At 64.5% G+C, this 113,180-nt stretch carries 110 protein-coding genes (2 of these 110 only partly in view); 48 read left to right on the plus strand and 62 right to left on the minus strand.

Annotation, left to right across the window (positions count from 1 at the left end):
* Window positions 1-234, minus strand: the beginning of a protein-coding gene (locus tag M2331_RS11575) for an undecaprenyl-phosphate glucose phosphotransferase (RefSeq protein WP_181560414.1). The gene continues 1,215 nt to the left of window position 1, outside the view; 234 of the gene's 1,449 nt are visible here — the first part of the coding sequence; it begins with the start codon at window positions 232-234; the stop codon falls past the left edge of the window.
* A gap of 24 nt (window positions 235-258) precedes the next feature.
* On the minus strand, window positions 259-2,091 hold the full coding sequence (locus M2331_RS11580; protein ID WP_181560415.1) for a tetratricopeptide repeat protein: 1,833 nt from the start codon (window positions 2,089-2,091) through the stop codon (window positions 259-261).
* Between M2331_RS11580 and M2331_RS11585 the strand changes: the two genes are divergently transcribed.
* From M2331_RS11585 to M2331_RS11600, 4 genes are read left to right on the plus strand one after another with little or no spacing between them, the layout of a single operon-like run.
* Window positions 2,090-2,680: a polysaccharide biosynthesis/export family protein gene (locus tag M2331_RS11585; RefSeq protein ID WP_181561495.1), complete on the plus strand. Its 591-nt coding sequence runs from the start codon at window positions 2,090-2,092 to the stop codon at window positions 2,678-2,680. The two genes, M2331_RS11580 and M2331_RS11585, sit on opposite strands and share 2 nt — an antisense overlap.
* Window positions 2,677-3,870, plus strand: a complete 1,194-nt coding sequence (locus M2331_RS11590; protein WP_181560416.1) for a hypothetical protein — start codon at window positions 2,677-2,679, stop codon at window positions 3,868-3,870. Before M2331_RS11585 ends, M2331_RS11590 begins: the two co-directional genes overlap by 4 nt.
* Window positions 3,870-5,372: a GumC family protein gene (locus tag M2331_RS11595; protein WP_181560417.1), complete on the plus strand. Its 1,503-nt coding sequence runs from the start codon at window positions 3,870-3,872 to the stop codon at window positions 5,370-5,372. The genes M2331_RS11590 and M2331_RS11595 overlap by 1 nt, the downstream gene beginning before the upstream one ends.
* Before the next feature lie 32 nt (window positions 5,373-5,404).
* On the plus strand, window positions 5,405-6,208 hold the full coding sequence (locus tag M2331_RS11600; RefSeq protein ID WP_181560418.1) for a CpsD/CapB family tyrosine-protein kinase: 804 nt from the start codon (window positions 5,405-5,407) through the stop codon (window positions 6,206-6,208).
* A gap of 424 nt (window positions 6,209-6,632) precedes the next feature.
* On the opposite strand, the gene rfbB is transcribed toward M2331_RS11600, so the two are convergent.
* Genes rfbB through rfbA form a run of 4 tightly spaced genes read right to left on the minus strand, consistent with a single transcriptional unit; the run spans window position 6,633 to window position 9,979 of the window.
* Window positions 6,633-7,703, minus strand: a complete 1,071-nt coding sequence (gene rfbB, locus M2331_RS11605) for a dTDP-glucose 4,6-dehydratase (protein ID WP_181560419.1) — start codon at window positions 7,701-7,703, stop codon at window positions 6,633-6,635.
* Window positions 7,696-8,562, minus strand: coding sequence for a dTDP-4-dehydrorhamnose reductase (gene rfbD, locus M2331_RS11610; RefSeq protein ID WP_181560420.1), 867 nt, complete (start codon window positions 8,560-8,562; stop codon window positions 7,696-7,698). The genes rfbB and rfbD overlap by 8 nt, the downstream gene beginning before the upstream one ends.
* Window positions 8,559-9,104: a dTDP-4-dehydrorhamnose 3,5-epimerase gene (rfbC, locus tag M2331_RS11615; RefSeq protein WP_181560421.1), complete on the minus strand. Its 546-nt coding sequence runs from the start codon at window positions 9,102-9,104 to the stop codon at window positions 8,559-8,561. The genes rfbD and rfbC overlap by 4 nt, the downstream gene beginning before the upstream one ends.
* Window positions 9,104-9,979 (minus strand): glucose-1-phosphate thymidylyltransferase RfbA, encoded by an 876-nt coding sequence (rfbA, locus tag M2331_RS11620; RefSeq protein WP_181560422.1) that lies wholly within the window; start codon window positions 9,977-9,979, stop codon window positions 9,104-9,106. Before rfbA ends, rfbC begins: the two co-directional genes overlap by 1 nt.
* Before the next feature lie 237 nt (window positions 9,980-10,216).
* Here rfbA and M2331_RS11625 point away from each other — a divergent pair, with 237 nt between their 5' ends.
* The 3 genes from M2331_RS11625 (at window position 10,217) to M2331_RS11635 (ending at window position 12,883) form a co-directional block, all read left to right on the plus strand.
* A complete protein-coding gene (locus M2331_RS11625) occupies window positions 10,217-10,474 on the plus strand; it encodes an XrtV sorting system accessory protein (protein ID WP_181560423.1) in 258 nt (85 codons plus the stop codon).
* Window positions 10,475-10,545: 71 nt separating this feature from the next.
* Complete coding sequence (locus M2331_RS11630; RefSeq protein WP_181560424.1) at window positions 10,546-11,847, plus strand: UDP-glucose dehydrogenase family protein; 1,302 nt, start codon at window positions 10,546-10,548, stop codon at window positions 11,845-11,847.
* Between the two features lie 172 nt (window positions 11,848-12,019).
* A complete protein-coding gene (locus M2331_RS11635; protein WP_181560425.1) occupies window positions 12,020-12,883 on the plus strand; it encodes a UTP--glucose-1-phosphate uridylyltransferase in 864 nt (287 codons plus the stop codon).
* Window positions 12,884-13,036: 153 nt separating this feature from the next.
* On the opposite strand, the gene M2331_RS11640 is transcribed toward M2331_RS11635, so the two are convergent.
* From M2331_RS11640 to petA, 3 genes are read right to left on the minus strand one after another with little or no spacing between them, the layout of a single operon-like run.
* A complete protein-coding gene (locus M2331_RS11640) occupies window positions 13,037-13,876 on the minus strand; it encodes a cytochrome c1 (protein ID WP_181560426.1) in 840 nt (279 codons plus the stop codon).
* 15 nt (window positions 13,877-13,891) lie between these two features.
* Window positions 13,892-15,232 (minus strand): cytochrome b, encoded by a 1,341-nt coding sequence (locus tag M2331_RS11645; protein WP_181560427.1) that lies wholly within the window; start codon window positions 15,230-15,232, stop codon window positions 13,892-13,894.
* Window positions 15,233-15,243: 11 nt separating this feature from the next.
* Window positions 15,244-15,810, minus strand: coding sequence for a ubiquinol-cytochrome c reductase iron-sulfur subunit (gene petA / locus M2331_RS11650; protein ID WP_181560428.1), 567 nt, complete (start codon window positions 15,808-15,810; stop codon window positions 15,244-15,246).
* Window positions 15,811-16,107: 297 nt separating this feature from the next.
* Between petA and M2331_RS11655 the strand changes: the two genes are divergently transcribed.
* Both M2331_RS11655 and hemF read left to right on the plus strand, forming a co-directional pair.
* On the plus strand, window positions 16,108-16,566 hold the full coding sequence (locus M2331_RS11655; RefSeq protein ID WP_181560429.1) for a tRNA (cytidine(34)-2'-O)-methyltransferase: 459 nt from the start codon (window positions 16,108-16,110) through the stop codon (window positions 16,564-16,566).
* Complete coding sequence (gene hemF / locus M2331_RS11660; protein ID WP_181560430.1) at window positions 16,563-17,444, plus strand: oxygen-dependent coproporphyrinogen oxidase; 882 nt, start codon at window positions 16,563-16,565, stop codon at window positions 17,442-17,444. The genes M2331_RS11655 and hemF overlap by 4 nt, the downstream gene beginning before the upstream one ends.
* On the opposite strand, the gene M2331_RS11665 is transcribed toward hemF, so the two are convergent.
* Window positions 17,431-18,192, minus strand: coding sequence for a hypothetical protein (locus M2331_RS11665; RefSeq protein WP_181560431.1), 762 nt, complete (start codon window positions 18,190-18,192; stop codon window positions 17,431-17,433). The two genes, hemF and M2331_RS11665, sit on opposite strands and share 14 nt — an antisense overlap.
* Window positions 18,193-18,296: 104 nt before the next feature.
* Between M2331_RS11665 and lipB the strand changes: the two genes are divergently transcribed.
* Complete coding sequence (gene lipB / locus M2331_RS11670; protein WP_181560432.1) at window positions 18,297-18,977, plus strand: lipoyl(octanoyl) transferase LipB; 681 nt, start codon at window positions 18,297-18,299, stop codon at window positions 18,975-18,977.
* Window positions 18,978-19,124: 147 nt separating this feature from the next.
* On the plus strand, window positions 19,125-19,403 hold the full coding sequence (locus M2331_RS11675; protein WP_181560433.1) for a hypothetical protein: 279 nt from the start codon (window positions 19,125-19,127) through the stop codon (window positions 19,401-19,403).
* 3 nt (window positions 19,404-19,406) lie between these two features.
* Here M2331_RS11675 and queE read toward each other — a convergent pair whose 3' ends face one another.
* The 12 genes from queE to nadB all read right to left on the minus strand — a co-directional run bounded on the left by queE (window position 19,407) and on the right by nadB (window position 31,813).
* Window positions 19,407-20,048: a 7-carboxy-7-deazaguanine synthase gene (queE, locus tag M2331_RS11680; RefSeq protein WP_181560434.1), complete on the minus strand. Its 642-nt coding sequence runs from the start codon at window positions 20,046-20,048 to the stop codon at window positions 19,407-19,409.
* Between the two features lie 9 nt (window positions 20,049-20,057).
* The gene (gene queC / locus M2331_RS11685) at window positions 20,058-20,729 is read right to left on the minus strand and encodes a 7-cyano-7-deazaguanine synthase QueC (RefSeq protein WP_264592372.1); all 672 of its coding nucleotides are present in this window, start codon (window positions 20,727-20,729) and stop codon (window positions 20,058-20,060) included.
* Window positions 20,730-20,949: 220 nt separating this feature from the next.
* Window positions 20,950-21,372 (minus strand): DUF3617 domain-containing protein, encoded by a 423-nt coding sequence (locus M2331_RS11690; protein WP_181560436.1) that lies wholly within the window; start codon window positions 21,370-21,372, stop codon window positions 20,950-20,952.
* A gap of 123 nt (window positions 21,373-21,495) precedes the next feature.
* Window positions 21,496-22,416, minus strand: coding sequence for an Hsp33 family molecular chaperone HslO (locus tag M2331_RS11695; protein ID WP_181560437.1), 921 nt, complete (start codon window positions 22,414-22,416; stop codon window positions 21,496-21,498).
* Between the two features lie 47 nt (window positions 22,417-22,463).
* A complete protein-coding gene (locus M2331_RS11700) occupies window positions 22,464-23,606 on the minus strand; it encodes an acyltransferase family protein (RefSeq protein ID WP_181560438.1) in 1,143 nt (380 codons plus the stop codon).
* 138 nt (window positions 23,607-23,744) lie between these two features.
* Window positions 23,745-24,674, minus strand: coding sequence for an ornithine carbamoyltransferase (argF, locus tag M2331_RS11705; protein ID WP_181560439.1), 930 nt, complete (start codon window positions 24,672-24,674; stop codon window positions 23,745-23,747).
* Window positions 24,671-25,870 carry an aspartate aminotransferase family protein gene (locus M2331_RS11710; protein ID WP_181560440.1) on the minus strand — a complete coding sequence of 400 codons (1,200 nt, stop codon included), beginning with the start codon at window positions 25,868-25,870 and terminating at the stop codon, window positions 24,671-24,673. Before M2331_RS11710 ends, argF begins: the two co-directional genes overlap by 4 nt.
* A 116-nt stretch (window positions 25,871-25,986) precedes the next feature.
* Entirely contained in the window at window positions 25,987-26,502 is a 516-nt protein-coding gene (locus M2331_RS11715) for a serine O-acetyltransferase (RefSeq protein ID WP_220128556.1), read from the minus strand.
* Window positions 26,499-27,539 (minus strand): glycosyltransferase family 2 protein, encoded by a 1,041-nt coding sequence (locus M2331_RS11720; protein ID WP_181560441.1) that lies wholly within the window; start codon window positions 27,537-27,539, stop codon window positions 26,499-26,501. Before M2331_RS11720 ends, M2331_RS11715 begins: the two co-directional genes overlap by 4 nt.
* Window positions 27,536-28,576 (minus strand): glycosyltransferase family 2 protein, encoded by a 1,041-nt coding sequence (locus M2331_RS11725; protein ID WP_181560442.1) that lies wholly within the window; start codon window positions 28,574-28,576, stop codon window positions 27,536-27,538. Before M2331_RS11725 ends, M2331_RS11720 begins: the two co-directional genes overlap by 4 nt.
* A gap of 86 nt (window positions 28,577-28,662) precedes the next feature.
* Window positions 28,663-29,886 carry a class A beta-lactamase-related serine hydrolase gene (locus tag M2331_RS11730; protein ID WP_264587723.1) on the minus strand — a complete coding sequence of 408 codons (1,224 nt, stop codon included), beginning with the start codon at window positions 29,884-29,886 and terminating at the stop codon, window positions 28,663-28,665.
* A 322-nt stretch (window positions 29,887-30,208) separates the two neighbouring features.
* A complete protein-coding gene (nadB, locus tag M2331_RS11735; protein ID WP_181560443.1) occupies window positions 30,209-31,813 on the minus strand; it encodes an L-aspartate oxidase in 1,605 nt (534 codons plus the stop codon).
* 228 nt (window positions 31,814-32,041) lie between these two features.
* On the opposite strand from nadB, the gene M2331_RS11740 reads away from it, so the two are divergent.
* A complete protein-coding gene (locus M2331_RS11740; protein WP_181560444.1) occupies window positions 32,042-32,710 on the plus strand; it encodes a PEPxxWA-CTERM sorting domain-containing protein in 669 nt (222 codons plus the stop codon).
* Window positions 32,711-32,799: 89 nt separating this feature from the next.
* Here M2331_RS11740 and M2331_RS11745 read toward each other — a convergent pair whose 3' ends face one another.
* The 8 genes from M2331_RS11745 to M2331_RS11780 form a co-directional block, all read right to left on the minus strand.
* Entirely contained in the window at window positions 32,800-33,720 is a 921-nt protein-coding gene (locus M2331_RS11745) for an ABC transporter ATP-binding protein (protein ID WP_181560445.1), read from the minus strand.
* A 39-nt stretch (window positions 33,721-33,759) separates the two neighbouring features.
* Window positions 33,760-34,458 carry an ATP12 family chaperone protein gene (locus tag M2331_RS11750; protein WP_181560446.1) on the minus strand — a complete coding sequence of 233 codons (699 nt, stop codon included), beginning with the start codon at window positions 34,456-34,458 and terminating at the stop codon, window positions 33,760-33,762.
* 8 nt (window positions 34,459-34,466) lie between these two features.
* Entirely contained in the window at window positions 34,467-34,757 is a 291-nt protein-coding gene (locus tag M2331_RS11755) for a purine permease (protein ID WP_264579620.1), read from the minus strand.
* Complete coding sequence (locus M2331_RS11760) at window positions 34,754-35,413, minus strand: HAD-IA family hydrolase (RefSeq protein ID WP_181560447.1); 660 nt, start codon at window positions 35,411-35,413, stop codon at window positions 34,754-34,756. Before M2331_RS11760 ends, M2331_RS11755 begins: the two co-directional genes overlap by 4 nt.
* 136 nt (window positions 35,414-35,549) lie before the next feature.
* The gene (locus M2331_RS11765; protein ID WP_181560448.1) at window positions 35,550-36,140 is read right to left on the minus strand and encodes a nuclear transport factor 2 family protein; all 591 of its coding nucleotides are present in this window, start codon (window positions 36,138-36,140) and stop codon (window positions 35,550-35,552) included.
* Between the two features lie 44 nt (window positions 36,141-36,184).
* Window positions 36,185-37,672, minus strand: a complete 1,488-nt coding sequence (locus M2331_RS11770) for a carotenoid oxygenase family protein (protein ID WP_181560449.1) — start codon at window positions 37,670-37,672, stop codon at window positions 36,185-36,187.
* Between the two features lie 44 nt (window positions 37,673-37,716).
* On the minus strand, window positions 37,717-38,031 hold the full coding sequence (locus tag M2331_RS11775) for a hypothetical protein (protein WP_181560450.1): 315 nt from the start codon (window positions 38,029-38,031) through the stop codon (window positions 37,717-37,719).
* Between the two features lie 140 nt (window positions 38,032-38,171).
* Window positions 38,172-38,636: a MarR family winged helix-turn-helix transcriptional regulator gene (locus M2331_RS11780; protein ID WP_181560451.1), complete on the minus strand. Its 465-nt coding sequence runs from the start codon at window positions 38,634-38,636 to the stop codon at window positions 38,172-38,174.
* Window positions 38,637-38,896: 260 nt separating this feature from the next.
* Between M2331_RS11780 and M2331_RS11785 the strand changes: the two genes are divergently transcribed.
* Window positions 38,897-40,453: a carboxylesterase/lipase family protein gene (locus M2331_RS11785; RefSeq protein WP_181560452.1), complete on the plus strand. Its 1,557-nt coding sequence runs from the start codon at window positions 38,897-38,899 to the stop codon at window positions 40,451-40,453.
* Window positions 40,454-40,576: 123 nt separating this feature from the next.
* Here M2331_RS11785 and M2331_RS11790 read toward each other — a convergent pair whose 3' ends face one another.
* Window positions 40,577-41,494: a hypothetical protein gene (locus M2331_RS11790; protein ID WP_264585628.1), complete on the minus strand. Its 918-nt coding sequence runs from the start codon at window positions 41,492-41,494 to the stop codon at window positions 40,577-40,579.
* A gap of 37 nt (window positions 41,495-41,531) precedes the next feature.
* Window positions 41,532-42,536, minus strand: coding sequence for a helix-turn-helix domain-containing protein (locus M2331_RS11795; protein WP_181560453.1), 1,005 nt, complete (start codon window positions 42,534-42,536; stop codon window positions 41,532-41,534).
* A gap of 332 nt (window positions 42,537-42,868) precedes the next feature.
* On the opposite strand from M2331_RS11795, the gene M2331_RS11800 reads away from it, so the two are divergent.
* The 5 genes from M2331_RS11800 to M2331_RS11820 all read left to right on the plus strand — a co-directional run bounded on the left by M2331_RS11800 (window position 42,869) and on the right by M2331_RS11820 (window position 48,795).
* Window positions 42,869-45,472 carry a TonB-dependent receptor gene (locus tag M2331_RS11800; protein ID WP_181560454.1) on the plus strand — a complete coding sequence of 868 codons (2,604 nt, stop codon included), beginning with the start codon at window positions 42,869-42,871 and terminating at the stop codon, window positions 45,470-45,472.
* Window positions 45,473-45,706: 234 nt separating this feature from the next.
* The gene (locus tag M2331_RS11805) at window positions 45,707-47,161 is read left to right on the plus strand and encodes a cytochrome ubiquinol oxidase subunit I (RefSeq protein ID WP_181560455.1); all 1,455 of its coding nucleotides are present in this window, start codon (window positions 45,707-45,709) and stop codon (window positions 47,159-47,161) included.
* Window positions 47,158-48,156, plus strand: coding sequence for a cytochrome d ubiquinol oxidase subunit II (gene cydB, locus M2331_RS11810; protein ID WP_181560456.1), 999 nt, complete (start codon window positions 47,158-47,160; stop codon window positions 48,154-48,156). The genes M2331_RS11805 and cydB overlap by 4 nt, the downstream gene beginning before the upstream one ends.
* Entirely contained in the window at window positions 48,153-48,275 is a 123-nt protein-coding gene (locus M2331_RS11815; RefSeq protein ID WP_181560457.1) for a DUF2474 domain-containing protein, read from the plus strand. The genes cydB and M2331_RS11815 overlap by 4 nt, the downstream gene beginning before the upstream one ends.
* 100 nt (window positions 48,276-48,375) lie before the next feature.
* Window positions 48,376-48,795: a hypothetical protein gene (locus M2331_RS11820; RefSeq protein ID WP_181560458.1), complete on the plus strand. Its 420-nt coding sequence runs from the start codon at window positions 48,376-48,378 to the stop codon at window positions 48,793-48,795.
* A 177-nt stretch (window positions 48,796-48,972) separates the two neighbouring features.
* Here M2331_RS11820 and M2331_RS11825 read toward each other — a convergent pair whose 3' ends face one another.
* The 10 genes from M2331_RS11825 to M2331_RS11870 form a co-directional block, all read right to left on the minus strand.
* Window positions 48,973-49,560, minus strand: a complete 588-nt coding sequence (locus M2331_RS11825; RefSeq protein ID WP_181560459.1) for a DUF1989 domain-containing protein — start codon at window positions 49,558-49,560, stop codon at window positions 48,973-48,975.
* Window positions 49,560-50,243, minus strand: a complete 684-nt coding sequence (gntA, locus tag M2331_RS11830; protein WP_181560460.1) for a guanitoxin biosynthesis heme-dependent pre-guanitoxin N-hydroxylase GntA — start codon at window positions 50,241-50,243, stop codon at window positions 49,560-49,562. Before gntA ends, M2331_RS11825 begins: the two co-directional genes overlap by 1 nt.
* Before the next feature lie 119 nt (window positions 50,244-50,362).
* Complete coding sequence (locus M2331_RS11835; RefSeq protein ID WP_264592373.1) at window positions 50,363-52,456, minus strand: M3 family metallopeptidase; 2,094 nt, start codon at window positions 52,454-52,456, stop codon at window positions 50,363-50,365.
* Window positions 52,457-52,677: 221 nt separating this feature from the next.
* Window positions 52,678-53,964: a porin family protein gene (locus M2331_RS11840; RefSeq protein ID WP_181560462.1), complete on the minus strand. Its 1,287-nt coding sequence runs from the start codon at window positions 53,962-53,964 to the stop codon at window positions 52,678-52,680.
* Between the two features lie 99 nt (window positions 53,965-54,063).
* Window positions 54,064-55,149 carry a transferrin-binding protein-like solute binding protein gene (locus M2331_RS11845; RefSeq protein ID WP_181560463.1) on the minus strand — a complete coding sequence of 362 codons (1,086 nt, stop codon included), beginning with the start codon at window positions 55,147-55,149 and terminating at the stop codon, window positions 54,064-54,066.
* A 206-nt stretch (window positions 55,150-55,355) separates the two neighbouring features.
* The gene (ahpF, locus tag M2331_RS11850) at window positions 55,356-56,939 is read right to left on the minus strand and encodes an alkyl hydroperoxide reductase subunit F (RefSeq protein ID WP_181560464.1); all 1,584 of its coding nucleotides are present in this window, start codon (window positions 56,937-56,939) and stop codon (window positions 55,356-55,358) included.
* 182 nt (window positions 56,940-57,121) lie between these two features.
* Window positions 57,122-57,685 (minus strand): alkyl hydroperoxide reductase subunit C, encoded by a 564-nt coding sequence (ahpC, locus tag M2331_RS11855; protein ID WP_181560465.1) that lies wholly within the window; start codon window positions 57,683-57,685, stop codon window positions 57,122-57,124.
* 253 nt (window positions 57,686-57,938) lie between these two features.
* Entirely contained in the window at window positions 57,939-58,949 is a 1,011-nt protein-coding gene (locus M2331_RS11860) for an alpha/beta hydrolase (protein WP_181560466.1), read from the minus strand.
* Between the two features lie 120 nt (window positions 58,950-59,069).
* Window positions 59,070-61,211, minus strand: coding sequence for a PQQ-dependent dehydrogenase, methanol/ethanol family (locus tag M2331_RS11865; protein WP_181560467.1), 2,142 nt, complete (start codon window positions 61,209-61,211; stop codon window positions 59,070-59,072).
* Window positions 61,212-61,325: 114 nt separating this feature from the next.
* Window positions 61,326-64,478 (minus strand): TonB-dependent receptor domain-containing protein, encoded by a 3,153-nt coding sequence (locus M2331_RS11870; RefSeq protein WP_319801502.1) that lies wholly within the window; start codon window positions 64,476-64,478, stop codon window positions 61,326-61,328.
* A gap of 458 nt (window positions 64,479-64,936) precedes the next feature.
* On the opposite strand from M2331_RS11870, the gene M2331_RS11880 reads away from it, so the two are divergent.
* From M2331_RS11880 to M2331_RS11890, 3 genes are all read left to right on the plus strand, one after another.
* Window positions 64,937-65,410, plus strand: coding sequence for a Fur family transcriptional regulator (locus tag M2331_RS11880; RefSeq protein ID WP_181560468.1), 474 nt, complete (start codon window positions 64,937-64,939; stop codon window positions 65,408-65,410).
* 132 nt (window positions 65,411-65,542) lie between these two features.
* Window positions 65,543-67,471 carry a 1-deoxy-D-xylulose-5-phosphate synthase gene (gene dxs / locus M2331_RS11885; protein WP_181560469.1) on the plus strand — a complete coding sequence of 643 codons (1,929 nt, stop codon included), beginning with the start codon at window positions 65,543-65,545 and terminating at the stop codon, window positions 67,469-67,471.
* Window positions 67,468-68,274 (plus strand): DUF72 domain-containing protein, encoded by an 807-nt coding sequence (locus M2331_RS11890; protein WP_181560470.1) that lies wholly within the window; start codon window positions 67,468-67,470, stop codon window positions 68,272-68,274. Before dxs ends, M2331_RS11890 begins: the two co-directional genes overlap by 4 nt.
* Before the next feature lie 9 nt (window positions 68,275-68,283).
* On the opposite strand, the gene M2331_RS11895 is transcribed toward M2331_RS11890, so the two are convergent.
* From M2331_RS11895 to ileS, 4 genes are all read right to left on the minus strand, one after another.
* The gene (locus tag M2331_RS11895; protein ID WP_181560471.1) at window positions 68,284-68,757 is read right to left on the minus strand and encodes a pyridoxamine 5'-phosphate oxidase family protein; all 474 of its coding nucleotides are present in this window, start codon (window positions 68,755-68,757) and stop codon (window positions 68,284-68,286) included.
* A gap of 99 nt (window positions 68,758-68,856) precedes the next feature.
* Window positions 68,857-69,273: a DUF3035 domain-containing protein gene (locus M2331_RS11900; protein WP_181560472.1), complete on the minus strand. Its 417-nt coding sequence runs from the start codon at window positions 69,271-69,273 to the stop codon at window positions 68,857-68,859.
* 1 nt (window position 69,274) lies between these two features.
* Window positions 69,275-69,793, minus strand: coding sequence for a signal peptidase II (gene lspA / locus M2331_RS11905; RefSeq protein ID WP_264575104.1), 519 nt, complete (start codon window positions 69,791-69,793; stop codon window positions 69,275-69,277).
* The gene (gene ileS / locus M2331_RS11910; protein WP_181560473.1) at window positions 69,790-72,816 is read right to left on the minus strand and encodes an isoleucine--tRNA ligase; all 3,027 of its coding nucleotides are present in this window, start codon (window positions 72,814-72,816) and stop codon (window positions 69,790-69,792) included. The genes lspA and ileS overlap by 4 nt, the downstream gene beginning before the upstream one ends.
* Before the next feature lie 286 nt (window positions 72,817-73,102).
* On the opposite strand from ileS, the gene M2331_RS11915 reads away from it, so the two are divergent.
* From M2331_RS11915 to M2331_RS11940, 6 genes are all read left to right on the plus strand, one after another.
* Window positions 73,103-73,291, plus strand: coding sequence for a Thivi_2564 family membrane protein (locus M2331_RS11915; RefSeq protein WP_181560474.1), 189 nt, complete (start codon window positions 73,103-73,105; stop codon window positions 73,289-73,291).
* Between the two features lie 79 nt (window positions 73,292-73,370).
* Window positions 73,371-73,703, plus strand: a complete 333-nt coding sequence (locus M2331_RS11920) for an entericidin EcnAB (protein ID WP_181560475.1) — start codon at window positions 73,371-73,373, stop codon at window positions 73,701-73,703.
* Between the two features lie 215 nt (window positions 73,704-73,918).
* Window positions 73,919-76,363, plus strand: coding sequence for a TonB-dependent receptor (locus M2331_RS11925; protein WP_181560476.1), 2,445 nt, complete (start codon window positions 73,919-73,921; stop codon window positions 76,361-76,363).
* 30 nt (window positions 76,364-76,393) lie between these two features.
* Window positions 76,394-77,299, plus strand: a complete 906-nt coding sequence (locus M2331_RS11930; RefSeq protein WP_181560477.1) for a VOC family protein — start codon at window positions 76,394-76,396, stop codon at window positions 77,297-77,299.
* Window positions 77,300-77,315: 16 nt separating this feature from the next.
* Window positions 77,316-78,431, plus strand: a complete 1,116-nt coding sequence (locus M2331_RS11935) for an FAD-dependent oxidoreductase (RefSeq protein WP_181560478.1) — start codon at window positions 77,316-77,318, stop codon at window positions 78,429-78,431.
* On the plus strand, window positions 78,431-79,384 hold the full coding sequence (locus M2331_RS11940; RefSeq protein WP_181560479.1) for a fumarylacetoacetate hydrolase family protein: 954 nt from the start codon (window positions 78,431-78,433) through the stop codon (window positions 79,382-79,384). Before M2331_RS11935 ends, M2331_RS11940 begins: the two co-directional genes overlap by 1 nt.
* Here the strand turns inward: M2331_RS11940 and M2331_RS11945 are convergent.
* Window positions 79,381-80,016: a TetR/AcrR family transcriptional regulator gene (locus M2331_RS11945; RefSeq protein WP_181560480.1), complete on the minus strand. Its 636-nt coding sequence runs from the start codon at window positions 80,014-80,016 to the stop codon at window positions 79,381-79,383. The genes M2331_RS11940 and M2331_RS11945 overlap by 4 nt on opposite strands.
* 97 nt (window positions 80,017-80,113) lie before the next feature.
* Here M2331_RS11945 and M2331_RS11950 point away from each other — a divergent pair, with 97 nt between their 5' ends.
* The 6 genes from M2331_RS11950 (at window position 80,114) to M2331_RS11975 (ending at window position 86,945) form a co-directional block, all read left to right on the plus strand.
* Window positions 80,114-81,103, plus strand: a complete 990-nt coding sequence (locus M2331_RS11950) for an MBL fold metallo-hydrolase (RefSeq protein WP_181560481.1) — start codon at window positions 80,114-80,116, stop codon at window positions 81,101-81,103.
* Window positions 81,075-82,385, plus strand: coding sequence for a fumarylacetoacetate hydrolase family protein (locus M2331_RS11955; RefSeq protein WP_264592374.1), 1,311 nt, complete (start codon window positions 81,075-81,077; stop codon window positions 82,383-82,385). The genes M2331_RS11950 and M2331_RS11955 overlap by 29 nt, the downstream gene beginning before the upstream one ends.
* Complete coding sequence (locus M2331_RS11960; RefSeq protein ID WP_181560483.1) at window positions 82,382-83,437, plus strand: amidohydrolase family protein; 1,056 nt, start codon at window positions 82,382-82,384, stop codon at window positions 83,435-83,437. The genes M2331_RS11955 and M2331_RS11960 overlap by 4 nt, the downstream gene beginning before the upstream one ends.
* Before the next feature lie 88 nt (window positions 83,438-83,525).
* The gene (locus M2331_RS11965) at window positions 83,526-84,815 is read left to right on the plus strand and encodes a spinster family MFS transporter (RefSeq protein WP_181560484.1); all 1,290 of its coding nucleotides are present in this window, start codon (window positions 83,526-83,528) and stop codon (window positions 84,813-84,815) included.
* Entirely contained in the window at window positions 84,812-86,002 is a 1,191-nt protein-coding gene (locus tag M2331_RS11970) for an MFS transporter (RefSeq protein ID WP_181560485.1), read from the plus strand. Before M2331_RS11965 ends, M2331_RS11970 begins: the two co-directional genes overlap by 4 nt.
* 127 nt (window positions 86,003-86,129) lie before the next feature.
* Window positions 86,130-86,945 (plus strand): MipA/OmpV family protein, encoded by an 816-nt coding sequence (locus M2331_RS11975; RefSeq protein ID WP_181560486.1) that lies wholly within the window; start codon window positions 86,130-86,132, stop codon window positions 86,943-86,945.
* A gap of 15 nt (window positions 86,946-86,960) precedes the next feature.
* On the opposite strand, the gene M2331_RS11980 is transcribed toward M2331_RS11975, so the two are convergent.
* The 5 genes from M2331_RS11980 to purE all read right to left on the minus strand — a co-directional run bounded on the left by M2331_RS11980 (window position 86,961) and on the right by purE (window position 90,686).
* Entirely contained in the window at window positions 86,961-87,557 is a 597-nt protein-coding gene (locus tag M2331_RS11980) for a GNAT family N-acetyltransferase (RefSeq protein ID WP_181560487.1), read from the minus strand.
* 60 nt (window positions 87,558-87,617) lie between these two features.
* A complete protein-coding gene (locus M2331_RS11985; protein ID WP_181560488.1) occupies window positions 87,618-88,544 on the minus strand; it encodes a bifunctional riboflavin kinase/FAD synthetase in 927 nt (308 codons plus the stop codon).
* A 68-nt stretch (window positions 88,545-88,612) separates the two neighbouring features.
* A complete protein-coding gene (locus M2331_RS11990; protein WP_181560489.1) occupies window positions 88,613-89,110 on the minus strand; it encodes a dihydrofolate reductase in 498 nt (165 codons plus the stop codon).
* 2 nt (window positions 89,111-89,112) lie between these two features.
* Window positions 89,113-90,201, minus strand: a complete 1,089-nt coding sequence (locus M2331_RS11995; RefSeq protein WP_413716070.1) for a 5-(carboxyamino)imidazole ribonucleotide synthase — start codon at window positions 90,199-90,201, stop codon at window positions 89,113-89,115.
* An 8-nt stretch (window positions 90,202-90,209) separates the two neighbouring features.
* Window positions 90,210-90,686, minus strand: a complete 477-nt coding sequence (gene purE, locus M2331_RS12000) for a 5-(carboxyamino)imidazole ribonucleotide mutase (protein ID WP_181560491.1) — start codon at window positions 90,684-90,686, stop codon at window positions 90,210-90,212.
* Between the two features lie 225 nt (window positions 90,687-90,911).
* Between purE and M2331_RS12005 the strand changes: the two genes are divergently transcribed.
* Together M2331_RS12005 and M2331_RS12010 are read left to right on the plus strand one after the other, a co-directional pair.
* Window positions 90,912-91,532 carry a GGDEF domain-containing protein gene (locus tag M2331_RS12005; protein WP_181560492.1) on the plus strand — a complete coding sequence of 207 codons (621 nt, stop codon included), beginning with the start codon at window positions 90,912-90,914 and terminating at the stop codon, window positions 91,530-91,532.
* A 10-nt stretch (window positions 91,533-91,542) separates the two neighbouring features.
* Window positions 91,543-91,821: a GNAT family N-acetyltransferase gene (locus tag M2331_RS12010; protein WP_181560493.1), complete on the plus strand. Its 279-nt coding sequence runs from the start codon at window positions 91,543-91,545 to the stop codon at window positions 91,819-91,821.
* A gap of 22 nt (window positions 91,822-91,843) precedes the next feature.
* Here M2331_RS12010 and M2331_RS12015 read toward each other — a convergent pair whose 3' ends face one another.
* Window positions 91,844-92,890: an aromatic ring-hydroxylating dioxygenase subunit alpha gene (locus M2331_RS12015; protein WP_181560494.1), complete on the minus strand. Its 1,047-nt coding sequence runs from the start codon at window positions 92,888-92,890 to the stop codon at window positions 91,844-91,846.
* A gap of 75 nt (window positions 92,891-92,965) precedes the next feature.
* Here M2331_RS12015 and M2331_RS12020 point away from each other — a divergent pair, with 75 nt between their 5' ends.
* Window positions 92,966-93,508 carry a TetR family transcriptional regulator gene (locus M2331_RS12020; RefSeq protein WP_181560495.1) on the plus strand — a complete coding sequence of 181 codons (543 nt, stop codon included), beginning with the start codon at window positions 92,966-92,968 and terminating at the stop codon, window positions 93,506-93,508.
* An 82-nt stretch (window positions 93,509-93,590) separates the two neighbouring features.
* Here the strand turns inward: M2331_RS12020 and ykgO are convergent, their stop codons facing one another.
* Window positions 93,591-93,716 (minus strand): type B 50S ribosomal protein L36, encoded by a 126-nt coding sequence (gene ykgO, locus M2331_RS12025; protein ID WP_008069451.1) that lies wholly within the window; start codon window positions 93,714-93,716, stop codon window positions 93,591-93,593.
* Window positions 93,717-93,944: 228 nt separating this feature from the next.
* Here ykgO and M2331_RS12030 point away from each other — a divergent pair, with 228 nt between their 5' ends.
* Entirely contained in the window at window positions 93,945-94,622 is a 678-nt protein-coding gene (locus M2331_RS12030) for a DUF4136 domain-containing protein (RefSeq protein ID WP_264592375.1), read from the plus strand.
* Window positions 94,619-95,776, plus strand: coding sequence for a carboxypeptidase family protein (locus M2331_RS12035; RefSeq protein ID WP_181560496.1), 1,158 nt, complete (start codon window positions 94,619-94,621; stop codon window positions 95,774-95,776). The genes M2331_RS12030 and M2331_RS12035 overlap by 4 nt, the downstream gene beginning before the upstream one ends.
* Window positions 95,777-95,952: 176 nt before the next feature.
* Here the strand turns inward: M2331_RS12035 and M2331_RS12040 are convergent, their stop codons facing one another.
* Complete coding sequence (locus M2331_RS12040; protein ID WP_181560497.1) at window positions 95,953-96,669, minus strand: dienelactone hydrolase family protein; 717 nt, start codon at window positions 96,667-96,669, stop codon at window positions 95,953-95,955.
* A gap of 81 nt (window positions 96,670-96,750) precedes the next feature.
* Between M2331_RS12040 and M2331_RS12045 the strand changes: the two genes are divergently transcribed.
* Together M2331_RS12045 and gpmA are read left to right on the plus strand one after the other, a co-directional pair.
* Window positions 96,751-97,053, plus strand: a complete 303-nt coding sequence (locus tag M2331_RS12045) for a hypothetical protein (protein WP_181560498.1) — start codon at window positions 96,751-96,753, stop codon at window positions 97,051-97,053.
* A gap of 109 nt (window positions 97,054-97,162) precedes the next feature.
* A complete protein-coding gene (gene gpmA / locus M2331_RS12050; RefSeq protein ID WP_181560499.1) occupies window positions 97,163-97,849 on the plus strand; it encodes a 2,3-diphosphoglycerate-dependent phosphoglycerate mutase in 687 nt (228 codons plus the stop codon).
* Between the two features lie 15 nt (window positions 97,850-97,864).
* Here the strand turns inward: gpmA and M2331_RS12055 are convergent, their stop codons facing one another.
* Window positions 97,865-98,440, minus strand: a complete 576-nt coding sequence (locus tag M2331_RS12055) for an FMN-dependent NADH-azoreductase (protein WP_181560500.1) — start codon at window positions 98,438-98,440, stop codon at window positions 97,865-97,867.
* A 126-nt stretch (window positions 98,441-98,566) separates the two neighbouring features.
* On the opposite strand from M2331_RS12055, the gene M2331_RS12060 reads away from it, so the two are divergent.
* Window positions 98,567-98,944 (plus strand): helix-turn-helix domain-containing protein, encoded by a 378-nt coding sequence (locus M2331_RS12060; RefSeq protein WP_319801104.1) that lies wholly within the window; start codon window positions 98,567-98,569, stop codon window positions 98,942-98,944.
* Between the two features lie 95 nt (window positions 98,945-99,039).
* On the opposite strand, the gene M2331_RS12065 is transcribed toward M2331_RS12060, so the two are convergent.
* Complete coding sequence (locus M2331_RS12065) at window positions 99,040-100,359, minus strand: MFS transporter (RefSeq protein ID WP_181560502.1); 1,320 nt, start codon at window positions 100,357-100,359, stop codon at window positions 99,040-99,042.
* Between the two features lie 344 nt (window positions 100,360-100,703).
* On the opposite strand from M2331_RS12065, the gene zwf reads away from it, so the two are divergent.
* The 4 genes from zwf to eda are packed head-to-tail and all read left to right on the plus strand — an operon-like array spanning window position 100,704 to window position 105,574.
* On the plus strand, window positions 100,704-102,170 hold the full coding sequence (gene zwf, locus M2331_RS12070) for a glucose-6-phosphate dehydrogenase (protein WP_181560503.1): 1,467 nt from the start codon (window positions 100,704-100,706) through the stop codon (window positions 102,168-102,170).
* The gene (gene edd, locus M2331_RS12075; protein ID WP_181560504.1) at window positions 102,163-103,992 is read left to right on the plus strand and encodes a phosphogluconate dehydratase; all 1,830 of its coding nucleotides are present in this window, start codon (window positions 102,163-102,165) and stop codon (window positions 103,990-103,992) included. Before zwf ends, edd begins: the two co-directional genes overlap by 8 nt.
* Window positions 103,989-104,960 carry a glucokinase gene (locus M2331_RS12080; protein ID WP_181560505.1) on the plus strand — a complete coding sequence of 324 codons (972 nt, stop codon included), beginning with the start codon at window positions 103,989-103,991 and terminating at the stop codon, window positions 104,958-104,960. The genes edd and M2331_RS12080 overlap by 4 nt, the downstream gene beginning before the upstream one ends.
* Complete coding sequence (gene eda, locus M2331_RS12085; protein WP_181560506.1) at window positions 104,957-105,574, plus strand: bifunctional 4-hydroxy-2-oxoglutarate aldolase/2-dehydro-3-deoxy-phosphogluconate aldolase; 618 nt, start codon at window positions 104,957-104,959, stop codon at window positions 105,572-105,574. Before M2331_RS12080 ends, eda begins: the two co-directional genes overlap by 4 nt.
* Window positions 105,575-105,627: 53 nt before the next feature.
* On the opposite strand, the gene M2331_RS12090 is transcribed toward eda, so the two are convergent.
* A complete protein-coding gene (locus M2331_RS12090; protein ID WP_264592376.1) occupies window positions 105,628-106,113 on the minus strand; it encodes an SH3 domain-containing protein in 486 nt (161 codons plus the stop codon).
* A gap of 132 nt (window positions 106,114-106,245) precedes the next feature.
* On the opposite strand from M2331_RS12090, the gene M2331_RS12095 reads away from it, so the two are divergent.
* Window positions 106,246-107,244, plus strand: coding sequence for a 2-hydroxyacid dehydrogenase (locus M2331_RS12095; RefSeq protein WP_181560508.1), 999 nt, complete (start codon window positions 106,246-106,248; stop codon window positions 107,242-107,244).
* A 143-nt stretch (window positions 107,245-107,387) separates the two neighbouring features.
* Here M2331_RS12095 and M2331_RS12100 read toward each other — a convergent pair whose 3' ends face one another.
* From M2331_RS12100 to M2331_RS12115, 4 genes are all read right to left on the minus strand, one after another.
* Complete coding sequence (locus M2331_RS12100; protein ID WP_181560509.1) at window positions 107,388-107,594, minus strand: DUF2093 domain-containing protein; 207 nt, start codon at window positions 107,592-107,594, stop codon at window positions 107,388-107,390.
* Complete coding sequence (locus M2331_RS12105; RefSeq protein ID WP_181560510.1) at window positions 107,594-108,997, minus strand: NAD(P)H-dependent flavin oxidoreductase; 1,404 nt, start codon at window positions 108,995-108,997, stop codon at window positions 107,594-107,596. The genes M2331_RS12100 and M2331_RS12105 overlap by 1 nt, the downstream gene beginning before the upstream one ends.
* A 98-nt stretch (window positions 108,998-109,095) precedes the next feature.
* The gene (locus M2331_RS12110; RefSeq protein WP_181560511.1) at window positions 109,096-110,259 is read right to left on the minus strand and encodes a glycosyltransferase family 4 protein; all 1,164 of its coding nucleotides are present in this window, start codon (window positions 110,257-110,259) and stop codon (window positions 109,096-109,098) included.
* A complete protein-coding gene (locus tag M2331_RS12115) occupies window positions 110,256-111,122 on the minus strand; it encodes an alpha/beta fold hydrolase (RefSeq protein ID WP_181560512.1) in 867 nt (288 codons plus the stop codon). Before M2331_RS12115 ends, M2331_RS12110 begins: the two co-directional genes overlap by 4 nt.
* Before the next feature lie 37 nt (window positions 111,123-111,159).
* On the opposite strand from M2331_RS12115, the gene M2331_RS12120 reads away from it, so the two are divergent.
* Window positions 111,160-112,587, plus strand: coding sequence for a protein adenylyltransferase SelO family protein (locus tag M2331_RS12120; protein ID WP_181560513.1), 1,428 nt, complete (start codon window positions 111,160-111,162; stop codon window positions 112,585-112,587).
* A 67-nt stretch (window positions 112,588-112,654) separates the two neighbouring features.
* On the plus strand, window positions 112,655-113,180 hold the beginning of the coding sequence (locus tag M2331_RS12125) for a succinylglutamate-semialdehyde dehydrogenase (RefSeq protein ID WP_181560514.1). 938 nt of this gene lie beyond the right edge of the window; only the first 526 of its 1,464 coding nucleotides appear in the window; its start codon is at window positions 112,655-112,657; its stop codon lies off the right edge, out of view.

The raw sequence follows: 113,180 nt of genomic DNA on the forward strand, positions 1-113,180 counted from the left end.
GGAATAGGCGTCCCGGGAAATCCGGATCAGGAAAAAGTTGATCGCCATGACGACCACGACGGTCGAATGCAGGCGCGCGTCCAGATAATAGCCCAGGAAACTGCGATAAAAGGCGACCGTGATCAGATAGGACAGCAGGAAGCACAGGCTATCATTGATGATACCGCCCGAGCGCAACACGTTGGACGTGAAGCGGACATATTTGTTACGCGCAGGACGCTGAAAGCTGATCATGGTTCGCCGAATTACAAAACGGTGTCAAAAGCGACCAAACAGGCCGCGATCGGCCGGTTTGCCTGGGGGATCATCCACGAGATAGGCTGTCCGGGCATTGTCCAATCCATTCTGAGCCACGCTCGCGCAGGTCCCATCTTGTATGGCCGCGCATTGCGCCACGAGCAGGCTCCACGCCTTTTCCGACGACGGCAAAGCCCGGGCAAAATTGCGCGCGACCGACATACTCCGCGCCCTATCCCCCGAGTCATGAAGATATTGCATATAAGACTGCACCAGAGGAAAATTCTGGGGAATCTGCTTCAAGCCCTCTTCGTAGATCTGGCGGGCACGCCAGTTCTCGCCGCGCGCCCGATAAAGCTGCGCCACGGCCTGATAGGCGTCGGGATTGCGCGGATCGTTCGCCAGCGCCAGCTGCGCCGCTTCCAGCGCAGCGCGTGCGTCGCCCCTTTTCGCCGCATAGTGCGCGCGCAACAGCAGCGCGTCGACATTCTCGGGATCCTGCTTGAGCAGCGATTCGACCTGCCCCTCGACTCCTTGATCCTTGCCGGTTTCCATGAGCAGCCGCAGCTTGAGCGGCGCGATCAAATCCTTGGCCCGCCCATCCGGCACGGAATTCAAAAGCAGATTGGCCGTCTCGCGATTTCCGCGCGCGAGCAGATAGCGCGAAACCGTCAGGACGGCGAGCGGGTCACGCCAATCCGTCGGCCCGCGCGCGACGTCGGGCGACAGCGGCGTGGGGTCGAACTCCCACCAGATTCGGGTGAGAACCTCATAATCCGACGGCTCTCGCAAACCCTCGCGGAGCAGCGCCAGGCTGGCCTCGCGGGCCTGCGGAGGCCGGCCCATCTTATAGAGCAGATTGATGCGGTCCAGCTTCATGGCCGTACCGGCATTGCCGGTCGCGACCAGCCGGCCCAGCGCCTCCGCCATCGGCTCAGGCTTGCCGAGATAGCGGTACAGATTGACCTTGTTGGTCAACAGCGCCGAGGAATCGCCGGAGACACGCAACGCGTTGTCAATCAGCGCAATAGCCTCTTCCGCCTGCCCCCGCCGCGCCAGCACCCGCGCCTTCACGATAACGCCGGCCTCGTCCGTCGCCGAGCGCGCCAGAATCCGGTCCGCATAGGACATCGCATCGTCGAGTTGCTCGCGGGCCAGGGCGATCATGCCCTTCGTCTGGAGCGCGGGCATGGCATCGGGTTCCAGCGTCAACAGTCGGTCCGCTGCTGCTTCGGCATCTGCGATCTGCCCGAGCTGAACGCCGAGATTCGCCACATAAGCGAGGGCCAGACGGTTCGTGGCATCGAACTCCAGCGCTCTCTGGAACGCCCGATAGGCCCCCGCAGGATCGCCCGACTGCAAGGCAATCATGCCAGCCAATTGCTGGAAATTGGGTCCATCTTCCCGCAGACGGATCGCCTCGCCAATCGCCCGCTGAGCGCCGGCGAGGTCACCGGCCTGCAGCAGCGCTTCGGCCGCCTGTGCCCGCTCGGCGGCCTGCTCGCTCGGGCTCTTGCAGCCGCCCAAGGCCGCGAGGATCAGCAAAGCTGCCAAAGCGTTCGATGATGGGCCTCGGCCCGAGGCCTTCGGCATTCTGCCGCCGAAACGGGCGGCGCTGCCATGAGCGAAAGTCAGCCTGCCAAACCCGGTCATATCGCCCTGTCGTGAATATCGCCCAACCCGCGTCGCGTTACAGGGCTTAACCCCAGCAAGCAACGAAAGTAACCATTGCCCCCACATCATTAACCCAGCTTTTACGTAGTGACGGCATAGGGTTTTGGTATATGAAGCCTGCATTCCCGGCCAAGTAGAAGGATCCTCAACCGTGCGGTTTCCCGTAATTTCATGGTCCATGGCGGGCCTTCTTGCCGCCGTCGCAACGCTGCCAGCGATGGCGCAGCAGAATGCCGCTGCGGCAGGCGGTGCATCCAATCAGGTCGCCCGGCCCTATACAATTAACCCCGGCGACCAGATCGAGGTTTATGTGTGGGGTGAAGAGCGTCTGCAGCGCTCGATCCGCGTGCTGCCGGATGGCAGCTTCTCCTTCCCGCTGGTCGGCCGCATCGTCGCGCAGGGCATGCTGCCCGAGCAGGTCCAGACTGCGATCTCGAACGGATTGGCCAGCCAATATCGCGGCGAGCCCCCGCAGGTGACCGTCTCGGTCGAAACGCCCTCTGGCTTCACCTTCTCTGTGGTGGGCCGGGTCCGCGGCCCTAGCTCGTTCACCCCGGGTCGCTATGTGAACCTGGTCGAGGCCATCGCCATGGCCGGTGGACCGGACGAGTTCGCCAATCTCGATAATGTCACCATCATCCGCAAGAACGGCAATGAGCTGTCAGCGCTGCGCTTCCGGCTCGGCGGCGCGATGAAGGGCAATCTCTCCGAAGAGGCCGCCCGCGCCATTCCCCAGATCCAGACCGGCGACACGGTGATCGTTCCATGAATAAGACGAAGCTGATCGGCTCGGCAGCCATCGCCGTTCTCATGCTCGGCAGCGCCGCGCAGGCTGACACCCGCATTGGCGCGGATCTCGGCGTCACCGGCGGTGTCGCCAGCAATCCCTATGGCACGGTGGGCGGCGATAGCGCCGCCGCCACGCTGGCCGGCAGCTTCGCCCCCACCGTCACGATCAATTCGCCGACGGGCACGACCCAGTTGCGCGGATCGGTGACGCATACGGAATATTCGCGGCTCTACGACGGCACCACAGATTACGGTCTTTCCGGCAACATCAGCCGCCAGATCAGTCCGCTAACCTCGCTGACTGCAGGTCTCTCCTACAGCAGCTATGTGCGCAACGGCCTGTATCCGGTCTACGATCCGATCGTCGGCGGGCCGGTCGATCCTGGCGCCCCGATCATCGTCGATCCGAGCGGCAGCGTGAATTATCGCCAGCGGTCAGACGTGTTCTCCGGCCAGCTTGGCCTTGGCTTCACCCTCTCGCCCCGCGACACGCTCAACGTGTCAGCCAACGGCACGCGCGTGCGGTTCCCGGGCAATATGGGCCTCTCCAAGGAATATGACACCTACGGCGGCGGCCTGACCTATATGCGCGCAATCGGTGCAAACACCTCGGTGGGTGTGGGCTTCAATGCGGCTCGCAGCGACTATCTCGATCCCGCCTTCGGCAAGACGACCCAATATACGCCGACCGCGCAGCTCAACACACGGCTGGCGCCCCGGCTGAGCCTGAAACTCGCGGCGGGCTTGACCTTCAGCGAGACGCAATTCCCCGCCGTGTCGATCAACAACACGTCCTTCTACGCCTCGGCCGATCTGTGCCGTGAAGGGGATCGCACGAGCTTCTGCCTCACGGGTTCGCACGGGGTTTCCCCCTCGTCGATCGCCGGCTCCTCACGAGTCACGGCCATCGGCGCGCTTTATAATTACAAGATCGATCAGCGGAGCAGCTTCAACGCCAGCGCCTCTTATTCCCGGTCGAGCAGCCTTGTGGGAACCGGCGGCAATGACAGCGATTATGCGCGGGCGAGCGTCGGTTACGAGCGTTTGCTGCGTCCTCGGCTGTCTGCTGTCATTTCGGTAACCTATAGTGACACATATAGCTCGCTCGTCTCACGCAACGCAAACATCCACGGACTCGTTGGATTGCGGTACAGGCTCGGTCAGAACTGATGAACAACGTCCACGCCAATTACGACACGGCTGAGGAGTCCGGCGGGGCGTCGTTCCTGCCGCATATCCCGACCATTCTGATGCAGCGCAAATGGCTGGTCATCGTGCCGGCCCTCCTGCTGCTCCTGGCCGGCATCGCTACGGCGTTCCTTCTGCCGGTGCAGTACCAGTCCAAGGCGGTTCTGCTGGTCGAGGCCTCGCTTCTTCCCGAGGATGTGGCGGGCGATCCCCGCAGCGCCGACGGCACGAGCGTCGTCGACCAGCGCATGGCGCGCATTCGCCAGCAGGTCCTCAGTCGTCCGCAGCTGGTGGAACTCATCCAGAGGAACGGGCTGTACCAGACTGAGTTGCGGACCCAGTCGCTCTCCGAAGTCATCACCACGATGCGCGAAGCGATTGCTATCGAGCCGGTCACAGCGGACATTCAGGCCGCCAATGGCGGGCGCCGCAGCACCATCGCCTTCTCGATGAGCTTCAACTATTCCGACCCGGTGAAGGCGCAGGCCGTCGCGCAGGCGCTGACCGACCAGGTGCTGCAGCTGGACGCCAGCACCTCGGCCGCGCAGTCGGTGAACACCATTCAGTTCCTCACCGACCAGCAAGCCGATCTGCAAACGCAGATCGCCGCGCTGGACAAGCAGATCGCCGACATCCAGCTGAAGAACGGCCTGACGCTGGCCAGCAGCACCATGGCGACGACCGGCGGCGGCACCATCGGCATCGACAGCCGCATCGCCGCGCTCCAGTCCGCTAATGCGCAATTGCAGGCGCAGCGTGAACTCACGCAGAGCGCGGCCGACCGCGATCCGGTGATCGCCGAAGCGGAAGCCGCTGTGGCCACCGCCCGGGCGCGTTACACCGAGCAGCATCCGGACGTGGTTCTGGCCAAGCAGCGGCTCGCCGAGGCGCGGGAGCTGGCGAAATCCAATCAGTCGCGCATCCCGACGTCCGCTATTTCCGCGCAGATCGCCGCCAATAATCGCGAGATTTCCCGCCTTGAAACGGCGCGTGCCGCCGAAGAAGGCCGCAGCGCCTCCATTCTGAGCGCCCAGATCCGCGCGCCGGTGGTGCAGCAGGAACTGGCGCAGCTGCAACAGCGCATGACGGGCCTCAACGAGCAATATCAGAAGGTCTCCAACCAGCTGATGAACGCCAAGGCGGGCAAGCGTGCCGAGGACGAGCAGCAGGGCGAGCGTCTTTCCGTGATCGACCCGCCGGTGGTGCCGGACGATCCCTATTCGCCCAATCGCCCGAAGATCATCCTGCTCGGCGCCTTCGCAGGCCTGGGTCTCGGCTTTGGCCTGATCTTCCTGATCGAAATGCTCACGCGACCGATCCGTGGCGCTGACGCCGTCCTGCAAGCGACCGGTGCGTTGCCGCTGGTGGTCATTCCCACGATCATGTCGCGGGCCGAGCAGCAGCAGCGCGGTTTGAAGCGCCTGTGGCCCTTTGGCGGGCGCAAGGGCCGCACGAAGCCCGATGACGACGATGACGACGACTGATCCGCGCGCACTGTATCCAAGGAGTTTGAGCATTGTCTGATCAGCTTGCGCCATCGGCCCTGCAGGGCGCGCCTTTCCGCATTCCCGCGCCCAACGAGACAGCGCTGTTCACGCCCGACCCGAAGCTTCTCGAAGCCCAGCATGTCGTGGCGTTCAGCAACCGGCACCTCGCCTCCCGTCCGTTCAGCCTGCTGCGTTCGCAGGTGGTCAAGCGGATGGCAGCCGGCGGGCACCGGATCATCGGGGTCACCTCCCCGGCTCCCGGTGCCGGCAAGTCGTTCCTGACCGCCAATCTCGCCGCCACGCTGAGCCGCCTGCCCGGCAAGCAGGTCCTGGTGTTCGACCTCGACATTCGCCGCGCCTCGCTGGCGCAGAATTTCGGCCTGGTCGGAGAAGTCGGCCTGGAGCGCTTTCTCGCGGGTGAAACCGACGATCTGCGCAAGATCGGCCGCCATGTCGAAGGCACCAATCTCACGCTCTATCCCTGCTACTCCAATGATCTCGACAGCATGCCACTGCTCGCCGACGACCGCTTCGACCGGTTCGTCAAAGCCCTGCGCACGCTGGATGACGATACGATCATCCTCTTCGACATGCCGCCCGTGTTCGCCAATGACGACGCCATGGTGATCGCCGGCCATGTCGATGCTTATCTGATGGTGATCGAACAGGGCCGGACCAACCAGAAGCAGGTCACCGATTCGATCCGCCTGCTCGACCCCGCCGAATGCCTCGGTTCCGTCCTCAACCGCTATGATGGCGGCGTGACCGACCCCTATGGTTATTCCTACGGCGGTTACGGCAAATATACGGATTATTTCAGCAAGGAAGACTGAACGGCGAGGCAAGTTCGCGCATCCTGCGCTGCCTGAATGATCGCACGGGGAGGACTGTCCTCGTTAAAGGGGCTAGAGTGCCCCCAAGTTCCCCACCGTCACCCCGGGCTTGACCCGGGGTCCAGCTTCCTAATGCTCAATTACATTCCGGCGCTCGAATGCACGGTTTGGTTGCAACTCCCTCGTTTGCAAGAAGGCTGGCGGGACCCCGGGTCAACCCCGGGGTGACGAGGGTTGTGGGCTGGCTCGTCGGACGTCAGACCAACGTCATGAGTTCGATCAAAGGCCGCGACGGCGCTGCATTGCAAACCCTCTCCCTCTGAGGGAGAGGGATGCGCAGACTTGGCAGCGTGCTGCCTGGTCGAAGCAGGGAGAGGGGTCAGCTACCCGAAGGATAGCGCGGATCAGAGATCCGCCTCCCCTATCACTGGCCGGCGGCGGCCTTCTCAAGCAACGGCCGCCACCACTGCTCATTGCGCAGATACCAGTCCAGCGTCTGCGCGAAGCCTTCGCTAAAGGTGCGGCGTGGCGCATAGCCAAGTTCCGAGCGCGCCTTGGTTTCGTCGATCGCGTAGCGCCGGTCGTGCCCGGCGCGATCGGTGACGAAGGTCTTCAGCGTGTCCGATGCCTGCCCCCGTGCGGCAGGCGCGTCGGGGAAGCGCTGGGCAAGCTTCGGATCGGCGGCGAAGGCGCGATCGACTGTCGCGCAAATCTCCTCGATGACGGTGAGATTGGGCAATTCCTGGCCGCCGCCGATATTGTAGGTTTCGCCCGGTCGCCCGACCTGAAGAACCTTCTCGATGCCGTGGCAATGGTCCTCGACATGCAGCCAGTCGCGCACATTCATGCCGTCGCCGTAGATCGGAAGATTTCGGCCATAGAGGCAGTTGAGCAGGAACAGCGGGATAAGCTTCTCGGGAAACTGATAAGGGCCATAATTGTTCGAGCAATTGCTCGTCGTGACCTCAAGGCCATAAGTGTGGTGATAGGCCCGCACCAGATGGTCCGAACCCGCCTTGCTGGCCGAATAGGGCGAGTTGGGCGCATAAGCGGTGGTTTCGCTGAACGCCGGATCGTTCGGCCCGAGCGAGCCATAGACCTCATCGGTCGAGACATGATGGAACCGGTGCGGACGGCCCGTGCCGGTATCAAGCCACAGCTTGCGCGCCGCCTTGAGCAGGCTGTGCGTGCCGATGACATTGGTCGTCACGAAGGCGTCCGGTCCGGTGATCGAGCGATCGACATGGCTCTCGGCAGCGAAGTGGACGATGGTGTCGATCTGCTTGCGGGCCAGCAGATCCTCGACCAGCGGCGTATCGCAGATATCACCCACCACCAGTTCGACATCGCTCAGGCCATCGAGATTTGCCGGATTGCCTGCATAAGTGAGCGCATCCAGAACCGTGACAACGTCGCTGGCATGATGGGTGCGCCAATAATGCACGAAGTTCGCGCCGATGAAGCCGGCACCGCCGGTGACGAGCAGATTAGCCATTCGCCTTGATCACTCCGAGCATGTCACGAAGATGGACGCGCCAATGCGGCGCGGGTGCGCCGATGTGCGCAACGGTACTGCTCTTGTCCAGAACCGAATAAGAGGGTCTTTGCGCCGGCGTGGGATAGTCGCTGGTGCTGATCGGCAAGACCGGCACGGCCCGGCTCAGCAGGCCAAGCGCGACGGCCTCCTCCTGAATCGCCACGGCAAAATCATACCAGCTCGCCGCGCCGCTATCCGTCCAGTGATGCAGGCCGCTCGCCCCCACGGCGTGCAATCGCCAGAGGGCAGCCGCCAGTCCGGCAGCATAAGTCGGCGTGCCGATCTGGTCGGCGACCACCCGGACCTCATCCCGCTCCGCCATCAGGCGCAGCATCGTCCGCACGAAATTATGGCCAGTGTCGCCATAGACCCAGGCCGTCCGCACGATGAGGGCTTGCGGAGACGCCGCAAGCACGGCCTCCTCCCCCGCCCGTTTGCTGGCGCCATAGACACCCAGCGGTGCAACGGGGCTGTCCGGCCGATAGGGCGTGCCAGACGTGCCGTCGAACACGAAATCGGTCGAGACATGCACGAGGGCCGCGCCGTTTGACGCTGCCGCACGGGCCAGATTCCCCGGCCCGTCGGCGTTAATGCGCCAGGCAAGATCGCGGTCGTTCTCTGCCTTGTCCACGGCGGTATAAGCGGCCGCGTTGAGAATAAGCGCGGGTTGGACCTCGGCGATGCAGGCCGAAACAGCCGTCTCGTCCCCGATATCGAGCGCAGCCCGGTCCAGCGCGACAATGTCCGCATCCTCGGGCGCGCATCGTTGCAGCGCCTGGCCAAGCTGACCGCCTGCCCCTGTGATGATGACCTTCACGGGAAGGTCACCGCATCCGCCAGCGGCTTGCCGGCCATGTCCTTGGCGGAAAGCTGCGGCACGATGTCGCCGAGCGGCCAGTCGATGCCGAGCGCAGGGTCGTTCCAGAGCAGGCTGTGCTCATGGCTGGGATCGTAAAAGCCGCGACACTTGTAAAGAAAGTCCGTGCCATCCTCCAGGCACAGGAACCCGTGCGCCATGCCCTCGGGCACCCAGAGCATCCGCTTGTTGGCCGCGCTCAATTCGACGCCCACCGATTTGCCGAAGGTGGTCGAGGACCGGCGCATATCCACAGCGACATCGAAGACCGCGCCGGCCGTGACCCGCACCAGCTTCCCCTGCGGGCCAGGCTGCTGATAGTGCAGCCCGCGCAGGACCCCGCGCGAGGAACGGCTGTGATTGTCCTGCACGAAGTCGATCTCGAGCCCGGCCTCCTTGAACGCCCGCGCGTTCCAGCTTTCCAGAAAGAAGCCGCGCTCATCGCCGAAAACCTTCGGCTCGATGATGAAGACCCCATCAATGGCCGTTTCTATGAGGTTCATCAGGCTTTGCCGTCCAGCAGATTGAGGAGATACTCGCCATAGCCGGACTTACGCAGCGGCTCGGCGATGTCCAGCAGTTGCGCATCATCGATAAAGCCCATGCGCCAGCACAGTTCTTCCGGGCAGCAGATTTTAAGGCCCTGACGCTCCTCGGTAATCCGCACATAATTGGCCGCGTCGATCAGCGAGCCATGCGTGCCGGTGTCGAGCCAGGCATAGCCGCGCCCCATCAGCTCGACATTCAGCTCGCCGGCTTCCAGATAGACGCGATTGAGATCGGTAATCTCCAGCTCGCCCCGGGCGGACGGCGCCAGCCCGGCCGCACGCTCCACCGCCTGCCCGTCGTAGAAATAAAGGCCGGTGACGGCATAATTGGATTTGGGCTGCGCGGGCTTTTCCTCGATCGTCTGCGCCTTACCGTCGGCATCGAAGGAGACGACGCCATAGGCTGTCGGGTCGCTGACATTATAGCCGAACACCGTCGCGCCATGCTCGCGGGCATTGGCGGCCTGCAATAGCTCGGTGAGCCCGTGGCCATAGAAGATGTTGTCGCCGAGGATCAGCGCGGAGGGGTCCGTGCCGATGAAATCCGCACCGATATGATAAGCCTGCGCCAGGCCACGGGGCTCTGGCTGCACGGCATAATGCAGGTCGAGACCCAGCGCGCTCCCGTCGCCCAGCAAAGCCTGGAATGCCGCCTGATCATGCGGCGTGGTGATGATCATGATCTCCCGAATGCCCGCCATGATCAGCACCGAGAGCGGATAATAGATCATCGGCTTGTCGTAGACTGGCATGAGCTGCTTGGAGACGGCCTTCGTCAGCGGATAGAGCCGCGTCCCCGATCCGCCTGCCAGAATGATTCCCTTACGCAATAGCAACACTCCATGGCTGTGCCCGGACGGGCGCTCCGAGGTAACGCATCATCTTCACAATGCAAGGCGACCATTTTCAGCCGGTCCCGAGCCTGAACCATTTTGGCATGGGGGGATTATGCAGCGATACGACGAAAAGATCGTGAATCGCTTTGCGTTTTCATTTCAGAAAAATTAGCGGTTTCGAACCGATCGATCCTGCGATCAAAATTGTGCCGCCTGACGGGAGAAGACTGCATGGAAACAGTTTATGACTGGCTCTCTCTGGCGATATTTGCTGGCATCATCGTGCTGTTCCTCCAGCGTTCCTCGATGGAAAATCCGCCAGACCGGATGATCGACTATCTGCCGCCGGCGCTTGGCTGCGCCATTGCCAACCAGGCCGGCAATTATGCGATCGAGCATGACAGCATGGTCATGCATGCTGCCGGGATTTTGCTGCTGGTCGGCGTGGTGGCCTATGTTTGGCTGGTGTTGAAGCCCAGTTTTAAATAGGCCTTGCGCCTGTTGGCGGCTTCCCGCTGCCGGCGCATCCACCGTGATTACGGCAAAAAGGGCGTGTTCCTGTGAGAATTACAATGATCGGCTCGGGGTATGTGGGCCTCGTCTCTGGCGCGTGCTTCGCGGATTTCGGCCATGACGTCATCTGTTTCGACAAGGACGAGGCGAAGATCACCGCCCTCCAGGAAGGCCGCATCCCGATCTTCGAGCCCGGCCTCGATCATCTCGTCGCCAGCAATGTCGCGGCCGGCCGGCTGTCCTTTACGACGCAAGCGGCAGACGCCCTCGCCGACCCCGACGCGATCTTCATCGCCGTTGGCACACCCTCGCGGCGCGGCGATGGCCATGCGGACCTGAGCTATGTCTACGGCGCGGCAGCGGAAATCGCGCCGTTCCTCAAGCGCTTCACCGTGGTGGTCGACAAGTCCACCGTGCCTGTCGGCACTGGCGACGAGGTCGAGCGGATCATCCGGGAGACCAATCCCGACGCCGATTTTGCCGTGATCTCCAATCCGGAGTTCCTGCGCGAAGGCGCGGCGATCGACGACTTCAAGCGCCCCGACCGCGTCGTGATCGGCGGCGATGATCGCCGGGCCCTGGACGTGATGCGGCAAATCTACCGTCCGCTCGTCATCGGCCGCTCGCCGGTGATCGAAATGAGCCGGCGCGGTGCCGAGCTGACCAAATATGCCGGCAACGCGTTTCTTGCGACCAAGATCACCTTCATCAACGAGATCGCCGATCTGTGTGAGAAGGTGGGCGCGGACGTGCATGAAGTCGCGCGGGGCATTGGCCTGGATAATCGCATCGGTGCCAAGTTCCTGCACCCCGGCCCCGGCTTTGGCGGCTCCTGCTTCCCCAAGGACACGCTCGCCTTGTTGAAGACCGCACAGGATTATGAGGCGCCGCAGCGGATCGTCGAAACGGTCGTCGCCGTGAATGATTCGCGCAAGCGCGCCATGGGGCGAAAGGTCATTCAAGCGATGGGCGGGGAAGTGCGTGGCAAGACCATCGCCGTGCTCGGCCTCACCTTCAAGCAGAATACGGACGACATGCGCGATTCGCCCGCCATCGCGATCATCGAGACGCTGCAGGACGCAGGCGCCGAGATCCACGCCCATGATCCCGAGGGCATGGAGCAGGCCAAGCTGGTGCTGCGCGACGTCACCTATTTCGGCAATGCCTATGACACGATGGCCGGCGCCGATGCGCTGGTGTTCATCACCGAGTGGGACGCCTTCCGCGCGCTCGATCTGGCCCGCATCAAGTCGCTGCTGAAGACGCCGGTGATGATCGATTTGCGCAACCTCTACCCGCGCGATCTGGTCGAGGAGGCCGGCTTCTCCTACACGGCCGTCGGTCGGTAATTCGGCGGAACCGAGTTTCCCACCGACCGTTCTGACCTCGGCCTGATGGATGCCATCACAAAGCGGGGCTTTTCATCCGGCCTTTGGGGCGGCCAATCGAACAATATGCGGTATCTTTACCTTAATGCTCGATAGGCACGTCCACGACTGACAGAGCAATCAGGGGGTTCATTTGACGATACGCAAAGCTGTCTTCCCGGTCGCCGGGCTTGGCACCCGCTTCCTGCCCGCCACCAAGGCGGTGCCGAAGGAAATGCTTCCCGTCGTCGATCGCCCGCTGATCCAATATGCCGTCGATGAAGCGCTGGAAGCCGGCATCGAGACGATGATATTCGTCACCGGGCGCGGCAAGGGCGCCATCGAGGACCATTTCGATATCGCCTTCGAGCTGGAGCGGACGCAGGCCGACCGCGGCAAGAGCGTCGCGGCGCTGGAAGGCACGCGCCTGACGCCCGGCAATGCGATCTTCGTGAGGCAGCAGGAACCCCGCGGCCTTGGCCATGCGATCTGGTGCGCGCGCGATATCATCGGCGATGAGCCCTTTGCCATCATCCTGCCGGACGAGCTTCTCGTCGGCCGTCAGAAGGGATGTCTGGCCCAAATGATCGAGCAGTATGAGAAAGTCGGCGGCAATCTGGTCTGCGCGCTTGAAGTGCCGATGGACGAGACGCCCAGCTATGGCGTGATCGATCCGGGCGCCCGCGACGGCGTGCTGACAGAGGTCCGGGGCTTGGTTGAGAAGCCGGCGCTGGGCACGGCGCCCTCCAACCTGATGCTGCCCGGCCGCTATATTCTGCAGCCCGAGGTCATGGCCCTGCTGGCGACGCAAGAGGCTGGGGCGGGCGGCGAAGTGCAGCTCACCGATTCCATGGCGAAGCTGATCGGCCAGCAGCCCTTCCACGGCGTGACCTTCGATGGCGAGCGCTTCGACTGCGGCTCGAAGCTCGGCTTTGCCCAGGCCAATTTCGCGCTCGCCTGCCGCGACGATGCCATGGGCGGCGATCTCAAGAGCTGGGCTCGGGATCTCCTCGCCTGAGAGGCGCCAAGTCCGACGCAACGACCCTGGGCTTGCGCAGCAGCGCCTGACGCAAGCGCCATCTCCAATATCCATCGGCACATAAAAAAGGGCGGATCCTGCGATCCGCCCTATTTCTTATCTCGTCGGGTCTATCGACCCGGGCAGGAACCCTCAGTGCTTCTTGTTCGCCCAGATGTTCTGGTACGACATGTAAGCCAGCACCGTCGCGAACAGCAGGAAGATCACCACGGCGATGCCGGTGCTCTTGCGCGCTTCCATCTTCGGCTCGGCCGTCCACATCAGGAAGGCAGCGACGTCCGTGGCCATCTGGTCGACGGTCGGCTTGGGCTGACCCTCGCCATAGGTCACCTGACCTTCGGCCGTCAGCGGCGGCGCCATCGCGAGGTTGAGGTTCGCGAAGTACGGGTTGTAGTGCAGCCCCTCCGGCGTCTTCGCGTCGGGGAACTTGCGCAGCAATTCGGCCGGCTGCTCACGATAACCGGTCAGCAGCGCATGAACATAGTTCGCACCGTCATGACGGGCCTTCGCGATCAGCGAAAGATCCGGCGGAATGGCGTTGTTGTTGGCGGCAGCGGCAGCCACGCTGTTCGGATAGACCAGCGGGAACTTGTCCGCCGGCACGCCCGGACGCGTGCTGGGTTCACCCGTGCTGGGGTCAATCGACGGCACCTGACGCGCTGCGGCGATCGCCTTGATCTCGGCTTCATTATAGCCAAGGTCGGCGAGGCTGCGGAACGCCACCTGATGGATCGAGTGACAGGCCGAGCAGACTTCCGTGTAGACCTGGAAGCCGCGCTGCAACTGCGCGCGATCGAATTTGCCGAACGGCCCTTCAAAGCTGAAGCCAGCCTTTTCGGGGTGGAGGTGGAACTCCTTCTCAGCCGTGGGCTGCGGCGGCTCGCTCACATAAGCGACCCCACCCCAGATGAAGCTGAGCAGCAGCATGCCGGAGAAAAACAGGCCGACAAGGAAGGCCAGGACACGAACCATTGACGGACCCCTTAATTAAGCTGCGCCGGTGGGCTGGGTATCGCTGCCCATGCCCGGAGGTGCAGACTGTTCTCCCTCGAACTTGCCCTTGGCCAGCACCGCTTCGGTAATCGAACCGGGGAGCGGCAGCGGCCGCTCGATGGACGCAATGATCGGCAAGATGATCAGGAAGTGCGCGAAATAATAAGCCGAAGCGATCTGGCTGATCATGACATAGGGCTCTTCCGCCGGTGCGCCGCCGCAATAGCCGAGCACGAGCACGTCCAGAATGAGCAGCCACCAGAACTTCTTGAACAGCGGGCGGTAGTTGCCCGAGCGGACCGGCGAGGTGTCGATCCACGGCAGGAAGAACAGCAGCAGAATGGACGAGAACATCGCCATCACGCCGAGGAGCTTCGCGGGAACCAGCACGATACCGGTGAACGGGATCACCAGATCCATCGTGAAGGCGCGCAGAATGGCGTAGAACGGCCAGAAGTACCATTCAGGCACGATGTGCGCCGGCGTCGAAAGCGGGTTGGCCTGGATATAGTTATCCGGGTGGCCCATCGAATTCGGCGCGAAGAACAGCACCAGTGCGAACAGGATGAGGAACACGCCAAGGCCGAAACCGTCCTTCGCCGTATAATAGGGATGGAACGGCACCGTATCCTGCGGCCCCTTCACTTCCACACCGGTCGGGTTGGACGAGCCGGGAATGTGCAGCGCCCAGATGTGCAGGATGATGACACCCGCGATCACGAAGGGCAGCAGATAGTGGAGCGAGAAGAAGCGGTTGAGCGCGGCATTGCCAGGCGCGAAGCCGCCGAGCAGCCAAGTCTGGATCGGCTCACCCACCACCGGAATGGCGGCGAAGAGGCCGGTAATCACCTGCGCGCCCCAGAAGCTCATCTGACCCCAGGGGAGCACATAGCCCATGAACGCCGTCGCCATCATCAGCAGGAAGATGACCACACCGAGCAGCCACACCATTTCGCGCGGCGCCTTGTACGATCCGTAATAGAGGCCGCGGAAAATGTGGAGATAGACGACGATGAAGAAGAAGCTCGCGCCGTTGGCGTGCGCATAACGCAGCAGCCAGCCCGAGTTCACATCGCGCATGATGTGCTCGACGCTGTCGAACGCCACGCCGGCATTCGCCGCATAGTGCATGGCGAGGATGATGCCGGTGATCAGCTGGATCGTCAGCGCGACGCCCGCGAGGACACCGAAGTTCCAGAAATAGTTGAGGTTGCGCGGCACTTCGTAGCCGCCGCCGACGGCGTTGTAGACGAAGCGCGGGAGCGGCAAGCGCTCATCCACCCACTTCATCACGGGATGCTTCGGCGTGTAATGCTCAGCCCAGGGAAAGCTCATTATCTTTATCCTCAGCCTACGAGAATGGCGGTGTCGGAGGTGTACTTATACTGCGGAACCACGAGGTTCTTCGGCGCAGGCCCCTTGCGGATGCGCGCGGCAGTATCATAGCTCGAACCGTGGCACGGGCAGAAATAACCGCCGAACTCGCCCCGGTTCTCACCCTCGCCGGCACCGAGCGGCACGCAACCCAGATGGGTGCACACGCCCATGGTGATCAGCCACTGCTTCTTGCCGTCGACCGTGCGCTCTTCCAGCGTCTGGGGATCGCGCAGGGTGGAGACGTTGACGGCGTCCGCTTCGGCAATTTCCTTGTCCGTCAGATGCCGCACGAACAGCGGCTGCGAGCGGAACACCGTCTTGATCGCCTGGCCGGCCTGGATCGCCGACAGATCGACTTCCGTCGTCGCCTGCGCCAGCACGTCCGCACTCGGACTCATCTGGGTAATCAGCGGATACAGAACGGCGAGACCGCCAACACCAGCGAAACTCACGGCTGCGATGTTGATGAAGTCGCGACGACGCACGCCTTCGCCATCGTCCATGACAGCTTCCGTCCCTTGCACTTCAGTGGCCATGCTTTGTCATTGCCTCCCTTTGTCCACGATCGCCCGAGAGCGTCGTGCACGCCGAAATCTCGATTCGGGCGCCAGTCGATCGCGCGTCGAACCGAAAGGCTTCCTTATTGGCCGGAAGTCCGCTCGTCCGCCGAATGATACGACACACCGCACGCCAGGATGGTCCCGGCGCGTTCGGGCGCCTGATAGCGCCGTTGATTGCGATTTGCCAACCTTCAATTTCGTGGCCCGCCCGCCTTTTTCCAGCCGGGCGCAAGAGGGGTGGGATTGCGCAGGGGCCGTGGCTAGGAGGTGAGGATGCGCATCGCCCTCTATCAGCCCGATATCGCCGGCAACGTCGGCACCATCCTGCGACTGGCTGCCTGCTGGCAGATCCCGGTCGACATCATCCTTCCCTGCGGCTTTCCGGTGTCCGACGCGCAACTGCGCCGGGCGTCCATGGATTATGGCGCGCAGGCCGATGTGACGCGGCATGTGGACTTTGAGAGCTTCATCGCCGAGCGGCTGAAGGACGGCGCGCGCCTGGTGGCACTGACCAGCGTCGGCAGCGTGCCCCTGCCCCAGGCCAGCTTCCAGCGCGACGACATCCTCTTGCTCGGCCGCGAGAGCGCCGGCCTGCCCGAGGCGATTCATGCGCAGGCAGCTTTGCGCGTGCGGATTCCCATGGCGCCGGGCTTTCGCTCCTTGAACGTCGCGGTAGCAACTGGCATCGCGCTTGGCGAAGCTCTTAGACAGACCGGACTTTTCCCCGCATGACTTCCACCGCACCCAACAGCCTCGACGATCAACAGCTGGCCGCCCGCGCCTGGTTCGAAAGCCTGCGGGACCGGATCTGCGCCGCGTTCGAAGCCATCGAGCGGGAAGCGGGCAGCGATGCGGCGTTCGATTATCTGTCCTGGTGGCGCGAGAGCGACGGCCAGCCGTCCGGCCCCATTGAACAGGGCGGTGGCGGCGGCGGCGTGCGCGGCGTCATGAAGGGCAAGGTGTTCGAGAAGGTCGGGGTGAATGTGTCCACGGTCGGCGGCGCCTTCTCGCCCGAATTCGCCCGCACGATCCACGGCGCGGGCGAAGAGCAGCCGGGCTTTTTCGCCACCGGCATCAGCCTCGTGGCGCATATGGCCAATCCGCATGTGCCGGCCGTGCATATGAATACGCGCATGCTGGTCACCACCAAGCGCTGGTTCGGCGGCGGCGCGGACCTCAATCCGCCCATCGTCTACGAGGAAGACACGGCGGACTTCCATGACACGCTGCGCCGCGCCTGCGATGCGCATGACGAGAGCTACTATCCGCGCTTCAGCAAATGGGCGGAGGAGTATTTCTACATTCCCCACCGGCAGGTTCACCGCGGCGTGGGCGGGATTTTCTACGACCATCTCGAAGGGCCGTTCGAGGAGAGCTTCGCCTTTACCCAAGCGGTGGGCGAGGCGTTTCTGGAAGCCTTCCCGCGAATTGTGCGCCGCCGCATGGGATTGCCATGGACGGCGGAGCAGGAAGCGCAGTTGCTCGAATGGCGCGGCCGCTATGTCGAGTTCAACCTCGTGCATGATCGCGGCACGCTGTTCGGCCTCAAGACCGGCGGCAATATCGACGCAATCCTGATGAGCCTGCCGCCGCGCGTCACCTGGAGCTGAACGGCGCTCCGGCTGCCGGCGCACCCGCCGTCGCCCGGTAGAGCGCGGCGCAGATCAGCACGACGAGCACCGTGCGGGCGGTTTCCACCAGCGCGGAGACCATCGCGATCAGCAGGTCGGCGATGTCGGCCGGCAGCAGCAGCTCGGCGACCACCCCGACGACGGAGGTGAGCACGACCCCCAGCATGATCATCATGATGAAAATAAGGCCGAGCACGCCGAACACGCGCCACCCGTTCCCCCGCGTCAGCGCGGCACTGCGCTGGAGAATAGTGAGCGGATTGCGCTGCGACTCCGCCGCGGCGACCGGTGCGATCAAGGCCAGCCGGCCAATCAGATAGCAGCCGGGGAGAATGAAGAGCATGAAGCCGCCCATGGCGCCCAGTCCCTGCAGAAGATTCGCAAGGAAGAAACCGGGCAGGACCGGAAGAGCCATGACCAGAGCCTCCCGCACCGTCGGTCGCTCGCCGCGCAGCAGCAGCGCGTGCATCGCCAGCACGGCGAAGGACGAGATGGCAGCGAAGGCTAGCAGTACCGGCCAGTTCAGCTCGGCATATTGGGTCAGCCGCGCCAGCATCATGTCGTTGGTGGCGTTCTCGGCGAGCGGCTCGGGCTGCTTGACGAGCTGCTCGGCCACCAGAGCGGGCAGGAACATGAACATGCCGGCCACGGCGCCCAGAATGTCACGGTTTGCCGCGCCCATCTGCTTGGCGTCGTCCCATATCGCTGCCAGATCGATCCTGCTCAACCGCTTGTGCTCCCGTTTCCGCGCTCGATAGGCAATATCTGCCCCGCGCGCCATAGGCGAGCCATGCCTTGCCAAATTTGGTCGCAGATCGCATCTCGGGCGGGATGACCGCCCCTTCCCTCCCCGAACAGGATTTCCCGGCCAGCCCTGAGTGGCGGATCGAGCCGGGATTGCTCGATTATGAAAGCGCGCTGGCCGATATGGATGCGCGCGTCGCGGCGATTGCCGCTGGCGAGGCGCGCGAACGCATCTGGCTTGTCGAGCATCCTCCGCTCTACACTGCGGGCACCAGCGCGCTCTCGACCGATCTTCTGGCGCCGGTCTTTCCCGTCCATGTCACCGGACGCGGCGGGCAATATACCTATCACGGCCCCGGCCAGCGCGTCGTCTACCTCAATCTCGATCTGGGCCGACGCGGACGCGATGTGCGGCGCTTCGTCCGCGCGCTGGAGCAGTGGATGGTCGCCGCGCTGGCCGATCTCGGTGTCGAGGCGTGGACCGTGGATGGCCGCGTCGGTGTCTGGACGCAGGGGCCGCACGGGGCGGAGGCCAAGATCGGTGCCATTGGCGTGCGGGTGCGCAAATGGGTGACGTTGCACGGCCTCTCCATCAATGTCGCGCCGGACCTGGGCCATTATGGCGGCATCGTGCCCTGCGGCATCAGCGATCTGGGTGTCACCAGCCTCGCCGATCTGGGACGCCCGGCCGACATGCACCGCCTCGATGGCATTCTCCAATCGCATCTGCCGGCCATGCTGGCAGCGCTCGAGTCCGACGGCGGGTGAACGGCCGCAGCCATGGGGTGGTCGGGTTCCACGGCCCCTTGAGCCCTGCGGCATCCCTCTTTAAGACCGGCTCTTCGTGCTGCCGAGGGGGCCTCGACCGATCGGGAAAATCGGCCACGACCAAGAAGACCAGAAAGGATGCCGCTGATGCGCAAGACCCATGTTCCCCTTCTTCTGCTTGCGGCCATGGGCGGTCTCGCGCTCGCGGGCTGCGACGGCGCGCAGGACGCGCCGGGCAACACCGTCGAAATGCGGGACATGAATGTGCTGGAAGGCACGGTGAACGATTCGATGACCGATCTCGATGCCGTGAAGGCCGATGGCCTCGGCGCCGTGGGCAATGCCGGCAGCGTCAGCCGCAAGCAGACGAGCGAGCCCGCCGCCAATGCCAGCTCTGAAGACACCGAGACGGTCGCCTCGGAGTAAGCGCTACTTCAGCCCGAGCAGCTTGTGGGTCTGGAGAGACAGTCGCCAGCGGCTGTCTGAGAGGACCAGCGCAATGGCGGCCTCCCGGTTCGCGGCATTCGCCTCCGGGGTGCCGCTGTCCATCGGCTGCACGAGAAACTGGCCGAAGTCCCAGCCGAGCAGTTCGGTCGGGTCGATCCCCGGTTGCGGCCACACCAGCTTGAGTTCATCGCCCCGGCGCTGCGTCACATTGCTGCCCGCCTTGGGGCTGATGCAGAGCCAGTCTACGCCCGGCGTCGCCGCCAGCGTGCCGTTGCTTTCCACCGCGATTTCAAAGCCGATCGCATGGAGTGCGTCGATCAACGCGGCATCGAGCTGCAACATCGGCTCGCCGCCGGTGACCACCACGAACCGCTGGCCGGCCTCATCACCCCATAGATCGGCCACCGCCTGCGCGAGCGCCGGTGCCGCGCCGAAGCGACCGCCATTCTCCCCGTCCGTCCCCACGAAATCCGTGTCGCAAAACTGGCAGATCGCGCTTGCCCGATCCTGCTCTCGCCCGGACCAGAGATTGCAGCCGGCAAAGCGCAGGAACACCGCCCGGCGACCGGCCTGCATCCCTTCCCCCTGCAAGGTGAGGAACATTTCCTTGACGGCGTAGCTCATCGGCGCGCCTCAGGGATGCGTCGCGTAACGCGTCGGATCGGGCAGGCCGGCTTCCTGATAGCCCTTCGCGCGCAGGCGACAGCTATCGCACAGGCCGCAATGCAGGCCTTCGGGCGTCGGATCGTAGCAGGACCAGCTCATGCCGGCATCCAGCCCCAACCGCGCGGCCTCGGCGGCGATCTGCGCCTTGCTCATATATTGGAGCGGCGTGGCGATCTGCACCGGCGCGCCTTCCACGCCCTGCTTGGTGGCCAGCGATGCCATATGCTGAAAGGCAGCGATGAACTCCGGCCGGCAGTCAGGATAACCAGAATAATCGAGCGCATTCACCCCGATATAGATGCGCTCTGCCCCCACCACCTCGGCCAGTCCAAGCGTGAGCGAGAGGAAGATCGTGTTGCGCGCCGGCACATAGGTGATCGGAATGCCCTCGCCCACGCCCTCCTTGGGCACGTCGATGTCGGCAGTCAGCGCCGATCCACCGAACAGCGAGAGGTCGAGCGGCAGCAAGACATGGCGCTCCACCTCAAGCGCGGCCGCCACCCGCTTGGCGGCCTCCAGCTCGACGCGGTGGCGCTGCTGATAATCGATGGTGAGCGCTGCCAGCCGAAACCCCGCCTCGCGCGCCAGTCCGCCGGCGACCATCGAGTCGAGTCCGCCAGAAAGGAGGACAACCGCCATGGGGGCGTGCGATGCAGACGATATCGGTGACATGATGCCCCGCGCTAGCGCAAATCCCCTGCCCCTGTCACGGGATGAGATGATTTCGGGTTTCGCGAGCGGGGAGAGAATTGCGCTCGAGCGGGAGAACGCCGTTACAGTCACTCTCTGGCTAAGCGATGCTGGCGCATCGCCGCCACCCCCTGCCCCTCCTCTGAGCAGGGGAGATATGTCTTCAGCTTCAGCGCCTCGCAGCACCGGGGCGGCAGGCCCCTACCCGTCGGGCTTCCATCTCATGCGCAAAAGGCAATCCATCCGACACCCCTTGCGACGAAATCTGCACGAGCCGCGAGGTTTCGATCCGTAGATCGGTGCGACCACGGCCGCCCTCCCCACAGTCATAGGATGCCGCGACGGCACGCGGCGACTGGCGAATCAGGTAACGCTCGCACTGCCGATAGGGGTGCTTGGGCTGGAGCAACTGGCTGCCATCGCTGATGCAAATCCGGCGCGCCGCCTGATTGCTCCCGCGCTCCAGCAGCTCCCACTCGCCCGATTCGACCGAGTCCAGCCCGCCGGCCTGCGGCGCCTGCGCCATGGACATGGGCGCCAGCAAGCTGCCCAGCGCGAGCCCGATCGCTAGCATCGCTGCCTTGAATGCCATGTCGCTTCAGCCACTTCTTCATTTGCAGGCGGCAAAGACCGACGGGGTGGGATGCCGCAATATTTCAACGATGGAAATGCACGGCTTGTCGCAGATTGTCAAATCTGCCGGCGGGCGTGCGCCTCAGTGCGGGGCCTGCAACTCGGCCAAAGTGATATCGAAAATCCGCGAACAGAAAGCGCAGTCGACCGCGATCACCCCGCGCTCATCGGCCATGGAGGTGCGCTCGGCGGGATCGAACCGGCCCAGCACGCCACGAATCCGTTCCGGGTCGCACCGGCAGCCCTTGCGCAAGTCGGCGCTGGAGAGCGCGCGAATCTCATCTTCCTCGTGGAACAGGCGCCAGGCGATATCCTCCAGCCCCAATACGGGATCGGTCAGTTCCTCCTCGGACAGGGTGTTGCCGAGGATCATGACGTGCTCCCAATCCGGATGATCGTGCCGCACATGCAGCCGCTCGCGCCCCACCTCGCCCTCGGGCAGATGCTGCAAGAGCATGCCGCCGCCGATGCAGCCCTCTTCCGCATCATGCCGAACCGCGATTTTCACGATGCTCGGGATCTGCTCGGACTGGGCGAAATAATGCTCCGCCGCCGCGCCGAGGCCAGTGCCTTCGAGCGGGACGATCCCCTGATAGCGCTCGCCCGTGACAGCCTGATCGAAGGTGATCGCCAGATAGCCCTTCCCGAACAGACCGAAGAGCGTGGGATTCTCGCCCAGCTCGGCGAGGCGCTGCTCATCGAACTGCGCATATCCGCGCACCGCGCCGCCCATATAATCGGCGACCAGCAGCGACACCGCACCCTGCTCGGTCTGCGCCTGCAAGGTAAGCTGGCCCTCATCATCCTTGAGCATAGCGCCGAGCAGAGCGGCCAACACAAGGGCCTCGGCCACCAGCTTCTCGATAACGGGCGGATAGCGATGGGCGGCGAGCACCGCGTTGAGCGCAGGGCCAAGGCGCACGAGCCGGCCCCGGACATTGCGGGCAGGCAGGGCGAAACCGAGGACGCGGTCCTCTGTGCGGGTAGGATCGAATTCTGACATGGCGCCTAGATAGGCACTCCCCTCACGAAAGTCTAAGGGGCGAGAGTCTAAGGCGCCGCCTGCGAGGAAGCAGGCGGATGAGGCCGCGCCTCCAGCCGGGCCCGCAACCAGCGCCGCGACGGTGTCTCGAACAGGCGGAAGGACAGCACCGCGATGATGACCACGCTGGTCATAAAGATCAGAAAGAAGGCCGGCTCGCGCGCCAACTGATGGTCAGTCGCCAGACCCGGTACAGCGAGCAGCAGCATCAGCTGGACGGGAAAGTGCCACAGATAAATGCCGTAGCTGGCATCCCCCAGCCAGCGCGTCCGCTGTAACAGGCTCGCCCGCAGGCAGGGCTCCAGCAGGGCGGCCAGCAGCACGATCGCCATGCTGAACAGCGGAACAGAGAGATAGCGCCGGATGTCGAGACTGTCGTCCCAGCTCGTCCATCCCCCTGCCCCCAGCAGCAGGACGACCAGCACGGAGAGCCAGATGGCGCGATTGGCGTGAACAGCAAACAGCGCCGCGCCGCCGAAGAAACCTGCCGCGCACATGAAGAGGATGTAGCCCTCGAACAGGAAGCATCCGGCGATGGCCGCTGCGGCCAGCAGGGCGGGCCCAAGCACGCCCGCGCGAAACAGCACCGGCAGGCTCAGCCAGAACAGCGCGTAAACAAGAATCTCGATGGACACCGACCAGATCGGCGCATTGAAGCTGTAGACCACCGTCGGCCACCAGTTGGAGGCAAGGCCAAGGTGCAGCAGAAAATTGCCCAGCGTATTGTGCTGGTAAACGAGGAATGCGCCGAATTTCGCCTGCGCGATTCCCTGCAAGCCCGCCACGATCAGCAGCGTCAACAGGTGAAGCGGATAGAGGCGCGCGACGCGGTTCACCACGAAGTCACGCGTGCTGCTTTTCCGGCCATGATAGACATGGGCGAAGACGAAGCCGGATATCACCCAGAAGAGCTGCACGGCATATTTGCCATGCTCATAGAGCCAGCTGGCCTGCTCGAAAAAGGGCTGCTGCGGGCGGAAGCCGGCAATCGCCCGCTCGGCGCCCGGCGGGTAGAAGAAATGCTGGTAATGCCAGAAGATGATGACCAGCGCGGCCACGCCCCGCATCGCATCGATCAGCAGAAAATGCCCCGACGTCCGCTCAGGGGGCGCGAACAGCGTGGCTATCCGCCGTGCCCCGGCGCCGATCATGTGCGGGTTGTGCCGGAGCGCGCGTTGGGCGCCCCGGCATATCCTGTGGGACTCCGGCACGGCGCCGGATGTCCTGTGCCTGGTTTAGCACCGACCAACATTCAGATGATGGCCGCCAGCGCTGAATGTCGGTTGGCCCTAGCCAATCAGGCCCGCCGCCCAGAGCAGCACCGACTTCTGGGCGTGGAGGCGGTTCTCGGCCTCATCCCAGATCAGCGACTGCGGACCATCGATCACCTCTTCCAGCACCTCTTCCCCGCGATGGGCGGGAAGGCAGTGCAGGAACTTGGCATCGGGCTTGGCGCGGGCCATCAGCGCGGGCGTCACCTGATAGGGCATCATCGCGCGCAACTTGGCGTCGCCGCCGGCCTGACCCATGGAAATCCACGTGTCGGTCACGACGACGTCCGCGCCGCTGGCCGCCTCCACCGCATCGCGGGTGAGCGTGATCGTCGCACCCCCAGCTCGCGCCGCCTGCGCAAAGCGCGGATCGGGATCGAATCCTTCCGGCACGCCGATGCGCACGTCGAACTTGAACAGCCCGGCCGCCTCGATGATCGAGTGCAGCACATTATTGCCATCCCCCAGCCAGGCCCACTGGCTGCCCGGCAAGGCAAGGCCATGCTCGATGACAGTCAGCAGATCGGCCATGATCTGGCACGGATGCGAGAGGTCGGTCAGCCCGTTGATCACCGGAACGGTCGCATGATGCGCCATTTCCTCGATCTTGGCGTGATCGTCGGTGCGGATCATGATCAGATCGACCATGCGGCTCAGCACGCGCGCCGTATCCGCCACTGTCTCGCCACGACCGAGCTGGGTCGTGCCGCTGTCCAGGATCAGCGACGAACCGCCCAACTGGCGGATCGCCATGTCGAAGCTCACGCGGGTGCGCGTCGAGTTCTTCTCGAAGATCATGGCGAGCGTGCGGCCCGCGAGCGGCGCGTCCTTGTCGACAGCGCCCCTGGGCATACCCGCGCGCGCCGCCTTGCGGTCCATCGCATCGTTCAGAATGGCGGCGAGCGCATCGCCACCTGCATCCGTGAGATTGCGGAAATGCCGGATCATGATGCGTTCGCCTCCGCCTTGATGCTGGCAGCCCCCGCCGAAAGCTTGGCGATCGCTTCGTCGATGTGAGACTGCTCGATCACCAGCGGCGGCAGGATGCGCACGACATTCTCGCCGGCCGAGACGGTCAGCAGGCCATGATTGTCGCGCAGATGCGCCACGAAATTGCGCGCCTCCACCTGCGGCTTCAGCTTCACGCCGAGCATCAAGCCGAGGCCCCGCACTTCCTCGAAGACATCGTCATGATTGGGGATGAGCTGCTCCAGCGCGCCGCGCAGCCGCTCGCCGGTTGCCGCGACCTGCTCCAGGAAGCCCGGCTCCAGCAGCACGTCGAGCACCGCCATGCCGGCCGCCATGGCCAGCGGATTGCCGCCATAGGTGCTGCCATGGGTGCCGAACACCATGCCCTTGGCCGCTTCTTCCGTCGCAAGGCAGGCGCCGAGCGGAAAGCCGCCGCCAATGCCCTTGGCCACGGCCATCACATCGGGCTTCACGCCATAATGCTCATGCGCAAAGAACTTGCCGGTCCGGCCATAGCCACATTGCACTTCATCGAGCACCAGCAGCAGCCCGTGCTTGTCCGCCGCCTCGCGCAGGCCCTTGATGAACTCGGGCTTCCCGGCGGTCAGCCCGCCCTCGCCCTGCACCGTCTCCACGAGGAAGCCGGCGGTCTCATCGTCGATCTTGGAGAGCGCCGTCTCCAGATCGTTGAACGCGACATAATCGAAGCCCGGCAGAAGCGGCTCGAACCCGTCGCGCATCTTGGGCTGGTCGGTGGCGCTGATCGTGCCCAAAGTCCGCCCATGGAAGGCGTTCTTGAACGTGATCAGCTTGTGCCGCTGCGGGTTGCCATTGGCGAAGTGATAGCGCCGCGCGGTCTTGATCGCGCATTCCACCGCTTCCGCGCCGCTGTTGGTGAAGAACACCGTATCGGCAAAGCTGTTCTCGACAATGCGCTGCGCAAACGCCTCGCCCTGCGGCGAGCCGTAGAGGTTGGAGACGTGCATGAGCGTCGCGGCCTGCTCGGCAATCGCTTTCACGAGGTGCGGGTGGCCATGACCCAGCGCATTGACCGCGATGCCGCTCGCAAAATCCAGATAACGCTCGCCGCGCTCGCCGATCAGATAGCAGCCCTCGCCTCGCACCGGACGCACATCGCACCGGGGATAAACGGGCATGAGCGGGGTGATAGACATAAGACTACTCTTCCTTCCTCGCACGGCTTTTCAAACAGAAAAAGGCGGCCCGTGCGAGGCCGCCATCGTCAGGGGGTGGCTATAGCTGTGTGCGGACTGGTTGGCAAGAAAAGCGCCTAGCGGACCTTCACCACCGCCGGGACGCCGACCGCGAGAGCACCGGGGGGCACATCCGTCATCACCACCGCGTTCGCGCCAATGGCGGCGCCATCGCCAATCGTCACACGGCCCATGATCACGGCACCGGCGCCGATGTTCACATTCCGCCCGATAATCGGGGCTTCATCAAGCCGTTGCAAGGACCGCAAGCCCAGCGTGCAGTTCTGCCGAATGATCGAGCCATCGCCAATGATGCTGGCCCCGTGCACCACGATGCCGCCCTGATGCTCGACGATCACGCCCCGACCGATCGTCGCGGTGTAGGGAATCTCGATGCCATAGACATTGCGGCAATGCCGGTAGCCCCAGCGATAGATCATGCTGAGCGGCCCCCGCAGCAGCTTGGAGCGCACCGTCATCCGCCAGTTGCCGAACCGGTGCCAGAACAAGGTGCGGAAACCCGGCCGGGTCCATTCGCGCCCATGCGCCGCATAATCCTCGCGCACGAGCTGACACATGTCTTTGAAGCTCATGGCCGCGCACTCCCTTCTGCGCCCTTATATTCGATAAGCCGGGCCGGCCCTCCCCCCCGCGCGCGCAGATGATAGCGCGCCAAGCCGCCGAATTGCGCGAACTTGCCGAGCATCATCCACAGACCATAGCCCATGGCGAAGCGCAGGGGCGACCCCGCCGCGCGCTTGCGGGCCGCGATCCGCACGACCTGAGCGGGATACATCAGCAGCATCGCAAGCGCAGCCCAGATCAACGGCGCAACGCCCGATACCAGCCCGAGCAGGATCGCGCCCAGGATGAGGAGCGGGATCATACCGCCCCACAGCAGGATGCTGTTGCGCTGGCGGCGCCAGCTCGGAAATGCCGCATCGCCATGACGCGCGACATGCTCGGCAAAGGCATAGCCGGCCCGGCGCGCACGCAGCCATTGTTGGCGCGCATGGTGAATGTCGGCATCGTGCAGCGTCATTTCCGCGTCGATCCGCCGCACCTGCCAGCCCATCCCACCAAGACGCAGGCAAAGGTCAGGCTCTTCGCCGGCAATCAGGCTGCCGTCATAGCCATCGGCTTGCGACAGCGCCGCCACGCGGAACAGCACATCGCCCCCACAGGCCTCGACCAGCCCAACGGGGACATTCCATTCATCGTCGCACAGCGCGTTGTAGAAGCTGGCAGCGGGGAAGCGCTCGCGACGCCGCCCGAAGACCGCGCACAGTCCCGGCTCGGCATCCAGCGCCTGTTCGGCCCGACCGATCCAGTCCGGCGCAAGTTCGCAATCGCCATCGACGAATTGAACGAAATCGAGCGTGGGATGATCCGCCAGCAGGCGCCGCCATCCGGCATTGCGCGCACGCGCCGCAGTGAAAGGCGTCGCGACATCCAGCTCCACCACGCCAATGCCGAGGCTCCGCGCGAAGGCGATGCTGCCATCCGTCGAACCCGAATCGACATAGATCACCGGACAATCAGCCGGCGCGCTTCTGAGGCAGCGCTTCAAGCGCTCGCCTTCGTTCCGGCCAATCGCCACGATGCCCGTGCGCGGCGCCACGACGCTCATGGCGCGGTCCAGCCCGGCGCACGACCTGCTGGCTCATCCCACCGGGGGATGGAGGCGCGCCCATCCGCCCGCTTGGGCCAGAAGCCATGCCGCAAGGTCATCGACACCTCCTGCGGAACGGCGTCGGCCCTCGGCCCACGCAACGGGCGCGAGGCGAGCGCCAGCGCCCGCCCGGCAAGCCACGCAAGGTTGGCACTGAACAGCCGCGCAACGCCGCCGGTGCGCACAAAATAACGCCGCCGCGCCTCGAAACGATAAGCCGGATAGGGTCGCACCGCGACCTGCGCCCCGCTCGCGACGCCCGTGGCGGCCCCGGCAATATGGATCACGCGGCTGCCCGGCACGAACCACATCTCCCAGCCGGCGCGGCCCATGCGGTGCATCAGTTCGACTTCCTCGAAATAGAGGAAGAAGCCATCGTCGAACAATCCGGTCTCCCGAAGCGCGGCGCTGCGGAACAGGACGCTGGCGCCGGTGAGCCAGTCTGCGGTGACGGGCGTCTCGCCCTCGACCAAAGTCGGTGCAATGCCGAGCATCGTCCCGAGTTTGGCCATGCCGCATCCCCGAACGAACTCCCGGCCCGGCGTCGGGAAGCGAAAAGCGGAGCCGGCCAGCGCGCCATCCGGCTCCAACAGGCGACTGCAAACGGCCCCGGCGCGCGGGCGCGCGTGCATGGCCTCCAGCAAGGCCGTGATCGCGCCGGGCTGGACCAGCGTGTCGGGATTCAGCACATGAATGAAGGCCGGCGGCGCGGGGCGCTGGAGCAGGCGCAACATCGCCTGATTATTGGCCCAGCCAAAGCCGCCATTGCGCTCCAGCGGCAGCACCGTGACCCAATCGTTCCACTCAGGTTGAGCGAAATGCTCGGTGAGTTTTTCTGCCGACCCGTCAGCCGAGCCACCGTCAACCACGATGACCTCGAATGGCCCTGCCTGCACCCGTTCCGCAACCAGCGAGTCCACGCAGCGGATGACATAATCCGCCGTCCGGTAATTGACGATGACGATCGCGAGATCGGAAAAAGAAGTGGCAGGCATGTCGGTTCCGATAAGGCATCATGGACCGGCGCGGTCGACGCCGCCCCGCCCCGCTCTTAGCGGCATTTCCTAAACGAAAGCTATGGTCAGCGCGCGGCGCTGTAGCGGGCGCCGCCCTGGTGCAGCGTGCCGACCGCACGGGAGACCGCCTGCATCAGCTCCCAGCGCTGCGGAATGCCCACCGTGGTCTCGCCGATCATCACCGCAATCGCATAGCTCGAGCCATCCGGCGCGGTCATGATGCCGACATCATTATAGCCAGTCGAGCGCGGCGCCAGATCCTGCCCGGTGCCGGTCTTGTGGAGATAGGTCCAGCCGGCCGGAACGCCGGCCTTGATCCGTTGCGGACCGGTCTTGGCGCGCTCCATCGTCGCCAGCAGAACCTGCGTCGAAGATGGTGAGAGCATCTCGCCCTTCTGGAGCCGCGCCAGCGCGCCCACGATGGCCAGCGGCGCCGCACCGTCGGGCGGATCGGCCAGATAGCTGTCGAGCGCCCGCTCGCGCACGGAGCGCGGCAGGTTGGACCGCGCGGCATAGAAATTGCGCCCGGCGGACATGTTTTGCGACCAGGTCAGCCCGGCCGTCTGGCTCTGCAACAGCCGCTCGCCGGGGCCGAACCTGATGCTGTCCGATCCGATGAACCGGCGCGCCAGATAGCTGCGCACGGCGTCCGGCCCGCCAACGGTGCGCAAAACCGAATCGTTCGCGGTATTGTCACTCTGCGTCATCGCTCGCTCGAACAGGCTGCGCAGCGAGGTGGTGTAGCCCTTCTCGCTGTTCACCAGCGCCGCAATGGGCTGATGGAAGAGCGTCAGGTCGGACGGACGGATGGTGACATCCCGGTCCAGGGTCAGCTTGCCGCGGTCCACGGCATCGAGCATGGTCATCGCCACCCACAGCTTGGAGACGCTCTGCTGCGGGAACAGCAGATCGCCATTATGCGAGACGGTCCACCCCGCATCCACGCTCTGCACGGCGATGCCGACCTTGCCATTGAACTGGCGCCCGAGCGCCTGAATGCTGGCGACCAGCGCAGGCGGCGCTGCCGTGACCGGCACGCGCGGCGTGGGAACGGCATTGCGATTGGGCAGCCAGGGCGCGCTCACCGTGCCGCCGCGCTGCACCCGCTGAACGGCGGCCTGCTGCGGGACCGGCTGCACGACTTCGCGCGGCGGCGCGTAGCGGACGGCGGGCTGCGCCGGCGCTGCGATCCGCGCGCTTGGATGTGTCGATGACGGAATGGCGGTGCACGAACTCGCCAATGCGAGCACCGCGAGCGCCGCCGACAATGGCCCCAGACCCTGCCTCACGCGCTGAAATCTTCCTTGCCGAACATAGGGATATACTGACCGAGCACGGAGAATAATTCCAGAACGAAGCGATCAGTTGCGGTGTACCGAATCCCTTTTGCGACAAAGTGAGGATGTCGCGGGAACAAGCGCTGCCCTAATTATTGCAAATCGCAACGGTTTGATCTCTGTCAAAGCGCGCGGCGCCGGCATCGCCCATAAACATCGTGACGCGACGATCCGCAGTCGAAGCGTTGAAGGCAGCTCTGCTGTTTTCCCTCCTAGTCAGAACCTCAGGGCGCGACGGCCTGGCCATCGCGCCCTTTTTTTGCTCATTCTGCCGTCAGGGCACCAGCACCGTATCGACAGCCTCCGGCAGCATGTCGGGATGATCGAGCGTGTAATGCAAGCCCCGGCTCTCCTTGCGCTTGAGCGCGCTGCGGATGATCAGCCGGGCGACTTCAAGCAGATTGCGCAACTCGATGAGGTCGGACGTCACGCGGAAATTGCCGTAATAATCATCGACTTCGCGCGCGAGCAGGTCGGCGCGGTGCTGCGCCCGCTCCAGCCGCTTGGTCGAGCGGACGATGCCGACATAATCCCACATGAACCGGCGGATTTCCTTCCAGTTATGGGTCACGACGACTTCCTCGTCGCTGTCCGTCACACGGCTTTCGTCCCACGCCCGGATCGGCGGCGGCGCGGGGAGATCGGCCCATGTCGCCCGGATGTGATTGGCAGCCGCCTCGCCGAACACGAAGCATTCGAGCAGCGAGTTGGAAGCCAGGCGATTGGCGCCATGCAGGCCGCTTTCCGTCACCTCACCCGCTGCATAGAGGCCCGGCAGATCAGTGCGCCCATCGAGGTCGATCACCACGCCGCCGCAGGTGTAATGCTGCGCCGGCACCACCGGGATCGGCTCCTTGGTGATGTCGATGCCCAGGCTCAGCAGCCGCGCATAGATGGTCGGGAAATGCTCCTTGATGAACTCGGGCGGCTGGTGGCTGATGTCGAGATGGACATAATCCAGCCCAAGCCGCTTGATTTCATGGTCGATAGCACGAGCCACGACATCGCGCGGCGCAAGTTCGCCACGCGGGTCGAACCGGTCCATGAACCGCTCGCCGCCGCCGGGCACGCCCGCGGGCAGTTTGAGCTTGCCGCCCTCGCCCCGCATCGCCTCGGTAATCAGGAAGTTCTTGACCTCCAGATTGTAGAGGCAGGTGGGATGGAACTGCATCATTTCCATATTGGAGACGCGGCAGCCGGCCCGCCAGGCCATGGCGATCCCGTCCCCGGTCGCGCCACGTGGCGCGGTGGAAAACAGATAGGTGCGGCCTGCCCCGCCCGTCGCGAGGATCGTCGCCCGACCCACAAAGGCTTCCACGCGCCCGGCCTTGCTGTCGAGCGCATAGACACCCCACACCCGGCCATCGCCGGAATAGCGCTCGCCATGACGGGAGGTGATCAGGTCGATCGCGACCATATTCTCCATCAGGGTGATGTTCGGATTGGCACGCGCGGCCGCCATCAGCGCGACCTGCACCGCATGGCCGGTCGCATCATCGACATGCACGATGCGGCGGTGCGAATGCCCGCCCTCACGCGTGAGATGCCAGCGCTCGCCAAAGGCCTCACCCGCGTTGAATGGCACGCCCAGCGCCGCCAGCCGCTCGATCGCGGCAGGGGCCTCCGATACGACGAACTCCACCGTCGCCCGGTCGTTCAACCCCGCGCCGGCAACCATGGTATCCTCGACATGCGCCGCAAAGCTGTCCCCGCCATCGAGCACCGCAGCAATGCCGCCTTGCGCCCAGTTGGTCGATCCGGAATCGAGCGCGCCCTTGGCAAGCACCAGCACCTTGTGCGTCTGCGCCAGGTTAATGGCGGCGGTCAGGCCGGCCGCGCCCGATCCGATGATGATGATGTCATGCGTGGAAATGGTCATGCACAAAGTCCCGAGCGGCCGCGTGGTGGAATGGCGCGCAATGCCGTGTCCTAGCCTGCGCGCGGCGCTTTGCAATGCGGCAGCTCGTAATAGACTGATCGAGAACGATCTTTCCGATTATTCGGCGGAAACTCAAGGGAAGATAGTTAACGAAGAGGAAATATATCGCGAAATGGAGTACAAAGCCTCGTGTGACGCCTTGTGCGTTTGCGTGTGGGAGAAAAGATCATGAAATCACTTTATTTTCTGGGGACGGCCGTCGCGCTCGCCCTGACTGGCCCCGCCACGGCGGCCAATCTCGTCACCAATGGTGGCTTCGAGTCGGGCAGCTTCAGCGGCTGGTCGTTGAGCAATGTCGGCGGCGGCACGGCTCCGGTCGTGATCGCTTATGGTCAGGGCTCGGGTTACCCGACAGGTGCCTATGGCGAATCCATTCCCGCCCCGGCTGGCGGCGGCACCTACGGCGCCTATTTCTCGTCCGATACGGCCAACCCTGACTCGCTCTCGCAGAGCGTGAACGTGGTTGCCGGCGTGAGCTACTATCTGTCGTTCGACTATTTCGTGCCGCTGAATGGCTATGGCAATCCGTTCGACGCCTCGCTCCAGTTCCTGATCGACGACGTGCCGGCCGGGCTGAGCCTCACGGCGGGCAGCGTGAGCGGCACCACGCCGCAGACCTGGTACACCTTCACGACGCAGTTCACCGCGACGAACAGCGGCCCGGCCAATCTGAAGTTCAACTTCTTCGGTGACGGCAGCACGGCAGCCGACTTCGTGGTCGACAATGTGTCGATGGCTGCGGTTCCCGAGCCGGCGACCTGGGCTCTCATGATCGGTGGCTTCGCGCTCGCCGGCATGCAGCTGCGTCGTCGTCGGGTTTCGACCAGCTTCGCCTGAGCCCAGCTCAGTCTGAACACATGAAAGGCCGCCGGTGCAAATCGGCGGCCTTCATTTTGCGCATCATGTCTGACGCGTGAGAGATTTCTTCAACCGTCCGCGCGGGTGAGAGTCAGGAAGACGTCTTCAAGGTCGGGATCGTGCGTGGAGACGTCCACGATGCTGTAGCCCTGCGCCTGTACGACATTGAGCACATCACCTGCCGTGGCCTTGTCCTTGAGATAGGTGATCTTGAGGCTCCGCGCGTCGGACCGCTCGACGCGCTCGAACCGGTCATGCGCGGGCAGCGTGCCGAGGTCGCGGTCGACGGTGACTTCCACCACCTTTTCCCGCGCCATGCCGACCAGCTCGCGCGTCGGCTTGTCCGCGATCAGCCGGCCGTGATTGATGATTGCGATGCGATCGCACAGCTCCTCGGCTTCCTCCAGATAGTGCGTCGTGAGCACGATGGTCACGCCCTGCGCATTGAGCGAGCGGACATAGGACCAGAGCTGCTGGCGAAGCTCGATGTCCACGCCTGCCGTCGGCTCGTCCAGCACGAGGATCGGCGGGGCATGGACCATCGCCTTGGCGACCATCAGCCGCCGCTTCATGCCGCCCGACAGCGTGCGGGAATAAGCCGATGCCTTGTCCTCAAGATGCACCGCGCGCAGCAGGTCCATCGAGCGCCGCTCCGCCTTAGGCACGCCATAATAGCCGGCCTGATTTTCCAGCGTTTCCAGCGGCGTGAAGAAAGGATCGAACAGGATTTCCTGATTGACAATGCCGATCGAGAGCCGCGCGTTGCGCGCATCCCGGTCGATATCGAACCCCCAGATCCGCGCCGTGCCGCTGGTCTTGTTGACCAGCCCGGCGAGGATGTTGATCATCGTCGACTTGCCGGCGCCATTGGGGCCCAGCAGGCCATAGATGCTACCGCGCGGGACGGTAAGATTCACGCCGTCCAACGCGCGCTTGCCGCCCTTGTAGGTCTTGCAGAGATCCTGAATTTCGAGAGCGGCTTGCGTCATGGTTCGCGCCCTAGACCAAATCGCGGAGCAAGGGAACGCTCAGCGCTCGGCCGCCAGCGCGCAATAGCGCGCCGCGTTGAGGAAATCGGTGCGACGATGTGCGAGCCGCGCGCTCTCTTCAGCATCCTCGCCCCATTGCTCGGCCTGCCAGGCCTCATCCAGGCTCGCCGCCGCAAACAGATTCTCCGCCGACAGCCTGCCTTCCATCAGCGCGAGCGAACCGACCAGCGTGCCGCTGATCTGCACGAGCGTGGCAAAGCCTGCGAGCAGCCAGGGATCAAGCGCTTCGACGGCGGCGCGCAGGCCCGCCAATGTCAGCGCGGGCTGATCCACCGGGATGATGCCCTGCGTGACGACGAAGGCGATGCCAAAGCGCTCGCCAGCCCAGTCGAGCAAGGGCTGCCATTGGGCTTCCTGCCGCGCGATCAGTGTCTGCGGTCCATCGGCGCGGTAGCAGAGCAGATCGCTCTCGGCATAAGCCGCCACCTGCCCGCGAAAGTCGCCCAGCGCCGGCAGCACGCGGTCGATCGTCGCATTGGCAAAGCCGGTCATCGGCATGGTCGCGGGGTCGATCTCCTCGCCCTGCCCGGTCCATTCCTCGGCAATCGCCTGCGCCAGCGCCGCACCGGGCACGACCAGCTGCGCGCGCGCGGGCGTGCGCACCGCCCGCCCGTCCAGCCCGATCGACCAGCCGTCCTCGCTCGCGATCGCCTGCGCGGAAGTCCAGAACCGCTTCATGTCGGGGCTTAGCCTTTGTCCTTCGGCGTCGCGAACGCGCGCGCCAGCATCCGGGGCACGATGAGAAACTGGATGAAGCCAACGGTGGAGACGATCACGCCCATCCACTTCGCCTTGTCACCCTGCACCCAATCGAACCGCTCCAGCGAGATTGCCATGCCGAACAGCAGGATGAACGCGCCGGACAGCCGGAACAGGCCGATCGCGTAAAAGCGCTGCTTGGCTGCGGCCGCACGGCGGGCCTGCGCTGCGGGGTCGGACGGGTCCGGACCGGCGCTGTTGGGTGTCGTCTCTGTCATGAAAGGCCGATATGGCGCGCCAGCTCAGCACTGTCCATGGCCACGGATGCAGCACCGGCTTCGATCAGCTCTTCGGCGCGATGATAGCCCCAGGCCACACCCAGCGCCTGGACCCCGGCCGCCCGCGCCATCAGCATATCGAAGCTGGTATCGCCGATCATGACAGCGCTGGCCCGCTCGACGCCCGCCTCGGCAAGCGCCGCGCCGATCATCGCCGGGTCCGGCTTGGAGGGATTGCGATCCGCCGTCTGCAGCGAAACGAAGCGCTTGGCCATGCCATGATGCTCGAGCAGCAGCCGCAAGCCCCGCTCCGATTTGCCGGTGGCGATGGCGAGCAGCCAACCCTGCGCTTCGAGCCGATCCAGCAGCTCGGCGATGCCCGGGTACAGCGGCTCGCGCAGCCCACCAGAGGCGCGCAGATGCTGGAAGCGCAGCTTATAATGGTCGCAAATTTCGTCGCGCAGCGCCTCGGAGCCATCGGGCACCAGCCGGGCAATCGCATAAGGCAAGGAGAGGCCCACGACCGAGAGGCACTGCTGGCGGTCGGGCGGCACCAGCGATACCGCACGAAACGCGCCATCCATGGCCTCGACGATGCTGTGCTGGCTGTCGACCAGCGTTCCATCGCAATCGAAAATGGCAAGACGCAGGCTCATGACAGGCGAGGCATCCGGATCAGGCGGGTGTGGCTGGACGGGCAGACCGTCCAGCCGCCCGTGCCAGACGCGCCCGAGGCACGCAAGGCCAGCGATTGCTGCCCTTGCGGGCACCGCGCACGCTCAACACAGCCGGTCAGTCCGCCTGACGCGGGTCCTTCTCGCCCAGCTCGGGGTAGAACAATGCCCGATTATGGCGGGATTCGTTGAACACCGCGCGCTTGGAAAACAGCCATTTGCCGTCTTCCTTCACATAATCCTCGATGACATGGCCGAAGTAGAGCACCTGCACATCGGTCTGGGGCGTATTGTTCGTCAGCGCGAACCAATACACGCGGCCCGACGCGGTCTTGCCGTCCGGGTTCACCGTGATGTCGTGGTTGAGCACATAATGGCGCGTGCGTGGCTGCGATTTGGCGTCCGCTGGAATCGTCGCCTTTTTCGCGATCTGAGCGCGCCATTCCTCGATGGCCTTGCGGATCGCTTCGCGCCCATGTTCCACCCCGCCAATCCAGTCCAGCACGCCATCACTGGCGAAGCTCTCGGCATAGGTCTCGGCATCCCGCGCGTCGGACGCGATCATGAGCCGGTTCGACAGGTTGACGATTTCGGCGCGCGCGACCGCATAGTCTTCGGCCGAAAGGCTCTGAGCCTGGGCATTACCGGTCATGACCAGCCCCATCGCTACGGCCGCCAGGGCCAGGCACCGCAGTCTCGTCATGGCCATATCTCTCTCCTCCTGTTTTTGCAGCCTCAAGGGCCTCGCTCTCATCACGCATCGATGCCTCCTGCTTTTGGAAAGGGCGCCAGTTCGTCCGGCCGCACCCAGATGCCGTGGACTTGCGGACCGGCGCGGAACGGCAGGATCACGCGGGCGATTTCGCCCTCCTCCAGCCGCTGCGCATCGGCAATGATCAGCTCGGAGCGCATCTCCGCATAATTGGAAGCCGTGCCAATCAGATAGCCATCGCCCTCCGGCGCGTCGGCATTGCGAGGAATGAAGCAGCACTCCTGCAGGCTGTGCGTATCCCCCGGGAAATAGCGATCGACCTTGTTCGTATGCAGGTCAAACCGGGCATAGCTGTTCGTCACGCGCCCGCGCAGATTGCCCGCCCGCGCCTCGTCGAACGGCCGGGTCGGATCGGTGAAGCCCGTGAAGCAGTAGCGGTTCTCCTGCGTCAGATAACGCGGATCGATCCGCCCCAGATCGCCGATGGGCAGCGGGAACAGGATCTCCTCCTCCCAGCTATCCTTCTTGGAATTGAGATCGAACGTCAGGCGGCGGACATAGGCCTTGGCCCGCGTCGGGTCCCAGGGGGAGCCATCGACATTGGGGAAGAAGGGGAAGAAATTGGAATCGTAGAAGGGGGCGTAGAGCACGACCTTGTTGCCGATGGTCTGCGCGTTGAACGTGTGCATCATGCACCGTTCCGGGCCCTTGAACCAGCGGATGTCCTTGCCCTCGCCGTCGCGCGGCATAATGCCGATGTAGCTGTCCTTGCTGCGGTCCCACCCCCAGTGGACCTTGCCTTCGCGCAAGCGCTCCATGCTGGTGACATAGCCGCCGAACGGGAAGAGGATGTGCTTCTCGGTCAAGGCAATGTCATGCATCACCGAGACATAGGGCACCTCGAACCGGGTCTCGCGCGTCACCCGGCCCGCCTTGTCCATCGCGTAGACGAACACGTCCTTGGACGCCGGCCCCGTCGCCTCATAGCCGTAAGCGATCATCTCGCCGGTGAACGGGTCGATCTTCGGGTGCGCCGTGAAGGTCTGGCTCTTATACTTGCCGTCGAAATCCCACGCGCCGATCGTGTCCAGCGTCACCGGATCGATCTGCTGGGGCAGCGAATCCTCCTTGAGCGTGAACAGCTTGCCGCCATGGACGAGCGGCGTGGTGTTAGAGACGGTGCCGTCGATGCCCTGCACGCTGGGATCGTCGGTAAAGCGATTGCGATAATAGCCAAAGAGCTGCCGGCCCGCCTTGAGATTGGCCTGGAAGCGCGGCGTGCGGACGAACTTGCCCTTGTAGGAGACGCGCCCATCCTTGAACCGGAAGGTGCTGACATAGCCATCGGTGTGCAGCATCGCATCGTCCGGCTTGCTTGGCGGATAATACCATTCGCCGCCCAGGCGCACGAAGGTGCCCACCAGATCGGCGGGCAATGTGCCCTGCACTTCGCACTCGAGAATCTCGGCATCATAGCGCTGCGGGGAAAAGAAGCCGCGCTTGGCCGGATCAGAAGAAAAATCGACCACTTGAACCTCCGGTCAAGGGCTGCCGCACATCTCGGCAGACCCGTTCAGACATAACAATTCACTCTGCGCAGCATCTCGTCGGACAGCGGCTCCACGCCCTCGCCGCTGCGGCACCCGCGCGGCGGATGCCAGGGCGCGGCGCGGCCGGTGCGGTCCAGCCACGGTTCGTTGGAATGGAAGGACAGCACGGCATCCATCCGGGTTGGTCCGCTCGCGCGCGCCAGCGCGGCGGAGCCGCCCGCGCCGATCAGCAAGGCGCCCACGCACGCCCCGCGCAACATCTGGCGGCGGCTGGCCAGAAGCCCCAGTTCATGCGCCAACCGGGGACGATGCGCCCGATTGTCCGACTCCACCGACACGTGCTGCTCTCCTGCAATTGCACATGATCGTTAGAAGGGCCGGCCTCTCGGGGCTTTACTGGCGACGCATCGTGCTTTGCATTGCCGGGAACAAGCCGCCGTTGGCCAAACCGCCTTGCGCCGCGTCCGGCAGCGGGCGGTCAGCCGAACCGGCGCAAGAGCTCGCAAAGCTGGGCGATCCGCTCCTGCCCGATGCGCGCGTCGAAATGCGCCTCATAGGCATCGTGGCAGCGCCGCAGCTCGGCCAGGAAATCCGTGCCCGCCGCCGTCATCCGCAGCAGGCGCACGCGACGATCCGCTTCGCTCACCTCCCGCGCCACGAAGCCGCGCTTGACCAGATCGTCGAGAAGGCGCGTCATGTTGTTGGAGGTGATGCCCATGATCTCGGAGAGGTCGCCGGGCGCGCAACCGGGGTTACTGTGGATCAGCAGGAGGACGGAATAAGCGCTCGGCGTCATGTCCGTGCCGGCAAAGAAGCGGTTGAACGTCGTCGAGGCATCGCGCCAGGCCGCATGGAGCAAAAAGCCGAAGGTGTGCTCCAGCCCGGCCAACTGGAAGCCCCTCTTTTTCAGTTGCTCTGTTCGTTCCACCGCCGCCTCGCTCATGTCCGCGCCAGCCTTGGCGCGGGCGATGCGCCCTGTCGACCCTCATGCGCGCGCGCCGGCCATCTTCCGCCGCGCAGTTCACCGGCAGACGAACAAGAGTTCCCTGTCCGCAAATTGCGAGCGGGCCGGACTTCCTAGAATGAGGCGAACCAGAGGAGCCTGCCATGCCCGCTCACCCCGGTGTCAGCAGACGAACGGCATTGAAAGCCGTCTTTGCTGCGACGACCGCTCCCGCCATCATTCTGCCAAGGGCTTTTGCGATGACATCATCCGAACCGATTGCCGACACACAATATGGGCGCCTGCGCGGCCGCCTCGAAGGCGATGTGATGGCGTTTCGCGGTATTCGCTATGCGCGGGCCGAGCGCTTCCGCCCGCCCGTCGCGCCGGAGGCCTGGACGGGCATTGCCGATGCGCTTGCGTTCGGGGCCAGCGCGCCGCAATCCAACCCCAATCCTCCGCCCGGCCCGCCTTATGTCATCCTTGCGCAACTGCCGCGCCCGGCCAATGCGCCGCCCCCACCCCCGCCGCTCCCGGAATCGGAGGACTGCCTGTTCCTGAACATCTGGACCAGCGGGTTGCGCGATGGCCGCAAGCGCCCGGTGCTGGTCTCGCTGCATGGCGGCTTCTTCTATAGCGGCTCAGGCTCGGCGGTGGACGGCAGCAAGCTCGCTGCGGGCGGCGATGTCGTATTCGTCAGTCTCAACCATCGCCTCAATGCCTTTGGCTACACCCACCTCGCCGGCCTGACGGAAAGCGACGAATTCGCGCATGCCGGCAATGCAGGGATGCAGGACATTATCGCCGCGCTCGGCTGGATCCGCGACAATATCGAGAATTTCGGCGGCGACCCGGCGCGCATCATGGTGTTCGGCACCTCCGGCGGCGGAATGAAGACCAGCTTCCTGATGAGCAGCCCTGCCGCGCAGGGCCTCATCCACCGTGCCGGCGTGCAGAGCGGCCCGGCGCTGCGCTTCATGGAGCGGGACGATGCGGCGGCCGCGACCGACCGGCTCCTGCACCGGCTGAACATCCCGCGCAGCGGCTGGCAAAGCCTGCTCACCCTGCCGGTCCAGACCCTGCTTGCAGGCTATCACGCTGTCGCCGACGATCTGAAGCCGCGCAACTTCACGCATCTCCCCTGTTTCGCGCCGGTGCTCGATCCGCTGTTGCTCCCGCAATACCCCTTCTCGCCCCGCGCGGCGCCGCTCACCAACGCCATCCCCATGCTCATCGGCTGCAATGCGCAAGAAATGAGCTTCTTCTGGGGCAACGATCCCGGCTCCTTCACGCTGGACGAGGCCGGCCTCGAGGCCCGCTCCCAGGCGTTTCTCGGCGACCGCACCGGCAGAGTCCTCAGCCGCTACCGGCAGGCCTATCCCGAGGCCACGCCGAGCCGGCTCTTCCTCCAGTTGTTCAGCGACTATTCCATCCAGGCACCGATCATCGCGCAGGCCGAGCGCAAGGAAGGCGCGCCCGCCTTCATGTACCGGCTCGATTATCAGAGCCCCGCGCTCGGCGGGAAGCTGGGCGCCCTTCACACCATGGAGACGCCGTTCATTCTGAATACGCCGCAGTCCGCCCGTGCCCTGCTGGGCGAGGGCGACGCCCCGGTCATGCTCGCGGCCAAGATGAGCAGCGCCTGGGTCGCCTTCGCCACAAATGGCGATCCCAATGATCAGGCGAGCGGGCTGCCGCACTGGCCGGCCTATGAGCGGAGCACCCGCGCGACGATGCTGTTCGACCAGTCGTGCCGCGTGGAGCCCGACGCAGGCGGGCTCGCGCGCGAGATCATGGGCGATCTGGTGGAAGGCTAGGCACGAGGGGACCGTAAGGACATTCTACCCGTTCGTCCTGAGTAGCCGCTGAGCTTGTCGAAGCGGCGTATCGAAGGGTCGGCCCTTCGATACGATGCTTCGATACGCCTCTTAGGTCCGCGCCTACTTCCCGTTGCCCGGCCCCCAGGGCGACGTCGCATTATAGGGCGCCGTGATGAAGGTGGCCTCCACCCCGGTGATCATGCCGCCCTGGATCTTGAACATTTCCAGCAGCGCCCAGCTATGCGGCTCACGGAAGATGGATCGACGCGGCGTACCGTCTGTCAGGGTATAGTCGGCCAGAACGCCCTTGTGATCGATGAAGCCGCGGAACAAGGAAATGCCCCGCTCCTCATCGACGAGGATCGGTACCCGCCTGACCTTATTGTTGAAGGCATAGCGACCGAGCCGGAAATCCTTCTCGATATCGCCGAAGATCATGCCGTTTTCGTAGCGGATCGCATCGGGCGCAAAGCGCGTGTTACGGATTTCGCCGATGTTATTCTCCAGCGTCTGGAAGTAGCCATCGCCCAGGCTCAGCAATTCCTCACGGCTATTGCGGCGCGCCTGAGGCACTGGTGCGGCCCGGTCGGCGGGGCGCACGAAATCCTTGGGCTCCGCAAACGGCGTCGGCGGCGAACTCAGGTTGCGCCTGGTCGAGAGCATATGCTCGACCTCGGTAATCTTCCGGTTCTCGATCTTCAGCCGCACGGCGAGATAGCCGGGAATTTCGCTCTGGTTGATGGCCATGAACGCAGCGGCCTGCCCGGTCTGCGGGTCGGAGAGCGTCAGCGCCGTACCGACTTCCTCCGTCACAGTATCCCAACTCGCATCGGGAAACGCCATCTCGATATTGTTTTCGGTAAAGCGCACATGATCGGCAAAGGGCGCAGCCGAGACATCATGGGCGAGATAGGCCGCCCGATATTGCCCCATAATCTCTTCCAGGCAGGCTTTGTCGCAGCCAGCCTCGGCCTGCACGGCGCCACTCGACATCGCCATCATCATCAACGCTCCCACACGCGCCAGAACCAACCGCATCACACCCTCCACTCGATCGGCTGTCAGCCTAGCATCATCACGCCCCCGCGCTTGTCGGGGCGGACATGCGCGTTTTGTCCGTGCGTGAACCGGCATCCAGCATCTGCGCGCGGTACGCCTTGGGGGCGGTGCCGAATTTTTCCCGGAAGGCGCGGCTGAAATGCGCGGAACTGCTAAAGCCGTTCTCGAAGGCGATCTGCGTCAGCGTCGTCTGCGCCGCTTTGGGCGACGCCAGCGCGGCGCGGCAGCTTTCAAGCCGCGTTCCCCAGATATACTCGCTGATCGTCTCGTCACCGTTGAAGACCTTGTGCACATAGCGCTTCGAGCACTTCATCGCCTGGGCGATCATATCCACGGACAAAGCGGGATTGCCGACGTTCCGCCGCACAAAAGCACGGATGCGGTCCTGGGTAAGTTCGCGCATCGGTGCCACGTCGCTGCCCAGCCGCTGCTCGTGCAGCAGCATGCGCATGAAATCGATCATCGTCTCGCCAAGATCGGCATCGAGCCGGTCGTCCGTCTCGGCAGTCGTGGTAATCGCGCCGTGCAGGCAGGCCTGCAGCATCCGTGCGATGCCGCCGCCGACCTGCAGCGCACCGGGCAGCCGGGCGATTGCGTCCTGCTCGTGGCGCGCCAGCCGGCCGAGCGGTAGTTGCAACGCCAGCTTGCGCGAGGCTTCCAGATGCGTCGCCACATAGGGATATCGCCCGTCGCTCACAGACCATTGCCCGGCCCGCACGATATGTTCGCCATGGCGGGTCGAGACGATTGTCGAGCCGCGGTGCTGAAACCAGATGCGGACATGCGGATCGCCTTCGCCTGCGGCAATCAGGCGCCGCGTCCACGCCGCGCGATGCGGGGACGTGTCGAGCCGAAAGACCTTGGCATCGCCGAGCGCCCGGCGGACGACGACGCCCTGAAAGGCGTGGTCCTCGATCCGGTCGGCTTCTACCCCGCCGATCGCCGCGGCGCCGGCATTCCAGAACCCCAGCCGGTCGCGGTCTGGGATGTCCTCAGTCGAGACTCTGCGCGCTGCGCCCACTGCCCTCTCCCGTCCTCATGTCCGGGCCGCTCGCATCCTTCTCAGGACCGGCCGCCCGCATTATCTCTTTGCGAGAGATTGTTTCGTGAGACCGCTTCTAAGTCAAGCCGCTTACAGTGCAGCCACTGTTGCTTCCGTGCATCATGAAACAAGTCCGGGTGCACCATTGGAGAAGGCAAATGCCTTTGCCTGCCGTAATTTGGCGGCGGTCTGCCTGATCAGGGCCCTCGACCGGTCGGAAGAAAGAAACGGCCAGTCCCGATTTTGCGCTTCGCATCCTTAGATATCCCAATTATAGTAGGACAAAATAAATTACACACAGGGGAGATGTCATGAGAAAGTTCCGTTTTGCGCTCTTGTCGTCCGCGATCGCGCTGATCTCGTCGACCAATGCTTTTGCTCAGGATGCTGCGCCGCAGGCGGGCAATACGCAGGCCGCGAGCGACGGCGACATCATCGTTACCGCACAGTTTCGCGAGCAAAATCTGCAGGATACGCCTATCGCCATCACCGCGGTGAATGCGGCGATGCTGGAGGCACGCAGCCAGACCGATATCAGCCAGGTCGCCAACCAGGCCCCCTCTGTGACACTCAAGCCACAGGGCGCTGCCTTCGGCCCATCGCTCGGCGCTAACATCCGCGGTGTCGGACAATTTGATTTCAACCCGGCGGTCGAACCGGGCGTCGGTTTCTATGTGGACGACGTCTATTACGCCACGCTGACCGGCTCGATCCTCGACCTGCTCGACCTCGATCGCGTGGAAGTGCTGCGCGGCCCCCAAGGCACGCTGGCTGGCCGTAACTCCATCGGCGGCGCGGTGAAGCTCTATTCGCAGAAGCCGGAAGGCACGAACACCGGCTATGTCGCCGCAGCCTATGGCAGCCGCAACCGCATCGATCTGCGCGGCAGTGCCGACTTCAATCTGGCACAGGGCGTTGACATGCGCATTGCCGGCGTCGCCAAGAAGCAGGAAGGCTATGTCGATCGGCTCGACTTTGGCTGTATGTATCCCGCTGGCGGCACGGCGACCTTCACGCCGGCCTTCGCCACCGCAGCCAATCCCACCCGCGCTCCGCAGCTGATCAATCCCGTCGGCGGTGTGCCCGCGCGCACCAATCGTCCGGACTGCGTGCTCGCCAAGGAAGGAGAGGTCAACTACATCGCAGCGCGCGCGCAACTGCGCCTGCGCCCCAGCGACACGATCGATATCAATATTATCGGCGACTACACCGACGACGATCGCGTCGCGGCCGGCTCGGTGCTGCTGCTGCGCACTTATCCGGATGGCACGGTGGCCTCGCCGCGCTACCCGCTGCCGCTGACCCCGGCGCCCGGCTCCTCACCGGCGCAGAACTATGCGACCGCCTCCGCACAGCGGGACATCAACCCGTTCCCGATCGGCAATACCGCCAATGCCAACCAGTTGGCCTATGACAACCGCTTCATCTGCGGCAATTACTGCAACTTCGCGACCTATGACATGCCCGCGGACACCGCGATCGGTCAGAACGGCCAGCCGATCCTCGTCGGGGGTCAGCCGCTCACCTATCGCGCCGCCTCTGGCGACGGACGCGTGCGTTTCAAGGGTTGGGGTCTCTCCGGACAGATCGACTGGGAAATCTCGCCAAATTTCCAGCTTAACTCGATCACCGCCTATCGCGAGTACACGTCCAACTTCTCCAACGACAACGACGTGTCGCCGATGGCCCACAGCCTCGGCTATGGCCCGCTGACTTTCCGCTTCTTCAGCCAGGAACTGCGCCTGAACGGAAAGGTCAACGACCAGATCAACTTCACCCTGGGCGGCTATTACAGCGATCAGAAGTCGGTCTACACATCCTTCCAGGACCTGCGCTCCTCTGGCCTGCAGTTCCAGCAGAGCGATCCGGTAGATGCAGACAGCAAGGCTGTGTTTGCTCACCTATCGTGGAACCCGGTCGAACAGCTGACCCTGACAGGCGGCATTCGCTATACCGAGGAGTCCAAGACCTACACCTATGTCCGCCAGCGGCCTTATCTGGATGCGACCTCGCTTGCGGCGAACGGCGTGTTGCCGCTGAACGGCACCGTGGGCAAGTATAGCGGAAATCGCGTCGACTATCGCGCCAACGTGCAATATGCCTTTACGCCGGACATCATGGCCTATGCCCAGTTTTCCACCGGGTTCAAAGGGGGCGGCGTGAATCCCCGTCCGTTCTTCGTCCAGCAGGCCCTCTCCTTCGGGCCGGAAACGCTGAGCGCGTACGAGCTTGGGTTCAAGACCGATCTTTTCGATCGCATGGTACGCTTCAACGTCGCGGCCTTCCTCAGCAAGTATAAGGGAATCCAGCTTACCCTCAGCAATTGCACTGCGATCACCGGGGCTGGCTTCGGTGCGCCTTGCGCGCTTCCCGTCAACGCCGGCGATGCCGACATCAAGGGCCTGGAAGCGGAGATCACCATCCGCCCGGTCGAGGGCATGACGCTTGATGGATCGCTGAGCTACATCGACTTCGACTACAAGAAGTTCGGGACCTACACGTCCGGCACCTCCACGGTGGCCGTCGGTGGGCCGACCAACCTCAATGGCCCGCAGTTTGGCGATTATGCGCCTTACACGCCCAAGTGGAAGTGGAGCATCGGCGCGCAGTATCGCATCGATCTGGGTAATTCCGGTTCGCTGACGCCGCGCATCGACGCCTCGTACCAGAGCAAGGTCTACACGGTTTCTGCCAACCGCTCGAGTAACCGCATCGACGCCTATGGCGTGGCAAACGCCCGTCTGACCTGGCGTAATGCAGATGAGGATCTCGATGTCTCGCTCGAAGTGACCAACCTGCTCGACGAATATTATCTGCTGACCATCTATGACCAGACGGTCGGTGGCCAAGGCTACTCCAACGGCCAGCCCGGTCGTCCGCGCGAATGGGCTGTGAGCGTGAAGAAGAAGTTCTGATCTTTCTCACGACGATTTAAACGGAGGCCGCGGCCAGCTCATGCTGGTCGCGGCCTTCTTCATTCCTGAGCGCTGAGTCGCCCCCCCCAAGATTCCAGAACAAAAACTGTGGCTTCCGGGCAACGCTGCCGGAGAGTTCCGAGCAACCCTTCAATCTCCAGCGTCAGACTGGTAGGACCGGCCATCGACGCGCCACGAGCCGTCGACCATGGGAACCATATAGGGACCAGTGCTATGTTCGCGGAGGCCGACGCTCTCCTGCTGGCGCGTATCCAGTTCGCTTTCACGGTGAGCTTTCACTTCATCTTCCCGGCCTTCTCGATCGGCCTGGCCAGCTATCTTGCCGTTCTCGAAGGGCTGTGGCTCAAGACGGGCAAGTCGGTCTACATCGACCTGTTCCGCTACTGGCTGAAGATCTTCGCCATCGTCTTTGCGATGGGCGTCGTCTCGGGCATTGTCATGTCCTACCAGTTCGGCACCAACTGGTCGGTCTTCTCGGATGTCGCCGGGCCGGTCATCGGGCCGCTCATGGCCTATGAAGTCCTCACCGCCTTCTTTCTGGAAGCAGGCTTCCTCGGCGTCATGCTGTTCGGCATGAACCGCGTCGGTAAGAAGCTGCATTTCTTCGCGACGTTGATGGTCGCCATCGGCACCTTCGTGTCGGCCTTCTGGATTCTTTCGGTCAACAGCTGGATGCAGACGCCGCAGGGCCACATCATGGGCGCTAACGGCCAGTTCCTGCCAGGTGACAGCTGGCTGCCGATCATCTTCAATCCCAGCTTCCCCTACCGCCTCGTCCACACCGTGACCGCTGCCTATCTCACTACGGCACTGGTCGTCGGCGCGGTCGGCGCCTGGCATCTGCTGCGCGATCGCGCCAATGCCCATGCGCGCAAGTTGTTCTCCATGGCCATGTGGATGATCGCGCTGGTCGCGCCCATCCAGATTTTCGTCGGCGACATGCACGGGCTGAACAGCTGGGAGCATCAGCGGCCCAAGGTGCTCGCCATGGAGGGCCATTATGAGAGCTATCCGGATGGCGCGCCGTTCATTCTCTTCGGCGTGCCGAACGCCAAGGAAGAGCGGGTGGATTATGCCGTGAAACTTCCCGGCATGACCTCCCTCATCCTCGAGCACGACATCCACGCCCCGATCGACGGCCTCAAGACCATTCCCGTTGACGAGCGCCCGCCGGTCGGCGTCGTTTTCTGGTCCTTCCGCATCATGGTCGGGCTGGGCATGCTCATGCTCGCGCTGGGCATGACCAGCCTGTTGGCGCGGTGGCGCAAGGGCCTGTACGACTGGTCGCTGCTCCACCGCTTCGCGCTGGTCATGGGGCCGGCGGGCTTCGTCGCCGTCATCGCCGGCTGGGTGACGACCGAAGTCGGCCGCCAGCCTTATGTGATCTATGGCCTGCTCCGCACTGCCGATGCGGCCTCGCCGCTCGCCGCGCCGGCGGTCGCCGCCTCGCTGCTGGCCTTCGTCGTCATTTACTTCGCGGTGTTCGGCGCGGGCACCTGGTATATCCTGCGCCTCATGAATGCCGCGCCGCATAGCGGCGAGCCGGGGGTAGAGGCCACGGAACGCGGTCCGATCCGCACCGCCGGCATCACACCCGGCCCGGCGCAAGGGGACCCCAGGTCGACGTCGCCAGTTCAGCCGACAGTACAGGGGAGGGCCGACTCATGATCGATCTCACGGTCATCTGGGCGTTCATCATCGCCTTCGCCGTCTTCGCTTATGTGGTGATGGACGGGTTCGATCTGGGGATCGGCATCCTGTTCCCCACCATCACGGTCGGCCACGGGCGCAATCGCGCGATGAATTCGGTCGCGCCGGTGTGGGATGGCAACGAGACCTGGCTGGTGCTCGGCGGCGGCGGCCTGATGGCCGCCTTCCCGCTGGCTTATGCGATCATTCTGCCGGCCACATACCCGCTGGTCATCGCCATGCTGCTGGGGCTCGTCTTTCGCGGCGTCGCCTTCGAGTTCCGCTGGCGCGATCCGGGCCACCGCGCATTGTGGGACATGTGCTTCTTCGGCGGCTCGGTGGTCGCCGCGCTCGCACAGGGCATGATCCTCGGCGCGCTGCTGCAGGGCATCGACGTCACCGGGCGCTCCTATGATGGCAGCTGGTGGGACTGGCTGACGCCCTATACCCTGCTCACCGGCGCCGGCGTGGTCGCCGGCTATGCCCTGCTAGGCGCCTGCTGGATGATCTGGAAGCTGGAGGGCGAGGTGCAGGAGCATGCCTATCGGCTCGCCTTCAAGGCGGCGATCGCCACGCTGCTGCTTATGGGTGCAGTGAGCGCCTATAATCTGCTGCTGCTGTCCGATTATCGCGCCCGCTGGCTGGAAATGCCGAACATCCTGTTCGCCAGCCAGGTGCCGCTCCTCACCGCCATCGTCGCCGGCGCGCTGTTCTACGCGCTCAAGACCCGGCGCGAACTGATGCCCTTCCTGCTGGCGCTGGCCCTGTTCTTCCTCGGCATGGCCGGTCTTGGCGTCACCATCTGGCCCTATGTCGTGCCGGATCAGATCACCATCTGGGATGCGGCCGCACCTGAGAAGAGCCAGATCTTCATGCTGGTCGGCGTCGCGATCACCCTCCCCCTCATCCTCGCTTATACCGGCTGGTCCTATTGGGTCTTCCGGGGCAAGGTTGGTCATGAGGGCTATCATTGACCCGCGCACCTGAAGAGGCACCGCTGTGGCAGCGCCTCGGCTGGATGGCGGGCATCTGGCTGGCGAGCGTGTGCGTGCTCGGCGTCGTGGCCTGGATTCTGCGCCTCTGGATCGCCTGACACGCCGCCACGCCTAACCATCCGGCATGATAATAATCAGCCGGCGCGCCGGGGGCCAATCCGCCTCTCGCTCATTGTGCTCCTGCAACAGGAGCACGCCATGACTGCCAACCCCTTTTCAATGTGGTTCGATTTCGCGCAGACCTGCATTCGGGCGACCGAAACGATGGTGAGCACGCACAATGTCCTGCTCGCCCGCACACCCATCATCATGGCGGCATGGCAGTCCCCCTTCACCGCCGATGGCCGCGAGCTCAGCCTGATGGTGACGGAAAAGACCGACGCCTTCGGCAAGGCGGCCCGGGCGCAGGATCGCGGCGCCCGCCGCTTGCGCCAGACCGGCGCGGCCAACGCCCGCGACATGCAGCGCCTCGCCTCGGGCCAGCCCTTTTGGCCTCACGACTGGATGCGGCTGATGGAGCGCAATGTCGCGACGACCGTCGCCATGATGGCCCTGCCGGGCAAGATGCTGGCGCCTTATCACAGCGCCGTAACGGCCAACGACCGGCGTTTGCGCTGAGGTGGCTGGCGCAGCTTGAGGAAGCGATAGTCAGCGCGGCCTTAGCCCCTCCTCTTCAGAGGAGGGGTTGGGGTGGTGCAACAACCTCGAGAACACTCACCAACCATGCGATGCTCGCGCATCGCCACCACCCCCGCCCCCTCCTCTAAAGAGGAGGGGAGACCGGGTCGCAACGCCCTAAACCAGATCTTCAACCATGTAATCGATCGGCCGAAAGCTCCCGCCATTGCTCGCATAAGCCGAGCAGGCCGTCAGGCCGATGATCAGATCCATCTCCGCCTTGAGGACAATCCGGTCGCCCGCCGCGCTGAGCGGCGGCAGAACGCTGATCTTGCCGTCCGCCCCCACCGGCACATTCATGAAGCAATTGAACGCAACCGGGATCATATCGGCCGTGATGCCATAAGGCGCCAACGCCGCTGCTAGATTGCCGAAACAACCCGGAACGACCGGCTTGTCCGGGTAAAAGTGCAGGAAGGTATCGGTGCTGCACGGCGTCAGCAGAAAATCATGGCAGCCGACCGTATCCTGCTCGATCGTCAGCAGCACATTGGACCGGTTCGACCACAGCCGGTTGCCCGTCGTCAGCCGAATGGTCTCCTCATAATCGAGCGTGCGCCCATTGCTGAGCACCTCGCCGATGTCCGCGCGATTATAGGCCAGCAGGTCCGCCACCTGGCACCCTTCCGGGTCGATCACGGTCAGATACTGGCCGGCAAGCATCTCGAACGCCACGCCCGAGCGGGGCGGAATACGCTCTGCCATCACGCGACCTCGCGGGGGTCATGGAACGGGCATTTCCAGTCCTCGCCGACATGCCGCCCGCTATACTGCGCGGCTTCGCTGCTCGTGCCGTGGCGTGCAAGCATCGGATTGGCCTCACCGGCAAGATCGACATCGCGGGCGATGATCGTCTCGCGGATCTTTTCGTAGCGCCCTTCCTGACGCAATTGCTCGAACTGATCGTGCAGGTTGAACACGATCACCGGCCGCTCGAAACGCCGCGCGGGGCGGCTCGCCGCCGGATGCAGACCCACTGCGAAAAAGGCTTCCCCGCCAAAGCTCAGCGAGAAATGGGGATCGTCCGGATCGCGGCTCACCCGCTCATCATAGGGCAGGCCAAGCCACGCATCCTTGTCAGCCAGCGATTGCAGGCGGTCCCACATCGCCTGCTCATAGGCCTTCTCATCAAGCGGCGCCGCATGCGCGAAAATGATCGCGAGGCTGCGGAACAGCCCCGGATCGCTCGCATAGGATTGCGCCCATGCCATCAATTCGCCGTGCAGCCGCAGGTCATCCCAGCCGCTGTCGATGGACCAGCCCACGAGAATGTTGAGCGTGCCGCGCGAGAGGGCTGATTTGGCCCCCACGCACGGAAAACTCCGGTCCATAATAAACGCCTCGAAAGAGGCGCGCAGCCGCGCTTCTTCCGCATGTGAAATCAGCATCCGTCCAAAATCCGTTATCTACTCAGTCTAATTCAGAAATCCTGCCTGGGGCATTCGTTCCAAATCGAGGCGGACCCTTCGCACTAACAAAAAGCAAAGCAGACGGACCTGTTGCGCGATTACTCCGCCGGAACCGGGAAGCCACGCTTGCGCAGCAGTGCATTCACATCCGGGTCGCGGCCGCGGAATGCCCGATAGGCTTCGGCCCGGTCGGTCTCGTTGCCGGTCGAGAGCAGCGCCTTGTTGAAGCGCGCGGCCAGCGCCGGGTCCCAGACATTGCCGGTCTCCTCAAAGGCGGCCCAGGTGTCCGCGTCCATCGTCTCCGACCAGAGATAGCTGTAGTAGCCGGCCGAATAGGCATCGGATGAGAAGAGGTGATTGAACTGCGGCAGGCGGTGCCGCATGATCATCTCCTTGGGCATCCCGATTTCCGCCAGCGTCTCGCGCTCGAACGCATCGATATCGGTCGGCGCGTCGGGGCGATTGTGCAGCTTCATGTCCACGATGGCCGAGGAGAGATACTCGACCGTGGCAAAGCCCTGGTTGAAGGTATCGCTGGCCTTGATCTTGTCGACCAGAGCCTTGGGGATCGGCGCGCCCGTCTGGAAATGACGCGCATAGGTCTCGAGAATATAGGGTGTCAGCACCCAATTCTCATGAACCTGGCTCGGATATTCCACGAAGTCGCGCGGCGTCGTGCCCAGCCCCGGCCAGGTGATGTCATAGCTCAGATAATGCAGCGCGTGGCCGAACTCATGGAACAGCGTGGTCGCATCGTCGAGGCTGATCGTCGTCGGCGCCCCGGCGCTGCCCTTGGCGAAATTGTTATTGTTGGAGGCCAGCACATATTCATTGCCGTTCAGATGATCCTGCCCCTTATAGGTGGTCATCCACGCCCCGGAGCGCTTGCCGCTGCGTGCCCAGGTATCGAGGTAGAACAGCCCGACGACCTTGCCGCCGCGCGTCACCTCGAAGGTCCGCACATCGGGGTGGAAGACCGGCACCGCGCCGCTATTCTCGGTGAAGGTGAAGCCGTAGAGCCGGTTCGCCATGTCGAACATGGCGGAGACCATCTTGTCGAGCTGGAAATAGGGCTTCACTTCATTCTGATCGAGGTCGTACTTCGCCTTGCGCACCTTCTCGGCGTAGAAGCGGTAGTCCCATGGCTCGATGGTGATCTTCGGCCCCTGCCCGGCCTTTGCCTCCGCATCGGCGATCTTCTGCATGTCCGCCACTTCCTCGCGCACGCGGGCGACCGCCGCCGGCCACACCTTCATCATCAGCGCCATCGCCTTGTCCGGCGTTTGCGCCATGGTGTCGCGCATGCGGTATTCGGCATGGGTCTTGAACCCGAGCAGCTTCGCCCGCTGGGCGCGCAGCGCCACGATCCGCGCGATGGTCGCATTGGTGTCATTGGCATCGCCATTGTCGCCACGATTGGCGAACGCCTCGAACACGCTCTTGCGCAGGTCGCGCCGCGTTGAGCTTTCGAGGAAGGGCTGCACATAGGAGCGGGTGTTGATCAGCAGCCAGCCATCCACGCCCTTGTCCTGCGCCGCGGACTTCATCGTCGCCACGAAGTCCGCCGGCAAACCCGCGAGATCGGCCTCGCTGGTGAAGGTGATGAACTTCTCCTCATCGGCCAGCACCTTGTTCTGGAAGCTGCTGAACTCCTGCGCGAGCGCCGTCTCGATGCCGATCAGCTCCTTTTTCTGCGCGGCATCCAGCATGGCGCCGTTGGCGACCAGATCCTCATAGGTGCGGGTCAGCAGCCGCATCTGCTTGGCATCAAGGCCCAGCGTGTCGCGTTTGTCGTAGAGCGCCTTCACCCGCGCGAAATAGCGCGGATCGAGCGTCAGTTCGTTGAAGAAGGCGCTCAGCTTCGGGCTCCACTCACCCTGAATGCGGCGGATGTCGTCATTGGAGAGATTGGAGACATACACGCCCCAGATCGGCATGACCCGGTCGGACAGCGTCTCCTTCTGAAGCGCGGTGACCGTATTGTCGAATGTCGGGGCGGCCTTACTGGCCAGCACACCCTCGAACTGCGCCTTCACCGAGGCCATCACCGCCTCGAACGCGGCAGGGAATGCCGCCGGGTCCACCTTGTCCCATGCGGGCACGCCGCCATAGGGGCCGGTCCATGGCGCGGTGATGGTCTCCGCTTTTTGGGCGGCGAGCGGCGTGGACAGCGCGAGCGCGACGGCGCTCAACGGGGCAAGAACATGCTTTGAAGGCATTTGTCGGAAAACCTCAATCCTTGGGAAAACGCAGTGTCGCGTCACATGAGGCCAAACTTATCGGCTACCCGCTTGGTTTCAACCCCTTGCAGGCGACGCGACAGTCCTCTCGACAAGCCCCCTCGCCTATTGGCACGACGCGGACGCCACGGCGCAGCGTGATCGCCTTGCGCGCAGACCGCACGCACGCGGGATCAGAAAATCGTCGTCACGCCGATGTCGAAGCGGGTGCGGCGGTAGGCGTAGAGCGCGATATTGCTCTCGTTGATCGTATGCGAGACGCCCACGCGCGGCGCAAACCGGCCAAGCGTCACCTTGCGATTGAGCGCGCTCACGCCAAGGCTGTAGCTCGTGTCACGCCGCGCCGTGCCGAACGCGGCAAACACGCCATCGAAGCGGCTGTAAGAAAAACCGGGCTGCAGCGAGAGCGAGAAGCCCATCGGCAATTCGCGCGCGTAGATAGCGCCCGCCGTGTAGGAGGTCTGGGCAAAAGCGCGGTTGGCCGCATCGTGACGATTGATGCCGACGCGCAAATTGCCGAGGCTCTGTTTGTCTAGCGAGCGCGTGACGCCCAGCGACAGGCCGAGCAGCGCCCCATTCAGATGCGTGGCGCCCTTATGGCGCAGGTCGCTCGCGCTGGCTTGCAGGCTGATCGCCGTCCGGGTGCCCGGATAATAAGCGATGTCGGCCTGACCGCCGAGCATCCGGCTATAGGTTTGCCCCCCATACCAGCGGCGGGAGGCCGTGCCGGCGGCGGCCAGCGCGAACCGGCCCAGCGTCACGCGCGGGCCGAGATAGGCGCTCAGCACCATGTCGTCGAACTGCTGCCCCTGATAATCGCGCTGCGAGAGGGATGCGCCAAATCGCTGCCGAACCCGCGCGGACAGACGTGGCGCCCACTCCGCGCCGATCTGCCCATAGACCCCCACCCCGCTCGACCGGCGGGCGGCTTCCGACAGGTCAAACGGCAGGCCGTAGAGCTCGATCGTCTCCGCCGCTGTCGCCGCATTGATGTTGGTATCCGGCGCGAGCGCGAAGGAGGCGCTGAACGACCAGGATCGCATCTCGCGAATGGACTTGAGGTAGCGATCGACATTGGCGGAGACGATCGCGGGCAGATTGGCCGCGCCGGCCAGACGGAACTGTCGCTCGGCATTGGCATAATCCCGGGCGACATAATAAGCGCGCGCCAGCTCCAGCCGCACACGCACGGCCTGCGGCTGATCGGCCAGCAAATGTCGGAACTGCCGGATCGCCTCGCGCGTCCGCCCCGCTTCCATCAGCGCCATGCCGAGGCGAAACCGCAGCTCGGGATTGGCCGGATCACGCGCGAGCCGTTCGGCATAGGCCTCTGCCGACGCCGACACGGCCGCCGCTGGCGCTGCCGCTTCCGGCGCGCTGCTGGCCGCCGCATCGGGATGCGCGGCGATGGCCGTTGGTGTCCCGGCCATCGCCATCGCCCCCACCTGGGACATCAGCATGAATGCTCCCACTGCAGACATGTGCTGCCGTCCCATTCGATCCGCTGCCCCCACCACGCTTTCTGCGCCCCACGCGCGGGCAGCGGATCGCCCCTCGGGTTACTGCTTGATTCCGGCGATCGTCCCGAGCGCCGTGTTCGTGCCGTCGGAGAGCGACCAGATCGCGCCGACCTCATCGGCTGCCGGCCCGTAGAAGCTGCCGCCGATCGTGCCGACCGCGCCGCTCTGCAAGGATGCCGCCCCGCTCGGTGCGCTGGTCACCGCCGTGGTGCCCGAGAAGTCATTGCCGGAGAGCGAAGCCGTGAACGAGGCGTCGTTCCATGCCGCCTGCTGCCAGCTGCCATTCTTTTCATAGCCAACCTGCATGTTGGACGTGGTGCCGGTAAGGCTGTTGGCGGCAAAGTTCACGCTGATCGCGGCATTGCCTTCCAGCTCGCCGACATTGCGGGCACTGCCATCCACAAAGCTGACATAACCCTCCACCTCGCCGGCATAGGTGGCGGTGCCGCTCGTCGGCATGCCGGCGCTCGGCGTTTCGTACCCGCCGATCAGTGGCGCATAGGTTCCAAGCTGGCCGTTCTGTCCAAAGACCGCCCATTCGCCAAAGCGCAGATAGCTCAGATCGCCATTATCCAGCTCGCCATCGAGCACGACTTCCAGTTTGCGACCGTTGGAGAGGTTGGCCGAGTAGCAATCGTCGCAATCCTCGACGAGGGCCACATTGGTGATCCCGGCCGCGGGGACATTGACGGTGAACTTCAGGCCCGATGAGTCCCGGCTGATCGTGACGCCATTGGCGTTGGCAGTCGCCGCGGCGGTGGGATTCCCCTGTGCGTCGAAATTCACCGCAAGCTGGCTGAGCGGAAAGCTGATCGTTCCCGACGTCTGGGTATCGAACGAGGCGCCATTGGTGGCCTGCACGGCCGGTGTCGCGTTACTGCCCGGCCCGGCGACGATGTTGGCGATCGGCCCCGCAGCAGGCGTGGGAGTCGGCGTGGGGGTTGGCGTCGGGGTCGGCGTGGGTGTGGGTGATGGCGTGGGTGTCGGCGCAGGCGTGGGCGTGGGGGCAGGCGTGGGCGTCGGGGTCGAGTTCACGCCTTCGTCTCCGCAGGCAGACAGGGTGAGTGACAGCGCCGCTGCCGAAACGAGCAGCAAGGCCCTGGAATAAGTCCGTGAAATTATCATGATGCACCCCCTGGCAAAGACATGGATCGGCGGAGGCATAGTCCGTCCGCCGCTACAATCCGCGCCTGCCAGAAGGTCGGGAGCCCGGCATCTCCCAAACGGGATATGCGCACGCTGCGACCCGCCATGGGACAACCGCATCCACAAGAAAGGGGCGCCCGGCCCGTGCCGAACGCCCCTTTCCAATCTTAACCGATACGCCGCGCTCAGGCCGCCTTCGCCTGCTCCTCTGCCGGCGCGAGGCGGATCAGATAATCGAAGGCGGAGAGCGCGGCGGTGGAGCCCTGCCCCATCGCGATCACGATCTGCTTGTAGGGCACGGTGGTGCAGTCGCCCGCCGCGAAAATGCCCTGCTGCGAGGTGTGCGCCCGCGCATCGATCTCGATCTCACCGCGATTGCTCAGCGCCACCGCATCGGTGAGGAATTCGGTGTTGGGCACCAGACCGATCTGGACGAAAATGCCTTCCAGCTCGACCAGATGCGATTCATCGCTGTTGCGGTCGCGATAGGTCAGGCCCACCACCTTTTCGCCATCGCCATGCACCTGCGTCGTCAGGGCGGAGGTCACCACCGTGACATTGGGCAGGCTGTGCAGCTTGCGCTGGAGCACGGCATCGGCGCGCAACTGGCTGTCGAACTCGACCAGCGTGACATGCTTGACGATGCCGGCCAGATCGATTGCCGCTTCCACACCGCTGTTGCCACCACCGATCACCGCGACGCGCTTGCCCTTGAACAGCGGGCCATCGCAGTGCGGGCAATAGGCCACGCCCTTGTTGCGATACTCATCCTCGCCGGGCACGTTCATCGTCCTCCAGCGGGCGCCAGTGGCGAGGATCACCGCTTTGGCCTTGAGGGTCGCGCCGCTCTCCAACTGCACTTCGGCGAGGCCGCCCGGCGCCTTGGCCGGCACCAGCTTGCTGGCTTTCTGCAGGTTCATGATGTCGACATCATAATCCTTCACATGCTGCTCCAGCGCGGCAGCCAGCTTCGGCCCTTCGGTGTGCGGCACGGAGATGAAGTTCTCGATGCCCATGGTATCCAGCACCTGCCCGCCGAACCGCTCGGCAACGACGCCCGTGCGGATGCCCTTGCGCGCGGCATAGATGGCCGCGGCGGCACCGGCCGGCCCGCCCCCGACCACGAGCACGTCGAACGGCTCCTTGGCGGCGATCTTCTCGGCCGCGCGGGCCACAGCGCCGGTATCCAGCTTGGCGAGGATCTGCTCGATATCCATGCGTCCGGAGGCGAACGGCTCGCCATTCAGATAGACGCTCGGCACCGCCATCACCTTGCGCTCATCGACTTCCGCCTTGAACAGCGCGCCATCGATGGAGACGTTGCGGATGCGCGGATTGAGCACGCTCATCAGGTTGAGCGCCTGCACCACGTCCGGGCAGTTCTGGCAGGAGAGCGAGAAATAGGTCTCGAACTGATAGTCGCCCTCCAGCGCCTTGACCTGCTCGATGACGTCATCGCTCACCTTGGGCGGGTGGCCACCGACCTGCAGCAGGGCCAGCACCAGCGAGGTGAACTCGTGCCCGAGCGGAATGCCGGCGAAACGCACGCCGATATCCGTGCCGACCCGGCGGATGAGGAAGCTTGGCTTGCGCGCGTCGCCTTCATCGGCCGCAATGGTCACAAGATCGCTCAGCCCGGCAATGTCTTCCAGGAGGCCCCGCAGCTCCGACGCCTTGGCGCTATCGTCCAGCGACGGCACCAGCTCGATCGGCTGCTTGATGTTGGCCATATAGGCCTGCAACTGGCTCTTGATGGCGGCGTCGAGCATGAGAGGGCTCCTTTCGAGATAGAGCCCCTCCCCTTCAGGGGAGGGGTTGGTCGAGATAGAGCCCCTCCCCTTTAGGGGAGGGGTTGGGGTGGGGCTGGAGGCCGCGACTTGTCGCTGCGCGAGCGATGCTGCGCATCGCCCCCACCCCTTGCCCCTCCCCTGAAGGGGAGGGGTTGTTAGGATTAGATCTTGCCGACGAGGTCGAGCGAAGGTGCGAGGGTCTTCTCGCCTTCTTCCCACTTGGCGGGGCAGACTTCGCCAGGGTGGCTCGCCCAATATTGCAGCGCCTTGATCTTGCGGAGCAGTTCGGCAGCGTTGCGGCCGACGCCTTCCGGCGTGATCTCGACCAGCTGGATCGTGCCTTCGGGGTCCACGACGAAGGTGCCACGGTCAGCAAGGCCGACGCCTTCGCGCAGGATCTCGAAATTGTTCGAGATGCTGTGGTTCTGGTCGCCCAGCATGTAGTAGCTGATCTTGCCGATGGCCGGCGACGTGTCGTGCCAGGCCTTGTGGCAGAAGTGCGTGTCGGTGGAGACCGAATAGACTTCCACGCCCATGCCCTGGAGCGTCGGGTAGATGTCTGCCAGATCCTCAAGTTCGGTCGGGCAAACGAAGGTGAAGTCAGCCGGGTAGAAGAAGAAGACGGCCCACTTGCCCTTCACGTCCGCCTCAGTCACGTCGACGAACTTGCCTTCCTTGAAGGCCGTGGCGGAAAACGGCTTGATCGGGGTGTTTACGAGACTCATGTCTGCTCCTCTTGGTGAATTGACGCCTTGCACATAGGCATCATTGTTGATCAGGCAAAATTGATTAATCTCAACGCAAAGATCGATTTTGTCGATCTCTGCGCTGTCAACTGCGCGCCTGTCACACAGTTAGGCATAAAACATGTCGGCTAAAGGACAGGCGCGACCATCCAACGCACACGACGCCCTGCCGGTCTCGAACCGGGCAGGGCGTCATGTGGCCAGAGCGGTGCCGCGCTCGCCTCTCGCGAGATCAATCCTTGGCGAGATGCTCGGCAAAGAAGGGCAGGACGAAGGCCCGGAAGCGCTCGCGCACGCGATTGCCATGGTCGCCCTCATAGACGGTATAGCTATGCGCAACGCCCATCCGGTCGAGCAGCTTGGCCATATCGCCATTATCCTTGATGAGGGTATCCTTGTCCCCCACGTCAATCGCGATGGCCTTGAGGCTCTTGAGCGCCGGCAGATATTGCGGGGCCATGGCAAGCGGCGCATTGGCCGCCCATTGCGCGATGATCTGCGGCTGGACGACGCCCTTTTGCGTGCCAAGGTCGAGGTAGAAGGGCGCCTTGTCCGGCGCGGGCGACCAGGCCGATGCCGCCGCGAAGTCGGCCCGCACGCCGAAGTCGCCCTTCAGCGCGTCATCCATGCTCATGCCTTCCAGGCGCTGGCTGCGCTCTGCGTCCACCGGCCGGGCGGAGAGGCAGCAGGCGCTCATCGCGTAGATGCTCGAAAACACGCCGGGATATTTCATGGCAATGCGCAGCGTCCCATAGCCGCCCATGGAGTGGCCGCTCAGGCCGCGCGACTCTTGCTTGGCGAGCGTGCGATAGTGCTTGTCGACATAGGCAACGAGATCCTGCGCAATGAAGCGCTCGAAATTGCCCGTGGTCGGTGAGCTGGAATACATCGAGCCGCCATGGCGGGAGTTGGAATCCGGCACGACCAAAATCGCCTGGCGGTTCTTGGCCTCGGCGGTGTTCAGCGCGTCGGCAAAGCCGATATATTTGTCATAGCCCTCGGCCGATCCCATGAAGCCGTGCAGGAAATAGACGACCGGATAGCGCTTGGTGCTCGTCGCATAATCCTCCGGGAGGAAGACGATCACGTCGCGGTCGGCGCTGTTTCCTTCCAGATTGCCTTCCACCGCCTGCGAGTGGACCTTGATGTGCTCCACCTTCACCTCGGCCCGGCTGGCCGTCAGTGGGAGAAGCATCAGAGACGCCGCCATCAGGCAGCGGGCAAACAGGGATTTGGGCGGCATCACTCTCTCCTCAACGCGCGACCCGCCCTTGCGGGCGGATCGTTAGACCATAGCGTTAGCAGGAGTTGCACGACCGCCGCCGACCGCGCAACGCATTATGCGGTTGCGCGGTAGGTCTGATCAGCGTGCCTTGGCTTTCTCTTCGGCAAGCAGCGCCTTTGCCTGCTGGTTGAGATAGGCGCGGATGGCCTCGGCTTCCTCGGGCTTGAGATAGGCCGCAAAGCTCGCCATGCCATTCTGCGCCAGCGCGCCGCCGATCACGACCTGCTGCCACAGATCCTTGTCGGCAATCAGCGGCGAGCGCCGCAGGTTCGGGTTGACCGGACCGCCATGGCAGATTTGGCAGAACTGGAAGAAGCCCTTCTGCCCAGTCGCGATCTGCGCCGCCGTGAAGGTCTCATTGCTTGGCGTCGGCTCGGGCTGCGGGATCGGCGTGTAGGGCGGCAGCTTGCCGTTGCCCTTGATCTTGAACGCCAGCACGAGGCCGTTGGGCATCTTGTTCTTCATGAACGGCGTGCCGCTTGCCATGCCCATCGAGCCGCCATAGCCGGCCATGACGGCAATATATTGCTCGCCATTCACGCGATAGGTGATCGGCCCGGCCAGCACGCCGCGATGGGTCTGGAAGGACCACAGCTTCTTGCCATTGTCCGCGCTGAACGCTTCGAAGTCGCCATGCGGCGTACCCTGGAAGACGAGGTTGCCGGCGGTCGCCAGCGTGCCGCCGTTCCACGGCCAGTCGCGCTCGACTTCCCAGCGCGGCTTCTGCGTCACCGGATCATAAGCGACGAGCTTGCCCTTCACCATGGATTCGAGGGCCTTGCGGCGCCCTTCCACGGTATCGGGCAGACCCGGCATCGCCGGCGGATCGAGGAAGGACACTGCCGTATTCCAGCGCCCCTCATGGATGACGAACGGATCGGCATCGCCATAGACCAGCGGATGCTCCATCGCAGGAATGTAGACCAGCCCGGTCTTGGGCGAATAGCTCATCGGCATCCAGGCATGGGCGCCGATGCCCGAGGGGATGACCAGCGCCGGCCCATTGTCATAGCGCACGCCGGGCTTCTCGATCGGCCGGCCGGTCTTGAGGTCGATGCCCTCAGCCCAGTTCTGCCGCGCATAGGGCTTGGCGGAGATCAGCTTGCCGTTCGTCCGGTCGATCACATAGAAAAACGCGTTCTTCGGCGCCTGCATCAGCACCTTGCGGTCGCGCCCGTCGATCTTCAGGTCCGCGAGCATGATCTGCTGGGTCGCGGTGTAATCCCAGGTTTCGCCGGGATTGATCTGATAGTGCCACTTATAGGCGCCGGTATCCGGGTCGAGCGCGAGAATGGAGGAGAGGAACAGATTGTCCCCCTTGCCGGCGCTGCGCCATTTGTGATTCCAGGGCGAGCCATTGCCGACGCCGATAAGAAGCTGGTTCAGCTCTTGATCGTAGACCACGCTGTCCCACACGGTGCCGCCGCCGCCGAGCTTCCAGTAATTCTCGCCATACCAGGTCGGTCGGGCCAGCTTCTCCAGGATCGCGTCGGAGGCAGCGCCATCCGGTCCGTCCTTCGGATTGCCGGGCACCGTGTAGAAGCGCCAGACGAGCTTGCCAGTGTTGGTATCGTAGGCCGACACATAGCCGCGCACGCCCAGTTCCGCGCCGCTATTACCGATGATCACCTTGTCGCGCACCACGCGCGGGGCCATGGTGATGGTGTAGGGCTTCTTCTGGTCGACCGTGATGGTCTCCCAGACCTTCTGGCCGGTCTTGGCGTCGATGGCGATCAGCCGACCGTCGATGGTGCCGACGAAGACGCGGCCCTTCCACACGGCGACGCCGCGGTTCACGACGTCGCAACAGGCGTGCGCCGCTTTTGAGCCTTCATTTTCCGGATCGAACTGCCAGAGCTGCTTGCCGGTCGCGGCATCGATGGCGACGACCTTGGACCAGGCGGTGGAGGTGTACATCACGCCATCGACCACGATGGGCGTGCCCTCCTGCCCGCGTGCGGTATCGAGCTCCAGCGCCCAGGCGAGGCTCAGCTCGCCGATATTGCCGTCATTGATCTGGGTGAGCCGCGAATAGCGCTGCTCATCATAGGTGCGGCCGTAGGTGAGCCAGTTGTCGTCATCCTTGCCAGCCGCCTCAAGCCGCGCCTGATCGATGGCGGCGGGGCCGAGAGACGTTTCGCTCCCCTCGACGCCGCTGCACGCCGCCAGAAGCATCGTCAGCACCGCAATCGGCACAGGCCGGATCGACCGCAACACCATAATCCACTCTCCTCTTCGCCGGACCCGCTCCGGCCCCGGCCTTGTCCTGAAACAAAGATAAGAGGGGAATGCCCGGCAGGCAGACCCCTCTTTCCCCCTTTTAGTCCGTCATCCTCAGAATTTGAACGACGCGCCGAGATAGAAGCGGCGGCCATTCATATCATAGAAGTAGGCGTTGAACGGGCTGGCACCCACGCCATTTCCGAGCGCTGCGCCCGTGTTGTATTCGAGCAACGGCGGCGCCTTGTCGAACAGATTGTCCACACCCCAGCGCAGCGTCGCGTCCCGCGTCACGGCGAACGAACCGTTCAGGTTGAACAGATCGTAAGCGGGCGCCCCCACAAAAGTGGTGGCGTTGTTGGAGGTGTAGGTGATCGACTTCGCGGCAGGCAGGTGCTGCCACTGTACCCCAACCGTGACAGGCCCGACCGCATAGCTGAACGAGTTCAGCATCTTCCAACGGAAGGAACCGGGATTGAGGCCGTTTTCGGCAATCGCCGCGCTGCCTGCCGGGCCCAGCGTGCCTGCATATTCAACCAATTGTCCGGCCGCACCGGCCGATGCCGGCAACGGCGCCGATTTCAGCGAGAGCAGATAGTTGAAGACGGAGTTCACGCTGAACGTGCCCGGTCCCACCGGGACCGACCAGTCGAGCTGCACGTCGATACCCGAGGTGCGGAAACGTCCGTTGTTGAGGTAAGTGACCTGCACATTGCCCAACGCACCATCGCCGGCCACGCGCCCGATAGCCTGGCAGGCTGCCGTCGCCGCAGCGGCTGTCGGATTGTTGGCGATCGCCGGATTGAAGACCGGATCGAAGCATTGGCGCTGCGCAGTGTCGAGGGTGAGCGGGCCGATCGCGTCGTCGACCTTGATGTTATAGTAATCGACCGTCAGCCGCAGACGACGCAGCAACTCGCTGGTCGCAGTGGACCGCAGCACGGCGCCGAGAGTCCAGGTCTTGGCCTTTTCCGGCTGCACAGACGGGTTGCCGACGAGGGTCGGGAACGCAAAGGCCGGGCCCTGGGCATTGTAGAAAGCCGGGTCCGAGTAGAAAGTGTTAGCCGTCCCCGCAATCGTCTGATCCATCAGGATTCGGCAGACTGCCTGCACATTCGCTGCATTCGAATTCTTCGCCGTATTGGCCGACCATGCTAGGCCGTTATTGAGGCGGCAGACATCGCCGCCACCGGCAGCCGTGAAGGTCTGCTGCGGTGCCAGGAACAATTCGGCGACGTTCGGGGCGCGAACGGCCTTGTTGAAGCCGCCACGAATCGTGAGGAAGTCGGTGACTTCCCAATCGGCCATCGCCTTCCACGTGAAGGCATTGCCTGTCGTGTTGTAGTGCGAGTTACGCGCACCCACGGTCACGTCCAGCTTGCGGATCAGTGGCAGATCGGAAAGCACCGGGACGAGCAACTCGCCGTAGAACTCGTCCACGCGGATGAGCCCCTGCGAGTTGCCGCTCGGGTAGATGCCGATCGCCTGATCCTGGAAGGAGGTGCCCTGCGAGGTCAGCGTATCATTCTGGAACTCATAGCGATTCTGACGATGGCTCGCGCCGACCGCCGCACGAACCTGACCGGCTGGCAGGTTGAATAGCCCGCCCTGAGCATTCGCTTCAAACACGCTCTGCTGCATGACCGCGCGGTTCTTGAGATCGGCCCGGATCGCGTCGATACAATCCTGCGAAACCTGCGCATTGGGGTCAAACGGATTGAAGCCGCTCGTGCAGGTGGCTGAAGCCGCACCGAAGCCGCCAAAGGCTGCGTTGCCCTGCGACTTGAAACCGGCGCCCCAGTTCGGTGACTGGATAACAGCGCGGAAGCGGGCGAGCGAGGCCGTCCCCGTGATCAGGGCGTTGGTTTCGGATTCACCTTGGGACGCATAGGCCTCCCAGGTCCAGTCCGTACCGGGGACCTTGCCCTCCAGGCCAGCCACCAGATTGTAGGTGAACACATCGGTGCGCGCTTCACGATTGGCGTAGTTCAGATAGTAGGTAAGCTGCCAGGGGGCGGTGGGGTTACCGCGCGAAGCGAGTACCTGTGCCAACTCCGTTGGGATTGCTCGCCCATCCACCGGGATCAGCGCGGACCATCCATTCACCGAAGGCGAAGGCTGCTGGACCGTGTGAGTCTGAACGCGCGTAAACGTGCCTTGGGCGAAGGCGCCGATCCAGTCGTTGATTTCGTAATTGCCGCGTGCGTAGAGGTTATAGCGGTTGAGCGGCAGAACCAGCAGTTCGTCCTGGAAGTTCTGGCCGAGCGAGCCATCTCCCTGACGCTTCCATTTGAGACCCGTCAGATCGCCTTTGAAGCGCGACGCGCCGCCAGTGGGGCTTTGGAAGAAGCCGGTGAAGGCCGTGCCGTCGTCATTGAAATAAAGCCGGCTTCCGGCCGCCACATTCGGGACTGTTTGTCCTTGAGTGTTGACGGTGGTTCCGAACCAACTGTTGAGCAGTGCCTGATTGGGGTTGTTGCCGCCAATCGGCTGATAACCCGAAAAGTCGGGGAAGAACTCAGTGCCAGTAAAACGGGGGTCTTTCCAGGCATTGCGGAACCAGGGCCGGTCGCGGCGCAGGGCGCTCTCGCGATCGTTCATGGACAGGCCAATGGTGATGTTGCCTCGGCCGTCGTCGAAGTTCGCGCCCATGATCCCGCTGATCGAGAATTCACGGCCGTCGCCCCGCTGGGAGATGCCCATCTGGGTATCGAACTGAAGACCCTGGAAGTTCTTCTTGAGGATGAAGTTGACGACACCGCCAACAGCGTCCGCACCATAGGTCGCCGAAGCACCGCCGGTGATGATCTCGACCCGCTCGATAGCCGCTGCTGGAATCGTATTGATGTCCACGACGCCCAAAGCGTTGGCCGGCGTGGCACGACGGCCATCGACCAGGACGAGGTTGCGGTTGGTGCCCAAGTTACGGAGAGAAACGGTTGCCGCACCCGGCGTGCTGGTTGCCGTCGGCTGAATATCGCTGGCAATTGCCGGCGTCTGCACAGGCGTAAACGCGGGAAGTTTGTTCAGGTTGGTCTCAAGCGCGGCGGTCGAGCTGTTCTGGAGCAGTTCCTGCCCCGCTGTGACGATCGGGCTGCTGGCTTCATAGTCGCGTCGAACGATGCGCGAGCCGGTGACCACGATGGATTGCTCGTCAGCGCCATCGGTCTGCTGCGCGATCGCGCCCGATGGCATGGACAGAACCGTCAGTGCCGTCGTGCACGCCAATGCCGCGCGCACGCAAAACGAGTCCATTTTTACAGACATAGTTTCCTCTCCCTTTTCTCAGCCGCCTCCCGACGACTGCACTCCCGCCCACTTTCCGGAGCCCGATTCTGGATCGTCAGGTCGCTGACACAGCCTTGTCGGCACACTCTCGTAGTAAGCTAACTAATAGGCTAGGCGACGATCCGGGACAAACTCAAGCGGATAATATCATCGATAACGCAATCGAACGGAGTGTTGCCAATTAGGCACAATTTTCAGAATTCCTATTTCTGCTTTAAAACCAGTGCTTTGCAGATATTTCCAGTCCAAAAATCGCCGATAAACAAGGAGATGATGCCGGCCAATAAGTGGATGAAGTCAATTTTCGCAAAAACGCTCTCGACAATTCTGCCGGATTTCATGCAAATTCCGGACTGCGATCCCGCGTAGCCTCCGTCGCGCGCCGCACGCGTTCGCCAAGGCTTGTGGCGTCGGCCAGCAGAGCTTAGATTGTGAGCATGGCCACCGCTGACCATCATATTCACAACCATGCCGAGCCGACGGGCATCAAGCTCTCGGCTGCGGCCCGCGCCACGCTCGAAGCCAAGGGCGAGCAGTGGACGGACATGCGCAGAGACATTTTCGATGTGCTCGCGGCCGAGGAAAAGCCGGCCTCTGCCTATGATATCGCAGACAAGGTCTCGCAGAAGCGGGGGAAGCGCGTCGCGCCCAACAGCATCTATCGCATTCTCGACCTGTTCGTGGCGACCAACCTCGCCCAGCGGGTGGAAAGCGCCAATGCCTATATCGCCAACGCCCATCCCGGCTGCCTGCACGACTGCATCTTCCTGGTCTGCAAGGCCTGCGGCGAGGCCACGCATATCGACAATGACAGGCTGACCAGCGAAGTCCGCCGCATCGCCGGGGAAGACGGGTTCGCAACCGAACGTCCCGTTATCGAAGTGCTGGGCACCTGCGCCAAATGCGCCTGACCTGAGGCGCTCGCAGGCACTGCGACATAGCGCCCTGCCCCTTAGACCAGTTGCCGCGATATGCGATGAGCGTATCATCACAGGTTGGATGACCGTTCGACAATGGCCGGTTAACGCACTAGATAAGAGCCGATGATGGACCAGCCCGAGACGCCCCTGCTCGATCAGGTGCGCACCCCCGCCGATCTTCGCAAGCTCGCCCCCGAACAACTGCGGCAGTTGGCCGATGAGTTGCGCGCAGAAACGATTTCCGCTGTCGGCACGACCGGCGGCCATCTGGGCTCCGGCCTAGGTGTCGTCGAGTTGACGACCGCCATCCATTATGTGTTCAACACGCCCGACGACAAGCTGGTCTGGGATGTTGGGCATCAATGCTATCCGCACAAGATCCTGACCGACCGGCGCGACCGTATTCGGACGCTGCGCCAGGGCGGTGGCCTGTCCGGCTTCACCAAGCGCGCCGAGAGCGAATATGATCCGTTCGGCGCCGCGCACAGCTCCACCTCGATCAGCGCCGCGCTCGGCTTTGCCATCGCCAACAAGCTGAGCGGCCAGCCCGGCAAGGGCATTGCCGTCATCGGGGATGGCGCCATGTCGGCCGGCATGGCCTATGAGGCGATGAACAATGCGCGCGAGGCCGGAAACCGGCTCGTCGTCATCCTCAACGATAATGACATGTCGATCGCGCCGCCGGTGGGCGGCCTCTCGGCCTATCTGGCGCGGATCGTCTCCAGCCGCGAGTTCCTCTCGGTGCGCGAGGCGCTGCGCAAGCTGGCGCGCAAGCTGCCCCGCCCGCTCCATCAGGCCGCCCGCAAGACGGACGAGTTTGCCCGGGGCATGGCGATGGGCGGCACGCTCTTCGAGGAGCTGGGCTTCTATTATGTCGGCCCCATCGATGGCCACAATCTTGACCAGCTGATCCCCGTGCTGGAGAATGTGCGCGACATGGCGGATGGGCCGGTGCTCGTCCATGTCGTCACGCAAAAGGGCAAGGGCTACGGGCCCGCCGAGGCGGCGGCCGACAAATATCACGGCGTCCAGAAATTCAACGTCGTGACCGGCGAGCAGGCCAAAGCCCCCGCCGGCCCGCCGAGCTACACCAATGTCTTCGCGCAGGCCCTGCTGGCCGAGGCCGAGCGCGACGAAAAGATCATCGCGATCACCGCGGCCATGCCCTCTGGCACCGGGCTCGACAAGTTCCAGAAGACCTTCCCGAACCGCTGCTTCGACGTCGGCATTGCCGAGCAGCATGCCGTGACCTTTGCCGCCGGCCTCGCCGCGCAGGGGATGCGCCCGTTCGCTGCGATCTACTCGACCTTCCTGCAGCGCGCCTACGATCAGGTGGTGCATGACGTGGCGATCCAGAATCTGCCGGTCCGCTTCGCCATCGACCGCGCCGGGCTGGTCGGCGCCGATGGCAGCACCCATGCCGGCAGCTTCGACATCACCTATCTCGCCACCCTGCCCAATATGGTGGTGATGGCGGCTGCCGACGAGGCCGAACTGGTCCACATGGTCCACACCGCCGCCTGCCATGACAGCAGCCCCATCGCGCTGCGTTACCCGCGCGGCAATGGCGTCGGCGTTCCCCTGCCCGCCAAGCCGGAGCGGCTGGAGATCGGCAAGGGCCGCATCGTGCGCGAAGGCAAGCGCGTCGCCATCCTCTCGCTCGGCACGCGGCTGGAGGAAGCGCTCAAGGCCGCCGACGCGCTGGACGCGCGCGGACTTTCCACCACCGTCGCCGATCTGCGTTTCGCCAAGCCGCTGGATGAAGCGCTGATCCGCAAGCTGCTCACCACCCATGATGTGGCGGTGACGGTCGAGGAAGGCAGCATCGGCGGCTTCGGCGCGCATGTGCTTACGCTCGCGAGCGACGAAGGCCTCATCGACGCCGGCCTCAAGCTGCGCACCCTGCGCCTGCCGGACGTGTTCCAGGATCAGGACAAGCCGGAAAAGCAGTATGACGACGCCCGGCTGAATGCGCCGCATATCGTCGAGACCGTGCTGACGGCGCTGCGCCACAACAGCATCGGGATCGAGGAGACCGGAGCGCGGGCGTGACCGCCGGCGCCATCCGCACCGGCATCGGCGGCTGGACCTATGAGCCGTGGCGCGGCACCTTCTACCCGGCCGATCTTCCCAAGGCAAAGGAACTGGACTACGCCGTCAATCATCTCGCGACGATCGAGATCAACGGCACCTTCTACCGCACCCAGTCGCCGGCGACCTTCGCCAAATGGCGCGACGCGGCGCCGGATGGGTTCGTCTATGCGGTCAAGGCGCTGCAATATTGCGTGGCGAAGAAGAAGCTCGCCGAGGCTGGCGAATCGATTGGCAAATTCCTGAACTCGGGCCTGTCCGAGCTGGGCGACAAGCTCGGGCCGATCCTCTGGCAGTTCCGCCCGACGCGTCAGTTCGATGCCGACGACATGGCCGCCTTTTTCACCATGCTGCCGAATAAGATCGATGGCGTTCGCGCCCGCCACGCCGTCGAGGTGCGTCATCAAAGCTTTGCGTGTCCCGAGTTCGTCGCCCTCGCCCGGCAACATGGCGTCGCCATCGTGATCGCCGATCATGACGAGCACCCGCAGGTCGCCGATCTGACCGCCGATTTTGTCTATGCCCGCCTGATGAAGAGTGATGAACAGGTCGAGACCGGCTACGCAGCCGCCGATCTCGATCAATGGGCTGCGATCGCCCAATCATGGGCGGCCGGACAGGCGCCAGAAGCACTGACCTATGTCACGCCAGACAAAGCGCCCGCGCAGTCCCGCGATGTCTTCGCCTACTTCATTTCCGGTGCGAAAGTGCGCAATCCCGCAGCGGCCATGGCGCTCGCCAAGCGCCTGACCGCGCGGGATTGATCCGACCGATCAAACCGGCATCTGCGCGTGATCGCCGGCTTCCTGCGGATCGATGCGGCTGCCCGTCAGCAGCTTGAGACGGCCCTTGATGCCAAGATCGGCCGTCCAGATCTCAATGTCGCCAAGGTCCATCCGCAGCACCAGCAGCTTGGGGTCGTCGCGCCCGTCGAACCACGCTTCGACCGGATTGCTCCAGAAGCGGTCGATCAATCCCTCATCGGTTTCCTCGACAAGCTCACCTGAAACGCAGGCGAACACATCATGCCCCTTGGACATGAACTGCGCCATGGCCGGCCCGCCGGACGCAAGGCGATTGTCGCGCTCGGTAAAGAACCAGACCGCACCGCCATAAGCCGGGCCGAGATCCTTATCGAGGCAGGCATGCATAGGCAGCGCATGCTCGTCGCTGCCGTTGCGGCGGACCATCAGCACCGGGCTGGCGGCCAGCGCCTTCCAGAAATCATCCTTGATATCGTGAGACATGAGTGACTCTCCTTTCCCCCGCTCAACGAGCCGCTGAGCGGAAAGGTTGCAGCGCTGCCCTTCGGGGCGGCGCCGTCACTCATGCTGATAAGCTGCGCCTTATTGCGCGGACGCAACCACGCGCGCGAACTGGCCGTCACCCTCGGGCGCGGCAATGATGTCCTGCGTGACACGGCCCTTTTCGAGCACTTCCGTCTTCGGGTCGCCAACGACCGAACGGATGCCGACCTCGGCCAGCGAGCGGCCGGCTTCACGCAGCGCGGAGGTCTCGGCGCCGCTGCGCGCAGCGGTACCGCCGAACATCGCTTCCAGCGCCTGCTGGTTGAGATTCTGCTGGCTGGCCGCCGTGCCGGGCGCCGGGGGCGAGAGCGAGAAGTCCGGCGGAATGACCAGCGGAGGCTGGCGGGAGACAGCCATTTCGTCCGGCCGGTCACGGTTGAACAGGCTCGTGCCTCCGCAGGCGGACAGCAGGGTCAGGCCGGCGAGCACAACCGGAAGACGATAAGACAGACGCATGTTAACGGGACTCCTTCGCTGCAGTCTTTTCGCGCAGCAGCAGCGCGCGTGCAAGCAGGATGACGACGCCGATACTGATTGCGGCATCGGCAAGGTTGAAAATGAGGAACGGCCGCCATTCGCCAATGTGGAAATCGGCATAGTCGATGACGTAGCCCAGGCGCACCCGGTCGATGATGTTGCCGATGGCGCCGCCCAGCACCAGGCCGAGCGCCAGCGCATCGTCGCGCTCCTTCTCGCGCCAGATCCACCAGAGCACGAAGGCGGAGACAGCCATGGTCATGGCGACCAGCGCCCAGCGCATCACATCCGTCTCGGCGTGGAAAAAGCCCATCGAAATGCCGCGATTCTCGGCATAGGTCAGCTTGAAGAACGGAATCAGCTCGATGCCGACAAGACCACGCTCGTGCAGTTCCAGCACCCGCGTGACGAAATATTTGACCAACTGGTCGAGCGCCGTGACGCCGAGCGCGAGCGCCACCGCCGCCTTGCGCCAGGCCCCGGCAAGCGCCGCGCTCACGCGAGCACCTCCGCGCAGCGCCCGCACAGGTCACCGTCTGCGTCCACCTCTGGCAAATGGCGCCAGCAGCGGCCACATTTGTGCTTGTCCGTCGCGGTAATCGCCGGGGCGGCCAGATCGGCGTCCTGCGTCACGCTGGCCACGATGCACATCTCCGCAAAATCCACGTCCTCGGGCACATCGGCCATCCGCACATCCGCCGCGAGGCTGGAGCGCACGACCTTCTCGCGCCGGAGCGGTTCAATGGCCTCGTTCACCTGATCGCGCGATGAACGGATCGCCGCCCAGCGCACGCCGAGCGACGGATCGCGCCAGAGCCGATCCACCTCTGGCCATTCGAGCAGATGCACGGAGCCATCCTCGCTCGGATAGCGCGCCTGCCAGACTTCCTCGGCCGTGAACGGGATGATCGGCGCGGCATAGCGCACCAGTGCGTGGAAGAGATGGTCCAGCACCGTGCGATAAGCGCGGCGCTTGGCCGTCTCCGCGCCCGTCGCCGGGTTCACATCGCAATAGAGGCAATCCTTGCGGATATCGAAGAAGAAGGCCGAGAGATCGTTATTGGCGAAGTCGTTGAGCGCGCGGGTATAGCGGCCGAACTCCAGCCAGATGTCCCGCTCCTCGCCCTTGTCGACCACCGCGCGCAGCTCCGCGTCCAGCTCGGCAAGGCGATGGAGCATGTAGCGCTCCAGCTCCGGCATGGCAGACACCGCCACCCGATCCGCCTTCTCGAACCCGGCCAGTGCGCCCAGCAGATAGCGGAAGGTGTTGCGCAGCTTGCGATAGGCATCGGATGCACCAGCCAGCACTTCCTTGCCGATGCGCACATCGTCAAAATAATCGGTGGAGGCCGCCCACATGCGCAAGATGTCGGCGCCGCTCTCGTCCATCACCTTGAGCGGATCGACCGTGTTGCCCAGGCTCTTGGACATCTTGCGGCCCTGCCCGTCCAGCGCGAAGCCGTGGGTGAGCACCGCGCCATAAGGCGCATGACCGCGCGTACCGCAGCTTTCCAGCAGCGAGGACTGGAACCAGCCGCGATGCTGGTCCGAGCCTTCGAGATACAGGTCGGCGCGGGCACCCTCGCCATAGCGCGCCTCGACCACGAAGGCGTGAGTCGAGCCGCTGTCGAACCACACGTCGAGAATGTCGTTGACGACCTCATAGTCCGCCAGCCCATAGTCCGGCCCAAGCAGCGCCTGATGATCCGCGCCGAACCAGGCATCCGCCCCGCCCTGCTTGAAGGCTTCGACGATGCGGGCGTTGACGGCCGGGTCGTTGAGATACTGGCCGGTCTGGCGGTTCACATAGAGCGCAATGGGCACGCCCCAGGCGCGCTGGCGCGAGATCACCCAGTCCGGACGGTCGCTGACCATGGCGTGGATGCGGTTGCGGGAGCGGGCGGGCACCCAGCGCGTCGCCTCGATGGCATCGAGCGCCACTTCGCGCAGCGTCGGGCCGTTGCTGAGCGGCGCAGCGGCGTTGACGCCCAGCGCGATGCCCGCACCGATGCCAGCGAGCGGCGCGATCTCGACGTCGGACGCGGTGCTCGCCTTGTCCATCGGAATGAACCATTGCGGCGTGCAGCGATAGATGATCCGCGCCTTGGAGCGCCAGCTATGCGGATAGCTGTGCTGGAAATCGCCGGCGGACAGCAGCGCCCCGGCCTCACGCAGATCGGTCAGGATCGGGCCATCGGGACCGTTGAACTTCGTATTGATGACACTGCCCTGCCCACCGAGCCACGCCCAGTCGTCACGGTAGCGGCCATCATCGGTGACGGCGAACACGGGATCGATGCCGACCGCCTTGCAGGCGATGAAATCTTCCTCGCCATGATCCGGCGCCATGTGGACGAGGCCAGTGCCGGCATCGGTGGTGACGTGATCGGCGGCGATGAACGGGCGGGGACGATCGAAGAAACCGATCTTGCCACTTCCAGCATCCCCGTCACCCCGGACTTGATCCGGGGTCCAGCTGCCTTCGGCGCCGATTGAAGAGGAAGCGGGATCCCCGCTTTCGCGGGGATGACGAAGGAGATTGGCCATCGGGTGGCGCGCAATGGCACCAGCGAGTTGCGAACCTTTGCCGCTCCAGACAATATCGTGGGAGGTCAAGCCGATCCGTGTCGCGACCTGCTCGATCAAAAGCGTCGCAACAAGAAGATGGGAAACACCGCCCCAATGTGATCCGAGCGCAGGATCGACCCGGTTTATGTGGAGCATCGAGTACTCAATATCCTCCCCATAAGCGATTGCCTGGTTCACAGGGATCGTCCACGGGGTCGTCGTCCAGATCACCGCATAGGCGCCGACCAGCTCCGGCGCATTCGGCGCCTCGACAATCTCGAACGCCAGATCGATCTGCGTCGAGGTAACGTCCTCATATTCCACCTCGGCCTCGGCCAGCGCGGTCTTTTCGACCGGGGACCACATCACCGGCTTGGCGCCGCGATAGAGCTGGCCGCTCTCGGCGAACTTCAACAGCTCGCCGACAATCGCCGCCTCGGCCTCGAACTTCATGGTGAGATAGGGGTCTTCCCAATCGCCCATGATGCCGAGGCGCTTGAACTGCTCTTTCTGCACGCCCACCCACTTGTCCGCATAAGCGCGGCACTGGGCGCGGAATTCCTGCGGGGGAACCTCGTCCTTGTTCAGCTTCTTCTTGCGATACTCTTCCTCGATCTTCCACTCGATGGGGAGACCGTGGCAATCCCAGCCGGGCACATAGGGCGCGTCCTTGCCGAGCAGGCTCTGGCTGCGCACGATGATGTCCTTGAGAACCTTGTTCATCGCATGGCCCATGTGAATGTCGCCATTCGCATAAGGCGGCCCATCATGGAGGATGAAGCGGGTGCGGCCCTTCCGCTCCGCGCGCAGCTTGCCGTAGAGATCCTGCGCATGCCAGCGCGCGAGAATGCCCGGCTCCTTCTGGGCGAGACCGGCCTTCATAGGGAAGTCGGTCTGCGGCAGGAAGACGGTGCTCTTGAAGTCTTCGCTCTTCTGGCTTGGCTGGTCGGTCATGTGCTTCCGGCAATCGCTATGGCGTCCGCATCGGGCGAGGCGCGGCGTCCGCCCCTGGCTGCCCTGCGCAGACGAACAGGAAATCAGCGCTCGCCCCTACGCGAGGGCGCGCGCTGGCGCAAGCGACGGGCGGCTCCACCGGCGCCGGCAAGGGCACATCGCGCCGCCCGCCGTGGAACTACACGCCGGGCCGGACGTTCCTTTGAGCAGCATCTGGGATGCGCGCGCGGGACACAGCCTGGGAGATCGCTGTCGTCCAGCCGTTTAAAAAGACCGGGAGGGTTGCATGTCGCTTCTCAACATCATCATCATCTTGATCGTCGTCGGCGTGTTGCTGTGGCTCATCAACACGTACATTCCGATGGACGGCAAGATCAAAAGCATCCTCAACATCGTCGTGGTGATCGCGGTGGTGCTCTGGCTGCTGCAGGCCTTTGGCGTGCTCGGCTCGCTTGGCGGCGTCCACGTCAACTAGCTGACGTCGATCAGCCCTATCAAATCCCCAATTTCAGCGGCGCGCAAGTCCGCCGCGCAATAATCGAACGAGGTTATCCATGAAACTTCCCGCCACTCTCGCCAGCCTGGCCCTCATCTCGCTGCCCATCGCAGCGTGCAGTGAGAAGGCGCAGCAGGAAACCAGCGAAGCGGCCGACGCCGTCGGCAACGATGTCGAGCATGCCGGTGACCATGCCGCACAGGAATCTCGCGAGGCGAGCCGCGAGGCGGGCGCCGCCGCAGACCGGATCGGCGACGACATCCAGCAGGGCGCGCGCGAAGCCGGCGCAGCGGCGGACCGGGTCGGCGATGACATCAGCCGTGGCGCGGACGCCGCTGCCGACCGCACCGGCGCCGCGCTGGAAAACACCGGACGCGCAATTCGCGACTGAATGTGAGGGGTAGCGCCTCCCGGCGCTGCTCCGCGTATATCACAGAAGGGCGGCTCGGTTTACGGGCCGCCCTTTTTGCGTCTGGGCAGCACAGCCCACATTCTCATGCTTTATCAAGATGATCGACGCGCTCTTAGAAGATCGCTTGTCACGCGATCCATAATTCCGTACATCAGGAATTAACGGTCACTGAGAGCCGTCTTGGGAGAGTGAACATGAGAGCTTTGTTGTTGTGCACCGTCGCGTGCGCCGCCTTCATCCCCACCGCCGTCGCCGCACAGGACGCCGCGGTTTCGCCGGCCGATACGACCAACGATGGCGGCTTGGTCGACATCATCGTCACCGCCCAGCGCGTGGAAGAGAACAGCCAGCGCACCCCCCTCGCCGTCGATGTGATTCGGCCCGAGGAACTGACCCGCCAGAATGTTGTGCGCGCAGAAGATCTCTCGCGCATCTCCCCGTCCCTGTCCGCATCCGGCGGCGGCGGGCCGACGACGGTCTTCTTCGTGCGCGGCGTGGGCAACTCCACCGTCAACGCCTATTCGGACCCGGCGATCTCGTTCAACTATGACGGCGTCTACATCGGTCGCCCCACCTCGACCTCCGGCGTGTTCTACGATCTGCAGCGCGTCGAAGTGCTCAAGGGACCGCAGGGCACGCTCTACGGGCGCAACGCCACGGCGGGCGCCATCAACGTTATCCCCAACCGTCCGAAGCTGGGCGAGACATCCGGCAGCGCGACCCTGGGTTATGGCAATTACAACTGGTTCACCGGCCAGGCGGCGCTGAACGTGCCGCTCGGCGAAACCGTCGCGCTGCGCGCCGCCGGCACGTTCTCGCACCGCGATGCCTTCCAGACCGATGGCACCGGCAACCAGCGCGAGCATGGCGGGCGCCTGCAGATTTATGCCGAGCCGACGCCGGACCTCACGCTTCGTGTCGCTGCCGATTATGCCCACCAGGGCGGCGCGAGCAGCAGCGGCTACTATCTCGGCGCGGTCAACCCGACCTTCGGCCCGAACGGCCCCTCGGGCTACCAGTTCGTGCCCAGCAACTTCTCCACCCAGCAGGGACTGCTCGATCCAGCCTCCAACGCCTATCTGGCGCCGCGCTTCTTCACGCAGGTCGGTCGGGCCGGCGCGGTCGTGGACGGCCTGCCATTCAACGACAACGACTATTGGGGCGTAACCGCCGAGCTGAACTACACCACGCCCGCCGGCACGCTGACGGTCCAGCCCGCCTATCGCGAGGCGGACCTCGAATATGCCTTCAACGGCGTGTTCCGGCAGGGTTACACCAAGGAAAAGGACAAGCAGACCAGCGTCGAAGCCCGCTGGACCGGCGACTTCGGCCCGTCAGTCGATTATCTGATCGGCGCGATGTACTTCGACGAGGAAATCGCGGCGGTCGCCCGCTACAATCAGCAGAGCCTCTCGCCCTACCAGAACTTCCGGACGAAAACGGAAAGCTGGGCCGGCTTCGGCAAGCTCACTGTGCGCCCTGTCGAACAGCTGAGCCTGACGGCCGGCGCGCGTTATACCTCGGACAAGAAGCGGTTCGACGGCACCTCGAATGTCTACATCCTGTTCTGCGGCAACCCCGCGCCGCCGCAGGATGTCTGCCCCACCCTGCCGTTCATCCCGTTGGCAGAGACGGAAGCCGATTTGCAGGCCTTCTATGGCCAGCGCGGCATCCCGATCACGCCGGTCCCGCTCTTTGCGCTGCCGCCGATCGCCGGCGGTTCTCAGACCGCACCTTTTGTCCTGCGCTCGCAAATCCCGATCAATTCCGGCCTGACCAACAACAAGTTCACCTATCGCCTGGCTGCGCAATATGATTTCTCGCCGCGCAACATGGTCTATGCCAGCTTCGAGACGGGCTACCATGCCGGCGGCTTCAACTTCGCACGCGGCCTTGAGACCTATCGTCCGGAAACGATCGACGCCTACACCATCGGCACCAAGAACCGGTTCCTCGACAACCGCCTGCAGGTAAACCTCGAGGGCTTCCTGTGGAAGTACAAGGACCAGCAGTTCAGCCAGTTCGGCTATGACCTCGGCACGCCGCCCTCGACCGTGTTCCTCACGCGCAACATCGGCAACAGCACGATCAAGGGGCTGGATTTAGACGTGGAGTTTATGGCCACGCCGAACACCCTGCTCTCGGCGAATGTGCAGTATCTCGACACGAAATATGACAGCTTCGTCTACTTCGCGCCGAACCAGGGCCTGCCGGCCAACACCACCTGCGCCTCGACGCCCCAGCAGCAGGTGACGCCGGGCGGCACAATCAACGTGTTCCGCATCGACTGCTCGGGCAACCAGGCGTTCAACTCGCCGAAATGGTCCTTCAATCTCGACGCGCAGCAGACCATTCCCCTCGGCACCTACAAGGCTGTGCTGCAGGGCGGGACGCGCTATCGTGGATCGAGCTATTCTACGGCGGACTATCTGCCCTATCTCCGGTCGGAAGCGGCGTTTGTGAGCTATGCCTCGCTGACGCTCGCAACGGAGGATGACCGGTTCTTCGTCACGGCGTACATCAACAATATCGAGAACAATCAGCGCCTCATTACCGGCAACATCACATCGGCCTCGCTGGTCACGGCCAGCGCAGAACAGCCCCGGACCTACGGTCTGCGTATCGGCGGCAAGTTCTGAGCGAGGTCAGGCTCATCCAGGGAGTTATGCATGGTTAGCGTTACCGATCTTCATTATGTCGCCATGGCCGTGCCGGACCTTGCCAAGGAACGCGAGTTCTACGGCAAGACCTGGGGGCTGATCGAGGTTGCCGAGCAGGACGGCCGCGTCTACTTCGCCGCCGAAGGCATGCCCCACCCCTATGTGATCGTGCTGCGGGAAGACGCGGAGAAGAAGACCGATCTTGTCGGCTTCTCCGCCGCCTCCAAGGAGGACGTGCTCGCCATCTTCGAACAGGTGAAGGCAGCCGGCGCGAAGATCATCAGCGAACCCGCTCCGGCCAGCGGCCCGGCCGGGGGCTTCGCCTTCCGCTTCTTCGATCCTGACGGGCGAGCGATGGAAGTGATCTGCGACAGCACCCCGCGCGAATTCCGCAAGCTCGACAAGGGCGAGGCCATCCCCATCGGTATCAGCCATGTGGTGTTCCATTCGCCCGACCATGTCGCGCTCGCAGACTTCTACCAGAAGGCGCTGGGCTTCCGCCTGTCCGACTGGATCGGCAAGTTCATGGTCTTCCTGCGCTGCAACTCGGCGCACCACCGCCTCGCGATCCTCCCCGGACCGCCAGCGCTCAATCACATCGCGTTCGATGTCAGTTCGGTGGACGAGCTGATGCGCGGCCTCGCGCGGATGCACGAAAGCGGCATCAAGCTGAGCTGGGGGCCGGGCCGGCACACTGCGGGCAACAACACGTTCAGCTACTTCGTCACGCCCAACGGCAATGCCGTCGAGTACACTTCCGACCTTGAGGAAGTGGACGAGGACAGCTGGCAGGTCACGCATTATGAGCCGGGGCCAAACACCATCGATCAATGGGGCACCGGTCGCATCATCACCGGCAATGTGCCCCATGCCGAAATGCAGCCCGACAAGGGCCTGTGGCAGGTTCCGGCCTAAGAAAGGCGCTTACAGCATGATCCGTACAGCATTGGTCGTCGGCGGCGGCGTCGGTGGCATGAGCGCGAGCCTGTCGCTCGCCAAACGCGGCGTCGCCGTGGAACTGATCGATATCGACCCGCAATGGCGCGCTTATGGCGCCGGCATCAGCGTCACCGGGCTGTCCTTACGGGCGTTCGATGACCTCGGCATTCTGGACGAAATCCGCGAGCAGGGCTTTGTCGGCACAGGCTTCCGCTTGCGCACGCCGGACGGCGCGGTGGTGATGGAAACGCCGCGCCATGCCGGGCTCGCTCCCATCGATTCGAGCGGCGGCATCATGCGCCCGGTGCTTCATGCCATCTTGCAGAAGCATGTTCGCAAGGCCGACGTCACCGTGACGCTGGGCGTCGAACCGCGCGGGTTCAGGGAGAGCGGCGCCGGGGTGACCGTCGCCTTGTCGGACGGCACCGAGCGCACTGTCGATCTGGTCGTGGCGGCCGATGGCATCCAGTCCAAGACGCGCAAGACCCTGTTCCCCGATGCGCCGGCTCCGCAGTTCACCGGTCAGGGCTGCTGGCGCATCGTCGCCGACCGGCCCGAGGGGCTGGACGGCGCCGAAATGTATATCGGCGGCCCCGTTAAGCTCGGCCTCAACCCGATCTCGCAGGATAAACTCTACGCATTCATCCTCGAGCATGTGCCCGACAATCCCTGGTATGCCGATGAGGACATGCTGCCGCGCGTCGCTGAGTTGCTCGCGCCTTATGGCGGGGACATCGTCAAGATCCGGGAAAGCCTTGGCGAAGACTCGCTGGTCAATTACCGCCCGCTCGAATGGCAGCTCCTGCCCCTGCCCTGGCACAAGGGGCGCGTGGTGGTGATCGGCGATGCCGCCCATGCGACCACGCCGCATATGGCCTCGGGCGCCGGCCTCGCTGCCGAGGATGGCCTCGTGCTCGCCGATGAACTGGCGAAGACCGACGATGTCGAAGCCGCACTGACCGCCTTTGGCGTGCGCCGGTTCGAGCGCGCCCGCATGGTCGTGGAAAACTCGGTGCGGATCGGCGAAATCGAGATGGCCGGCGGCAATCAGGTAGATGCCAACAAGATGCTCGGCGGAACGATGCAGAAACTCAAGGAGCCCTATTGATGACGGTTGGTTTGGCGACAGTGGGCACGGCTGCCGTGCTCGTCCGCGACGATCGCTTCGTCCCGCTGGCCCATTGGGGCGAGCAGCGCGACCTGCCCGGCCTTCTGGCGGCGTGGGACGAGATCCTGCCGCAGATCGAGCGCTGGGCCGCTGACGAGGCGGCCTTTGCCGGTGCGCAGAGCTTTGCCGAGGCGGATGTGCGGGCGCCCTATCGCCCCGGGCAGGTGTTCTGCACCGGCGCCAACTACAAGAAGCATGTCGTCGGCCTTGTCATGGGCGACCCCTCGATGCGCACGGCCGATGCCGAGGCGATGAGCGACGACGAGCGCCGCCGCAAAGTCGAGGAGATGATGGACGCCCGCGCGCAGGCGGAACCCTATTGCTTCATCAAGCTGCCCTCCTGCGTGGTCGGTCCGCGCGATGCCGTGGTGCTGCCGCGCAACGTCATCAAGCCGGACTGGGAGCTGGAACTGGGCGTGGTGATCGGCAAGCCGGCCCGCCATGTCTCCGCCGCGCAGGCCATGGACCATGTCGCCGGCTTCGTGGTGGTCAACGACGTCACCGCGCGCGAGCAGATTTTTCGCCGCGATGCCGGCGGGCTGGGCGCCGACTGGCTCTCGGGCAAATGCTTCCCGACCTTCCTGCCCTTCGGCCCGATGATCGTGCCCCGGCAGTATGTCGCCGATCCCTATGATCTGACGATCACCCTGTCGGTCAACGGCAAGGTCTACCAGAATGAGTCGACGCGCGACATGATGGTCAGCATCGAGCGGCAGATCGCCTATCTCTCCGACCGCGTGGAGTTGATGCCGGGCGACGTGATTTGCACCGGCTCACCTTATGGCAATGGCTCCGCCTTCGGCGTGTTCCTGCAGCCGGGCGACGAGATGGAAGGCACGATCACCGGCCTCGGCACCCAGCGCAACCGCTGCGTGGCGGAAGGCGCCAGCTAGGTGCGGGGCCGCAGGCCATTCATCAGCAGGTCGACGACGAATTCCTCATATCGGCTGGTCAGCTCCTCGGCAGCGATATCTGCCGGGAAGAGCTGCCTGACCACGGGCTCGGCAGTCGCAAAGAAGTCGAACAGTCCGAGGACCGCGACGTGAAGCAGGGCGGGATCGACGTCCCTGATCGAACTGGAGTCCCGCGCGAGCACCTCGCCCAGCCAGGCGACAGCCTCGCGGTTCATGTCGCCGAGGCGCTCGCCCACGTCGGACGATTTTGCGTCGGCCAGCTCATCGACCATCAGCCGGTGGATATGCCGGTTGGAGCGCGTGAACCGCGCCGTGCGGCGAATATTGTCTTCCACCACTTCATGCGCCGGGCGCGGATCGCGCGCGCTATAGGGCACCCGGTCCATCATCGAGGTCGCAACCGCCAGAAGCAGGTTACTGCGATCCTTGAAGTAATAGCGCACCAGCGCCGGGTCCACGCCCGCTTCCCGCGCGATCATCGCAATCGAGATGCGCTCGGGCGGATGCTCCTTCACAAGCCGTTCCGCCGTTTGCAGTACGACCTCGCGCCCAACCCCATTTTCGGCCGGCCGGCCCTGCCCCCGTTTGCGCGGTTTTTTCGCTTCACCCATGATGCTACGCTTGGCGCGAAAAATATATTCCTGCAAATAGGAATTGCTGGACCGCGCGCAATCGCTAAGCTTTGACGGATATCGACAGGAGAGACGGATGGCCAACTGGCCTTTCACCCAAGGCATTCATGACATCGGCAATGGCCTCTATGGCTATGTTCAGCCGGACGGCACGTGGGGCTGGTCCAATGCGGGCCTGATCGCCAGCGACGGCGAGACATTGCTGGTCGATACGCTGATGAGCGTGCCGCTGACGCGCGAGATGCTGGACCGGTTCAAGGCCAAGGTGCCGGAAGCCGCGAAGATCGACCGGCTGGTCAACACCCATGCCAACCCCGATCATTTCTTCGGCAATGGGCTGGTGGCGGATGCGGAGATCATCGGCACCAACGAAGCCAAGAAGGAAATGGCCGGCTTCAACCCGAAGATGCTCGCCAACCTGAAGAACGTCTACACCGAGATGGGCGATACCGGCGCGTTTCTCTATGAGACCATGGGTCGCAAGTTCGATTTCTCGGGCGTGGATGAGCTGACGCTGCCGAACCGCACCTTCGACGGGCGGCTCGATCTCAATGTCGGCTCGAAGGCGGTCTCGCTGATCGACCTGGGCCCGGCACACACGGATTCCGACACGATCGTGTGGGTGCCGCAGGATCGTGTGGTGTTCACAGGCGACCTGCTGTTCAACGAGGGGCATCCAATCATGTGGGCCGGTCCGGTCGAGAACTGGATCGCCGCCTGCCAATATATCGTCGATCTCGATCCGCAGGTGGTGGTGCCCGGCCACGGCCCGATCACGGACACGACGGCCGTCCGCAACATGCAGGCTTATTTCGAATATGTCCGCGATGAATCGCGCAAGCGGTTCGAAGCTGGCCTTTCCTATGAGAATGCCGCGCGCGACATCAACATGCAGGAGTTCCGCGGCTGGAGCGACCCCGAGCGGATCGTCGCCAATGTCTTCTCGCTCTACAAGCAATGGGGCGCGCAGTTCACGCCGGAGCAGCAGCGCGATCTGTTCGGCGCGATGGGCCGCTACCATCATGAAATGCAAAGCCATGCAGAAGGGTGCGACCATGCCCATTGAGATCAACGCGACGCACGACCCGCAGCGCAAGAGCTGGGTCGAAAGCGCAAACGCGGCGGACAGCGATTTCCCGATCCAGAATTTGCCCTTTGGCCTGTTCCGTCACCGGGGGGTGACGCGCGGCGGTGTGGCGCTGGGTGCGTACATCATCGATGTACCCCAGCTCCACGCCGCCGCCCTGCTGGATGGCGACGCGGCGGAGGCTGCGGCGGCCATGGCCGGCCCATCGCTCGCGCCCCTGTTGGCCGCCAGCCCGGCATCAGTCAGCGCCCTGCGCGCCCGCCTCTCCGACCTGTTCCGCGCCGATGGGCCGGGCGACCGGCAGCAACTCCAGACCATGCTGGTGCCGATGGCCGAGGCGGAGCTGCTGATGCCGCTCAAGCCCACGGCCTTCACGGATTTCTGCACATCCTACGATCATATCGCGCGGATGGCGCAGAAGGCGCCGCCGCTGGCCGCGCTCTCGCTGCCGGTTGCCTATAACGGCCGCGCCAGTTCCGTGCGGGAAGACGGCACGCCGGTCGTCCGGCCGCAGGGCCAGTTTGAAGCCCCGCCCGGCAGCGGCAACGTCCAGTTCGCGCCGGAACCGATGCTCGATTTCGAGCTGGAATTCGGCGTGTGGCTGCGCGGCGGCAATCCGCTCGGGCAGCGCATCAGCGTGGCGCAGGCGGAAGACCTCATGTTCGGCTGCTGTCTCGTCAATGACTGGTCGGCGCGCGGCATCCAGTTCTTCGAATCCATTCTGGGGCCGCATCTGGGCAAGAGCTTCCTCACCACGATCAGCCCGTGGATCGTGACGATGGAAGCGCTCGCGCCCTTCCGCGTCGCCGCCCGCGGTCGCCCGGGCGACGAGCCGGCGGTCGCCGCCCATCTGCTCGACGCGCAGGATCGCGCGGCAGGCGGCATCAACATCGAACTCACCGCCGACTTCGCCAATGCGGCGGGATCGAGCGCCCGCATCGTGCGCAGCAATCTCGCCGAACTCTATTGGACGCTCGCGCAGATGGTCGCGCATCAGGCCTCCAACGGAGCCCCGCTGGAAGCGGGCGACCTGATCGCGACCGGCACCGTCTCGGGTGCCGCGCAGGAAGCGCGTGGCTGCCTCGCCGAGATCGTGCTGCGCGATGGCGAGACCATCGATTTGCCGGACGGCACGACACGCCGCTGGCTGGAGGATGGCGACACCCTCACCCTCAAGGGCCGCGCCGTGGCGGAAGGCTATGTGCCCATCGGCTTCGGCCCGTGCAGCGGCACCATTCATCCCGCAGGAGCAAACGCATGACCATCACCACCTGTGGCGACCGCCAGCCGATCAAGGTCGCCGCGCGCGGCAAGCATCTGGTGGTGGACATCCATTGCCACCTCGGCATTCCCGCTGCCGACGCCATCGTGCAGGCGCGCCACCCCGGCCCGCCGCCCGGCATCAACGATTTCACCAGTGCGAAAACAAGCGAGGTCAACCGCGCCCAGTTTGCCACGATGGGGCGGACCCTCAATACGCTCGACCAGCGGCTGGCCGATATGGATCGGCTCGGCATCGATGTGCAGGCGATCAGCCCCAGCCCCGGCCAATATTTCTATTATGCCGATGCCGATGTTGCGCGGGAAGCGGCGCGCGCCGTCAATGACGGCATGGCTGCCGCGGTCGCGCAGCACCCCGACCGGCTGGTCGGCATGGGCACGGTGCCGCTGCAGGACGTTGGCCTTGCCGTCGAGGAAATGCGCCGCTGCGTACGCGACCTCGATCTGCGCGGCATCGAGATCAGCTCCAACGTCAATGGCCGCGACTTTCACGCCGAGGAGTTCCGCCCTTTTTTCGCGGCGGCCGAGGAACTGGGCATCCTGCTCTTCATCCACCCGCTGGGCTTCACTCATGCCAACCGGATGAGCGAATATTATTTCAACAACCTCATCGGCAATCCGCTCGAATCGACGCTGGCCGTGGGTCATCTGATCTTCGGTGGCGTGTTGGATCGCTACCCCGGCCTGCGCATCTGCGTGGCCCATGGCGGCGGCTATATGCCCGGCTATTGGGGCCGGATGGACCATGGCTGGCGCGCGCGTGGCGATTGCAGCGAGCATTGCCAGCACGAGCCCTCCAGCTATCTGCGCAAGCTGTGGCTGGATACGCTGGTGTTCGATCAGGACCAGCTCGACAGCCTCGTGCGCACTCATGGCGCGGACAAGCTGTGCCTGGGGACCGACTATCCCTTCGACATGTCCGAGCCCGATCCGCTGGGCTTCCACGCCCGCCTGAGCAACGAGGAGCAGCGCAAGATCCTCGGCCTCAACGCCGCTGAACTGCTTGGACTGGAGACTGCCGACAAGAGCTGACCCAGCTGCACACGACCACCACCACCACCAAGGCCGCCGCACGAAGCAGACCTCCCGTAAGAGGCAGGGCCGATCAGGAGAGAAGACGGTGACGAAGACGCAGCACGGCGGGGCCTGGGTGCCCGGCTATACTCTGTTCCTGCTCTTCGTGAGCAATGTGTTCAATTACGCCGACCGGGCCTTGCTCGGCATCGTCGTCGATCCGGTGAAGGCCGATCTGCAGTTGAGCGACACGGCCATGAGCCTTGTGTCCGGCACGGCCTTCGTACTGTTCAACCTGATCGTCGGGATCTTCATCGCCCGCTGGGTGGACCATGGCAATCGCAAGAAAATCCTGCTGCTCGGCGTCGCCATCTGGTCCGGCGCCACGGCGCTGACAGGCCTTGCCGAAGGCTTTGTGTCGCTGGCGCTCACCCGTGTTCTCGTCGGTGTCGGCGAGGCGACGGCCTTTCCGGTCGCCATCTCCGTCATTGCCGACCTGTATCCCAAGGATCGGCGCCCACGTGCGCTGGGCATCTATCAATCGAGCGCCTTCGTTGGCATCGTCGGCGGGTCGATCGCAGCCGGGATTCTCGCCGCGATATTCGGTTGGCGGACGATGTTCTTCATCTGCGGCGGCGCGGGCCTCGCCTTCGTGCTGCTGCTCGCGCTGACCATGAAGGAGCCAAAACGTGGCATGCATGACGAGCTGGATGCGGCGGATACCGGGATGCGCAACCTCCCCCAATCCATCCGCTTCCTGCTCGACGTGCCGGGCTTCCGCGTGCTCGCGGTCGGCATGGGGATCTCGGCGATGGGCGCGGGCGTGCTGCCGGTGTGGGCGCCGGCGTTCCTGCTGCGCAGCCATGGCGTGAGCCTTGCCGAAGTGGGCGCCCTGATCGCGCCCTCGGTCGGCCTTGGCGGCATCGCCGGCGCCATTGCGTCCGGTTTCATGGCAAGCTACTTCACCAAGAAGCACGGGCGGGAGATCGACAGCCTCATGGTGCCCCTGATTGCGCTGCCCCTGTCCATCCCTTTCTTCATCGCCTTCTGCTTCGCGCCGTCGCTGGCCCTCACGCTGGGCGCGGCGGCGATCATGAACTTCCTGCTCTCCAGCGGCATCACCCCCTGCTTCTCCGCAGCCATGGGACTGGCCACGCCGCAGACCCGCGCGGTGGCGTCGATGCTGTTGCTCGCTTCGTCGGGCATCATCGGCTCGGCGCTGGCGCCGCTCGTGGTCGGCGCAGCCAGTGATGCGCTGACGCCCAAGTTCGGCACCGAATCGCTGCGCTATGCCATGTCTGCCGTGACGGTCGCGCCACTGCTGGGCTGCGTCTTCCTCTGGCTCGCCTATCGCCGCGCTCGCGCGACCACCATGGCCGAGACAGCCACCGCGTGAGCACGCCGGCATCCCCGTCCGAGTTCCGCCAGGGCTGGCCGGTGGTCCTCGCCGCCGCTTGCGGCTCGGGACTGGGGATTGCCGGATTGCTGACCTACTCGGCGGGCATCTTCGCGAAAGATCTCGAGAGCGCGATCGACCTCAGCCGCACGACGCTGGGCGCCGCCTTCTTCCTGGCGACGGTGGCGCTGGCGATCGCTCTGCCCATCGCCGGCTGGCTGATCGACCGCGTCGGCCCGCGCTGGCCTGCTGTCGCCGGCTCACTGGCGCTGAGCGGCGGATTTGCGCTCCTCGGGACCGTCGTCCATTCGGTCGCGGGCTATATGAGCGTGATGGCAGGTATAGGCCTGCTGGCCGCCTGTTCGTCACCCGTTGCCTACACGCGCGCGGTCAATGCCGTCTTCGATCGGGCCCGCGGACTGGCGCTCGGCCTTACGCAGGTGGGCATCGGCATTTCCGCCGCCGTCGTGCCGCCTGTTCTGGCCATCATTGTGGCAGAACGGGGTTGGCAGGCCGGCTATCTGGCGCTCGCCGCCATTGCCGCGATAGGCGTCATCCCGGCGCTCAGCCTGCGCAACCTCCGCAGCCCCCGGACGCCCGATTGCGCGGGCGGCATGGCCCGCGCCCAGATGCGCTCGCCCCTCTACCTGATGGTGCTGGCATCCTTCGGCATGATGGCGCTCTCCTTTGCCGGCTTGCTGCCCCATTTCGTGCCGATGCTGCGGGAATCCGGCCTGGATGCCCGCACCGCCGGATCGCTGGCGGGACTCATCGGCGGCTCCGTCATCGTCAGCCGGATCGTTGTCGGCTGGCTGGCGGATCGGGTGCCGGCGCCACGCATTGCGGCGGCCTGCTGCGCCTTGTGCGCGCTGGGGTGCATCGCGCTGGCGACCGGCGGCGCAACCCTCGCATGGGTCGGCGCCATCGCGCTTGGCACGGCCATGGGCGCGGAAGCCGACCTCATCGGCTATCTGACCGCCCGCTACTTTGGCATCACCCATTATGGTGCGCTGTACGCCGTGCAATATGCCAGCTTCATGCTGCTGGCGGGGCTTGGCCCACTCTGGGTCGGCGCGCTGGCCGACGCCACTGGCGGATATAATGCCCCGCTCTGGGTGGCCGCTGCCGGCCTTGGCGTTTCCATCCTGCTGTTCCTGCGCTTGCCCAACCCGCAGACGAGCCGCTAGAGGCTGTCACGAGGCAGGCCGCAACCAAACGACCGCCGCGACCATTCACCCGAGGTCGAAACGGCTTTCATCCGGCGCATGGCCGGGCCAGACTGACCGTCACCCCAACACCGGAGGCCTGCGCCCGATGCCTTTCTGCCCGCCATCTGCTCCCTTCGCCCGTCCTGTCGCACTGGCGCTGACCCTAGGCCTCACGCTCGGCGCCTTCGCGTCGACCGCCTCCGCAAAGGAGAAGGAACCGCGCCGCGTGCGCATCGCCATCGGGCCGGAAATCCAGCCCAGCTTCCCCGGTTCCGACAGCCTGTCCGTCCGGCCCTTTCTGGAAGGCGACATTGCGCGCGGGAATGAACCTTTCGAGTTCGAGGCACCGGACGAGAGCTTCGGCATTACGGTCGTGAGTGTGGGCCGTTTTGAGGTCGGCCCATCCATGGCCGTTGAAGGCAAGCGAAAGGCGGACGAGGTCCCCGGCTTCGTCAAGGTCAACCGCTCGCTGGAACTTGGCGGGTTCGTGCAGGTCTTTCCTACCCCGTCCTTCCGCCTGCGCGCCGATCTGCGCCAGGGCGTGACCGGCCATGAGGCGCTCGTCGGATCGGTCAGCGCCGACTGGATCGTGCGCGACGGCGACCGTTGGCTGGCGTCGGTCGGCCCGCGCGTGACGCTCGGCAGCGGCAAGCACCAGCGCACATGGTTCGGCGTGTCGCCCGCGCAAGCCACGGCCTCGGGCTTGCCGGTGTTCGAGGCGAATGGCGGCGTTCAGTCCGTCGGTGCCGCTGCCGGCCTGATCCGCCAGCTCGATGCGCGCTGGAGCCTCCACGGCTATGCCCGTTACGACCGGCTTGTCGGCGATGCCGCCGATTCGCCGGTCGTGCGGGCCTATGGCGCGCGCGACCAGTTTTCCGGCGGATTGGCGCTGGGCTACACCTTCTGGTGGGGCAAACGCTAAGCCGCGCGGGGCGCCCTATCGCCCCTCCAGCCGCGCGTAGGCAGGCGAGTGGGTAAAAGCCTCCCAGCGCGTGCACCATTGGCGCACCGGCTTGGCCTCGGGCCAGAAGGGTGTCCAGATCTCGCCCGGCTCGGCGCCCAGGGCCTGGGCGACCTTCTGGCTCGGCACATTGTCATCGGCGATCATGTGCAGCGTCTCACTCTGGCCAAGGGCCTCGTGCGACCAGCGGAAGGCGGCGGCTGCCGCCTCCGCTGCATAGCCCTTGCCCTGCGCGGACGGAAAGATGCACCAGCCGATCTCGAACGCCGGCCAGCCCGGCGGGTTCATCGGCCCGACATGACCGAGGAACGCCCCGCTCGCTTTCTCTTCCACCGCGAAATTGCCATAACCGCGCGCCACCCAATGGCCGGCGAGACTGCAGAAGCGTTGCCAGCTTTCGCCATAGGTGAGGCCGCGCCCTTCCTTGGTGATGAACCGCGCGAAGTCATCTTCCGCCATGGCCGCGCACAAGGGCTCGGCATCGGCCGCACGGAACGCTCGCAGGATCAGCCTGGGCGTTTCGATAGTCGGTGCGCGGTCGATGGTCGGGGCAGTGCTGTTCTGTTGGGTCATCCGTGGCCTCTCCTTGTCAGCGCAAGTCTTGCCGGAGACCTGCGCGGTGACAAGGCATGATTAGGCCCCGAGGATGATCCGCGCCCGCACGACATCGGCGCTCATCTGCTCGACCAGCGCATCCAGGCTGTCGAACTTGCGCTCGCCCCGCAGCCGTTCGATGAGGGCGATCTCCAGCGTCTGGCCGTAAAGGCTGCCGGAGAAATCGAACAAATAGGTCTCCAGCAGCTCGCGCGGCGGCACGAAGGTCGGGCGGATGCCGAGATTGGCCGCGCCGCAGACGATTCGCCCATCGGGCAGCCGTGCGCGCACGGCATAGATGCCATAAGCCGGGCGCAGATAGTGGCCCATCTCCATATTGGCGGTGGGGAAGCCGATGGTGCGGCCGCGCTTGTCCCCATCGATGACTTCGCCGGCAATCGCGAAAGGACGCGTGAGGAGGCCCGTCGCCGTGGCGCAGTCACCGGCCAGCAAGGCCTCGCGCACGCGGCTGGAGGAGATGATCTCGCCCTGCTCGTCGCGCACCGGCGCCACGGCCTCGGCCGCCAGGCCATGCACCGCGCCAAGCGTGCGCAAGGCGGTGACGTTGCCCGAGCGCCCGCGCCCGAAGGTGAAGTCCTCGCCGGTCACCACCCCCGCCGCGCCAAGTTCCGTCGCCAGCATGGCCACGAAGTCCTCCGCGCTGTGCGAGGCCAGCTCAGCCGTGAAGTGGAAGACCAGCATGGCATCCGCGCCCGCCTCGCCGAACAGGCGCTCGCGCTGATCGAGCGTGGTCAGGCGGAAGAAGGGCGCATCCGGCCGGAACAGCCGCATAGGATGCGGATCGAAGGTCGCGACAATGGCCGGATGGCCCTGCGCACGGGCCAGCTCCACGGCCCGGCCGACCACGGCCTGGTGGCCGCGGTGAAAACCGTCGAAATTGCCGAGGGCAATGATGGCACCGCGCAAATGTGCCGGTATCGGCTGATCGCTGCTGATCCGTTCCATGGCGGGCGCCTATAGGGGGAGCGACGCGCGGGCGCCAGCCCCGATGGCGGCTCGCATGCGCACCGCGATCAGGCTCCGCGCCGCAGGAATGTGCGGTAGCTGAAGGCAGCGACTGCGCCCTCCGCCGGGTGATCCTCGCGCATCGTCTCTTCCCACCGAGCGGGATCGGGCGCATCGATGCGCGCGTCGCCCGGCGGCGAGAGATGTACCTGCGTGATCTCCAGCCGATCGGCCAGCGGTTCGAACAGCCGATAGACTTCCGCACCGCCAATCACCGACAGCACCGGCGCCTGCGCGGCCGCAAGGGCTTCATCGACACTGTGGACCACCTCTGCGCCTTCCGCCTGCCACGCGGTGTCGCGGGTGAGCACGATGTGACGGCGACCCGGCAGGAGCCCGGGCAGGCTGTCGAAGGTCTTGCGGCCCATCAGCATGGGCGTGCCCATGGTCATGGCCTTGAAGCGCTTGAGATCGCCGGGGATCCGCCAGGGAATGTCGCCCTCGCTGCCAATCACGCCATTGTCGGCGCGGGCGAGCAGCAGCACGATTTCTGGACGCGCATCCATCGTCATGCCGCGCTATCGCTTGTGTGCACGCGCGTCACATGGCCCATCTTGCGGCCGGGGCGTGCTTCGTTCTTGCCGTAGAGATGGAGATGCGCGGTCTCGTCAGCGAGAATCGCCTCCCACTCGTTGGCCTCGTCCCCGATCAGGTTCTGCATGGAGACGGCCGGCGCGGCGAGCGCCGTCGATCCGAGCGGCAGGCCGCAGACGGCGCGGACGTGATTCTCGAACTGGCTGGTGGCAGCGCCTTCAATGGTCCAGTGCCCGCTATTGTGGACGCGCGGCGCCATCTCGTTGAAGATCGGCCCGGCGGCCCCCGCAAAGAACTCCAGCGTAAGCACGCCAACATATTCCAGAGCCTGGGCGACCCGCGCGGCAATGGCCCGCGCTTCGGGCACCTGCGCGAGCACGACCGCCGGAGCCGGCAGCGTGGATGTCGCGAGAATGCCGTCGACATGCACATTATGCGGCGAATCCCAGAAGCGCACGGTGCCATCCTGTCCGCGCACGAGCACCACCGAAAACTCGTGGTCGAAGGTGACGAACCCTTCCAGCACCGCCGGATTGCAGCCGATTGCGTCCCAGGCGCTGTCCAGTGTCTCGGGCGCCGCATCCATCAGGCGGACCTGGCCCTTTCCGTCATAGCCAAAGCGCGTCGTCTTGAGGATGGCGGGCGCGCCGATCCGCGCGATTGCATCCTGCAGCACCGCGCCGCTGGAGACCGGCGCATAGGGCGCCGTCCGTCCGCCAAGGCCGGCGACGAAGCTCTTCTCGAGCAACCTGTCCTGCGCGACCGCCAGTGCGCGGGCATTGGGCCGGACGTGCCCGAGCTTGGCGAGCAAGGCGACGGCGTTGCTCGGCACATTCTCGAATTCATAGGTGATGATATCGACCGCGTCTGCAAAGGCCGTGAGCGCGGCGTCGTCCTCATAGGGCGCCTGCGTCCAGGCGCTGGCGATGTCAGACGCGGGACCGCTCTCTTCGGGCGCGAAAATATGGATCCGATAGCCAAGCTGGATCGCGGCCATGCCGATCATCCGGCCAAGCTGGCCGCCGCCGACGATGCCGATGGTCGACCCGGGCGCAATCATCATAGGGGAGGTCATTGCGGGCTGCTCGCCACCGAATCCGTTTGCGCCGCGCGCCATGCGTCCAGTCGATCCGCAAGCGCCGCGTCGCTGTTCGCCAATATTGCAGCTGCGAGCAGACCGGCGTTCTTGGCGCCGGCCTTGCCGATGGCCAGCGTCCCGACCGGAATGCCGCCCGGCATCTGCACGATCGAAAGCAGGCTATCGAGCCCGGAGAGGGTCGCCGACTGCACCGGAACACCAAGCACCGGCACGCGAGTCATGGCCGCGACCATCCCCGGCAAATGGGCCGCTCCGCCGGCTCCGGCGATGATGACGTGCAGACCTCGGCCGGCTGCCGTCTTGGCATAATCGACGAGTCGATCCGGTGTCCGGTGAGCCGAAACAATCCGCGTTTCGCATTCAATTTCAAGGTCTTGCAGAACATCGACGGCATGGCGCATCGTGTCCCAGTCGGACTGCGAGCCCATGATCACACCGATTTTCGCCATTCTTTGCCGCCCCGTCCTCGTGCTGCCTGGCGTCAACGGGAACGCCGGCCGGAAACTTCTCTTTAAGTCTCAGCCCATAGACACCAGCGCCATGGCGCACAACCGGTCAAAACGCTCTGATCATACGGCGGAACGCGGGTTCCGCAGTGCACAAAGGCAAAGCTTGGAACTATACCCAGCACACAGGGTTACATGCTGCGGTCGCGCACAGGAGATAGAGCTTTGATGGAAGCCACTGCGCGGACGGTCGCACTCGATCTTCCCGCACCTGACATTTCAGCGCTTGAGCAGGAGTTGGATATACTCCGCCGGGAGCTGTCCCTTCTTAAAACCGCCAACAAGGAACTTGAACGACTCGTCATTCGCGATACGCTCACCCCGCTCTACAATCGGCGGCATTTCATGAACTGCCTTCGGGATCGGTTGGACCGGCTCGAACGGCATGAAGGCAAATGCGCGCTGGTGTTCATCGACGTGAACTCCATGAAGCGGATCAACGATCGCTTTGGCCATGGCGCCGGCGATACCGCTCTGGTGCATATGGCGCGTCTTCTCGCGAATGGGCTGCGGTCTACAGACGTCGCGGCCCGCATGGGCGGTGATGAGTTCGCGTTGTTGCTGGACGATCTTGACCCTGAGGCCGTGGAGGAAACCACCCGGCGGCTCCAGCGCATGATCGCGGAATCGGCCTGCTTGCACGAGGGCGTGCTGCTGCCGCTGTCCATCTCTGTCGGCTGGACGGCCCTCGAACAGGGTGACACGGAATTTTCCGCCCTTACTCGCGCCGATATGGCAATGTATGCTGCCAAACGCCCCGGCAGCACCTTTGCCGAGGCAGCAGAATAAGGATCAGGTCATGGCCCACGCGGTTCAGGACAATGCCGAGCGCAATCGATACGAGATCACGGTGGACGGCGAGATCGCTTTCGCCACCTATGAGCGCGATGGCGACACGCTGGCGATCACGCACACCTTCACCCCACCGGCTTTGCGGGGGAAGGGCGTCGCGGCCGATCTGGTCGCCGGGCTGCTCGACGATGCGCGCGCACGCGGCCTCAAGATCCGGCCGGTGTGCAGCTACGTAGTCACCTATTTCGAGCGCCACCCCGATCAGCGCGACCTGCTCGCCGCCTGACGCGCGGGCCGTCCGCTCACGGTCAGGCCCCCTCTAGCTCGGCCTTCTCGCGGTCCATCATCGCCTGAAGGATACGCCGGCCCTGCACCGCCGTTCCGTCGCTCTTGAGCATCAGCTCGGGCGGGAGGACGTCCAGCGTGGAAATGATCTTCTCGATTTCCTCGGTCGCGAACTTGTCCTCATCCAGCACCGGCTCGAGACGGCGGCGAGCGTCGTCCACCCGCGCCTGTGACGGCGCGCTCATCGCAAAGAAGTAGTTGCAGCTGGTCTTCTTCGCCGGGGTGACGGCATGCCAGACCCGGCTGGTGTGGAGCACCTCGCCGGCCTTCTCATGACCCTGCGGATAGCGGGATTCACCAATCCCCGCGTGAAAGCCGGGGAAGAAGAAATCCATGCCGGAAATGCGATCGACCAGCCCGTCATGCACGCTGCGATCATGATAAGGCGGCATCGGCGTATCGCGCATGATCCGCCGGCTCGACAGGCGACGGTCATTGAGGTCGCGCACTTCGGGCGTCGCGGCATCATCGGGCGTGCCGATCGATGTAGCATGGAGATAGCCAAGATGGCTCAGGTCCAGCAGGTTATCGTTGAGCAGTTGATAGCGCCCATCGACATGCATGGAATAAAAGGCATCCGGGATCATGCCGGGAATGTTGAAACCGATCTCGTCCAGCGTCGGGATGAGCGACTCATCCGCCTTGTCGGGATCGCCAGGCCAGATCCACGCCCATAGCCCGCGCTCGACCAACGGGTAGCTCTTGATCCTGTAGACACCGGGAATGGTGCTCTGGCTCGGCACCATCGTGCAGGCCCCCGAAGAATCGAAGGTGATGCCGTGATAGCCGCACTGGATCGCATCGCCGACGCGCTTGCTCGCGCCCAGGGGATAATGCCGGTGCGGACAGCGCCCCTCCACCGCCACGGCCGTGCCATCTTCCTTGCGGTAGAGAACGACCGGCTCGTTGAGGATCCACCGGCTGAGCAAATCCTCGCCGATTTCGCGCACAAATGCGGCGACGTACCAGCCGTTGCGCGGCGCGTAGCTGCCAGGGGTGAAAGGATACATAGGGTCCGCTCCTAATCGAACATCGTTCGTTTAGCGATTGATGCTTTTTCACCGGCAAACTGTCAAGGGAGCAGCATGTCATTCGCGAAGCTGGATCAGGACGGGATCGTCGAAGAAGCCATTGCGCTGCTGAAGGAAGAAGGGCTGGGGGCAGTCAGCCTGCGGAAGATCGCCACCCGGCTCAGCGTCAGCGTCTCATCGCTTTACTGGCATGTGGAGGACAAGCAGGCCCTCCACGCACTCATGTCCATCTCCATTTTCAAGGCCTGCCTCGACTCGGTGCCGCCGGCAGAAAGCTGGTGGGCATGGCTGCATGATTTCGGCATCGCCTTATGGGACGCGCAAACATCCATACGCGATGCGCGTCAGCTCATTGCCGTCACCCGCGCGCAGCGGGGAGCTGGCAACCATCTGATCGGGCAGATCGTGAAGGAGTTGACTGCGCTCGGCCTGAGCGCGGAGATGGCCGCCGTCGCACAGCGGTCCGTCCAGGCGCTCGTCACGGGCTGGACGACGCTGCGCGCGGTTCAGGTCGAGGCGGACCGGGACAGCTTCATCCTGGCGCTGGATGTGCTCATCGACGGCTGGCGAACCCGCGCAGGTCCGGATCAACCGTGACGGACACGCCAAAACGCCCGGCCAGCAACTGACCGGGCGCCTGATCGGCAGAGGCAGGGCGAAAGCGCCCCGCCGCGCGTCTTCAGCCCTGGCGGGCCTTGAAGCGACGCTGCGTCTTGTTGATGACGTAGGTGCGCCCACGACGGCGGATCACGCGGTTGTCCCGGTGACGGTCCTTGAGCGACTTGAGCGAGTTGCGGATCTTCATGATCGGGTCCAAATGATTCTTGCGTGACGGAAAATTCGAAGCCGCGCCTCTATGGGTCAGTCCCCGGAAAGTCAAGGCGGCGGTGCAAGTTTTGCGCAGCCCCGCCCCCTCATGTCGGCAACCGCTTTCCTGAACAACCGTTAAGCCATCATGCAGCATTTCCGGTGCAAACTCGACCGATGAGAGGCCATTTCAGAGAGATGGTCAGATGATAAGGGATGCAAGGCCATGACGAGCAGTTTTTCCATGCCGCCGCTCCATGGGCGGGCGACTCCCCACATCGAGGGTCGTCGGCGATTCGGCGGACGCAAGGCCGGCGTCGCGGCCATTTTGCTCGGCGCGCTCGCCCTGGGTGGCTGCGCGACATCCACCGGGCCTGTCGACGTCACCCGATTTCATCAGCCTGACGTCACCCGGCAGGGCACCGTGCTCATCGTGCCCGGCAATCCGGACGATAGCGCCAGCCTCGAATTCCGCACCGCCGCCAATGCCGTGAGCGCGGCGCTGGCGCGGACGGGCTTCTCTCCCCTCCAGCCCGGCGCATCCGGTGCAGGGGCAGCGCAATATGAAGCGGTTGTGGACATGGGGCGGGAAACGATCGCGCCCCTGCCCGCCCGCTCCCCGGTGAGCGTCGGCGTGGGCGGATCGACCGGTTCTTATGGCAGCGGCGTAGGCCTTGGCATCGGCATCAATCTCTCCGGCAAACCCAAGCCAGTGGTCGTGAACCGGATGCGCGTGCAGTTGCGCCGCGCGAGCGACAAGGTGGTTGTGTGGGAAGGTCGCGCTGAGACGCAGGCCAAGGAAGGCACGCCGGCCGCCCAGCCCGGCCTCGTGGTCGGTCGCCTCGCCGATGCGCTGTTCAAGGGCTTTCCCGGCACGTCCGGCGAGACTATCACGGTGCCATGACCGCACAGCAGACAAGCAGCACCCCGCCCCTTCGCATCAATAGTAGCTTCGATAGCGGCAACATCCGCGTCGAAGCCATCGACGGCACCACCGCGACGCTCTCCATCCACAAGGATCATGAGAGCGATTTCTTCCAGTGGTTCCACTTTCGCGCCGCCGCGCCGGCGGGCACGCGCCTGACCCTGCGCATCACCGGCCTCGCGCAATCCGCTTATCCCGATGGATGGCCCGGCTATGCCGCCTGCGTATCGGAAGATCGCGAGCGCTGGGGCCGCGCCGCCAGCCGCTACGATCCGGGCGTGGATGGCGGCACCCTCACCATCGACTACACCCTCGTCGGCGCTGCCGCATGGTTCGCTTATTTCGCGCCTTACTCACAGGAGCGGCATCATGATCTCGTGGCGCAGGCGGCAGCCTGCGAGGGCGTGACCGTGCGCCAGCTGGGCGAGAGTCTGGACGGGCGCCCGATCGATTGCCTGGAATTGGGGAGCGGCGACAAACCCGTCTGGCTGATCGCGCGCCAGCACCCCGGTGAGACGATGGCGGAATGGTGGATGGAAGGCGCGCTCGACATGCTCACCGACCCCACCAATGCCCATGCCCGCGCCCTGCGTGCCGCTTGTCGCTTCTACATCGTCCCGAATATGAACCCTGATGGCGCCTTTCGCGGCCATCTGCGCACCAACGCCCGCGGCATCAATCTCAACCGCGAATGGCATGAGCCGCAAGCCGACCGCGCGCCCGAAGTGCTCTGCGTACGCAATCGCATGGACGAGACCGGCGTCGCCTTCGCCATGGACGTGCATGGCGACGAGGCAATCCCGGCCGTCTTTCTCGCCGGGTTCGAGGGCATTCCCTCGATCAAGGACACGCAGCTCGCACTGTTCCGTCGCTATCGCGACACGCTGGCCATCCGCACGCCGGACTTCCAGACCCGCCTTGGCTATCCCGAGGCGCGGCCGGGCAAGGCCAATCTCTCCATGGCAACCGCCCAGATCGCCGAGCGCTACGGCGCTGTGGCGATGACGCTGGAAATGCCGTTCAAGGACAATGACGACCTGCCGGACGCCGCCCAAGGCTGGAGCCCGGAGCGCTCCATGCAACTCGCGCGCGACTGCCTCGCCACGCTGACGGAGATGGTCGGGGATATTTGAGAACGGTCGGGACAAGGGCGCCCGGACTGTGCCTTCCTCCACCGTCGCCCCGGGCTTGACCCGGGGTCCAGCTCACTTTTCCTAGGACGTTCGCCTGACGGGATGAGGCGTGAAAGGAAGCTGGACCCGGTCAAGCCCGGGGTGACGGAAAATTGGGAGCGATCAGCGCTCTCGCTTCACCCCAGTTCATCGCCCAAAAACGTCATCGCAGCGCGCCAGCTGCGGCGGTTGGTCTCGGGCTCGAAGCCGAAGCTGCGGTCCGCATTCAGCGGCACATCGTCTGCCGTGAAGGCGTGGCCGGTGCGGCTGTAGGTGGTGAACTGGAAGTCCACGTCCGCCGCCGCCAGCTCCTTGCACAGGGCCAGCTTGGCATCGGGCGGGCAGAGATTGTCGTTCCAACCGTCGCAGATCATCAGTTTGGCGGTGATCGGCGCGTTGGGGAATGGCGGCGCGTCGTAGACGCCGTGGAAGGAGACACCGGCCTTGATGTCCGCCCCGGCGCGCGCAAGATCGAGCACGCATTTGCCGCCCGCGCAAAAGCCGATGGCGCCGATCCGGCTGGTATCCACGCCCGGCAACGCACGAAGCTCCGCAAGGGCATCGAGCAGCCGGGCCTTCACCGCCTGGCGATCCGCCATGAAATCATGCAGCAGCTTACCCGCGCTCTCCATGTCCGTGCCGCGCTTGCCCTGGCCGTAATAGTCGACGACCAGCACCTTGTAGCCCTGTGCCGCCAGCGTCTCGGCCTTGGCGAAATCCCATTCCTTGGTGCCCATGAAGTTGGGGAACAGCAGCACACCTGGCTGATCGCCTGCATCCGCATCGCCGACGAACATCGATTCAAAGGGACCGCCGGGGCCTTCATGAAGTTGGACAGTGCGGGTGATCGCCATGGTTCCTGCTCCTTTGCTGCAATGGGATGATGCGCTCATCCATGGCGAATTGTGCTCGGGCGGACAAGGGCGCTTGCGGCAGTGATCCCGGCCGAAAAGACAGCCCGCGCCGGTGGTTTCTCAACATTTAACGCAGCCGATCGCTTTTGCCGGAACCAACCGGCCCCGGCGCAGTTTTCTGCCAGCAATATGGGAGTTTACGAGATGAAGACGTTGTGGGATCCGGGCTTTCTCCAGAGCCAGATCCAGCAATTCGAAGCGCAGGCCACAACGGCGATGCACCCGGATGAGAAAGCCGCCTATCAGAGCTATGTGCAGCATTATCAGACGATGCTGAAAGCGCTTCAAGCGCGTGGCCACGCCGCGACGCTCGAGCACGCCTGAAGCCTCTCTGCGCGTCTTCAAGACCCGCCCGAACGGATTGCGCTCACACCAAATCCCGCTATCAGGCCCGATAACGGTAAAACCGCCGAAGATCGGGAGATAAGACCTCATGCCCACCCTCGTCCTCATCCGCCATGGCCAGTCGGCCTGGAACCTGGAGAACCGCTTCACCGGCTGGTGGGATGTCGACGTGACCGAGAAAGGCGCAGCCGAAGCCAAGGCTGCCGGCGCGCTGATGCGGGACAAGGGCCTCGATTTCGACCAGTGCTTCACCTCGCTGCAGACCCGCGCGATCAAGACGCTCAATCTGGCGCTCGAGGAAATGCAGCGGCTCTGGCTGCCGGTGGAAAAGGACTGGCGGCTCAACGAGCGGCATTATGGTGGCCTGACGGGCCTCGACAAGGCCGAGACGGCAGCCAAGCATGGCGATGAGCAGGTGAAGATCTGGCGCCGCAGCTTCGACGTGCCGCCGCCGCCACTGGAGGCCGGCAGCGAATTCGACCTGAGCAAGGACCGGCGCTATGCCGGCATCGCCATCCCGGCGACGGAGAGCCTCAAGGATACCATCGCGCGCGTGCTGCCCTATTGGGAGGGCCGGATCGCCCCCGAACTGAAGGCCGGCAAGCGCGTGCTCATTTCAGCGCATGGCAATTCACTGCGCGCGCTGGTCAAGCACCTCTCGAACATCCCCGACGACGAGATTACGGGCCTCGAAATCCCGACCGGCCAGCCCATTATCTATGAGCTGGCCGACGATCTTTCCGCGAAGGACCGTTATTATCTGTCGGAGCGGTAAGGGTTAGGCGGCCGGTCAGGCCGCCACCTTCACCTCAAGCTGATCGACGGCGGCCAGCGCCGCTTCGATACCGGCCGCGCGATGTTCGGGGCCGACGGCAGCGCCTTCCGCCACGATGAATTCGGGCACAATACCGATGAAGCCGAAGACGGCGCGCAGATAGCTCTCCGCATGTTCGACAGCGGCGGCAGGCGTGCCCGCGCCGTAAAAACCGCCACGCGAGAGGGCGACGATCACGCGCTTGTCACCCGCCAGGCCGATGGCATTGCCGCTTTCGTCATAGCGGAAGGTCTTGCCGGCCACCGCGATATGGTCGATCCACGCCTTGAGCTGGGTGGAAATGGTGAAATTGTACATCGGTGCGCCGATCACGACCGTGTCCGCAGCCAGGAATTCCGCCAGCACGGCCGCCGCCTCGTCCGTGCCGAAGCCGGGCAGCGTCAGGTGGGGCAGCGGCTGGGCGGCGAGATCGCGATAGCGCACGTCCGCACCGGGCTGCTCCGCCGTGAGGCGCTCGACGATGGCTGCCGAAATCTGGCGGGTGATGGAGTTTTCGCCCTGAATGCTGGAATCGATATGCAACACGGTCATGGTCGGCCCTTTCGTAAAATTGCTCTTGAGAAACGGATCGGGAAGATCAGTTTCTGTTTGCAACCAGCTAGGGTGGACCTCTAGAACCAACAAGAACGCATTTTTTCGAGACCTAGTCACATGGATATGACCACCACCCGCCTCACCGTGACATCGCACAAGGAGTGCATGCGGATCACGCAGACCCTCGCGCGCTTCGGCGACCGGTGGACATTGCCGGTGGTTGCGGCTCTTGGTGACGGCACGATGCGCTTCAACCAGATCCGGCGGGAGGTGAGCAGTATCTCGCAGCAGATGCTCACCCGCACGCTGCGCGCGCTGGAGCGGGATGGCATGGTCAATCGCACCGTCCATCCGACCACCCCGCCGCAGGTGGATTACGCCCTCACCCCGCTCGGCCATTCGCTGGCCCGCGAGGCGATCCGCCTCGGCAAATGGGCGCAGATGCATCGAGAAGAGATCGACGCCCATCGGGAGCGGTTCGATCGCCTGCAGGAAGGCTGAGGCGGTTTAATCAGCATAGTGCTCCTGCGAAAGCAGGAGCCTAGGGCAGCAAGGCCCGGCTTTTGCGCCCTGGGCTCCTGCCTTCGCAGGAGCACTCACGCCTTGCTGCGGACGAACGCCACGGCGATCCCCGCGATGAACAGCGGCAGCCCGAAGGCCAGCGCCACCCCGAACGGTCCAACCCCCTGGGCCAGCAACCAGCCGCCGGTCGCCGGACCGATGATCGCCAGCAGTCGCCCCGCCCCGGCCGTCCAGCCAAGCGCCGTGGAGCGGATCTGCGTGGGATAAGCGGCTGAGATGAAGGCATAGAGCCCGCTGATCGAGCCGACCACGAAGGCGCCGAACGCAATCGCCATGAACGCGGCCAGTGCAGGCGTGAACGGCTGGACCATGTAGACAAGCATCGAGATGCCCCCCGCGAAATAGCAGAAGAGCAGGGTGCGCTTGACGCCGATCCACCCGACCAGCGCGATCATGATGAACGGCCACACGATCGCGCCGACGGAGGAGAGGGCAAAGAGCGCTGCCGCATCCGCCATCGGAAAGCCGGCCTGCATGTGCCAGAAGGTCGGCGCCCAGGAGGCCACCGCATTGCCGACGAACATCATCATGCCGCCCGCCAGCATGAACAAGAGGGTCATGGCCAGCCGCCCCTCGGCAAAGACGGACTTGAGTGACGCCCGCCCGGCTGGCGGTTCATCGAGAAAATAATGGGCCGTGTCGCTGACGTCGCGCGTGATGTGCCGCAGGACGCGGTTGACCTGTGCAGTGCTGCGCCCGGCGGTGACGAGAAAGCGGGGAGATTCAGGCAGGGTGAAGATCAGCACTGGCAGGAGCAGCAGCGGTGCGGCGCCACCCGCCAGAAACGCGCCCCACCAATCGAGCCGATGAACAATGAGAGGCGCAAGCGCGCTGCCCATCGCCGAACCGAATGCGAAGCAGGCGGTGACCAGAATGATCTGGCGAGGACGGATGTGGCGCGGCGAAATCTCCGCCACCATCGCGATGATGTTGGGTGTGATGCCGCCGAAAAACGCAAAGGCGACCAGCCGCAGTAGCGAGACCGCCGTCAGGGTCGATGCCAGGGCCGTGACGAGCGTGACGAGGCCGAAACCGAGCACGCACAAAATGACGATCGGCTTGCGTCCAACCCGATCTGCCAGCGGCGCGATGAAGGCATAGCCCAGGGCCAGGCCGATGCCCTGCGCCACGAACACGGCGGAAATCGCGGCTGGCTCGACAGCAAGACCCGCAGCAAGAGCCGGCACGATGGCCCCGAGCATGTACATGTCGAAGCCCTCCATCGCCATGGCGATGCCGCAGAGCGCAAAGATGTACCACCGCCAGGCCCCGTAAGGCCGGTCCAGAATGGTCTCGATGTCGATCCGCTGCCCGTCTGCATGGGACTGCGCCATGTATCTCTCCCCCGAAGGCTGGTCGGTCTGTCTTCGAGGGTCGAATGGTGAGAACCGCCCCCGTCGCATGTGCGCTCCTGCGGAACCGCTGCCCGTCTGGCAAGACGGAATTCACTGTGACCAACCGCGCGCGAGGGAGGATTTTGCGCCGGCGAACAATGCCTTGCGACTGCCTCCCATAGCGCCGGTCGAAGGAATTCTGGCCCTGCGCGAGCACGTAACGATAGCGCGCGCGCCTGCGCTTTCATCGAAAACGGGTCCGATTGTGCGGTTGCACCAAAGTTGTGCGCCTGTAATGTCCCGCTCAGGTGCGCAATTCATCAGGCCACGAAGGGTCCCCAGTCTTGTTCGAAAAGTCCGCGACACTCATCCTGTTCGGCGCCACCGGCGATCTGGCGCACCGGATGCTGTTTCCTTCGCTCTATCATCTGCTGTGCGACGGGCTGCTGCCCGAGCCGTTCCACATCCTCGCCTCCGGCCGGTCCGAGATGGATGACGCGGCCTTTCGCGAGACCATCCGCAAGGCGCTGGCGACCTATCTGGCCGATGAGCATCATGATGAGGCGCGCGTCACCGCCTTTCTCGAAAAGATCAGCTATTGCGCCGTGTCCGCCGGCGAACAGGCGCATTTCGATGCGCTGGCGAAACGGGCGAAGGCGCTGGGCGATGGCCCCATCGCGGTCTATCTGTCCACCCCGCCCTCGCTCTTTGCGCCCACCGCCCAGGGTCTCGCCGCCGCCGGTCTGGTCGATGCGCACACCCGCATTGCCATGGAAAAACCCATCGGCAAGGATCTCGCCTCGTCCAAGGTGGTGAACGACGCGATTGGCGACCTGTTCGATGAAGAGCAGATTTTCCGCGTCGACCATTATCTGGGCAAGGAAACGGTGCAGAACCTGATGGCACTGCGCTTTGGCAACCGCCTGTTCGAGCCGCTGTGGAATGGCGGGGCGATCGATCATGTCCAGATCACCGTCGCCGAGACGGTCGGGCTGGAGGGTCGCGTCTCTTATTATGACGGCGTCGGTGCGCTCAAGGACATGGTGCAGAACCACATGCTCCAGATCCTCTCGATCATCGCCATGGAGCCGCCCGCGCGCATGGATTCCACCTCAGTGCGCGACGAGAAGGTGAAGGCGCTGCGCTCGCTGCGGCCGATGACGCCCGAAACGGTCCGCACCCACAGCGTGCGCGGCCAGTATCGCGACGGCGCGGTGAAGGGCAAGATCATCGCCGGCTATGCAGAGGAATTGGGCAAGGAGAGCGATACCGAGACCTTCGTGGCGTTGAAGGCTCATATCGACAATTGGCGCTGGACCGGCGTGCCGTTCTACCTGCGCACGGGCAAGTGCATGCCCAACCGCCAGTCGGAAATTCTCATCCAGTTCAAGCCGGTGACGCACAGCATTTTCCGCCGTAACGGCTATGATCGCGCGCTCGAGCCCAATTCGCTGATCATCCGCCTGCAGCCGGACGAGAACATCCGCCTGTGCATCATGGCCAAGCGGCCGGGGCTCGACCGGGATGGCGTGAAGCTGCAGGAAGTCGGCCTCGACGTCTCGCTCACCCACGCCTTTGCCGGCGAGCGTCGCCGGATCGCCTATGAGCGGCTACTGTTGGATCTGCTGGAGGGCGACACCACATTGTTCGTGCGCCGCGACGAGGTGGAAGCGCAGTGGACCTGGATCGATTCCATCACCCAAAGTTGGCAGGAATCCGGCCAGCAGGTCGTGCATTATGCCGCCGGCACCTGGGGGCCATCCGCCGGCATTGCCTTGATCGAGCGCGATGGAGCAAGCTGGTATGACTGATCTCAATTCCACCGTCGCCGCCGTCACGCAGCGCATCGTCCAGCGCAGCGCGGTCAGTCGCCGCAAATATCTCGACCTCATCGAGCGCGGGCGCGATGCCGGCACCAACCGGGATCGGCTCTCCTGCGGCAACCTCGCCCATGGCTTTGCCGCCAGCGGCGAGGACAAGCCGGCAATCCGCGCCGGCAATGCCATGAACATCGGCATCGTCACGGCGTATAACGACATGCTCTCGGCGCATCAGCCCTATGGCCGCTACCCGGAGGCGATCAAGATCGCGGCGCGGGAAGTCGGCGCCACGGCACAGGTCGCGGGCGGCGTGCCGGCCATGTGCGACGGCGTGACGCAAGGCTTGGCCGGCATGGAGCTATCGCTCTTCTCGCGCGACACCATCGCGCTCGCGACCGCCGTGGCGCTCAGCCATGCGATGTTCGAGGGCGCGTTGATGCTCGGCATCTGTGACAAGATCGTGCCCGGCCTGCTGATGGGCGCGCTGCGCTTTGGCCATCTGCCGACGATCTTCGTCCCCGCCGGACCGATGCCCTCGGGCCTCGCCAACAAGGAGAAGCAGCGCATCCGCCAGCTCTATGCCGAGGGCAAGGTGGGGCGCGAGGAGCTGCTGGAGAGCGAGAGCGCCAGCTATCATGGCGCGGGCACCTGCACCTTCTACGGCACGGCCAACACCAACCAGATGATGATGGAAGTGATGGGCCTGCACATGCCCGGCGCTGCTTTCGTCAATCCGGGCACCAAGCTGCGCAGCGAGCTGACCCGCGCCGCCGTGCATCGTGTCGCCTCCATAGGGTGGGATGGCGATGATTATCGCCCGCTCGGCAAGTGCATCGATGAGAAGGCGATCGTGAATGCCGCCGTCGGCCTGCTGGCGACGGGCGGCTCGACCAATCATGCCATCCACCTGCCCGCCATCGCGCGCGCGGCGGGGATCGTCATCGACTGGACGGATCTGGCCGATCTCTCCGCCGCCGTGCCGCTGCTGGCGCGCGTCTACCCCAATGGCGCGGATGACGTGAACAACTTCCACGCGGCAGGCGGCATGGCCTGGATCATCACCGAATTGCTGCGCGGCGGCCTGCTGCACCGCGATGTGATGACCGTCGCCCGCGCTGATCTCACGGATTACGGGCGGATGCCGACGCTGGAGAATGACGCGCTCGTCTGGGACGAACCGCCAACCGCGCCCGGCAACGAGGCGATCCTGCGCCCCCTCTCCAACCCATTCAGCGCGGATGGCGGAATGCGGCTGCTCGCCGGCAGTCTCGGCCGCTGCATCATGAAGACCAGCGCCGTGGACCGCGAACGCTGGACCATCGAGGCGCCGTGCCGTGTGTTCTCCGATCAGGATCAGGTCATGGCCGCGTTCAAGGCGGGCGAGCTGGATCGGGATGTCGTGGTTGTCGTGCGCTTCCAGGGGCCGCGCGCCAACGGGATGCCGGAACTGCACAAGCTCACCCCACCGCTCGGCGTGCTGCAGGACAAGGGCTTCAAGGTCGCGCTGGTGACCGACGGGCGCATGTCCGGCGCGAGCGGCAAGGTGCCGGCGGCCATTCACCTTTCGCCCGAGGCGCTGGGCGGTGGCCCCATCGGCAAGCTGCGCGATGGCGACATCGTCCGCGTCTGCGCCGAGAGCGGCACGCTGGGAGCAAAGGTGGATGCCGCGGAATGGGATGCGCGCGATCAGGCCGATGCGCCACCGCCGCCCTATGACACCGGTCGGGAACTGTTCGCCCTGTTCCGCCATAATAGCGATCTGGCGGAAGCCGGCGCCTCGCCGCTGCTGGCAGCCATGGATGCGGAACTATGACCGATCTTGTCGCCGCCGACATTGGCGGCACCAATGCCCGCTTCACCCGTGCCACGCTCGATGCGCGCGGCGTGCCCACGCTGGGCACCGTGCGCAAGTACAAGGTCGCCGATCATGCCAGCCTGCAAAGCTGCTGGCAGGCCTTTCTGGCCGATGACGACGGGCCGGCGCCCGAGCGGGTCTCCATCGCCTTCGCCACGGCCATCGGGCGGGAGGTCATCAAGCTCACCAACTCCAGCTGGATCATCCGTCCTGCCCAGTTGGCCGATGACCTCGGCGTTGCGGCGGTGCGGCTGGTCAATGACTTCGAGGCGGTGGCCCACGCCATTGCGCGGCTGCCGCTCAACGATCTGCCGTTGCTCTTCGGGCCCGACGAGGCCTTTCCTGAAAATGGCTCGGTGACCATTCTTGGCCCCGGGACCGGTCTTGGCGTGGCGATGATCGCCTTTGACGAGGGCATGCCGCATATCGTCGCGACCGAGGGCGGTCATGTGGATTTTGCGCCGCTCGACGCGCTGGAGGGCCGCATTCTCGCGCAGTTGCGCACCGATTTCGTGCGGGTCTCGACGGAGCGGATCGTCTCCGGACCGGGGCTCAACACCCTCTACCGGGCGCTGGCGACGATCAGCCAGGCGCCGGTCACGCTGATGAACGACGCGGACCTGTGGGCCGCCGCTCTGGATGGCAGCAATCCCCTCGCCCGCACGGCGCTGGAGCGGCTGTGCATGAGCTATGGCGCCACGGCCGGCGACCTCGCTCTGGCGCATGGTCCGCATCATGTGGTGCTAGCCGGCGGACTGACGCAGCGGATGCGCGACTTCCTCGTGAACAACAGCGCTTTCCATGATCGTTTCACCGCAAAGGGTCGCTTTGAAGCCCTGATGAGAACCGTTCCGGTTCGCTTGGCAACTCATCCTGAAATTGGCCTTTATGGCGCCGCCGCTGCATGGCGGGAGAAGAAAGCATGAGCATGACTGTCGATGACGTAATAGCGCTGGCGCCGGTGATTCCGGTGCTAATCGTGGAGTCCGTGGCCGATGCCGTCCCGCTGGCGCAGGCGCTGGTCGCCGGGGGCCTGCCGGCCCTCGAGGTCACCATGCGCACGCCCGTCGCGCTTGAGGTGATGCGCGAAATGGCGCAGGTCCCCGGCGCCGTGGTCGGGGCCGGCACCGTGCTCAACCCCCGCCAGCTCGATCAGGCGCTGGAGGCGGGTGCGCAGTTCATCGTGTCGCCTGGCCTCACCGAGCCGCTCGGCAAGGCCGCGATCGCCAATGGCGCCACCCTCCTCCCGGGCGTCGCGACGGCGGCGGACATCATGCGCGGACTGGATCTCGGGCTTGAGCGCTTCAAATTCTTCCCGGCCTCGACCAGCGGCGGCCTGCCCGCGCTCAAAGCCTTGGCGGCGCCGTTCGGCGGCGTGCGCTTCTGCCCGACCGGCGGCATCACGGCGGCCAATGCGCCGGAATGGCTGGCCCAATCCTTCGTCGGCTGCGTGGGCGGAAGCTGGGTCGTGCCCAAGGGGCCGCTTGACCCCGCAGCCGTAGAAGCGCTGGCGAGGGAAGCCGCGACGCTTCCGCGATAATCGGAGAGGCGCCGCTGGCGTGCCTTGATGGGCACGCCCACGCCGAGGTTCCGTCAGTCCAGCGCGCCCCACAGGCTCGCGGCCTGCACATAACCGCGCCGGCCGTTCACCTCCATCGCGCACCAACCATCCGAACAGCCGGAGAGCCGCCCCACGACCCCCGGCGCCAGCCGGAACAGCATGCGGGCGCTCTCGGATGGGCCGTCGCGCATCTGGGCGATATTATCCTTCACGATCGCGGTCGCTTCATCCTTGAGCAGCCGCACATGCATCCAGCCCTGCGTACCATCCGGGTCCTCGATCTTGCGCCAATTGGTATAGACCTCGACCACCTTCACCGGCAGGTCGCGCTGGCGGTAGATCCAGCTCGCCGGATAGTCGGCGCTCGGCCCCACGCGCATCTTGGCCTCCCCCTTGGAGAGCGAGGCCCAGTAAGGCGTTGGTCGACCGGTTTGTGCCTGCGCGCTGGCAGCACCCAGCCCGAGTCCCAATCCCAGGGCCAGCGCCGCAAAAGCCGTGAATAGCCCGCGCGCGTTCATGCCATCGATCTCCCGGAAAATGCCCACACCATAAGGCCCGCTTCTGCCACGGCCACCGCATGGCATCAACCGGAAGCAGCCTTGCGCGAATTGCCGCTTGCCTTTCCGCTCCCGCCTGAGCATTCCCGCCACATGTCCAGGCGTCCCCGGCCCGCTTCGCCCCGCGTGATCGTGACGCGGCGTCTGCCGCAAGCGGTGGAAGCCCGGCTGGGCGAACTGTTCGACGCCCGCTTCAATGTCGACGATCATCCCATGACCCGCGCCGAACTGCATGAAGCCATGCAGCAGTGCGACGTGCTGGTGCCCACAGTGACGGACGATCTCGATTCCGAACTGGTCGCCGGCGCAGGCGATGCGCTGCAGCTGATCGCCAATTATGGCGCCGGCGTGAACCACATCGCCCTGCCCGCCGCCCGCGCCAAGAACATCATCGTCACCAACACGCCCGGCGTGCTGACCGAGGACACGGCGGACATGACCATGGCGCTCATCGTCTCGGTGCCGCGCCGCCTGGCCGAGGGCGAGAAGCTGGTGCGCTCCGGCGAGTGGACCGGCTGGAGCCCCAGCAACATGCTCGGCCATCGCATCGGCGGCAAGGCGCTCGGCATCGTCGGCATGGGCCGCATCGGCCGCGCCGTCGCCCGCCGCGCCCGCGCCTTTGGGCTCTCCATCCACTACCATAATCGCCACCGCCTGCCCGAGGTGGCGGAGCAGGAAGTGGATGCGATCTGGCACCCCGACCTCGACGAGATGCTGCGCAGCATCGACATCCTGACGATCCACACGCCGCGCAATGCGCAGAGCGAGAATCTCATCGACCGGCGCCGCATCGGGCTATTGCGTCCCCATGTCTACCTCATCAACGCCTCGCGCGGTGGCATCGTGGATGAAGAGGCGCTGATCGAAGCGCTGGAGGCCGGGCAGCTTGCCGGCGCCGGCCTCGATGTGTGGGAGTTCGAGCCACAGATCGACCCGCGCCTGCTCGCTCTCCCCAATGTGGTGATGACCCCGCATATGGGCTCGGCGACCTTCGAGGGCCGCATCGCCTCGGGCGAACGGGTGATCGCGAACATCCGCATGTGGGTCGGCGGCGACCGGCCGCCGGATCAGATTCTCGAAGGCTGGGTTTGAGCGAACAGCGCGCTCCTAACCTCGCGTCATCCCGGACTTGATCCGGGATCCCGCTTCTTCTTTGCTCACCGCAAAAGGCAGCGAGACCTCGGATCAAGTCCGGGGTGACGAGAAAGGGACAAGGTGGGGCTGGCTTCCGCTCTTTAACCCGCCAGCGCCTTCGTCGCCTCAATCGCGCTGCGATAGGCTTCCTGCTGCGCTTCGCTCCAGTAAGCGAGTTCGCCGAGCGGGATTTCCACCCCGCTCACGGCGCAGATCACGAAACGGCCCGAGCGGACCACCTGATAATCCGCCGCACGATATTTGAGGATAGCGAGGCCCGGCATGTCCGGCGTGCGCATCATGCTCATCAATCCCCGGTGAGGATGCGGTCGACCAGTTGCTTCACGGTCGGCACGAACCCGTTGGAGTAGAAGGGGTCCTGCTTGAAGCGATAGGCGCCATGGCCGGCGAACAGCAGGTTCTTGTCGACATCGCCGCCATGCACCGCATCCTGCAGGGTCTTCTGGATGCAGAAGCTGCGCGGATCGGCGAGGCGACCGGTCGAATAATGGTCATGGTCCTTCCACGACGAAAAACCGCAATGCGAGAGGCAGCCCATGCAATCAGCCTGATCCTTGCGGATGACAGCCCGGTCCTCGTCGGTGACGAAGACCAGCGTGTTGTCGGGCGTCTTCAGCGCAGTCTCATAGCCCTGCAGCACCCACTCGCGAGCGCGCAGCAGATCGTTGCGGGTCACCCAGTAATTGCGGCCTTTGATGCCGACATCGAGCTGATGGTTGTGGTCGCCCGCTTCCTCCATGGAGAAGGCAATCTGCCGCTCCGAGCGCGCCTCGAGATCGCGCAGGAAGGGATTGCGGATCGCGGACGAATAGAAGCCGGTCGGCGAGAAGCGGTGGAGGAGGATGTCGCCTTCCTCCAGCGTCATCAGCTTCTCCTTCCACGCCTGCGGAATCGGGCTTTCCTGGGTGAGCAGCGGACGGGTGCCGAACTGGAAGGCAATCGCTCCCAGCTCGGGATTGTCGATCCAGTCGCTCCAGTCCCGCAGATACCAGACGCCACCGGCCATCACGATGGGCACTTCGTCGCTGATGCCGCCCTCGCGCATCGTGTCGCGCAGCGCCTTCACGCGGGGATAGGGATCTTCCGGCTTGGTCGGGTCTTCCGCGTTGGACAGGCCGTTATGGCCACCGGCCAGCCACGGATCCTCATAGACCACCGCGCCCAGCCATTCCGCAGCCTTGTGATAGGCCCGCTTCCACAGCGCGCGGAAAGCGCGGCCTGAGCTGACGATCGGCAGGTAGCTGACCTGATGCTGCGCAGCAATTTCGCTGAGCTTGTAGGGCATGCCGGCCCCGCAGGTTACGCCTGCGACCATGCCCTTGGTGCGCTCCAGCACGCCTTGCAGCACCGCCTGCGCGCCGCCCATTTCCCAGAGCACGTTGATGTTGATGGCGCCCTTGCCACCGGCCATCTCATAAGCGCGCTTGACCTGCTCCACACCACCTTCGATGGCGTAGGCGATCAGCTCTTCATGGCGCTGCTGGCGCGTGCGGCCATGGTAGATTTGCGGGATGACATTGCCGTCGGCATCATAGCTGTCCGCATTCACGGCCGACACGGTGCCGATGCCGCCAGCGGCAGCCCATGCCCCGGAGCTCATGTGATTGGAGACCGCAACGCCCTTGCCGCCTTCGATAACCGGCCACACCTCGCGACCGCCATAGACGATCGGCTTCAAGCCCTTGAACAAATGAAACTCCTCAGTGCCCCATCGGCCAGCTTCGCAAGCCAGCCACGAGCGCCTTTACCAGCATTTTCCTCAAACCAAGTGCTAAAATGCCACAAAACTCAAAATAACGCCAGTTCGTTACCGACCGCCTCACCATAGAGCCGGGCGTAGAGCTGGATCATCACGGCTTCATCGAAACAGCGCCTCGCTCTGTCGCGATTGGCTGCCCCGATAGTCCGACGCAGATCGGCATCCCCGGCCAGTTCTGCAAGGGCAGCCTGAAAATCATCGGTCGCATCGGGGGCCACGATGAAGGGCCGGTTGTCCGGCGCGACCATGCCGAGCGTATCGCCGACGTCGGTCGCGACCACCGGCAGGCCGGCCGCCATCGCCTCCATCAGGGCTGTGGGGAACTGCTCACTATCGGAGGACAATGCGAAAATATCGAAGGCGCCTACATAATCCTGCGGGCGCGGCAGGGCACCCGGCATCAGCAGATCGTGCATCCCTTGCCGCTGCGCCTCCGCCAGAATCGCCTCCCGCTCCTCCCCGTCACCGACGATGACCAGACGCAGCCGGTCGCGCAGCGGCGCCACCGCCCGGACGAGCCGGGGCAGGTTCTTGACCGCACGCAGATTGGCGACGGTGCCCACGATCAGCCGTCCGTCCGGTACCAGCCCGGGAATCGCAGCGACCGGCCGGGTGCCTTCATAGGCGGCGACATCCAGCCCGTTGGGGATCTGGTGGACTTTCTCGGCGGGCTGCCGCCACTCCGCCTGGGCGATATGCGCCAGCTGCGCCGACGGGACGACGAGCGCCCGCGCGCCCTGCAAGGCGATCTGGCGGTAGCGGTTGCGAGCGGCCTGGCGGACGAACGCCTCGTCCACATCGAAGCCCTCTTCGTGGTGGATCAACGGCGGCAGGCAGCGCAGCCGGCGGAAGAGACGGTGCGCCATGACGCCATCGATCGCGCCCCAATTGAAGCTCAGGATGAGATCATAGCCGCGCATCGCCTTGGCCAGCGCGTTGAACCGGGCGAAGGTCGCGGGCCCCTCCAGCGCGGGCGAATCGAGAAAGCGCACCTTCAGCGTGGGGTCGAGCAAGGCTTGCGCCCCAGTGGCACCCGGCTCGGCCAGCAGGATGTCGTGCTGCATCCGCCCACCCCAATGATTCATCAGCCGGGCAAGGCGCGCTTCCTTTCCGCCCAGATCGAAGGTGCGGTGAATTTGCAGCACGCGCAGCGGCTCGCGGGAGAGATCGCGCCGGGCCGCCCGCCGCGTCATGGCTTCTCGCTGATCCTGGCGAGCAGCCTGTCGAGCGCCGCCACCGCTTCTGGCTCTTCCAGCGTGGGTGCATGACCCACCCGCGGCACCGTCACCAGATCCAGCTGCGGGAGGCGCGTCTGCATCGCCTGCGCCGTCTGGACGGTCAGCAGATCGCTAAGCGCGCCACGCACCAAGGTGAGCGGGATATCGCCGATCGCCTCGAACGCCGGCCACAGGTCGACGCCCGCCGCACCGCCGGGCGCCCGGAACGGCTCGGCGAGGCGCTGGTCATAATCCAGCACGATGCGCCCCTGGCTCGTCAATCGATATAGCCGCTTGGCGATGCGCAGCCAGTCGGTCAGCTTGTAATCGGGGTAGATCACCCCCTGCACATCCGCCACCGCCCGCGCCGCGTGAACCCAGGTAGGCTGCGCGCTACCGGTACCCACCCCTTGCCGGATGCGCTCCAGCCCTTCCTCGGCAATCTCCGGCCCGATATCGTTGAGCAGCGCGCCCGCAAGGCTCCCGCGCCGGGTCGCCGCGATCAGCATCAGCATGATCCCGCCGAGCGACGTACCGACTCCCACGAAGCGCGGCAGGGCCAGCTCATCGATCAGCTTGAGCAGATCCTGCAGATAGATCAGCGGCACATAGCTCATCGGGTCCTTGGCGTAAGCGCTCTCGCCGCGTCCGCGCAGTTCCACCACGATAACGCGCCACTCGCCGGCCAGCCGCTCCGCCACCGGCTCGAAGTCACGGACGTTGCGCGTCAGGCCTGGCAGGCACAGGATCGGCGGCCGATCCTCCCGGCCCGGATAGTCCCGGTAATGCAGCCGTAAATTGTCCTGCGACCACCAATATTTGTCTTCATAGCCCGACAAGCTTGATCCTTTCCCGGGGCGCCCCCCATATCAGAGCATGGACGCAGCGCTTAAGACAGACATATTTCATCCGGAACGCGCAATAGCTTCAATTGCGGATTTTCTGGCCGACCCCGTGCAGCCGGCGGATTTCCCGCAGACGATCCTGCGCTTCCGCAATGATCGCGCGGCCAGCACGGTGGGGCTGGCGGAGCTCGACGATGCACAATGGATCAGCCATTTCGGCCGCTTCACGCCCCTGCCCGACGCGCAGCCGACACCCTTGGCGCTGCGCTATCACGGCCACCAATTCCGCACCTACAATCCCGATCTTGGCGATGGACGCGGCTTTCTGTTCGCCCAGATGCGTGAGGCTGCGCCCGCCGGCGGCCGGCTGCTGGATCTGGGCACCAAGGGCTCGGGCCGCACGCCCTGGAGCCGCACGGCGGACGGCCGCCTGACCCTCAAGGGTGGCGTGCGCGAAATCCTCGCGACCGAAATGTTGGAGGCGCTGGGCGTCACCACCTCACGCACCTTCTCGATCATCGAAACCGGTGAACCGCTGGTGCGCGGGGACGAGCCCTCGCCCGCCCGCTCGGCGGTGATGGTGCGGCTCAGTCACGGCCACATCCGCATCGGCAGTTTTCAGCGCCTCGCCTATCTCGACCAGCGCGAAGAAGGCGCCCGGCTGATCGACTATTGCCTGCGCCATCTGCTGGCGGTGGAGCCGGGCGACGTGCCCGCGCTCACGCTGCTGGAGGCGGTCGTCGCGCGCACAGCCGATCTCGCCGCGAGCTATATGGTCGCAGGCTTCGTCCACGGCGTCCTCAACAGCGACAACATCGCGGTCACGGGCGAGAGCTTCGACTATGGGCCGTGGCGCTTCACCCCGCGCTGGGAGCCGGGCTTTACCGCCGCCTATTTCGACCAGACCGGCCTCTACGCCTTCGCCCGCCAGGCCGAGGCGATCCACTGGGATGTCGCGCAACTGGCGCAATCGCTGGTGCAGCATGCGGAGACGGAGGCGCTGGTCGAGGTGCTTCGGCGTTTCCCGGCCATTTATGAGATTCGCCTGATCGAGCGGTTCCTCTGGCGGCTGGGCCTCGACGCGCCGGACTCGGAGGCCGGCCGCGCTTTTGTGGTCGCCGCTGTCGAGGCGCTGCGCGGCAGCGATGTGCTCATCGACCGCTTCTTCTTCGATTGGCGGCGTGGCGACCGTGCCGAATCGCGTTATTCGGGCGCAGCGTGGGACAAGGTCCGGACCGCGCGCGAGCCCCTCACCCCAAGACCCGGCGCTGGTGACCATCCCTATTGGCAGGCCGATGCGCCCTGCTCGATGCACATCGAGGAAGTCGAGACCCTCTGGGCGTCCATCGCCGAGCGCGATGACTGGAGCCCGCTTTACGCCAAGATCGAGGCGATCCGCGCCATGGGGGCGGCGCACGGCCCGGTGCCCGGCCAGCCGCTCGCCTCGCGCAGCGCATAAGCCGGTGCGCGCGCCGCAGCGCGCGTCGTAAATCCGCTGGAAACTAATTGCGCCGCATAGCCGCTGCATGTTGCACGCCCCGCTTCATGCCACCGAGGCTCCGCACGAGCCTTCCGTCCTCGAATCGCTCGATCCGGCGACGGGCGAGGTCGTCTGGCAGGGGCAGGAGGCCGACCCCGCCGCGCAGATCGCGCTGGTGGCGCATAGCTGGACCGCATGGGCAGGCCTCTCCTCCGCCGTCCGCATCGAGACCATGCGCCGCTTCGCCAATGCCGTGCGCGCCAGCGAGGAGGCCTTCGCGACCCTGATTTCGCGCGAAACCGGGTGCCCGCTCTGGTCTACGCGGCAAGAGGTGATCAGCCTGTTCGAGCGGGTCGAGAAGGCCGTGCAGGCTTATTCTGAACGCACGGGCCAGCGGCAGAGCGAAGGCGCGATGGGCGCCCGCACCGCCCTGCGCCACAAGCCCCATGGCGTGCTCGCCATCATCACGCCGCATTGCCTGCCCGCGCGCATCCCCGTCGATCATATCGTGCCGGCGTTGCTTGCGGGCAATGGCGTGCTCTTCAAGCCCTCCGAGAAGGTGCCCGCCACGG

This window comes from Sphingobium sp. B10D7B, assembly GCF_025961955.1.
Classification (GTDB): domain Bacteria; phylum Pseudomonadota; class Alphaproteobacteria; order Sphingomonadales; family Sphingomonadaceae; genus Sphingobium.

Excerpts from the sequence above, each read along its gene's own strand:
- M2331_RS11925 (WP_181560476.1), top strand. The coding sequence starts at position 73,919 with ATGAGAGCTTTGTTGTTGTGCACCGTCGCGTGCGCCGCCTTCATCCCC.
- ahpF (WP_181560464.1), bottom strand. The coding sequence starts at position 56,939 with ATGCTCGACGCCGCCATCAAGAGCCAGTTGCAGGCCTATATGGCCAAC.
- M2331_RS11755 (WP_264579620.1), bottom strand. The coding sequence starts at position 34,757 with ATGACAGAGACGACACCCAACAGCGCCGGTCCGGACCCGTCCGACCCC.
- M2331_RS11780 (WP_181560451.1), bottom strand. The coding sequence starts at position 38,636 with ATGAGCGAGGCGGCGGTGGAACGAACAGAGCAACTGAAAAAGAGGGGC.
- M2331_RS11740 (WP_181560444.1), top strand. The coding sequence starts at position 32,042 with ATGAAATCACTTTATTTTCTGGGGACGGCCGTCGCGCTCGCCCTGACT.
- M2331_RS11785 (WP_181560452.1), top strand. The coding sequence starts at position 38,897 with ATGACATCATCCGAACCGATTGCCGACACACAATATGGGCGCCTGCGC.
- M2331_RS11950 (WP_181560481.1), top strand. The coding sequence starts at position 80,114 with ATGGCCAACTGGCCTTTCACCCAAGGCATTCATGACATCGGCAATGGC.
- queE (WP_181560434.1), bottom strand. The coding sequence starts at position 20,048 with ATGAGCTACGCCGTCAAGGAAATGTTCCTCACCTTGCAGGGGGAAGGG.
- M2331_RS11690 (WP_181560436.1), bottom strand. The coding sequence starts at position 21,372 with ATGGCATTCAAGGCAGCGATGCTAGCGATCGGGCTCGCGCTGGGCAGC.
- M2331_RS11590 (WP_181560416.1), top strand. The coding sequence starts at position 2,677 with ATGAATAAGACGAAGCTGATCGGCTCGGCAGCCATCGCCGTTCTCATG.
- M2331_RS11845 (WP_181560463.1), bottom strand. The coding sequence starts at position 55,149 with ATGATAATTTCACGGACTTATTCCAGGGCCTTGCTGCTCGTTTCGGCA.
- M2331_RS11940 (WP_181560479.1), top strand. The coding sequence starts at position 78,431 with ATGACGGTTGGTTTGGCGACAGTGGGCACGGCTGCCGTGCTCGTCCGC.
- M2331_RS12015 (WP_181560494.1), bottom strand. The coding sequence starts at position 92,890 with ATGTATCCTTTCACCCCTGGCAGCTACGCGCCGCGCAACGGCTGGTAC.
- dxs (WP_181560469.1), top strand. The coding sequence starts at position 65,543 with ATGATGGACCAGCCCGAGACGCCCCTGCTCGATCAGGTGCGCACCCCC.
- rfbB (WP_181560419.1), bottom strand. The coding sequence starts at position 7,703 with ATGGCTAATCTGCTCGTCACCGGCGGTGCCGGCTTCATCGGCGCGAAC.
- M2331_RS11720 (WP_181560441.1), bottom strand. The coding sequence starts at position 27,539 with ATGAGCGTCGTGGCGCCGCGCACGGGCATCGTGGCGATTGGCCGGAAC.
- rfbC (WP_181560421.1), bottom strand. The coding sequence starts at position 9,104 with ATGAACCTCATAGAAACGGCCATTGATGGGGTCTTCATCATCGAGCCG.
- ileS (WP_181560473.1), bottom strand. The coding sequence starts at position 72,816 with ATGACCGACCAGCCAAGCCAGAAGAGCGAAGACTTCAAGAGCACCGTC.
- queC (WP_264592372.1), bottom strand. The coding sequence starts at position 20,729 with ATGGCGGTTGTCCTCCTTTCTGGCGGACTCGACTCGATGGTCGCCGGC.
- M2331_RS11800 (WP_181560454.1), top strand. The coding sequence starts at position 42,869 with ATGAGAAAGTTCCGTTTTGCGCTCTTGTCGTCCGCGATCGCGCTGATC.
- M2331_RS12065 (WP_181560502.1), bottom strand. The coding sequence starts at position 100,359 with ATGGCGCAGTCCCATGCAGACGGGCAGCGGATCGACATCGAGACCATT.
- M2331_RS11870 (WP_319801502.1), bottom strand. The coding sequence starts at position 64,478 with ATGTCTGTAAAAATGGACTCGTTTTGCGTGCGCGCGGCATTGGCGTGC.
- ykgO (WP_008069451.1), bottom strand. The coding sequence starts at position 93,716 with ATGAAGATCCGCAACTCGCTCAAGTCGCTCAAGGACCGTCACCGGGAC.
- M2331_RS11930 (WP_181560477.1), top strand. The coding sequence starts at position 76,394 with ATGGTTAGCGTTACCGATCTTCATTATGTCGCCATGGCCGTGCCGGAC.
- M2331_RS11895 (WP_181560471.1), bottom strand. The coding sequence starts at position 68,757 with ATGTCTCACGATATCAAGGATGATTTCTGGAAGGCGCTGGCCGCCAGC.
- edd (WP_181560504.1), top strand. The coding sequence starts at position 102,163 with ATGACTGATCTCAATTCCACCGTCGCCGCCGTCACGCAGCGCATCGTC.
- M2331_RS11980 (WP_181560487.1), bottom strand. The coding sequence starts at position 87,557 with ATGACCCAACAGAACAGCACTGCCCCGACCATCGACCGCGCACCGACT.
- M2331_RS11860 (WP_181560466.1), bottom strand. The coding sequence starts at position 58,949 with ATGCCGCCCAAATCCCTGTTTGCCCGCTGCCTGATGGCGGCGTCTCTG.
- M2331_RS12080 (WP_181560505.1), top strand. The coding sequence starts at position 103,989 with ATGACCGATCTTGTCGCCGCCGACATTGGCGGCACCAATGCCCGCTTC.
- M2331_RS11750 (WP_181560446.1), bottom strand. The coding sequence starts at position 34,458 with ATGAAGCGGTTCTGGACTTCCGCGCAGGCGATCGCGAGCGAGGACGGC.
- M2331_RS11935 (WP_181560478.1), top strand. The coding sequence starts at position 77,316 with ATGATCCGTACAGCATTGGTCGTCGGCGGCGGCGTCGGTGGCATGAGC.
- purE (WP_181560491.1), bottom strand. The coding sequence starts at position 90,686 with ATGGCGAAAATCGGTGTGATCATGGGCTCGCAGTCCGACTGGGACACG.
- petA (WP_181560428.1), bottom strand. The coding sequence starts at position 15,810 with ATGGCCACTGAAGTGCAAGGGACGGAAGCTGTCATGGACGATGGCGAA.
- ahpC (WP_181560465.1), bottom strand. The coding sequence starts at position 57,685 with ATGAGTCTCGTAAACACCCCGATCAAGCCGTTTTCCGCCACGGCCTTC.
- M2331_RS11645 (WP_181560427.1), bottom strand. The coding sequence starts at position 15,232 with ATGAGCTTTCCCTGGGCTGAGCATTACACGCCGAAGCATCCCGTGATG.
- M2331_RS12055 (WP_181560500.1), bottom strand. The coding sequence starts at position 98,440 with ATGACCGTGTTGCATATCGATTCCAGCATTCAGGGCGAAAACTCCATC.
- M2331_RS11915 (WP_181560474.1), top strand. The coding sequence starts at position 73,103 with ATGTCGCTTCTCAACATCATCATCATCTTGATCGTCGTCGGCGTGTTG.
- M2331_RS11805 (WP_181560455.1), top strand. The coding sequence starts at position 45,707 with ATGTTCGCGGAGGCCGACGCTCTCCTGCTGGCGCGTATCCAGTTCGCT.
- M2331_RS11700 (WP_181560438.1), bottom strand. The coding sequence starts at position 23,606 with ATGATCGGCGCCGGGGCACGGCGGATAGCCACGCTGTTCGCGCCCCCT.
- M2331_RS12120 (WP_181560513.1), top strand. The coding sequence starts at position 111,160 with ATGGACGCAGCGCTTAAGACAGACATATTTCATCCGGAACGCGCAATA.
- M2331_RS11585 (WP_181561495.1), top strand. The coding sequence starts at position 2,090 with ATGGCGGGCCTTCTTGCCGCCGTCGCAACGCTGCCAGCGATGGCGCAG.
- M2331_RS11880 (WP_181560468.1), top strand. The coding sequence starts at position 64,937 with ATGGCCACCGCTGACCATCATATTCACAACCATGCCGAGCCGACGGGC.
- M2331_RS11695 (WP_181560437.1), bottom strand. The coding sequence starts at position 22,416 with ATGTCAGAATTCGATCCTACCCGCACAGAGGACCGCGTCCTCGGTTTC.
- M2331_RS12035 (WP_181560496.1), top strand. The coding sequence starts at position 94,619 with ATGACCGCACAGCAGACAAGCAGCACCCCGCCCCTTCGCATCAATAGT.
- hemF (WP_181560430.1), top strand. The coding sequence starts at position 16,563 with ATGACTTCCACCGCACCCAACAGCCTCGACGATCAACAGCTGGCCGCC.
- cydB (WP_181560456.1), top strand. The coding sequence starts at position 47,158 with ATGATCGATCTCACGGTCATCTGGGCGTTCATCATCGCCTTCGCCGTC.
- M2331_RS11820 (WP_181560458.1), top strand. The coding sequence starts at position 48,376 with ATGACTGCCAACCCCTTTTCAATGTGGTTCGATTTCGCGCAGACCTGC.
- M2331_RS11725 (WP_181560442.1), bottom strand. The coding sequence starts at position 28,576 with ATGCCTGCCACTTCTTTTTCCGATCTCGCGATCGTCATCGTCAATTAC.
- M2331_RS11595 (WP_181560417.1), top strand. The coding sequence starts at position 3,870 with ATGAACAACGTCCACGCCAATTACGACACGGCTGAGGAGTCCGGCGGG.
- M2331_RS11760 (WP_181560447.1), bottom strand. The coding sequence starts at position 35,413 with ATGAGCCTGCGTCTTGCCATTTTCGATTGCGATGGAACGCTGGTCGAC.
- gpmA (WP_181560499.1), top strand. The coding sequence starts at position 97,163 with ATGCCCACCCTCGTCCTCATCCGCCATGGCCAGTCGGCCTGGAACCTG.
- M2331_RS11790 (WP_264585628.1), bottom strand. The coding sequence starts at position 41,494 with ATGCGGTTGGTTCTGGCGCGTGTGGGAGCGTTGATGATGATGGCGATG.
- M2331_RS11955 (WP_264592374.1), top strand. The coding sequence starts at position 81,075 with ATGCAGAAGGGTGCGACCATGCCCATTGAGATCAACGCGACGCACGAC.
- M2331_RS11655 (WP_181560429.1), top strand. The coding sequence starts at position 16,108 with ATGCGCATCGCCCTCTATCAGCCCGATATCGCCGGCAACGTCGGCACC.
- M2331_RS11640 (WP_181560426.1), bottom strand. The coding sequence starts at position 13,876 with ATGGTTCGTGTCCTGGCCTTCCTTGTCGGCCTGTTTTTCTCCGGCATG.
- M2331_RS11840 (WP_181560462.1), bottom strand. The coding sequence starts at position 53,964 with ATGCTGATGTCCCAGGTGGGGGCGATGGCGATGGCCGGGACACCAACG.
- M2331_RS11990 (WP_181560489.1), bottom strand. The coding sequence starts at position 89,110 with ATGGATGCGCGTCCAGAAATCGTGCTGCTGCTCGCCCGCGCCGACAAT.
- M2331_RS11960 (WP_181560483.1), top strand. The coding sequence starts at position 82,382 with ATGACCATCACCACCTGTGGCGACCGCCAGCCGATCAAGGTCGCCGCG.
- M2331_RS11945 (WP_181560480.1), bottom strand. The coding sequence starts at position 80,016 with ATGGGTGAAGCGAAAAAACCGCGCAAACGGGGGCAGGGCCGGCCGGCC.
- M2331_RS11985 (WP_181560488.1), bottom strand. The coding sequence starts at position 88,544 with ATGGAACGGATCAGCAGCGATCAGCCGATACCGGCACATTTGCGCGGT.
- M2331_RS11920 (WP_181560475.1), top strand. The coding sequence starts at position 73,371 with ATGAAACTTCCCGCCACTCTCGCCAGCCTGGCCCTCATCTCGCTGCCC.
- M2331_RS11900 (WP_181560472.1), bottom strand. The coding sequence starts at position 69,273 with ATGCGTCTGTCTTATCGTCTTCCGGTTGTGCTCGCCGGCCTGACCCTG.
- M2331_RS11975 (WP_181560486.1), top strand. The coding sequence starts at position 86,130 with ATGCCTTTCTGCCCGCCATCTGCTCCCTTCGCCCGTCCTGTCGCACTG.
- M2331_RS12110 (WP_181560511.1), bottom strand. The coding sequence starts at position 110,259 with ATGACGCGGCGGGCGGCCCGGCGCGATCTCTCCCGCGAGCCGCTGCGC.
- M2331_RS11825 (WP_181560459.1), bottom strand. The coding sequence starts at position 49,560 with ATGGCAGAGCGTATTCCGCCCCGCTCGGGCGTGGCGTTCGAGATGCTT.
- M2331_RS11580 (WP_181560415.1), bottom strand. The coding sequence starts at position 2,091 with ATGGACCATGAAATTACGGGAAACCGCACGGTTGAGGATCCTTCTACT.
- argF (WP_181560439.1), bottom strand. The coding sequence starts at position 24,674 with ATGATCCGGCATTTCCGCAATCTCACGGATGCAGGTGGCGATGCGCTC.
- M2331_RS12020 (WP_181560495.1), top strand. The coding sequence starts at position 92,966 with ATGTCATTCGCGAAGCTGGATCAGGACGGGATCGTCGAAGAAGCCATT.
- M2331_RS11710 (WP_181560440.1), bottom strand. The coding sequence starts at position 25,870 with ATGTCTATCACCCCGCTCATGCCCGTTTATCCCCGGTGCGATGTGCGT.
- nadB (WP_181560443.1), bottom strand. The coding sequence starts at position 31,813 with ATGACCATTTCCACGCATGACATCATCATCATCGGATCGGGCGCGGCC.
- M2331_RS11625 (WP_181560423.1), top strand. The coding sequence starts at position 10,217 with ATGGAAACAGTTTATGACTGGCTCTCTCTGGCGATATTTGCTGGCATC.
- M2331_RS11675 (WP_181560433.1), top strand. The coding sequence starts at position 19,125 with ATGCGCAAGACCCATGTTCCCCTTCTTCTGCTTGCGGCCATGGGCGGT.
- M2331_RS12040 (WP_181560497.1), bottom strand. The coding sequence starts at position 96,669 with ATGGCGATCACCCGCACTGTCCAACTTCATGAAGGCCCCGGCGGTCCC.
- gntA (WP_181560460.1), bottom strand. The coding sequence starts at position 50,243 with ATGCTGATTTCACATGCGGAAGAAGCGCGGCTGCGCGCCTCTTTCGAG.
- M2331_RS12060 (WP_319801104.1), top strand. The coding sequence starts at position 98,567 with ATGACCACCACCCGCCTCACCGTGACATCGCACAAGGAGTGCATGCGG.
- M2331_RS12100 (WP_181560509.1), bottom strand. The coding sequence starts at position 107,594 with ATGAGCATGATGCGCACGCCGGACATGCCGGGCCTCGCTATCCTCAAA.
- M2331_RS12005 (WP_181560492.1), top strand. The coding sequence starts at position 90,912 with ATGGAAGCCACTGCGCGGACGGTCGCACTCGATCTTCCCGCACCTGAC.
- M2331_RS12095 (WP_181560508.1), top strand. The coding sequence starts at position 106,246 with ATGTCCAGGCGTCCCCGGCCCGCTTCGCCCCGCGTGATCGTGACGCGG.
- M2331_RS11765 (WP_181560448.1), bottom strand. The coding sequence starts at position 36,140 with ATGGCCATGACGAGACTGCGGTGCCTGGCCCTGGCGGCCGTAGCGATG.
- M2331_RS12010 (WP_181560493.1), top strand. The coding sequence starts at position 91,543 with ATGGCCCACGCGGTTCAGGACAATGCCGAGCGCAATCGATACGAGATC.
- M2331_RS11715 (WP_220128556.1), bottom strand. The coding sequence starts at position 26,502 with ATGAGCTTCAAAGACATGTGTCAGCTCGTGCGCGAGGATTATGCGGCG.
- M2331_RS12030 (WP_264592375.1), top strand. The coding sequence starts at position 93,945 with ATGACGAGCAGTTTTTCCATGCCGCCGCTCCATGGGCGGGCGACTCCC.
- lipB (WP_181560432.1), top strand. The coding sequence starts at position 18,297 with ATGACCGCCCCTTCCCTCCCCGAACAGGATTTCCCGGCCAGCCCTGAG.
- M2331_RS11865 (WP_181560467.1), bottom strand. The coding sequence starts at position 61,211 with ATGGTGTTGCGGTCGATCCGGCCTGTGCCGATTGCGGTGCTGACGATG.
- M2331_RS11995 (WP_413716070.1), bottom strand. The coding sequence starts at position 90,201 with ATGATGATTGCGCCCGGGTCGACCATCGGCATCGTCGGCGGCGGCCAG.
- M2331_RS11745 (WP_181560445.1), bottom strand. The coding sequence starts at position 33,720 with ATGACGCAAGCCGCTCTCGAAATTCAGGATCTCTGCAAGACCTACAAG.
- eda (WP_181560506.1), top strand. The coding sequence starts at position 104,957 with ATGAGCATGACTGTCGATGACGTAATAGCGCTGGCGCCGGTGATTCCG.
- M2331_RS12090 (WP_264592376.1), bottom strand. The coding sequence starts at position 106,113 with ATGAACGCGCGCGGGCTATTCACGGCTTTTGCGGCGCTGGCCCTGGGA.